We start from the raw sequence: 115,343 nt of genomic DNA, 5'->3' as shown, positions 1-115,343 counted from the left end.
TTCCTTTCTTATTTAGCCTTTCCTATAAATTGTGTTGAAAAAAGGGTTTATATACACTGGCTATTTATAAAGGAAGTGGAGTAGTTGTGCTGTAACAAGAGACATGCAAAAAATATAGCCAATCTAATTTAGTATTTGATAAAGTAAGGAATATAGAAAAAATAAGGAGTGTACAACATTTTGACAAGCATACAAATTCAGCCCTTAGACGTTAAAGCGGCAGAAGCAGCAGCAAAGTATATAGACACGTTAACAAAGCCTCAAGGAAGTTTAGGAAGGTTAGAAGAGCTAGCAATTAATTTGGCTGGCATTACACAAGAGACCTTTCCAACCGTTACACCGCCTGGAGTACTGGTATTTGCAGCTGATCACGGAGTTGTTGAAGAGGGAGTTTCGGCGTTCCCGCAAAGCGTAACGGCTCAAATGGCGCTTAACTTTTTAGCAGGAGGAGCGGCAATTAACGTATTTAGTAAACAAATTGGAGCTCAATTCCAGCTTGTGGATATTGGGATTGCCTCTTCAGTTCAACACAGTGAGCTTTCGTGCCAAAAAGTTAGAACGGGTACGCGTAATTTTTGCAAAGAGCATGCAATGACAAGAAATGAAGTAGAAAAAGCGATTGAAATAGGTATAAATGAAGCAACAAATCTAATTAAAAAAGGAATAAAATGCTTAATTGTTGGAGAAATGGGAATTGGTAACACTACTTCTAGCACGGCTTTACTAGCTGCTTTAACAAGTCATAAAGTAGACGAGCTAGTCGGCAGCGGTACAGGAATCAATTCTCAACAACTAAAGCATAAAATAAAAAAAATTGAGCAGGCATTAGAGAATAGACAATATGATGTCAGGGATCCAATTGCCATTTTGGCAGCTTTTGGAGGGCTTGAGATTGCAGGAATGGTTGGTGCAATGTTGGCAGCAGCTTCACATCGAATACCAATCATTGTGGACGGGTTTATTTGTACCACAGCGGCAGTGTTTGCTGTCCAAATGAATGAATTGGCTTCCAATTATATGTTTGCCAGTCATCAATCTGTTGAACCAGGTCATCGATTCGCACTGTCCATTTTAAAAAAAGAACCGTTGTTAAACTTACAGATGCGTCTTGGTGAAGGAAGCGGCGCAGCCATTGCGTTTCCACTTCTTCATTCAGCATGCTTAATGATTACAGAAATGGCGACATTTGCAGATGCCGGTGTTGCAAACAAAGAATAATAAAAAAAGACATACTCAGTATGTCTTTTTTTACATCACCATATATGTAGGTTCAGCATCATAATAGAATAAATTCCATAGCTTATGCCGGTTAATAAAAACGATCCCATAATTAGTAGTACAACAGCAACACGTCTTTTAATGGCTTTAATTTCTTTTTCTTGTGCTACACGGTTCATTTCGTTTCCTCCAGTAACTTGCTTAGAGATAAGATTTGTGAAGGTAATCACATATACATATGCCAAAATAACTAATTATTGTTTATCAAAAATACACTGTAATTTAATTACTGAGTTTAATTATGACTATCCACTTAAACTTTGCTGAAATTATTTACTTGTACAAATTGAACATATATTATAAAAAGAGTGGATAAGTTGATAGTATCGAAAGTAACATACAATCGCAATAAATACGATAATCATAATTACATAACAAAATAAAGAAAATTCTAAAAAAAGAGGTGATGCAGATGAATGGTACACTCATTATTCAGCATGGTGCTCCGTTTGTAAATGGAACGTCTGTCCCTCTTGAACAATCTACTATTGTAGTTGGACGAAAAGGAGATGGATGGTTGCCTGATTTAGCGTTTCAAAGCGCATACATCTCTCGCAAGCACTTTGAAATTATTACTACTGAAAACAACTATCAGCTTATTGATTTAAATAGCAAACATGGTACACAAATAAATGGACAACAGCTTATTCCGACTCACTCATATACACTTCAGCACCAGGATCAAATATCGATTGCAAATGATACAGCTGTCTTAACATTTATTAGCCAAGATATGGATGCAACATTAGATTTAGGTCCACTATTAAATGAAATTCATACACCTAAGCAATACGAGCTTGATCCCGTACTTCAAAAGATTAAAGTGAAAGATGAAGTATATGTATTATCAGAGAAGGAATATGCGTGTTTATCGTATTTGCTTCAACAGCACGATAGCTTCGTTTCAAAAGAAATGCTCAAAAAACAAGTATGGCCAGAACGAGTGATGGAAACAAATGATGTATTTGTTAATCCAGAAGAGCTTAATTCTTTGATGTACCGAGTTCGTAAAAAAATAGGAAAAACGCTTGATATTCAGGTAGTACGAGGCAAAGGGTATATGCTTCACTTTAAATAATGTCTTTGTCGCTCTAAAAGCCATGTGGTGAAATACCACATGGCTTTTTGGCTTGTTTGAAACATTAGCTTATTTTTACAGCCTGTACGCGAATAGAGGCTGCCGGCAAGTACCATTCATCGTGTTTAAAAAATGTTTCTTGTAACCTATCTTCAACTCTATTGAAGATAATCTGTTTTGTTTCAGCTGTTATATTCTTGAAAAGAGATGATGCATGTGTATCAAGCCAGTTACGAAGGCCATCTTCGTGCTGCAAAACGAGAGGGTGTGTAAAATAAATAGCGCTTTGAACATGAAATTCATGCTGCTCAAGCAAGGAAGTGTATTCTCCAATACTGGGAAAATAAAAAGGGAGAGAAAAATCAGATGAAATAATATTGAAAACAGCAAGCTGTCGCATTACTTCGTTAAAAACAGGATAGAGATGGTTTTTACCATTAAATTCTGTCACAAAACGTCCTTGCAGTCTAAGTGCACGATAAATATTCTTAATAACAACACTAGGAGGGTGAATAAGGTGAAGCGTGTTTTGGGAAAACACAGCATCAAACTGATCTTCATAGTCTAAATCAAGTGCATTGACGTGCATAAATTGAAGGTGAGGGTAATGATGCTGTGACTGCTCAACCATATTTTCAGACGAATCAATACCTGTTATGTTCACACCTAGAGAACTAAGCTGATTTGCCATGTATCCGTTACCTGAGCCGATTTCTAAGATGTTTTCACCAGCTTGAGGAGAGAGAACGTTCATTACATTTCCACCAAAAGACGAAATAAACGAAGACTGTGAAAGTGTCCGGTTCATATTGATACTGCCTCCTTATTAAAGGTAGTTAGAGAACATGTCGTTCAATCAATACAGCTTAAGGAGAAAGATACGCAAGGAACAATTGATTGATTAGTAAAATTATATCATAATTCTGACAAAATAGAACGGACCTTCTATCTTTATTTACAAGCCGTTCTTTTTTAAAAAAAGAGCGTAATTGACTGTTAGTCAATTACGCTGCTGAATTATCCCCACTTTACAAATAGAGGTAGGTCTGTGTGTCCCATTTCTCGAACATATACAAACAAGTTACCTTTGTGATGAATTTCATGATCAATTGCCATTGACACTAATTGGCTTGCAGGCATTTTTTGACCGAATACCGCAGAAGTATCAATAATGCGGTTTAACTGATCATCTGTTAAAGAAGCTAAGATTTCTTTTGTTTTTTCAGTATAATGAGAAGCTAATTCTGATAAGTTTTTCTGTTCAATATTATGCTTTTCTTCTAAAGGGGTAAGATTGCCTTCTTGTGCTATTTTGGCAAATGTATAAAAAGAAGTAAGCATATGTGTAGTGAGCTTATATGCTGACATAGATGTCGGTGTTGGTTGATAATCATAATGGTGTTCTTCAATTTTATCAATCAACATATTTGTTACGTTACGATGAGCTAAAAAATGATGTAAAAGGCGCTGAGACGCAGACATTATTACCACTCCTAATATGTAAATTCTTACTACATAACCAGTATACCATCATGATTAGATAAGGCAAAAACATATGCATAAAATGACGAATCTTGTAGAAAAATAGAAAAATAAATAAAAAAATGGTTGACACTCTAAAAAAAAAGACTTATGATACGTATATTATAAATTTTCGAAATAAATTGACTAAATTCTTTAATAGATATTTTGCGTTGATTGGGAGTAGTAAAGGATCTAATTATCACAGAGAGCTGTTGGTTGGTGTGAAGCAGTATAATATGACCTTGAACTCGCCCAGGAGCCCTTAAGATGGAACAGAATTTGCTTCTTACTATATCTTAACGTATAACCTCCGTTATAAGGTTTGTACATGGTGTACAAGTAAAGTGGATGTTAATCGATGGATTAATATCAAAAAGAGTGGTACCGCGGAGGTCAGCTGGCCTAACGTCTCTTATTGTAAAGAGACGTTAGGCCAGCTTTTTTTATTGAAGAAATTTAGAAAGAAAGGAACATCAAGATGAATCAAACAAATCAATGGACATCAAAGTTAGGTTTTATCATGGCAGCAGCAGGTTCAGCAGTTGGAATCGGAGCGATTTGGAAGTTTCCATATGTTGCAGGAACAAGTGGAGGAGGCGCGTTTTTATTAATTTTTTTACTTTTTACGTTATTAATTGGTTTGCCTTTACTATTAGCTGAATTTGTTATTGGACGCAGCACACAAAAAGATGCTATTTCCGCATATGAAAAAATTGCTCCAGGAACGGCTTGGGTATGGATAGGGCGTCTAGGAGTTATTACAAGTTTCATCATTTTATCATTTTATAGCGTTGTTGGTGGTTGGATTGTACTATATCTATACAGAAGCGTTACAAATCAATTAGTAGGTTCAACAGATGATTACGCAGCCTTATTTAACAATACAATTTCCAGCTCTTTTTCACCTGTCATAGGACAATTAATCTTCATGATTATTACGATTATAGTCGTTGCTAAAGGTGTTCAAAATGGAATTGAAAAAGCAAACAAATACATGTTTCCAGCACTATTTATTTTATTTATTGCATTAATTATTCGTTCATTAACATTAGATGGCGCGATGGAAGGTGTAGCATTTTTCTTAAATCCTGATTTTACAAAGCTAACATCTGAAAGCATTTTATATGCTATGGGTCAATCTTTCTTTGCTATTAGTATCGGAATTTCAATCATGGTCACATATAGTTCGTACTTAAGTAAAGAGGAAAGCCTGCAACGTTCAGGTGGAATGATTGTAGGACTAAACATCTTAGTTTCAATTTTTGCAGGGCTAGCAATTTTTCCAGCTGTGTTTTCAATTGGATTGGAGCCCACAGCAGGGCCGGGATTACTATTTAACGTATTACCAGCTGTATTTGAACAAATCCCGTTTGGTGGCTTGTTTTTAACAATCTTTCTAGCGCTATTCTTGTTTGCTACATTAACATCTGCATTTTCTTTACTTGAAACAATTGTAGCAGCAGTAACAAAAGGTAAAAGTGATAAGCGAACGAAGGCGTCTTGGGTTATGGGGATTTTAATCTTTATTGTTGGAGTTCCTTCAGCTCTATCTTTTGGTGTTTTATCAGATATAACGTTTGGTGGCAAAATATTATTCGATGCGCTTGATTATTTAACCCTTAACATCTTAATGCCATTTGGTGCTCTGTTAATCTCATTTTTTGTTTCATATCGCATGGATAAAAAAGCGGTATATGAAGAGTTTACATCGGGCTCCAGAACAGCGCAGCATTTGTTTAAAGCTTGGATGATTTTACTTCGTTACATTATTCCAATTGTTATTATTATTGTGTATTTGCATACGTTTGGCATATTATAAAATAGTAAGTAAAAAGGGAATCGCTACTTAGCGATTCCCTTTCAAATTAATTAAATGTTATGTTGTTTTAACTCTTCTAGTAAACGTTCCATGCCTTCACGGCTTAATGTTAGTTTTCCATCAGCAAGCGTTACGTTGTCAGATGCTACTTCTCCTGTAACTGCACAAGCTCCATTAGGCTCATATTTCTTTAGAATAATGCGATCAGTTTCTACAAAAATTTCTACAGGATCTTTTACATCTATTTCAAGTACACGTCGTAGTTCTTTAGGAATTACAATACGACCTAAATCGTCAACTTTTCTTACAATACCAGTCGATTTCATGTTTTAATCACCTTTACTTTAGAAATATTATTTTTGGAATTTCTACAAATGATTATATACTACAATTCGACAAATAAAAGCGAAGTTATCGAGATGTAAATGAACTGTAATATTATTGAAATGTTTTCTTTATCTATAAACAATACCTAAAAAATGGTAAAAATTTCAAATGCTATTTTGATAAAATAATAAGCTTTTGTGCTTGCGTTCAACCTTTATCTATGTTTTAATATTAAAACTGCTCATAAAATGCAAAATGAAAATCGTAATTATTACTATTTAACTAAAAGTGTGAAAGGATGAATATTCATTGGCTAAAAAATCAAAAGTTGTAAAAGAACATAAACGTCAACAGATGGTAGAAAAATATGCACTTCTTCGACAAGAACTAAAAGAAAAAAGAGACTATGAAGCATTACAAAAATTACCACGTGATTCATCGCCGACTCGTTTAAAGAATCGTTGCCGTGTAACAGGAAGACCGAGAGGGTATTTACGCCAATTCGGAATGTCTCGAATTACATTTCGAGAGTTAGCTTATAAAGGGCAAGTTCCTGGTGTGAAAAAAGCTAGTTGGTAAAAAAACTCTCCCTTATAGGAGAGTTTTTTTTATTTAGTCGCTGCGAAATAACGTGCAATACCTTCTGCAATACCGCGAGAAACTTGTTGCTGATATTGTTCAGTTGCAATGCGGTCTTCTTCAGTTGGGTTCGATACAAACCCAAGTTCAACGAGAACAGAGCGCTTGTTATTATGTTTTAAAACATAGAAATTAGCTTGGTGTGCACCACGATCTCTCATATTTGTATGTTGTACCATACTCTCTTGAATGTATTTTGCAAGTTCTTGATCACGGGCCGAATAGTAATAGGTTTCAATACCAGTAGCAGATGAACTTCCTGCATTATAGTGGATGCTAACGAATGCATCAGCTTCGCTTGCGTTGCTGATTTGCGTTCGCCCATCTAAAGAAATGAAGGTATCATCAGAACGAGTAAATAAAACAGTACCTCCTGCGCTTTCAACTTGTGCTGCTACCAGTTTAGCTGTTCTTAGTGCTAAGTTTTTTTCAAGCTCGTCTTGACCAACGGCTCCTGGATCATGACCACCATGACCTGGGTCAATAACAATTAGCTTCTTTTCTAAACCGGAAGTTGGGTTTGTCACTTCACCTGGTGTTGAAGGTGCTTCAGTACTCGTTAGTCCTTTTGATACCCAAGCTGTTTGAGAACTAGAATATTGAATTTGAACCCAACCATTTGACTCAGTTACTTTATTAAATGATTCCCCAGCTTGTGCTACGCGGAGAATGCTTGCACTTAAACTTGGCTGTGTACGTAAGTTAGCAGCTTTCGTAATCGTAATTTTTTCAGTTGGTTGGTTTGTTTCCGGCTGATTGGATCCTACTTGTAAATATCGATTGGCAACCCATCCAGTTTTACCATCGCTTGTTTTGATCTGCGCCCACTCACCGTTTTCTTTTATTACCGTAACCTTCGCATTGCGCGGCAAGTTGGTAACGATGGAAGCGGAAGTGCTAGCGGCAGAACGAACGTTTAAAGAGCTGGCGTTCACGGTTGCTTGTTTAGAAACGGAAGTGCCGCCATTTTCAGGAGTAGTAGCACTCACCTGCAAATATCGATTAGCCACCCATCCAGTTTTACCATCGCTTGTTTTGATCTGCGCCCACTCGCCGTTTTCTTTTATTACCGTAACCTTCGCATTGCGCGGCAAGTTGGTAACGATGGAAGCGGAAGTGCTAGCGGCAGAACGAACGTTTAAAGAGCTGGCGTTCACGGTTGCTTGTTTAGAAACGGAAGTGCCGCCATTTTCAGGAGTAGTAGCACTCACCTGTAAATATCGATTAGCCACCCATCCAGTTTTACCATCGCTTGTTTTAATCTGCGCCCACTCGCCGTTTTCTTTGATCACGGTAACCTTCGCATTGCGCGGCAAGTTGGTAATGATGGAAGCAGAAGTGCTAGCGGCAGAACGAACGTTTAAAGAGCTGGCGTTCACGGTTGCTTGTTTAGAAACGGAAGTGCCGCCATTTTCAGGAGTAGTAGCACTCACCTGTAAATATCGATTAGCCACCCATCCAGTTTTACCATCGCTTGTTTTAATCTGCGCCCACTCGCCGTTTTCTTTGATCACGGTAACCTTCGCATTGCGAGGCAAGTTGGTAATGATGGAAGCAGAAGTGCTAGCAGCAGAACGAACGTTTAAAGAGCTCGCGTTAACCGTTGCTTGTTTGGAAACGGAAGTGCCGCCACTTTCAGAAGAAGAAGTAGCTCCCATTTGTAAGTATCGATCGGCAACCCATCCAGTTTTACCATCGCTTGTTTTAATCTGCGCCCACTCGCCGTTTTCTTTGATCACGGTAACCTTCGCATTGCGAGGCAAGTTGGTAATGATGGAAGCGGAAGTGCTAGCAGCAGAACGAACGTTTAAAGAGCTCGCGTTAACCGTTGCTTGTTTGGAAACGGAAGTGCCGCCACTTTCAGAAGAAGAAGTAGCTCCCATTTGTAAGTATCGATCGGCAACCCATCCAGTTTTACCATCGCTTGTTTTAATCTGCGCCCACTCGCCGTTTTCTTTGATCACGGTAACCTTCGCATTGCGAGGCAAGTTGGTAATGATGGAAGCGGAAGTGCTAGCAGCAGAACGAACGTTTAAAGAGCTCGCGTTAACCGTTGCTTGTTTGGAAACGGAAGTGCCGCCACTTTCAGAAGAAGAAGTAGCTCCCATTTGTAAGTATCGATCGGCAACCCATCCAGTTTTACCATCGCTTGTTTTAATCTGCGCCCACTCGCCGTTTTCTTTGATCACGGTAACCTTCGCATTGCGAGGCAAGTTGGTAATGATGGAAGCGGAAGTGCTAGCAGCAGAACGAACGTTTAAAGAGCTCGCGTTAACCGTTGCTTGTTTGGAAACGGAAGTGCCGCCACTTTCAGAAGAAGAAGTAGCTCCCATTTGTAAGTATCGATCGGCAACCCATCCAGTTTTACCATCGCTTGTTTTAATCTGCGCCCACTCGCCGTTTTCTTTGATCACGGTAACCTTCGCATTGCGAGGCAAGTTGGTAATGATGGAAGCGGAAGTGCTAGCAGCAGAACGAACGTTTAAAGAGCTCGCGTTAACCGTTGCTTGTTTTGAGACAACATTTGTGGGAGAAGTGGATGATGTTTTTTTCTCTATGTATTCGCTTGATATCCAAGCGTCTTTGCCGTTAAGTTGGATTTTTGCCCATCCTTGTTGTTCTGTTAATACATTAATTGTGTTTCCTTTATACAGTTTGCCAACGATTGCACCACTTGTGCTTGGAAGTGCACGCACGTTTAATGATGTGGCATTCACAGTCGCTGGTTGAGCAGCTTCAGCTTCTAAATTAAAGAAAAGAGCCGAAGAGCTTAGAGCAGCAGTTGTACAAACTGCATACATCATGTGTTTATTATTCATTTTTTCCTCCTTGCATTCTACTAAATTTTCTTAAAAATAAAATGGATTTCAAAGCATATATCGGCAACTTAACCAAAAATTCAAGGTAAAACTATATTTCTCTTAAGTTACCTACATTATCCATGATACTATATGTCGAACAGTGGCGGTATAATGAATTTGTCCTAAACAAATGGAAGATAAAAAGGGCGATTTTTTTATCTTTAACTTTTACTTCATAAAAAAGAAGTATATATGAGCGAATATTAACAAGTAAATGGAGTATTTATTAATAATTTAGTCCACATGGCTCAGAATGAAAATAATCAGTTTTCATAAAATCTTTGAAAGAGAAAATTGTATAAAAATAATTGTTTGAAAATTATTTATTTTTAATCAATTTAATGGTAAATTATAAAGAAAGCTAAAGAGAGGTGGAGACCATTGGTTGAACTTGTGAATTACGAAACAAAATGGCCGGTCCTTTATGCATTTGAAAAAGAAAAGGTAACCTCAATGCTTAAAGACTTTTCAATTGAAGTTCATCATATCGGAAGTACAGCTGTCCCTAATATGTTGTCTTCTCCAATTATTGATGTATTAATAGGTGTTCAACGATCTGAAGATTTAAAATCAGTCATTGAAATATTGCAAAATGGCCCATATGTATATATAGAAGAAAGTAATATATTTATTGCTTTGAAGGATGAGGCTTCTTTGTCGCATTATCCAAAATATATAAAGCAAAATGACTTCTATTGCCAAATACCAAATCATATTCAGCACGCACACCTTTATGTAACAGCCATTAATTCAACGTTTTGGAATGATTGCTTACTGTTCCAAGATCAGTTAAAGCGTAGTGAAAGATTCCAGGAAGGCTATATTGAAATGAAACATAAACTTGCTTCTTCTTATTGGAATGATTCTAGTCAATATAAAGAGGGTAAGCAAGCTTATATTCAATCGTATGTTTCTTCTAAAAACTTACAGTCGGTGAATACGAAATAATAAGCCAGCGCAATTATGCGCTGGCTTATTTAATAGTTATTTTGTATCTTCTAAAATAATGGTTTCAAGTTGGTTTGCAGTATTCACGGCTAAAACCGTATAATTCTTACCGCTTTCTACTTTAGTACCTGGAAGTCCAAGTATTTCTTTGCCATCTGCGGTTGTGACACTTAGATCATAAGCACCAGGAGCAAGAGCCTGGTAGTCAGATACCGTTTTAAATTCTAAATTTGTAAACAGTGGAGCCGCTCCTTTTGGTCCAACATTAACAGCTGGAGCATCAGGTGAAAAGTGAGCAACACGAACGTTTGCTTTATCGGGCGTTCCGACCGTATTGTTGGATATTGCTTTTAGTTCTAACATATTTACTTTGTTAATAGCAGCAATCGTGTAAGACTTTCCACCTTCTACAACAAGCGTTGCTTTTACTACAGGTTCTTTTGTTCCTTTTGTACCAGCTGCATAAACTTCTACTTGATGTGATCCAGCCGGTACTTGTAAAAAGTCCGTAGCATCTTTAAATTTTACACCTTCTACAGCGGGTTTTGTATCTAAGAAGATATCCACTGCAGGCGCATCTGGAGAAGCATGTACAATGCGAACATCAGCATTCTTTGAAGGAGCTGTTTCGTTAGGCTCTTTTGTTTCAGCAGCAAATACGAGTGTGCGACTTATGGCAATCAGCATAATCGCAGTGAGTATAACTAATAGGCGTTTCATGTTCTTTCACTCCTCATTTCGTCTTAAGACAGTTGTATGTAAGGAAACTGTTCAACTATTAGCGTATACAAATTAAAAATAACTATACGAAAAGATGTACTACTTTGCTGGTAAGTAGTACATCTAGATAATGGCTATTTTAGCGATGAGGGCGTAGGAAAAACGTGCGAAATAGTGCAACAACTGCAAGCAACGTGGTTAATCCCCAAGTGAAGATATAGGCTAACCCAAGACCGATGTTTGCGTCTAAATAGTTATGTTTGGATTCGTCGTATAAAGCATAAAGCAAAGGAGCAGAACAAACAAAAAAACTAGCAAGTAGCGCAATGCTTTTCCATGGTTTAGGGCGTCTGATTGTCCAAAATAAGCATAAAAAAGCAACGAATAATAAAAGAAACGTTCCTACTTGTATTACGTTTAAAATAATCATACCGTTAATCACCTTCTTAATAATTGACTATGACTATTATAGGCATAGAACCTGGAAAAAGAAAGGAAAAAAAGCCTAAGTGATCATTCACTTAGACTTTTTGCATTGAATTGAAATCTGTACTTTTCGTCATTCGGGTTTAGAAAATGAAGTTTTTGCTTCTAAAGGAGCTACTAACACGCCATCTTTGGCAAACTGGACGAATGATACAAAGTGCGTAGATTGATTATGAGCTTGAATAGAAGCTTCATCTTTCCACTCTTCAAGCATTACAAATGAATTTTTTTCGAATGCATCTTCAAACAATTGATAGCTTACATTCCCTTCTTCTTCGGTAGAATGTTTAATTAATGTTTGAATAGCTTCTAAAAAAGCATCGCGTTTTGCAGGGTTAATTTTCATATAAGCTTGGATAGTAATCATATTTATTCCTCCTAAAATAAAAAGGTCTCTAGTAGTATTTTAAAACGTTGATGTTGTTAGTTCGAAAATCATCGAACAATCAACACTATAACACTTGAAAAGTAGCCATGCAAGCATTTAGATTTGAAGGTTCTCCCACATTGAAAAGAGGTATAAGAATGTGATACCTTTTACATATGAAAATTCCATATCAACCATCCAAATCAGAAATTCGTTTAACTTCTATCTTACATGCTTTGAGCGATCCCAATCGCTTGCGCATCGTACAGTGTTTAGGGAAAAGAAAGGAGAGTCATTGTTCTTATTATCAGACGCTTAACGTATCAAAATCAACGCTATCCCATCACTTTAAAGTACTTCGCGAAGCAGGAGTTATTAAGGTTAGAATTGAAGGAACACAGCACTTTTACTCGTTGCGAATAGAAGATTTAGAAGAGCTGTTTCCAGGATTACTACCAGCAGTTCTTCATATTAACGAAGAATTGTTATAAAAAGCTGAACAATTAGTTCAGCTTTTCTTAATGGTGGAGTAATTAGACTTCAAAATAGAGGTGAGTGTGCAAACTGCAACCTGGATTAAAATGAGCTTGGCAGTTTGGACATTGTGATTTACAGGATAAGTACTCAGTAACAGTTAACTCATTATGACATACCCCGCATATAATGGCTTTGGTATCAAACAGCTTTTTTGGCCAAACTTTAGCTGAGTGATCTGCTGTTTCTTCGTGACATTTATGACAAGGATAGTAGTCTTTGCAACAATAAAATTTTATTGCAATAATATCTTTATCGGAATGATAATGAACACAACGCGTTTCTTGGTCAATCATTTTTCCTTTAACGTTCTTAATGAAAACCACGCCCTTTTTGAAAACTAAACATGTTGATTGTATCATAAATTTCCGCATCGTTTATATTTTAAACAGTATATATAGATATAAGGTGTTATAATGGATGAGTTAAGCCTGTATCTTTTATATAAAGGCAAGGAATTTTTCAATGAATAGAAAATTAAAAATGACTGAAATGCAGTGTAAAGAGAGGAAATAAGATGAGTAAGAATGTAATCGTATTTACTGGTGGCGGAACGGCTGGTCACGTTACCCCAAATATCGCTATTATGAAAGAGCTAGATAAAGAAAAGTGGGATATTCACTATGTAGGCTCTCATAATGGGATTGAAAAAGAATTAATTACAAACTTAAATATTCCGTACTACCCAATTTCCAGTGGAAAACTTCGTCGATATGTAGATATGGAAAATGTAAAAGATGTTTTTCGAGTAGTTAAGGGAGTAGGAGATGCAAGACGGATTTTAAAGAAGCTAAGGCCATCGCTTGTATTCTCTAAAGGTGGATTTGTAACCGTACCTGTTATCATGGCGGCTAAGTCCCTTAATATTCCTGTATTTATTCACGAGAGTGACTTAACGCCGGGACTGGCAAACAAAATTGCTCAGCGTTTTGCGACAAAAATCTTTACATCATTTGATGAAGCAGCTGCTTATTTCCCGAAAGAAAAAGTTCAGGTTGTGGGCTCGCCAATTCGTCGAGAATTATTTCATGGAAAAGCAAACAACGGTCAAAGTTGGCTTCGTTTTTATGATAAAAAGCCGGTTCTGACAATTATGGGTGGAAGCTTAGGTGCGCGAAAAATCAATGAAGTTGTTCGTGAATCGCTGCCTGAACTTCAGAGGAAATTTCAAATTGTGCACCTGTGTGGAAAAGGAAACGTTGATGAGAGTTTAATGAATATTCCGAGCTACCGCCAGTTGGAGTATGTGAACGAAGAGTTGCCTGATGTATTAGCTGCAACTGATTATGTCATTACGCGCGGAGGATCTAATGCTATTTTCGAATTTCTAGCCCTTCATAAGCCAATGATGATTATTCCTTTATCTAAAGCTCAAAGTAGAGGAGATCAAATTTTGAATGCAAAAGCCTTTCAAAAGAAAGGTTACTGCACGGTTCTAGAAGAAGAGGAAATTACAAAAGAAACATTTTTACAAGAATTAGAACTTCTTCAAAAACAAGCAAGTGAAATGAAGCGTACAATGCGTGAAGCGACAAAAACAGACGCTATCTCTGTCTTAGTGAAAGAGATAAATAGCATTTAAAAAAAAGCCATGATTCTATCGTTGAATCATGGCTTTTTTGTTATGTTTGTATAATAAAAAAGATGGAAAAAATACGTAAAAAAAAGTGTTGACAGTAAATTTTAACAGGAGTAAGATTACTCTCATGAAACGTTCCACCAGTGAACGCTGAACCTTTGCTAGTTCAAGCATAGTAAGCAAAGGACGGAGGAACCAATTTATTGGGGTGAATCTCTTTTTCGAGTAGGGTTATTTCCAGATCCGAATCCGACAGCTAACTTCGTAAGCGTATGGGGAAAGGAAGGTGCATTTGTGGTCGTTTTCTATGACAATAGCAGCTAACAATACTTTTTTCCTGAACGAAATTCAGTGGGAGAGGAGTAAACCAATGCAGCTATCTAAGCCTATGATTCAGTTAATTGAACACCGTGCTCAGTATGAGCAGGATTCATTTGAGAAAGCGAATCGCTGTGTGGCACAGCTAACGCATCAGCATTTTTGTTCAATTATTGAAAATGAAAAGCGTTTATCTCTACGAAAATAGTAAATAACTATTCGCTTAATCTGCTTTATAGAGCGGGGGAACCAACTTTGTTCGGCAATGATGCCGTCCTTGGGGTGAGTCTCTTTTTTAAAGAGTAGGGTTACTTCCATAACCCGAATCCGACAGCTAACCTCGTAAGCGTTTTGGGAGTAAAAAATTCGTGTCTACCACGGCTTATTTGTCGTGCAAAAACCACGGAAGAGCTCCCTCTTCCGTGGTTTTTTATTTGTGGAAAAGAAGGGATGCTAGTGGAAACGAAGCAAATTATCGTTTGTATTCAAAGAGAAGAGCAAGTTTTGATGCTATCAGCTTTTCGTAATCAGCACCGCTTTGTTGTGTTAACGGAAAATGAGTCGGTGAGGGAAGATGCTTTGTTGCTAACGGACTCAGAAGTGATTTTTTTATCTAATATAAACAATGAAATCGCGCCTTTAGCCCAGGTAGATAAAGTAATTATTTGGGAAGAAGACATTGGGCGGTTATCAAGGATGATTGAAACAATTCAGCTTACTACTGGAGCTCCAATTATTTTGGTTACCCAGAATTCAAATTATTCAACGCGGTTTTTTCAGCTGCTAGGAGTGAAGTACGTTATTTATTCAAGAAGTCCTAAAGCGGCATTTTTACTAATAGAAGAGTAAGGAAGTGTACGTATGGATGTGCTAATGATCGGCAGTTTAGTTGGCTTATCACTGATAATGATAGGAATTATCAAGTGGTCTGAAAAGACCCTTGAAAAAAAGGAGGAGAAGCGGTAAATGTCCATGGTTTTATTGGGGATTTCACTACTTATTTTCTTATATTTACTTTATGTCTTAATGAACCCAGATGAATTTTAATAGTGGAGGAGTTTTTCAGTGAATACAATATTATTTACCATAGTACTGCTTTTATTATTAGTAGCGGCTGTCGCTAAGCCAGTCGGAGTGTACATTGCAAAAGTGTTTTCTAATGAACCAAATGCTGCAGGTCGAATGTTTATGCCAATAGACAGATTGCTGTATAAGGTAATTGGAATTCAACCTAAAGATCAAACATGGAAGGAATATGCAATTTCATTGTTGTTTGTTAATACGTTTATGATTTTAGTCGTATATACAGTGTTTCGAACACAAGCATGGCTGCCTTTAAATCCAAGTGCTCTTGAAAACATGGATCCAGCTTTAGCGTTTAATACAGCAATTAGTTTTATGACCAATACCAATCTTCAGCATTACAGCGGAGAATCAGGGCTTTCATATTTCTCACAAATGGTTGCTATTTTGTTTATGATGTTTGCAGCTCCAGCTAGTGCACTTTCAGTAGCAATTGCATTTATGAGAGGAATGACAGGTAAGAGTATTGGTAACTTTTTCACGGACTTTATTAAAAGTATCACGCACGTATTATTACCCGTAGCAGTTGTGGCAGGAATTATATTTGTGCTGCTAGGTGTACCACAAACTTTAGATCCTACAGTAACTGCAACAACTTTAGAAGGTGAAAAGCAAGAAATTGCAAGAGGACCCGTAGCAGCTTTTCTATCAATTAAAGAGTTTGGAAATAACGGAGGCGGATTTTTCGGCGTAAACTCTGCTCATCCATTTGAAAACCCAAATGGTCTCAGCAATATGCTGCAAATTGTTTTAATGCTGCTTTTACCAGTTTCTTTACCGTTTACGTATAGTAGGATGATTGGTAATAAAAGAGAAGGTAGAATGCTGTTTGCTTCAATGAGTTTGTTATTTGTGGTGTTCTTATCAATAGCGCTTATCAGTGAACAGCAAGGTAATCCAGCCTTTAATGATTTTACATTGAATAGCGAAAATGGATATCTGGAAGGAAAAGAAGTTCGTTTTGGGGTGGAAATGTCAACGCTTTATGCCATTGTGACAACAGCTAGTGAAACAGGAGCAGTCAATACTATGCATGATACTTTGACACCTATCAGTGGAATGCTAGCGTTAAGTAATATGCTTCTTAATACCGTATACGGTGGTGTTGGAGCAGGGTTCATTAACGTAATGATGTATGTATTAATCGCTGTTTTTTTATCGGGTCTAATGGTAGGACGCACACCTGAATACGTCGGCAAAAAGATTGAAGGCAAAGAAATGAAGCTTATCGCGGTTACGTTAATTTTACAGCCATTATTAATTTTAGGATTCACAGCGGTTGCGCTAACAACTAAATTAGGATTAGACGGAATATCCAACCCAGGGTTCCATGGTTTAACTCAGGTCTTGTATGAATATACATCATCCGCTGCGAATAATGGTTCTGGGTTTGAAGGTCTAGGTGATGCCACTGTTTTTTGGAATATTTCTACGGGTCTTGTTATGTATATTGGAAGGTTTTTTGGGCTCATTACGCTGTTGGCTGTTGCTAGTTCGTTGTCTCAAAAACAGCTCGTTCCACAAACATCAGGAACATTTAAAACAGATACACCTCTTTTTGGTGGAATCTTAATTGGAACGATGTTTGTTGTTGGCGCATTGACATTTTTTCCAGTATTGGTATTAGGACCAGTAGCAGAGTTTTTAACGTTATAACAAAAAGTGGAGGAAAGACATGAATAAGCATATCGGATCAAGTCAAACTCAGTTAGAAATGAATTCATCGACAGTAAAAGTAGAAAAAGATTATAAGAATCCCATTATAATTAAAGCATTAAAGGAATCTTTTGTCAAATTAGATCCTCGTATAATGATAAAAAATCCTATTATGTTTGTGGTTGAAATCGGTTTTTTTATTACGTTATGCTTAACCATTGTCCCAACTGCTTCTGGAGTAGATACGGTTGGAAAGGGGTTTAACTTAGGCGTTTCTATCATTTTATTTTTAACCATTTTGTTTGCTAATTTTGCGGAAGCACTAGCTGAAGGACGAGGTAAAGCTCAGGCTAATTCGTTGAAGCAGTCCAAAGAAGATGTTATTGCACACGTGTTGCAAAAAAATGGAGATATTAAGCAAGTTCCTGCTTCTCAGCTGACAAAAGGAGATATTGTGGTGATTTCACAGGGAGAAATGGTTCCTTTAGATGGAGAAATCATTAAGGGAATGGCTTCAGTAGACGAGTCGGCCATCACAGGAGAATCAGCTCCTGTGATGAAAGAAGCAGGTGGAGACTTTAGTTCTGTTACGGGAGGAACAACCATTGTAAGTGATGAGATTACCGTTCGAATTACGTGTGATCCTGGAGAATCGTTTCTCGATAAAATGATTTCATTAGTTGAGGGAGCTTCGCGTCAAAAAACACCGAATGAAATTGCATTAAATACAGTTTTGACAAGCTTAACGATGATTTTTTTAATTGTTGTGGTTACTCTGCCTGTTTTTACAAACTACTTAGGTTTTAAATTGGATACAGCCATTCTAATTTCCTTGCTAGTTTGTTTAATTCCAACTACGATTGGCGGTCTTTTATCAGCTATTGGAATTGCTGGAATGGATCGAGTAACACAGTTTAATGTAATAGCTATGTCTGGAAAAGCTGTAGAAGCAGCTGGGGATATTAATACAATTATTTTAGACAAAACCGGTACCATTACCTTTGGAAACCGAATGGCACATGAGCTACAAACGGTAGAAAAAGTGGAGAAACAAGAGCTATATAAGTGGGCGTTTCTTTCTTCTCTTTATGATGAAACACCTGAGGGTCGATCTGTTATTGAATTTATTAAAAAGCAAGGAGAACCAACTATTACAGAAGATGTAAGACAAGGAGTGTTTATTGAGTTTCAAGCGCAAACGAGAATAAGCGGTCTGAACTTAGAGGATGGAACGCTTATCCGAAAGGGTGCTGTGGATGCTGTGATTTCTTGGGTGGCGAGCCAAGGAGGAAGCATACCGCTTGACTTAGAACAAAAAGCCAATCACATCGCTAGTCAAGGAGGAACCCCTCTAGCGGTCGCTGTCAACAATAAAATCTATGGTTTAATTTACTTAAAAGATACTGTAAAACCAGGAATGAAAGAACGGTTTGACCAGCTTCGTAAAATGGGAATTAAAACTGTTATGTGTACAGGGGATAACCCACTCACTGCAGCAACAATTGCAAAAGAAGCAGGTGTGGATGAATTTATTGCTGAGTGTAAGCCAGAAGATAAAATCGATGTTATTAGATATGAGCAGGAACAAGGAAAGCTTGTAGCGATGACTGGTGACGGAACAAACGATGCGCCTGCGCTTGCTCAAGCTGACGTTGGTCTAGCGATGAATAGCGGAACAGCAGCGGCCAAAGAAGCTGCTAATATGATTGATTTAGACTCCGATCCAACAAAAATTATTGAAGTTGTATCGATTGGAAAGCAGCTCTTAATGACAAGGGGAGCTTTGACTACATTTAGTATTGCAAATGATATTGCTAAGTACTTCGCAATTATTCCTGCAATGTTTACGATTGCAATACCTAAAATGGAAGCGTTAAACATTATGAATTTGAGTTCACCGATTACAGCAGTATTAGCGGCATTAATCTTTAATGCAGTTATTATTCCTATGTTAATCCCACTAGCAATGAAAGGAATACGCTATCAGCCCATGAGTTCAAATGCTCTTCTTCGCAAAAATCTATTTATTTATGGTCTAGGTGGGGTCGTGGTACCTTTTATCGGCATTAAAGTAATTGATTTATTACTGTCAATTTTCATGTAGAGGAGCTATAAAGATGAATAGTAAAAAGACAAGCTGGTTTGTAATCATTCGTTTAACGGTCGTTACAATGATTTTATGTGGACTTATTTACCCGTTGACAATGACTGGTTTAGCACAAGTGATTGCGCCTGGAAAAGCGAATGGTAGCCTAATTTATTCGGAGGATAAAAAAATCGTAGGTTCAAGCATGATTGGTCAATCCTTTACAGAGAAGAAGTATTTTCACGGTCGTATATCGAGCATTGAATATAATGGAGCGGGATCGGGTTCTTTAAATCTTGCTCCTTCCAACAAGGAGTTAACAAAGCGCGTTGAACAATCAATCAGTGATTGGAAAAGGTCAAATAGCGTTCCAGAGAGTGGAATTCCAATCGACCTTGTGACAAACTCAGCTTCTGGATTAGATCCGCATATTACTCCGGAAGCTGCCTATGCTCAGGTAGAGCGTATTGCTAAAGAAACGAATGTTTCCAAACAGAAGTTAACGAACTTAATTAATGAGAATATAGTGGGCGGTACAATCCAACCTCAGTATGTAAATGTACTGGAGCTAAATATGGCATTACAGGACATGAAATAATAAATAAACACTTTTTCGAGAAGGCCTGTATATGGAAAGGAGCTTACAAGATGAAAGATGACAAAGCTCACCCCTACTTTAGAAAGAAAACACCAGATGAACTTTTAAAGGAGTTTCATTATAAGCAGCTAGGAGAGTTTAAGCTTTATATTGGAGCAGCTCCTGGTGTAGGTAAAACGTATAAGATGCTACAGGATGCCCATGATTTACAGCAGGAAGGACTAGATGTTGTTATAGGTTACATCGAAACACATGGACGAACAGATACGGAGCGAATGATTGGAAATCTAGAAATCATTCCGAGACAAAAGATTGTATACAAAAAGAGAACATTTCATGAGCTTGATTTATTAGCCATTATTCGTCGTAAGCCTCAAGTTGTGATTGTGGATGAATTAGCTCATACAAATGTTCCGAATATGCCTCATAAAAAGCGATTTCAAGACGTTTTGTATTTAATAGAGCGTGGAATTTCTGTTTGGTCAGCTGTAAATATTCAGCATATTGAAAGCTTAAATGATTTTGTGTATAACGTTACAAAAGTCAAAGTGAATGAACTAGTTCCTGATCCCATCATTCATAGAGCAAAAGAGATTCAGCTGGTTGATGTCACACCAGAAGTTCTTCGAAAACGATTGAAAGAAGGAAAAATCTATAGAGAAGCAAAAATTGAACAAAGTTTGCAAAATTTTTTTAAACTATCTAATTTACATGCACTTCGTGAGCTATGCTTAAGGGAAGTAGCTGCTGAAATAGACCAGCAGCTGCTTCATTCTCATGAAATTGGAATAACGGGTATCTGTGAACGTATTTTAGTTTGTATTCAATATAGTGAAACAGCAGAGAAATTAATTAGGAGAGGCTGGCGGATGGCTAATCGCTTAAAGGCAGAACTGCTGTTGTTGCATGTTGTTTCAAACGAACAGTTGACGGAAGAGCAAAAAAAGCGTATCGAGGATTGGGGTAAGTTTGCAGCTACATTTCAGGCAAAACTTATTGTTGAACAAGCTAACGGAAGGAAGCCAGCTCGAGTTATTGTGGATGTGGCGACTAAAAATCATATTACACAAGTTTTATTAGGACAATCAGCGAGGACGCGTTGGGAAGAAATACGCAAAGGATCGATTGTGACAATGATTATGCGTCAAACAGAAAACATCGATATTCATATTGTATCGGATGGAAAAAGGCGATAGCAACTCATAAAGGAGAGCTAAAATTGAACGTTGCATTTTTTATCATTCCAAAAGTTGAAGTAGTAACATTATTAGAAACGGCTACGGTTCGACAAGTGTTAGAAAAAATGGAGTACCATCGCTATTCATGTGTACCGGTAATTAATAAAAGCGGTCAATATATAGGTACCATTACAGAAGGAGACGTGCTTTGGGGATTAAAAAAACTAGGACATATAAGTGTTCATGAATTAGAGCATGTCTACTTGGAACAGATACCGCGTTATAGAGATTATAAGCCTATTTCTATAAACGATGAGATAGAAGATATATTTGGGCAAGTAACAGAACAGAATTTTATACCGATTATTGATGATCAAGGTGTATTTATTGGAATTGTAAGAAGGAGAGAAGTGATTGAATACTGTTCGCGACTCATGCTAAGAGCACAAGTGTAAGAAAAGAATTTTATGTAAACAGACTGAGAAGCATATTTTAGTTAATGAAATATCCGAGCTATGAAGATTATCTCTTTTTATGGTTCGGCTTTTTTGTTCATTTGGAGAATGATTCAAGAAATTCGTGTAATGAATCGTCGAACACTAAGGTTTTTGGGGAACTAGAGGAAGAGCTGAGACGCTACAGCGAGGAGGCTTAGGCTCTTCTTCGAAGAAAAGTGAGACCCTGTAGTGGAATAAACGTAATTTTACCTCTAATGATAATAGAAACGCAATGACTTGCCTGTGGAAAGGAATCATTGCGTTGTCTCCTACCTTTTTATTTTACGACAATTGTTTCTTTTTTCTTTTTTCCTTCTTTTTCCCATGTTACTTCAATCATAGCAAACGTAATATCTTCTGTTACTTGGCTGCTGTCTTTTACGTCATAAGCTTTAAGGTTATTACTTAATACCGTATCAACAGAAAGCAGTTGTTCAGCATTTTCTTTTTGAATAGGTTGCACGGTAGTATAGCTTTTAACTTCGCCTTCTTCTTTTAGAAATTCTACTTTGCCACGCCAGTGTGCAGTTTTTCCTGCTAACGTTTTAAGAGGCTTATCTACTTTTTTAGCGGTTGATTTATGGTCATTAGCGTGAATGAAAGACAAGATATTATCGCGCATTAACGTCATGGAATAGTTGTGATAAAAATCTTTATCAATTTCCCCTTTTTCAAGAGCTAAATCAAGCTGAGAAAATTGCTTATCTGCTAAAAATAATAAAAGTTCCTGTTCGTTAATATCCCGTTTTTCAGCCATTTGAGCAATCGTAACTCCGCTTTTCCACTCCTTTTTAAATTCCTTACTATTTATATGTAAAAACTCTCTTAGTTCACTGTAGTTATAACGATACTGAAATCGTGGTTCTTCAGCAGCCCATGAGGGAGAAGTATAGATGAACAGCAGCATTAATATTGTTCCAAAAAGGATGAATTTTCTCATAGTAATCACTCCTTTCATCAGATTGTTTGTTATTGGTTAGCTTTTAACAGATGTACTAAATTATGCATTATTCTTTACTTATCACCTCATTAGGCAATATGATGAAGTATGATAAAAAAGTGACAATTTGATAAAGAATATGTAAAAGCTAGTCTCTATTAGCTTCATGATGATATAATAAGAGGTGTAAAGACGTAACTTGCGTAATGGAAACCTCTAATATTAAATTAGGGGTTATTTTTTTTAATATGTGGGTGTAGTCTTTCTATCATGTAATGAGAATAAATGTGTAAAGAAGAAAATAATAAATAAATGAATGTTTTAATAAAGGAGTTTAAAACATGGCTACTGAAAAGACGACAAGTGATCAGCTAAGAAGTCTGTTTAAGTCCTTAGTCTGCATAGTTGCACTCATATATATCATTCGTACATTTATATTTGGTCCATATATAGTCCAGGGAGCTTCAATGAACCCGACGCTAGAAAATGGAGAACGATTATTTGTTAACAAGCTGTCCTACGCCATTCATAACTTGCAACGTGGCGATATTATTATTGTTGATGGAAGTGGAGCAGCTAAACATTATGTAAAACGAGTTGTTGGGTTACCTGGAGAGAAAATCGAGATGAAAGATGATCAATTATACATCAATGATAAGAAAGTGAAAGAACCGTATTTAGAGCGAAATTTACAAGCAGCTCAATACTTGCAAATGCAGTTAACAGGAGATTTTGGCCCAATTAAGATTCCTAAAGATTCAATTTTTGTAATGGGCGATAATCGATTATATAGCAAAGATAGTCGAAATGGATTAGGGAATGTTAATATTAATGACATAGTGGGAAAAGCGGAGTTTGTCTTTTATCCTATTCAGGACGTAAGGAACGTTTATTAAATAACGTTCCTTTTTTATGTGATAAATCGTTATAAAGGATTGAAATAAAAGCCAAGCTAAAAGAAAAAAGGGTGTGAAACCTTTGAACGCCTCATATGAGAAATTATTTAAACATTTTAAGTTTGTACATGGAATGGAAATGAAAAATCGCCTTGTTATGGGGCCTCTATTTACTCAGAGTTCTCATGGGAATGGAGAGCTGTCTGAAAAAGATATGGCTTTTTATCGAGAACGAATCAAGGACATTAGCATGGTAATAGTGGGGCCTGCTTATATAGAAGAAGGCGGAAAAGTAATGGATGGTCAACTAGGAATTCACAGAGATTATGTAGCAAGAAAGCTACACGAATTTACAGCTATGGCAAAAAGAATGAAGGTTAAAACCATTTTGCGTATTTCTCATGGTGGCGCTTTGTCAGCTGAGTATTTAAAAGTTGGAGAGGAAGCAGTTGCTCCTAGTAGGGTAGCAGTTCGTAGGAAAGGAAAAAAGCCAAAAGAATTAAATGAAACCCAAATGGATCATACGTTACATGCGTTTGCCCGTGCAACCGAGCGTGCCATTCAAGCAGGATTTGATGGGGTTGAAATTGAAGGAGGGAGCGGACACCTTTTACAGCAGTTTACTTCAAAGCAAGCGAATCATCGTAAAGATAATTTTGGAGGAACAGCGGAACATCGTCTATCTTTTTCCATTGAAGTCCTTCGTACGGTCTCAAAAGTTATTAAAAGCGCTACTAATAGACCTTTTTTGCTTGGCTATGCAATGACTCCAGAAGAAAAAGGGTACGGAGGCAATACAGTGGATGATACCATGAAATGGATTGATCAGTTAATTGAAGAACAAGTTGACTATGTTCATTTAGAAGTTCAATCTTTCCATGCTAAAACAGCCCACCATAAAGAAGGTGAAGCTGAAGTTGTGCCGGCAATCATTAAACATGTAAATCAACGTATTCCCATTATCAGCGGCGGTAACTTGTTTACACCTCTACAAGTAGAGGAAGCAATTAGAGAAAAGTTATCCATGGTAACGATTCAACAAGCTTTAAATCTGGATCCTCACTGGGTTGAAAAAGTAAGAAGAAGCGAAGAGCCATTCTATGGAAAGCTTCCTATAGTAGAAGAGATTGAAGCTTATCAAAAAGTAGATAGTAACGAAGTTGAAGATTTACTGGAGGAACTTTAAAGCGGCTAGTATTTATGATTTTTTAAAATCGCAGTTGACTTCTAGGAATAGTTTGAATTAAAATGAAACCATCTCATCAAAGCTGAATATAATGTAGCTATCAATGAGTGGGCTGATCGGAAAAACCGAAGGCTTCTAACAATAGGTTAGGAGTCTTTTTTTGTTACTCAAAAACAAAAAAGACTTTAACAGTAAAAGAAAACAATTTATCTTCATGGAAGGGCAAGGGAATAAAAATGAAAAAATTACTTACGTTTGTAATTATCGGATTTTTCGCTCAATTAATTGATGGTTCGTTAGGAATGGCTTACGGAGTTACTTCAACAACTTTATTATTAACGTTTGGAATCGCACCTGCGGTCGCATCTGCATCCGTTCATTTAGCGGAGGTAGTAACCACTGCTGCATCAGGAGCTTCACATATTAGGTTTGGAAATGTCGATAAGACAACCGTATTACGCTTAGTAATTCCCGGGTCAATTGGAGCGTTTGTTGGAGCTTGCTTTTTAAGCAACATACCAGGTGATTTGGTAAAACCTTATATATCTACCTTTTTACTGCTACTAGGGGTTTACGTTTTAATACGGTTTCTATTTATCTTTAAAACAAGTGAAGAAAGGGAAGCAAAGCCATTATCTGCAAAACAGTCAATTCCTCTGGGCTTAATAGCAGGATTCGCTGATGCTACTGGGGGAGGCGGATGGGGACCAATCGCTACTCCGGTTTTGCTAACAAAACGTGGATTAAGTGCTCGTAAAGTTATCGGTACAGTGGACACGAGTGAGTTTGCTATTGCGGTTTCAGCTACTTTAGGATTTTTAATTTCGCTTGGATGGGAACAAGTGAACTGGATGTGGGTAGCTGCTTTAATGATTGGTGGAATTATTGCAGCTCCAATTGCAGCTTGGCTTGTAAGGATTATTCCTGCACATTTACTAGGGGCTCTGGTAGGTGGCTTTATTATCTTGACTAATACACGTACTCTCCTAATGTCTAGCTCTGTTTCCACTCTTATGCAAACAGCTATCTATGCGTTTATTTTAATTGTTTGGGCTGCTTCCATTACGCTAGCACTAAGAAGAGGACAAAAAGAAAAAAGAGAAGCAGGAAACCTTTCAAATAAAGTGGTAAATAGTTAAAGGGGACAGTTCCTATCATGTATAGGAACTGCATGTATCTCTTGCTTTATAAAAGAAAGGAGCTATTTATATGCCGTTTAGCTATGTAGAATCATTATATTGTCCAAAATGCCAAAAAAAGTATGATGCATTGCAAGTACATCAGCTTTGCATATGCGGTTCGCCACTTTTAGTTTCATATGATTTGCAAGCAATAAAAGATCGTGTAACAAAAGAAGAAATTGAAAAACGTCCTCCAACTTTGTGGCGCTATCACGAAGTTTTACCGATTCAAGATGAATGTAATGTTGTATCTTTAGGCGAAGGCATGACGCCTTTAATTGAAATGCAAAAGCTGGGCAGTCGTTTAGGAGTAGAAAAGCTACATATGAAGGATGAAGGGCTTGTTCCAACGGGATCATTTAAAGCTAGAGGAGCAGCTGTTGGAGTTTCAAAAGCGAAAGAGCTTGGAGTTAAAGAACTGGCAATGCCCACAAACGGAAATGCAGGGGCAGCGTGGGCATTATATGCCACAAGAGCATCAATTAAGTCACATATCGTTATGCCTGTTGACGCACCGCTAATTACAAGAAAAGAGTGTGCAATTGCAGGAGCTAACCTGTATTTAGTTGACGGTTTAATTAGCGATGCAGGTAAAATTATTAGTCAGCTCGTGAACGAAGCGGGAATTTATGATGCTTCAACGCTTAAAGAGCCTTATCGGATTGAAGGAAAGAAAACGATGGGGTATGAAATTGTCGAACAGTTGGATTGGAAGCTACCCGATGTTATTCTATACCCTACAGGTGGAGGCGTGGGTCTAATTGGTATTTATAAGGCCATCTGTGAAATGCAGGAGCTTGGTTGGGTAGAAGGGAAAATGCCAAAGCTTGTTGCGGTACAAGCAGCTGGATGTGCACCGATTGTGAAGGCTTGGGAGACTGGTGAAAAAGAGTCGGTTTTCTGGGAGAAATCAACAACAAAAGCATTTGGGATTAACGTCCCAAAAGCTATTGGAGACTTCTTAGTTCTAGACGCACTGTATGAGTCAGAGGGATGTGCCGTTGCCGTAACGGATGCAGAAATTACAAAGGAACAGTCTTTAATAGCTGAACTAGAAGGAGCTTTCGTTTGTCCAGAAGGAGCAGCAACTTTTGCAGCAGTTAGGCAGCTAAAAGCGAACGGTTGGCTAAAAGGAATGGAGCACGTAGTGTGCTTAAACACTGGGCAAGGAATAAAATACCCAGAGAGTGTAGAAGAGCATGTAGAAGTTTTACAACCTAGTGAGCGAATTTCGTTTATCAGATAATGCTTGATTTAGTGTTGCTATGGTACAATAGGGATAAAAATGACCGAATGAAGATTACATAATCTGCATTGGAATATAAAGGTGTGAAAGAAGTTCGTGGTTTATTTTATTCTAGTACTTATAGCAGCAATTGAAATTATCGTTTTAGGAATTAATCGATCTGTATTTGCCAATATTCCATTGGTAGAGTTTTATATTGTCCCTCTTATAATCGTAATAGCAGTAGCTATTTTGCTGTCAAGACGACCAAATCGAATGATGCGAATAGCTAGACAAGGCTTCTTTACTGCTGCCATTATTGTATTAGTGTTTGTACCAGTTATTTATACAAACAATCTTCCACTTTATAGTTACAAAGAAGCAAAAGATATACTTGCCCAGCGAGAGCAGCTTCTTCTATCTCAATTCATGGAAGGGGATAAAGTGTATGAAGCAAGCGGTCCACAGAATTCTCAAAGGAGACACTATTTACTAACCGTTGCGCGTGGAGAGCAAGTGTTAAAGTATGCTTTTGACCCTTTTAGCGGAGGCTTTGAACTAATATCTAGAGGCGACAAACAATAAAAAAAGACTAGCTTTTTTAGCTAGTCTTTTTTAGTTGAATGTGCGAATTCCACAAACCCTGTAACAAAGTTTTGTGGAATTCGAATGAGCACTTCTGTTCGCAATAGGAAGTTTTACCCTTTTTTCTATTACAGAATTTGTTATTATTAGGTAGGAGCTGTTAGGCTATGTAGCCACTACTCTGTTAGTACGAGGTGCAGAAGAAATGGTCAGGTTAAAATCAATGGTTTCTAGTCGGTTCAGCTAACTGAATCGATATTTTTTTGAAGAAATGTTGTTAAAAATTTGAAACCTTCATATTAATATCTCGTATATAATGATGTAATGTCACAAAAATGTCACAAATGGAGGTGGAAAAGATGAAGAGTTTATTAGAATACCGCTTATTAAAATCAAATGAAACATATCATTCAATCTATCATTATGAATCTATTGACCTAGATCAAGTGCTCGCTCGAAGAGAATGTGAATTTTTCGTAAAAGAAGGTGTTACCTATAAGCAGCGTTCTTCTGCTATTGAAGATGACATTCATGTAATCTATGTTGATGAGTATGAGCACGCTCCTAAAGAAGAGAAGGAAAGTGATAGCGAATACTTAACGCTTGAAGTTAGAGAACTGAATTCATATCGTAATCACCCGTTGCTTACACTAAAATCCTTCTCAAACCATCTAGAAGTGCTCTCGTATCTAGGGGCTGTTTATACTTATTTCAACGGTCAAGAATGGGAACGTGATTCAGCGGAGATTGATGAAGATCGAAAAGTATATGTACTATATGTCACTGAAACAGGAGTTAAGTATTGAGGAGGAAGAAAGATGTCAAAAACACAAAAAATGATGGCTGGCGTTTTAACGACCGTAATGGTTACTTCACTCGTTGGCTGTGGGTCAAATCGCCCTCCTAAACCAAATGATGATAGCTGTAGAGATTGGGATTGGGATAAAGATACGCAAACCTATTACTGTGATAGCTCATCAAGTACAACTGGTGGAGGGCATTACTATCATAATGGGAAAACGTATAGTTCTAAAAAAGCCTTAACAAGTGACTCATCTTATAAATCCTATAAGTCTGGAATTGGGTCGGGAACCAAAGGCGGTTTCGGAGGATAAGCATGACCGATATACGCAAACAATTTTATGAAAATATTGAATCGTTTTGGCATGATTTATATGATGAAGAGTATGCTTTATACGATATAAAAGTGGAAAAAAAAGAAAAAATTATGCAGATTAAAACCGCTGCAGATCGAGTAGGGCATGTGTTTTTTAAAACAGCTCATCTGTTGCGAAAGCTTGACGATAAGACGTTGCAATCATTAGGATTTCCGAAAGAAGTGTTACCTTATATTCGGCTTCAGACTATGGAAATAGAAACTGTGATTTCTCGAATTGATTTCATTGTTAACGAATCTGGTATCAAAGTAATGGAATTGAATGCCGACACGCCTACTTTTATTAAAGAATTATTCCACGTGAACCGTCGTGTTTGCGAGCATTTTGGGTTACATGATCCTAATCTAAATGAAGAAGAACATTTATCTCGTGTGTTAACAGAAGCTATTTTTAAAGCTTATGAAGAACTTGGGAAGACGACGTATCCGCATGTTGTTTTTTCATCGCATAGTGACCATAAAGAAGATAAGTGGACAACAACATACTTAATGGAAAAAGCAAATGTAAAAGCAAGGTATGAACCGTTAGATAAGCTTAGAATTGTAGATGAGCCAATATATGAAAATGAAGAGCTGGTTTTAGAGCCAGGATTATATGATACACATGGGCAAAAAATTGATGTTCTGTATCGACAAACTTACCCCATTGAGCACTTAGTGAACGATAGAGATCCAGTTACAGATGAAGGCGTTGGTGAGATGCTTTTAAAGCTTGTAAAAGATAAGCAGCTCGCTATTATCAATCCATTATCTGCATTTTTACTGCAATCGAAAGCAGTTCAAGTTGTGATTTGGGGGCTACATGAGCAAAATCACTCATTTTTTACAAAAGAAGAGCATGAATGGATTTATACTTATTTCTTACCTACATATTTAGAAGAAGACATTTTTATACAGAATCAAATGGCTTATGTAAAAAAACCTTCGTTTGGCCGTGAGGGTGATACGGTTGAAATATATAAAGGTTCAGGTGAAAAAGTAGCTGAAGACGCTCAAAGAACGTATGAAGATGAAGTGCCTGTTTATCAACAATTCTTAGAACTTGACATAGCAGAAGTCGTCACTGAGAAAGGAAAGCAAACTGCGCACATTATGTACGGGTGTTTTTTATTAAACGGAAGGCCAAGTGCAGTTGGTATTCGAGCAGGAAATCAGATTACAGATAATGCATCGTATTACTTGCCAATTGGACTAAAAAATGAAAGTGAGGATAAAAAAAATGGCGTTGACTGAATGGATTGAATGGGGAAGTATTGGTAGCTTTCTAGCTCACGTAGTTGTAGGTTTACTTTTGTTGTTTATTGGAATCATCGTATTTGAATTAACAACAAAGTTCAATGACCGTGAACTTATTAGAAAAGGCAATCTGGCCGTTGCACTTAAGTTATGGGGAAAAGGAATTGGTCTTGCAATTGTTATCTATACCGTGTGGAGCAATAGTTTTAACTTAATTGATGCAGCTGTTTGGGGGATAGTAGGAATTGCAACACAGGTAATTGCTTATTGGATTATTGAATACATTATGACACCTAAAACAAACTTGGCAAAGAAAGTGGAAGAAGGTAATATTGCCGTTGGCTTTGCTTTGTTTGCTGCTGCAGTTGCCGTTGGCTTTATTGTTGCAGGAAGTTTAACTTATTAACTTCACTTAAAGTTTTAAAGGATGCAAAATAGACAAAGGCGATTCCTTAATTAAGGGGAATCGCTTTTTTGTATTTGGGATTGCTCTGCATCAAGAAGCTCTTTTGTGTGAGCTCGATCAGCTTGAACAATTCGTTGCTGCATATAAAAAGGAATCACAAACAGCAAAATAAATAAAAACAGATAGCCCATGTGCTTTCCTCCACTATTCAAAGTCTTGTATTTATTATGTGAAAAACTCATAAAAATAATTCTTTTGAGAAAGTATCATCCCGCATATATTTTTCTTACTTTGTTTCGCATAGTTTTGTACGCGAAACAAACACTAAATACAGCCTTTTATACTGAATAAAATAAAGAGGGTGAATAAATGAAAAAGAGATTTTTGTTGTTAAGCTTTACGATTATCCTATTAATTAGTTGTAGTCGTTCAAATGAAACAGCTAGGCCAAGCCTTTATCTAATTCCGGATGGATACAGAGGCTGGGTGGCGGTTGAATACGATAAAGATAATGGGCAGCCTACAGAAATGGAAGGAGATTATACAGTTTTTCATGTCGATAGAAACGGGAGAAGCCGAACAAAAACGTTGCTTACACATGAAGGTTGGGCTACTAATAAATATTATTATGTAAGCGACGGCGGCGAGAGAAAAGAGTTAAAACCAGGAAAAATGATTCATGGAGCAACGGAAGGTACTGAAAATACTAATTATACAATTGAATTTTTCTTTGTAGGAAGCGCAGATGAATTTGACAAAGCAGGCGATTACAGAAGGGAATATAAAACAAACTAAAAAGTAGTCAGCTATCGTTACTGGCTACTTTTTGGAATGAAAAACACTAAATTTGAGCTGTTCAATTTTAGCAAGCGCTTCTTTTTGATCTTCACTGCTTGTAACCCAGCTAGGAACGTAGACGTGGAATAAGTCAGGCTCAGGAATATGTCTTGGGTGGCCGACTTTAACATACGATTCAATGTATTGTAAGTGTTCTAAGTTATATGCCCATAGTAAATGATTTGGACAAGATGTTTTTAAATACAAAGGTAAGTTAAAAAAGGGATCGAACCCTTCTTTAATTTCAAAAGAAGTTTCCATTTTATGTGAAACCTTATCGTTATAGCCGCAGTTTGAGCATTTACACTGATGTAACCCATTAATATGGCTAACTGATGTGATGCGAGCACAAAGTTGACAGCTTGGGCATTGAACTAAAATAAAATTGTGAAACTTATATAAGCATTCTTTTTTGTTTTCTTGTTGATTTGTCATCACTTGTACCTCTAATTGTAAAACTTTTAGAAAAAGTAAGGAGTATTTTTACTTTAAACGTTTACTCTCTGTATTATTCATACCATAGCTTTTACAGGAAAACAATAAAAAACCTTTTCGGAACCAAAGTTGTGTGATATAGTATGACAAATCAGAAAAAATATAGAGAATGGTGAGATGAGATGAGTCAACAGGAACAATGGACATCAAAAATTGGCTTTATTTTAGCTTCGGCTGGTTCCGCTATCGGAATTGGAGCTATTTGGAAGCTTCCTTATGTAGCAGGAACAAGTGGGGGAGGAGCATTTTTTCTTCTATTTATTCTGTTTACAGCTATTATTGGTCTTCCTTTATTACTAGCAGAGTTCGTATTGGGACGTCATACCCAAAAAGAAGCGATTCGTGCTTATGACGCTGTAGCACCCAAATCCATGTGGAAGGGAATTGGCTATCTAGGAGTTATTACGTGTTTTATTTTGCTATCATTTTATAGCGTAGTTGGTGGATGGATTTTACAATACTTATTTGCTAGTGTAACAGGTGGTCTTAGTGGAGTGAAAGACTACAGTGAGTTATTTGGGAGCACAATTGCTAATCCGGTGAGCGCTGTAATTGCACAGTTCTTATTTTTACTTCTGACCATTATTGTAGTATCAAGAGGAATTCAAAACGGGATTGAAAAAGCAAATAACATTTTAATGCCTGCGCTGTTCGTGCTGTTTATAGCTATTATTATTCGCTCTTTAACGTTAGATGGCGCAATGGAAGGCGTGAAGTTTTTCCTTTATCCAGATTTTAAAAATCTAACGTCTGAAGCCATTTTATTTGCGATGGGTCAGGCATTCTTTTCATTAAGTGTGGGTGTTTCGGTAATGGTAACGTATAGCTCATACTTAACAAAGCAACAGAATTTGCCCAAGTCTGCAGTTTCTATTGCTGGTTTAAATATTGTTATATCTCTATTAGCCGGTCTTGCAATTTTCCCCGCAGTTTTTTCAATGGGAGGAGAGCCTGCAGAAGGACCTGGGCTACTATTTGTAGTTTTACCTACCATATTTGAACAACTTCCTTTTGGATTAGTATTCCAAACACTGTTTTTAGCGCTATTTTTATTTGCAACTTTAACATCGGCTTTCTCAATGCTTGAGATTATTGTGGCATCGTTAGCAAAAGGGAAATCTGGTAAGCGTGTTAAGTTGTCATGGATATCTGGAGTATTAATTTTCATTGTCGGTATACCATCAGCGCTGTCGTTTGGACCGTTAGCAGACGTAATGGTTTTTGGTAAATCAATTTTCGATGCTGCCGACTTTTTAGTAAGTAATATTTTAATGCCTTTAGGCTGCTTGCTTTTAGCACTGTTTGTACCTTGGAAGATGAAGAAAGCTGTCTTGATTCAAGAGTTTCAACAAGGTTCTAACAACGTGAAAAAGTGGTTTGCACTTTGGTTACTAGTAATTCGCTATGTAGCTCCTGTATTAATCATCATTGTATTTGTAAATATGTTAGGCTTTCTTTAATAAGTCGCGATAGAACGCTGTTTTGATGGCGTTCTTTTTGCTATGAATAAAAGGGGGATACGCAGGTGGTTAACTTCTTATATGAAATGTTTGTCGGAGCGGGAGTATTCGTTTTGGTGTTTGTTTTATTAATAATTGCTAGAGTTGCAGGGAGTAGAAAGAAGTAGGTGGTAACAAATTCTATTTGGATTTCAAAAAAAAATAGTACACGTTATTAGAAAATGTGGTAGTATAATATCCTATGAACATAATTAGACAATGTTCGCATGTATTGTGATGAAGCGTTTTTTTAGAAAGAGGGATCGTCTTGAGTGAGGAAGTTTTAGTCAAGATTCTATCTCAAGCGTATGAGCAAAACAAGACGTTACCAATTGTATCCTTAGCATCTTTCTTCGACGAAAGTAGTTTGCATTTTCGAATGAAAGCAAAGCTACCAATGGGTCTTACGTATCATACGCTTATGTCAATTCAGAATAAAACGTGTGTCCAAGATGTGTTAGTGGAAGTACTACAAGTCGATCATGTTAACAGTGATGGACCAGTTTCTGAATGTGTGTATATTTTAACAGATAGCACAGTAAAAGAGGTTGAACAGTGGGTTGCACCACTGCAGCCGGCAATGGTGTGCGAAGGATATTTATATGGCGAACCGTACAATGCGCCACAGCTAAAACATGACTACCGCGTGTTTGCTGTCAAATGGTAATACCGTTTCGATTAAAAAAGACACCCTACTACTAGGGTGTCTTTTTTTTTAGCTTAAATATGATTAATAGGGGTGAGCATCGTGCCCTTTTTGCTCAGCTTCTTGCACAGCATCAGAAGCCTTATTACTACCTAAAGGAGAACCCCCTTCAGCTGGAAATTCACCAAATGATGGAGTGATTTCAGATCCAGCTTCCATATCATAGGTGCCGTCATCGTTCATCGTAAAGCCAATACCAGCTGCCACTTGTCGACCATAGTCTTTGTCGCACTTTGTCAAAAGCTCAATCATACGCTGTTGAATCTGTTGATGACAAGGCTTAAGTCCGTCTACAAGGTTTTGGATTAAATCTTTACGCTCCCATTCTTCGAGTAAACGATAGCGCTCACCAGCTTGTTTAAAATCATTTGTACGTTCAATTTTTTCTTTTTTAAGATGCCCCTCTACTTTAGGTTGATGAGGCTTAGGTCTGTCTGTTGCTTCTTTTAGACCACCTAATAGCGAAGGTTCATAGTTAACATGAGGATTTTGGCTTGGAGCTTCATCCACATGGTAAGCCATTTGACCGTCTCGCTGATTTGTTGCTACATGTTTTTTGGGCGCATTAATTGGAAGCTGTAAATAATTCGCACCAACCCGATGACGCTGAGTATCTGAGTAGGAGAACGTTCTACCTTGAAGCATTTTGTCATCAGAGAAGTCAAGGCCATCTACTAATACACCAGTTCCGAACGACACTTGCTCCGTTTCAGCAAATACATTTTTGGGGTTTTTATTAAGAACCATTTTGCCTACAGGCAGAAATGGAAATTGATCTTCAGGCCAAATCTTTGTATCATCTAAAGGATCAAAATCCAGTTCGGGATGCTCGCCATCCTCCATTATTTGCATACAAAGTTCCCATTCTGGATAATCTCCCTTTTCAATTGCTTCATATAAATCTTGCGTAGCGTGACTAATATTCTTTGCCTGAATAGCTTCTGCTTCGCTTTGAGTAAGATTTTTAATACCTTGTTTTGGCTCCCAGTGATATTTAACTAAAAAGGCATCACCATTTTTATTTACCCATTTATATGTATTAACTCCTGAGCCCTGCATTTGACGGTAATTAGCTGGAATACCCCATGGAGAAAACAAAAAGGTAATCATATGCATTGATTCAGGCGTTTGACAAATGAAATCGAAAATTCGTTCCGTATCTTGTCTGTTAGTTACAGGGTCTGGTTTAAATGAGTGGATAAGGTCTGGGAATTTAATTGCATCGCGGATGAAAAAGATTTTTAAGTTATTTCCAACCAAGTCCCAATTTCCATCCTCAGTGTAAAATTTAACGGCAAAGCCTCGAGGGTCACGCATCGTTTCTGGAGAATCTTTTCCATGAGTAACAGTAGAAAAACGTACAAATACAGGAGTTTGTTTACCTGCTCCTGAAAAAACCTTTGCACGCGTGTAGTTCTCTACAGGTTCGTTACCTACTTTTCCGTATGTTTCAAAGTACCCGTGAGCACCGGTTCCTCTAGCGTGAACTACACGCTCTGGTATGCGCTCTCTATCGAAATGGGCCAGCTTTTCAATTAGTTGATAGTTCTCTAAAGTAGCAGGGCCGCGATTTCCGACTGTGCGACTGTTTTGATTATCACGAATGGGGTGTCCTTGACGTGTTGTTAATGTCTGTTCATTTTCACCTTCAGTAAATCGTTTATCTTCAGAATCACCAGCTCCACTTACGTTCGTACCGTGAATCCCGTCTTTGTTAGACATTTACGTATTCCTCCAATCAACTTAAGTAACTACAGTACACTATTTTTTTCCATGTTTTATCATTTTATGCATTCTACTTCACCTCAAAAGGTGCATAAACGAAAAAAAAACAAAAAAGTTTCAGATTTTGTGAAAAATACGACGAACTATACAAAAAAATAATTGAAATATAAACATAATGTTAAAGGTGATTTTAGAACCAACCTTACCCTCTAAAAAGGAATTTAAATGTTAAATAAAGTTAATTAAATATATCTATATACTTATGTAGTGCTAAAAATGTCATTCTCTAGACACAGAAATGGAAGAAAAATGTCGGTTCTTGTAACAAAAATGTAATATTAGTGATGTTATTTTGTAATACAGTGTTGTTACAATGTAAACGTCTTAGATTAGTAGATTATGACAATGGAGGAACCTTTTCTATGAAAAAGTTAATATATTCTTTAGCATTATGTGGATCTTTAACAGTAGTACCAACAATTAGTGAAGCGGCATTAGGCGACACAACTTTACGTCCAGGAATGAGTAATTCAGATGTAAAACAATTACAACAACAATTAAAAAACAAGGGTTATTTTACATACGGAACAACTACAAATTATTATGGGACAATTACAAAGAGCGCAGTTATGAATTTTCAGCGTGCGAACGGATTAGCAGCAGATGGGATTGCTGGTAAGAACACATTTAATAAACTGCTGGGAAGCAGCTCTAGCACATCGAACACATCTAGCACATTATTACGTGTTGGTTCTAAAGGTGCAGCTGTTCAATCATTACAGCAGCAGTTAAAAAACAAGGGTTATTTCAAGGGAAATACTACTCAATATTTCGGTTCAGTTACAAAAAATGCAGTTATGGCTTTTCAACGTGCGAATGGTCTGTCAGTAGATGGAATTGCGGGACCAGCTACGCTTAACAAATTGAAAAGTGGTGGGACTAGCGCTGGTTCAGGCTCAACTTCAACAGGTACGTCATCTGTTTTACGTCAGGGTATGTCTGGATCGTCAGTAAGTAGCTTGCAACAAAAATTAAAAAATAAAGGCTATTTCTCTGCAAACGTAACGGGATACTATGGCTCAATCACAACAAGCGCAGTTCGTTCATTCCAACGTGCAAATGGCTTATCAGCAGATGGAATCGCAGGACCAGCTACAATGAGTAAGTTAGGTTCTAGCTCAAGTTCAAATAACACTACATCTAATCCAAGTGTTAGTACACCATCAAGTTCTAGTGCATCACAAGTAATTTCATACGGTAAACGTTTCATTGGAACACCATACGTATGGGGAGGAACTTCTCCGAGTGGGTTTGACTGTAGTGGGTTCTTAAACTATGTATATCGTAACGCTGCAGGAGTTAGTTTACCTCGTACAGTTGCGAGTATTTACAGTACAGGAACGCGTGTTAGCACACCAAGTCCTGGAGATATTGTATTTTTTGAAACGTATCAGCCAGGTGCAAGCCATGCGGGAATTTACTTAGGTGGAGGTCAATTCCTTCATGCATCATCATCTAAAGGTGTTATGATTAGCTCTATGAGCAACTCATACTGGCAGCCTCGTTATTTAGGTGCAAAACGTTATCTATAAGTTTTAAAAGGGGATGATATACTCTCCCCTTTTTTGGCATTGAAACAAGATAAGTATGACTCTTGTTTCTTTTTGGTATGATAAATATGAAAAAGGAGGAAGAAGTACTATGGCGATTATAGATTTAACGATTATACCGGTAGGGACTAAAACACCCAGTGTCAGTCAATACGTAGCAGATATTCAGAAAGTATTGGAAAAACATAAAGAGGAAGTAGAATACCAGTTAACTCCGATGAATACGCTTATTGAAGGTGAACTAAGTCTCTTGTTGAAGATTGTTCAAGAATTACATGAAGTTCCGTTTGAAAATGGGATTGAGAGAGTCTGTACCAATTTGCGTATCGATGATCGACGAGATAAAAAACATACAATGGCCGGTAAACTAAAGGCTGTTGAATTAAAAATGAACCAAAACTAGCAGCTAGTAGTAGCTGCTAGTTTTTTGTTGTTATTTACGGAGAAGTCGATGATAAAGAGTATGTATTTATTTCATCATGGCAAAGAAACTTCGTTAATTGAGAGCCGTTAAAGATAAAGGAATACGCTGGTTCGGCTTTTTCTTCTTGGGAAAATAAAATAGAAGTTTTAGTAGCTGCTTGAAGTAACTGTACATTTAAAATATCAGGATTAGGTAAGTCAGTATAATATAGGAGAAAATCCTTTGAATAAATTAATAAAGACTCCGGATTTCCAGGTTTCATAGCGTGATCTTCCCAAATGTTTAGTTCTTTTATTTCTTGTGTTTTGGCATTAAATATGATGTTGATCGCTTCTTCCGTATGCTCAGGGTTGTTCCAGGAAAAAATATACATAGATTTTGAATCGTTGGTATATTCTACGGATACTTGTAGTACCCAATGTGTAGGAATGTTAATAATACGGTTTGCTTTATCAATAAGCTGTTTCCGCTCACTCATATGAATACCCCTTTCAACTCTAGTAGTTCTCTCTTTTATATACGATAAACATAATGAAAAAGTTTCAAAAAAGAAGCTCTTACATGTATGTAAGAGCTCTTTTCTAAATAAAGTTAGAGTGTAAGTGCGTGTGAATTTGAAATGCAATTCGTAGTCGGAGCGTTTCTTCCGGTGTATGAATTGATTTTCCTAATATTTCTTCACACTTTTCAATTCGATAAATAACGGTGTTTCTATGAATAAATAGTTGTTTAGCTGTTTCGGATATTTGGCAATTTAAATTTAGATAAGTAGATAATGTATCTAACAAAATAGATTGATCTTTCCGGTCGTAATGAAGAAGCCCTTCTAGCGCTTTTTCGTGATATTCTTCTAAGTCTGCTGAGGGAATAAGCCTTAAAAGTTCTCGGAATTGTTTTGGTTGATAAAACTGAATATTAGCTGCTTGATCGGTAGTTTGAATATTTTCAAGTGCTTCAATCGCTTCCTGATATGAATCTATCACGGTTAATAGCGTCTGGCTTTGATTTCCTATTCCAAAGCATAAATTTTGTTTATAATGTCTCTTTACAACCTTTTGAATAAGGATAAGCTGGTTGGCGATAAATTGGTGTTTGTCATAACTGTCAGGGAAAAATAAAATGACGTAGCGATTATCCTGTGTAAATAATAAGCTTGGAATAGGTTGTTTTAATAATTCGTACTCGATGAGCTCGTAAATCATTTCGCTATCTGTGTATGTATAGTGTTGTGGTGGTATTTTTCCAACCGCACAAATGTACTTTTTATCAGGAGAGAGTCCGATCTGCTTTCCATGATAAGTGGCTTCATCTATATTTTTGAAGTGTTCATGGGTTAATTGATGAAAATATTCATTTTTCTTTCGGCGCTCAGCTTCTTTTAAGGCATGTTGACGCATCATTTCAAAAGAAAGGACATTTGCTGCTTGTTCAATTGTTAATAATGATGAATCGTTTGGCAACATGCTGCGATAAATAACTAGAAAGTTGTTCTTATGTGTATGTGTCGGAATTAAGAATAAGCTTAATTCTTGTTTGGTTTTTGTGACAGAAAACGTAGTGTAACTAGCTTTGAGATGAAAAAAATTATTTATCTGAACAGATATTTTTTCTAAAGAAAATAATTCTTTTTCTTCTTTTTTTTCAGTGTGAAACAATAAATTTCCGTGAGGGTCAAATAGCCCAACTGGAGCGTCGCATAACGTTTGAAGCGAATGTAATATTTTTTCAACACCGTTTCCTTGTAGAATGTACGAAGAAAAGAGTTGATGAGTCATCATTGCTTGTTGAAGGTCGCTTGTCTTTTTATCTAAGATAAAGCTTAAAGATTCGTTGATGATGGAGCCCAGTGCTTCGTCTGTTTGTAGATCGATAATAGGGAAGTTTAGCTTCTCTGCAAGTTCACAAATAGATGAAGGTACCTGTTCGAAGAATCGCTTTGTTTTTATCGCTAGACCTGCACACTGTTTTTTGGCCATTCCCTCTACTAATTGTAATAAGTTTTCCTCTTTTTCTTTAAAGTGATAGCCTGTTGTAACGAGCAGTTCTCCCTCTTTTAGAAACGTCAAAATATCTGGAGCGTCCATCATGTTGATATTTTGCACGGTTCTTGTTAGGCCGTTTTTTCCAGCTACAACAGATGCGCTAGCATACGGTCTACTGCTTAATAGTGTTTGTAACTCCATATTCCCACCCCTTGTTATGAAAAGTCACATAAAATATTGACATACTCTTATTTTAAACCATAAGTTAGTTAAAATAAATAAAAAATTCAGAAAAAAATGTACGAAAAGTAGATGAAACCAGATGTTTTCTTTTGTAAGATATTTTATATAACGTAACATGTTATGAAATATAACAAAAGGAGGGGTTGGATGTCTCAACCAATTTTAAAAGAACATTCATTAAAAGAGGTAAAGAAAAAAAGGGAGTTCCCCCATATTTATTTCATGCTAGCTATTATTATTGGTGTGATGACTATTGCTACATATTTAATTCCAGCAGGAACATATGACCGGGTTCAAGGAGACGATGGGAGAGAAATGATTGATCCAACTTCTTATACGGAATTGGAATCAAGCCCTGTAAGTTTGCTAGGTATGCTAAAAGCTGTTCCACAAGGCATGGTTGAAGCGGCTCCAGTAATTTTCTTTACATTTGTAATTGGAGGAGTATTTGTAACACTTCGATCAGCAGGTGTAATTGAACTTGGGGTTGGAAAGATTGCAATGAGCTTCTCTCATAAGCCTAAGCTACTAATATCAGTATTTATGTTTACTTTTGCATTAATAGCCTGCTTTATTGGAACGCCTGAATTAGCCATTGTCTATGTCCCAGTAATTATGCCACTTATGCTGTCCCTGGGGTATGACCGAGTCACAGCTGCAGCCATTTCATTATGTGGTACCATCGCTGGTTTTACAGCGGCTCTTACAAATCCCTTTACAGTAGGAACAGCACAGATGGTTGCTGGCCTTCCCTTATACTCAGGCATGATTTATCGAATAATTTGCTTTCTCATTATCATTATAATTGGTATAGCTTATGTCATGAGGTATGCAGAAAAAACTCGTACTAAGCCAAAGGATGCTATCAAATCACACACTTTAAAGAGTAATGTTACAAATAGACAAAAGGTTGCTGGCATTGTAACGGCTCTGTTTTTTATAGGAATGATTGCAGGCGTTATTTTGTATCGTTGGGATATGGTGACACTAGGGGGCTATTTTATTGCAATGGGAATTATTCCTGCTTTAATTGTAGGAATGGGTTCTAAAGAAATCGCTGAATCATTTAACGAGGGGTTTCGAGATGTTTTAGTGGGTGCAATGGTTTGTGGAATTGCTAGAGCCGTAGCTGTTGTGATGAACGAAGGTCAAATCATGGATACAATTGTATATGGGATTTCTACTGTTATTTCACAACTTCCTGAAAGTGTTACCGTAATAGGAATGCTAATTACGCAAAGTTTATTTAATTTCTTTGTACCAAGTGGGAGTGGGCAAGCACTTATTATGATGCCAATTATGGCGCCGTTAGCAGACTTAGTAGGTATTACGAGACAAACAGCTATTCTAGCTTTTCAGTTTGGAGACGGCTTTTCCAATATCTTGTTCCCTACATCAGGATACTTTATGGCTACGCTAGCGATTGCTGGAGTAGGGTGGAATCGCTGGGTGAAATTTATTCTTCCACTTTTCCTACTGTGGATGAGTGCTGGGGCTATACTGTTAGTTGTAGCAAACTTAATTGGGTGGTATTAGTTATATTAGCTAAAAAAACGCCTTTTTTTTGGAGAATTTGTCAATGAAAATTACTTTTAGATTCCGTAAAATGAAAAGAAAGAGGTGGGAAAGATGGTTGCTGAAATGAAGGGGAAATCAAAGCTCTGCTTACAAGTTGAAAAAGATCTTCAGTGGCTTTCTCAATTTGGAGCAGATACTAAAAAAGGTGTTACGCGCTTACTATATTCACCAGAATGGTACGCTGCTCAAGAAGCATTAAAAGAGAAAATGACGCAAAATCAATTAACTGCTTACTATGATGATGTTGGTAATCTTTATGGAAGGCTTCAAGGGATAGAAGAGGAGCATAAAACAATTTTAGTCGGATCACACGTAGATACAGTTGTATATGGAGGTAAATATGACGGAGCGTTTGGAATTATCGCAGGTCTTATAGCGGTAGAGTACTTACGAGAAACGCACGGAATGCCGAAACAATCAATTGAAGTAGTGTCTCTCTGTGAAGAAGAAGGAAGTCGCTTTCCTTTAACCTATTGGGGTTCTGGCAACATCGTTGGATTGTATAATTCTGAAAATATAAGTCAAGAGATTAAAGATCGAGAAAACATTCCGTTAAAGAAAGCGATGGAACGATATCAATTTGGAAAAGGACACTACAAAAAACCGTTCAGAAAAGATATTTCACATTTTATTGAGCTACATATTGAGCAAGGCGAGCAGCTTGAAAAAAAGCAGCTTGATATCGGAGTTGTATCAAGTATTGCAGGACAAAAAAGATTTACTGTAACCGTACAAGGAGAGAGCAATCATGCTGGAACAACACCGATGACTCATCGCAAAGACGCTTTAGCAGCAAGTTGTCGTTTCATTACCGCTCTCTTAGACATGAGTGAAAAATATGGAGAGAAGTTATACACGACGGTGGGAAAGCTGGATGTTTCACCTAACGTGCCAAACGTCATACCTGGAAAAGTCAGCTTTAGCATTGATATTAGGCATGGTGAAGATGGCGTCTTAGACAAAGTTGAAGATGAGATGAATGTGATACTAAAAGAAGTTGGTATAAATGCAGGTGTAACAACGGAAATTCATCGTTGGATGAATGAAAAACCCGTACAAATGGATAATTATTTATCTGAAATTTCTAAAAATATTTCCGAGGAAAAGAACATTTCATACATGAAAATGGTGAGTGGGGCTGGCCATGATTCACAAGTGTTTGGAAGAAAATTACCCACTTGTTTATTGTTTGTACCAAGTGAAAATGGAATTAGTCATTCACCTAAAGAATACACAAGCGCTGAGCAGCTTGAGAAAGGAATTCAGGTATTAATTGAGTTACTTTACAAATTAGCCTACTAGGAGGATGTTAAGATGCTAAATAAAAAACCACTAAATGCTCCACCAAGAACAATCATGACACCTGGACCTGTAGAAGCAGACCCTAGGGTACTAAGAGCGCTTGGAACACCCATTCTCGGTCAATTCGATCCTGCATTTACAACCATTATGAACGAGACTATGGAAATGCTGCGAGAGTTGTTCCAAACTAAAAATAAATGGGCATTTCCAATTGATGGAACGTCAAGAGCTGGTCTTGAAGCGGTATTAGCAAGTATTATTGAACCAGGAGATACAGTATTCGTGCCTATTTTTGGGCGTTTTGGTCACTTATTAACAGAGATTTCCGAGCGCTATGGAGCAGTCGTTCACAATATTGAATGCGAATGGGGAAGCGTATTTGAGCCAGAACAAGTTATTCGTGAGATTAAGAGAACAAACCCTAAAATAGTAGCTATGGTTCATGGTGAAACATCAACAGGCCGAGTTCAATCGTTAAAAGAAATTGGGAAAGCTTGCCGAGAAAACGATGCTTTATTTGTTGTTGATGCTGTTGCCACAATTGGTGGTATAGATGTCAAAGTAGATGATTGGTATATTGATGCACTTATTGCCGGAACCCAAAAGTGTGTATCCGTACCTTCGGGAATGGCGCCAATCACTTATAATGAACGAGTAGAACGTCATATTATTCAACGGAAAAAAGTGGAGAAAGGAATTGCTACAGAAGCGGATAATGCCATAAGAACAAGACCGAATATTATCAGTAACTATTTTGACTTAAGTCAACTGCAGGATTATTGGAGTGAACGTCGTCTGAATCATCATACAGAGGCAACTTCTATGTTATATGCTCTTCATGAAGGAGTTCGGATCTTGCTTGAAGAAGGTTTAGATAGGAGGTTTGCTCGCCATCAATTACATGAAAAAGCACTTGTTGCAGGTATTAAAGCGATGGGGCTATCGCTGTTTGGTGATGAGATTTCAAAGCTAACAACCGTGACCTGCGTTATGATTCCAAATGGTATTAATGGAGAAGATGTTCGCAGTACATTATTAGATCAGTTTAGAATTGAAATAGCAAGCTCATTTGGTCCTCTTCACGGTAAGATTTGGAGAATAGGTACAATGGGGTATAGTTGCCGACAAGATAACGTTCTATATACGCTTGCAGGTCTTGAAGCAGTCTTACTGAGAAAAGGAGCTTTAATTAATGCAGGGAAAGCCTTACAAGCTGCTTTAGATGTTTATGAGAGTGAATTGGTTAATGTGTGAAAATAGATCATTTTAAGGAGTGGGAGAAATGAATGAATTTTTTTTAACACATCCATACGCTTCACAAAGAATGTGTACATTTGGAAAAAATGGGATGGTTGCAACAAGTCAGCCCTTAGCAGCTCAGGCAGGTTTAGATATGCTAAAAAAGGGAGGAAACGCAGTTGATGCTGCAATTGCAACAGCAGCTTGCTTAACGGTAGTTGAGCCAACATCAAATGGAATCGGGGGAGATGCGTTTGCTCTTGTATGGGTTAATGATGAATTACATGGGTTGAATGCTAGTGGTCATGCTCCTCAATCACTTTCAATGGAAGCGTTAAAAGAAAGAGGTATTACAGGTGAAATGCCTGAATATGGTTTAACACCCGTAACCGTACCCGGTGCTCCTAGCGCTTGGGCTGCTCTGTCAAAACGATTTGGAAAGCTTCCTTTAACAGAAGTACTGCAGCCTGCAATCACATATGCACAGGAAGGGTTCCCTGTATCTCCGATTTTAGGTTACAATTGGAATGTTGCATATGAAAAGTTTAAAGAAGAATTAAAAGGGGAAGAGTTTGCTGGTTGGTTTGAAACATTTGCTCCAAATGGCAGGCCACCAAGGATTGGTGAAATCTGGTCATCCAGTAGTCATGCAGATACGCTTATTGAGATTGCGGAAACGGAAGCTGAATCATTTTACCGAGGAAGAATTGCTGAAAAAATTGATGCATTTTCTAAAGTTCATGGGGGCTTTATTCGAAAAGAGGATTTGGCAGCTTTTCAACCTGAATGGGTTAAGCCAATTTCAGTGTCTTATCGCGGGTATGATGTTTGGGAGATTCCACCAAATGGTCAAGGCTTAATTGCTCTTTTAGCACTAAATACCTTAAAAGGCTATGAGTTTAAAGCTAAAGATTCAGTCGATACGTATCACAAGCAAATTGAAGCGATGAAATTAGCCTTTGCAGATGGAAAGAAATTTATTACAGATTCTAAGCATATGAAGATTGCTGTAGAAGATTTGTTAAACGATGAATATGCTGATGAGCGTCGAGCTTTAATCGGTGAACATGCAAGGTTACCAGAGGCTGGTCAGCCGCTTCACAGTGGAACCGTCTACTTAGCAACTGCTGATGACGAAGGAAACATGGTTTCTTTTATTCAAAGTAATTATAAGGGCTTTGGCTCGGGCGTAGTTGTTCCTGGAACAGGAATTGCTCTTCAGAACCGAGGTCATAATTTTTCACTCGATAAGGATCACGATAATCGACTAGAGCCAGGCAAAAGAACATATCATACTATTATCCCAGGATTTTTAACAAAAGATAATCAAGCAGTTGGTCCATTTGGTGTAATGGGGGCATTCATGCAGCCTCAAGGTCATGTTCAAGTAATTATGAATATGATTGATTTTGATTTGAATCCTCAAGCCTCACTAGATGCACCAAGATGGCAATGGATTAATGATAAAACAGTTCTTGTAGAAAAAGAAATGCCAAGTTATATTGTGGAAGCTCTAGAGAGAAAGGGACATGATGTTCAAGTAGCCACAAGCCGTCATTCATTTGGTAGAGGGCAAATCATTCGCAGAGATCCTCAAACAGGGGTATTGTTTGGAGGAACGGAGTCCCGAACAGATGGAGCCGTTCTAACGTACTAAGGATAGATTACAACAAAGAAAGGAGCGTATAAAATGCAGCAATTACATATTTTTATCGCGTTTTTTCGCTCGGGTATGCTTGGCTACGGAGGTGGTCCGTCCGCTATTCCACTTGTTAAAAAAGAGGTTGTTGATACATACAAGTGGATGGATAGCGATGAATTTGGTGACGTATTAGCAATTGCTAATACGCTACCTGGTCCTATTGCAACAAAGTTAGCTGGTTATATCGGATATCAGGTTGGTGGAGTATTAGGCATGATTAATGCGTTAATTGCGGCAGTAGCGCCAACTGTCTTGCTTATGGTTCTCCTTTTAACAACACTTACACAGTTTAAAGACCAGGCATGGGTAATGGGAATGACTAAAGCCGTTGTACCTGTAGTTGGCGTTATGTTAGCTGTTATGACGTGGGATTTCTTGAAAAAATCTACTGGTGGCTTAGGTTGGACGAAAGCTATTTTATTGGCATTGGTAAGTTTGATACTGATGGAGTTTATTCATGTTCACCCAGCAATTATTATTATTTTATTAATGGTTGCAGCATGGATTCCCGTTAAAAGAAAGCAAGAAGAAAAAGAAGTTCAGGAACAAAAGAGGGAAACTGTATGATTTATTGGCAATTGTTTATGGCTTTTTTTGTATCAAATATTTTAGGTTATGGAGGGGGACCGGCATCAATTCCATTAATTCAAAAAGAAGTTGTTGACCGCTACGGCTGGTTAACGGTTAATGAGTTTAGTGAAATGTTGGCAATTGGTAATGCATTACCGGGCCCAATAGCAACAAAAATGGCAGGTTTTATTGGCTATCAAGAAGCAGGTATCCTAGGAGCGTTTGTTTCATTATTAGCTACAATTGCTCCTTCTGTCATACTCTTAGTTGTCTTGTTGCGGATCTTGTATAAGTACAAGGATTCACCAAACGTAAAGAAAATGACAAATTTTATTCGTCCCGTTATTGCTGTTCTACTTGGAGTTATGGCTTATGATTTCTTTTCAAGTTCCTATGTAGATTCAGGGATATGGCAGACGTTATTTTTAATTATTGCAAGTTTTGTACTAATGGAGAAGCTACGTGTTCATCCAGCGATTGTTATTGTAGGTGCTCTGGCCTATGGTGCTATTTTTCTTGCTTAAGCTAGGCCTCACATTTGAGGTCTTTTTTTTATAGGTGAATGATAAAAAACAGTATTATTTATAAAAAAAATAAGTTTATTGAAAGCGTTTTATATGCTTGTGTTTCAATGGTTTAAGGAATTGTATGGAAAAAAGAATGGGAGAGATTTTGAAAAAAAATCTAAAAAAGTATTGACGATTTAGATAAAACCATTCATAATACAAATCAACATCACACAACATCATCTAAACGTTAAGACAAACGTTTAAACACACATACATAGTTATATTGAGCGTTGATAGGAGCAATAGTAGAAAAGGTTTCCCTGTTTCAGAGAGCTGACGGTCGGTGCGAGTCAGAACAAAAACCATTCGAAGTACATTCCTTGAGCATCTTTTCTTAGTAGGAAAAGACGGCATAGCCGTTATCGTAATGAAGAGGCAAGTAAATGCTTGCAACTAGGGTGGTACCGCGATTAATTCGTCCCTACTGACCTTACCTTGAGGGTGAGATCAGTAGGGACTTTTTGTATTTACTGCCCTATCGAAAATTAAATAATGAAAAAAGCGATGAAAAGAGCATAGTAGCAACGTGTTTCCCTGTTTCAGAGAGCTGACGGTCGGTGCGAGTCAGAACAAAAACTAGTTGTGAATTACATTCTTGGAGCTTACTTTTGCATAGCAAAAGCGGCATAGCCGTTATCATAATGAAGAGGCAAGCATCTGCTTGCAATTAGGGTGGTACCGCGATCAATTCGTCCCTACTGACACAATCAGTAGGGACTTTTTGTATATTCCGCACTCAGCGGACCTGTAGTAAGTTACTAAAAAACATACAAAATCTAGGAGGGTTTTAACAATGACAAAAACTTTAGAGCAATTACGTGGACAAATCGATCAATTAAATTTAGAAATTTTAGAATTATTAAATAAACGTGGTGAGATTGCAAAAGAAATTGGAGAATTAAAAGGTACACAAGGTGTGAAACGTTTTGATCCAGTTCGTGAGCGTGAATCGTTAAATCACATTTTAGCAAATCATAACGGACCATTTGAAGCATCAACAATTCAACATATTTTCAAAGAAATTTTCAAGGCAAGCTTAGAGCTTCAAGAAGATGACCATAGAAAAGCACTTCTTGTATCTCGTAAAAAGAAATCTGAGGATACAGTAGTCGATGTGAACGGAACGAAAGTTGGAGATGGAAACTTACAGTTCGTTATGGGACCATGCGCAGTAGAAAGCTACGAGCAGGTAAAGCAAGTTGGTTTAGCTTTAAAAGAACAAGGCATTACGCTAATGCGTGGAGGTGCATTTAAGCCTCGTACATCACCATACGATTTCCAAGGTTTAGGTGTAGAAGGTTTACAAATCTTACGTAAAGTTGGAGATGAGTTAGGTCTTCAAATTATTAGTGAAATTGTTTCACCACAAGATATTGAAACAGCATTAGAGTACGTAGACGTAATTCAAATTGGTGCACGTAACATGCAAAACTTTGAATTATTAAAAGCAGCAGGTTCAGTTGACAAGCCAATCTTACTAAAACGTGGCTTAGCGGCAACAATTGAAGAATTCATTAACGCAGCTGAATACATCATGTCTCGTGGAAATGGCAACATCATCCTTTGTGAGCGCGGAATCCGTACATACGAGCGTGCTACTCGTAACACATTAGATATCTCAGCAGTACCAATCTTAAAGCAAGAAACGCACTTACCGGTTGTTGTAGATGTAACACATTCAACAGGACGTAAAGACTTATTGTTACCTTGTGCAAAAGCTGCAATTGCAATTGGTGCAGATGCGGTTATGGCTGAAGTTCATCCAGATCCAGCTGTAGCGTTATCAGATTCAGCACAACAAATGAACATTCCTGAATTCCACGACTTCATGGAAGAATTAAAGGGTGCAGCAGTTAAGTTATCATAATTATATAGCGATGCAATGAAAGGACTCTAGTAGCGAGCATCTTCCTGTTATAGAGAGCTGATGGTTGGTGTAAATCAGTACAAAGGTGCGAGTGAAGTACACTCCTTGAGCACTCTGTAAAGAGCGGTCGACTGATCGTTAAACAATGAAGGTGGTAAGTACAAATAGCTTGCAACTAGGGTGGTATCGCGAGAATAAGCTCGTCCCTATCTTAAAAGAGGGGCGAGCTTATTTTATTAGGTGAAAAGATTGAATTTTACAAATTGGAGGATGGAAACGATGAGATACTTAACAGCAGGAGAGTCACATGGTCCACAATTAACAGCAATTGTTGAAGGGGTACCAGCGGGGCTTGAATTAACGGCAGAACATATTAATGAAGATTTGGCTAGAAGACAAAAAGGCCATGGACGTGGTCGTCGCATGCAAATTGAAACAGACCGCGTTCAAATTGTAGGTGGAGTTAGGCACGGTGCTACTTTAGGTTCACCGATTGCGCTTGTAGTAGAAAATAAGGATTTTACGCACTGGAGAAATATTATGGGAGCGGACCCTGTGGATGAAGATGCGGAAGTGAAGCGTCAAATTACAAAACCAAGACCAGGACATGCAGATTTAAACGGTGCAATTAAATACGGACACCGTGACATGAGAAACGTTTTAGAACGTTCATCTGCTCGTGAAACAACAGTTCGCGTTGCAACAGGAGCAGTGGCAAAGCAGATTTTAAAAGCTGTTGGGGTTAATATCGCATGTCATGTTTTAGAAATTGGCGGTGTCAAAGCGGAGCAAACATCATACCAATCTTTAAGAGATCTACAAGAAAAAACAGAAGCATCACCCGTGCGTTGTTTGGATGAAGAAGCTGGACAAAAGATGATGAAAGCAATTGATGAAGCAAAAGAAAACGGTGATAGCATTGGCGGTGTAGTAGAAGTAGTGGTAGAAGGGATGCCAACAGCGGTTGGAAGCTATGTGCACTATGACCGCAAGCTAGATTCAAAACTTGCAGCAGCCATTATGAGCATAAATGCTTTTAAGGGTGTAGAAATTGGTGTTGGGTTTGAAGCAGCACGCAAGCCAGGAAGTGAAGTACATGATGAAATTTTATGGAGTGAAGAACAAGGTTACACGCGTAAAACAAACAATGCAGGCGGATTAGAAGGTGGTATGACTACTGGAATGCCAATCGTTGTGCGAGGCGTAATGAAGCCAATTCCAACGTTATATAAACCGCTTCAAAGCGTAGATATTGATACAAAAGAACCGTTTGCAGCAAGCATTGAACGCTCTGATAGTTGTGCAGTTCCAGCAGCCGCTGTTGTAGCTGAATCAGTTATTGCATGGGAATTAGCTTCGGCTATTGTGGAACAGTTTGGTTCAGATCGTATTAATTTGTTGCAACAAAATATTAATGAGCATCGAAAGCATGCAGCGCAATTTTAACATATGAAGGAGAATGAAAGGTGAAAAAACGTGTATTACTAATTGGTGTTGGTCTTATCGGAGGTTCACTGGCACTTTCTATTAAAAAGAATGAAAATGTGCATATTGTGGGAGCAGATATTAATATAGAAGAAATGCGAGTAGCAATGATGCATTCAGTCATTGATGAACAAGCAGATGATGTAAAAAAAGCAGCTGAAATGGCAGATTATATTATTTTAGCAACGCCGGTAGAAGAGACAGCTAATTGGATACACGTTCTTTCAAAGTGGACATTGAAACAAAATGTTGTTATAACAGATGTTGGAAGCACTAAAGCAGCAGTAATGGAAGCAGCATTTTTGTTAAAAGAAAAAGGAGTAACCTTCATTGGTGGACATCCAATGGCTGGGTCTCATCAAAGTGGTGCAAGTAATGCACGAGCAGATCTATTTTATGAAGCTCGCTATATGTTAACCCCTTTTGAAGACGAAAATCCACAAAAGATAGATGCGCTTATGCAGTTACTTGCGCCAACGCAAGCTCACTTTGTTTTTATAGATGCGATTACACATGACCAGGTAACAGGAGTTATCAGTCATTTACCTCATGTAATTGCAACGAGCCTTGTTCGTCAAGTGAAAGGGTACTCAGCAAAGAATACCCTTATCACTGAGATGGCAGCAGGTGGATTTCGAGATCTTACGCGGATTGCGTCAAGTAGCCCACACATGTGGAGAGATATCTTAAAACAAAATCGTTACACGCTGTTAGCGCTTTTGGATGATTGGATGAAAGAAATGGAGCAAGTGAAGAGCTTGCTTGAAAAGGGAGATAGTCATGAATTATTTCATTACTTTTCAGATGCTAAACAGTTCAGAGATTCCCTACACGTATAAACTATTATAAAGGAGAATGAACATGAAACTTCAAGGATTAAACGGGACAATTCAAGTTCCAGGTGATAAATCAATTTCACATCGATCTGTAATGTTTGGATCAATTGCAGAAGGAACAACAACCATCTCTGGGTTCCTGCCGGGTGATGATTGCCTTAGTACCATCTCTTGCTTCCGTAAATTAGGCGTCGAAATTGAAGTTGTAAATGAAGAAACAGTTATTGTAAAAGGTCGTGGCATTAAAGGATTACAAGAGCCCACTGAAGTATTAGATGTTGGAAATTCAGGAACAACGATTCGTTTAATAATGGGGATTTTATCAAATACAGCACACCATCATACGCTGATAGGAGATGAGTCTATCGCAAAGCGCCCAATGAAGCGAGTGACAGATCCTTTACGTAGCATGGGAATTCAATTAGATGGACGTGAAGAAGGCAATTTTACTCCTCTTGCTCTAAGAGGGGGAAATGTAAAAGGAATTACATATAAATCCCCAGTAGCTAGTGCACAGGTAAAATCAGCAATTTTATTAGCTGGCCTGCAAGCGGAAGGTGTTACAACTGTTATTGAGCCAGAGAAGTCAAGAGACCATACGGAGCGTATGCTAGAAGCTTTTGGTGTTCAAGTGAAAGAAGAAGGCTTATCTGTTTCAATTGAAGGCGGTCAAACGTTAACAGGTACGCATATTGAAGTACCTGGCGACATCTCCTCAGCTGCGTTCTTCTTAGTGGCAGGGTCCATTATTTCAAACAGTCAAATTGAATTAAAAAAGGTTGGTATGAATCCAACTCGAACAGGAATTTTAGATGTATTACTTAATATGGGTGCGTCTATTGAAGAAAAGGATCTAAATACAGATGTAGCAGAACCTTTTGCGAATTTAGTTGTAAAGTCAGCACCTTTAAAAGGCACTGAAGTAGGAGGGGACCTTATTCCTCGTTTAATTGATGAAATTCCAATTATCGCACTAGCTGCAACTCAGGCTCAAGGAACAACAGTTATTAAAGATGCAGCTGAATTAAAAGTGAAAGAAACAAATCGAATTGACACGGTCGTTAATGAGCTAAATAAAATGGGTGCTAATATTGAGGCAACGGAAGATGGAATGATTATTCATGGAGGAACGCCATTGCATGGTGCAAGCGTAGATAGTCATGGAGATCACCGTATTGGCATGATGCTAGCAGTTGCTTCTTGTATCGCAGAAGGTGAAACAATCATTAAAAACCGCGAAGCAGTATCGGTATCATACCCATCATTCTTTGCTCACCTAGATAAGCTTAAAGGAAGTAAATAAACGGATAAAAACTAGGCGGAAAGATTGGTATTTTATATTTAAATTGAATATACCTAGGCTTTCTTTTAACTATCTTATATAATGGAAGAAAGTACGAAAGAGAATTTGGTGAATTACAATGTTTTTAACGTTTGTCTATATTGGAGGAATTTTATTCTTTCTAAAGGTCTTGAAAGATAGAGATTTTATTTGGCTATTATTTTTATTGCCGTTTAGCTTTTTTGTTTTATTTTACGAAACAAGCTATTTTAACCATATTCCAGTTTGGGGCAAGCTTGTCTTTTTTACTTCTTCCTTTTTAATGATGTATGCAATGATTTTAGTCTATAATCGATTCTTTCGGAAAGAAGCATAAAGAAAGCACACGTTACTGTGTGCTTTCTTCTTCGTCATTTAGATTAATGGCTTTTAGGTGCGTTTTAGCTGGACCCTCTATGACTGTACCATCATAAGAAAAGCGAGATCCATGACATGGACAATCCCATGTGCTATCTCCAGCATTCCAGTTTACTTCGCAACCTAAATGTGTACAAGTAGTATCAACACAATGAATTTTTCCACTTTCATCTTTGTAGGCACCTGCTCGTTTACTGTTTACATAAATGATATTTCCTTCTCCTTTTTCTAGCTGTTCGACTGATTTTTTTGGTAAATCAAGCTTTCCACGAATAAAGTGATCAGCAACATCTAAATTTTGACGTAAGAAGTAGCGGATACTTGGGTCAGCATGAAAACGAGAAGGTTTATATACTTCTTCATACGGATTTTTTCGTTGCATAATAAGGTCTGTAATAAGTTGCGCTGCTACTGTTCCGTGTGTCATTCCCCATTTTTTAAACCCTGTTGCAATAAAGATGTTTTCTTTCTTTTCTTTTAATTTACCAATATAAGGGATTTTATCGATTGTAATTAAATCTTGAGCTGACCATCGATATGGATAAGAAAGAACGTTAAAGTTTTCTTCTGCAAATCGCTGTAACGATTGGTAGTGATATTCTGTATTTATTCCCTGTCCGGTTTTATGACCTTCGCCACCAATTAAAACAACTTCTTCGCCGTTTAAAGTAGCTGAACGCAATGAGTGTGTTGGCTGATCTGCTCCTAAATACATGCCGCCAGGAAATTTCTGCTCAGTTTTTGCTGCTAATACGTAAGATCGCTTGGCATACATACGAGTGAAGAACAAGCCTGCTCCATCATAAAAAGGAAAATGTGTACAAATTGCAACGTGCTTACATGAAATTCGATGACCATCCCTCGTAATGACAGTAGGGGACGTACCTTCTTCGATATCATTTGCCACCGTGTTTTCAAAAATCACTCCGCCTTTTTCTACAAACTGTTTAGCAAGGTAAACTAAATATTGAAGCGGGTGAAACTGAGCTTGATTTTTCATAATCGTTGCGGCGCGAATATCAAACTGAAACGGAAGTGATGTTTTAAAGTCACACGGAATGTTAAGCTTTTCATACGCACGAAATTCTTTATGTATTCGATGGTCAAATTCTAATGTAGCACCGTATAAGTATGCGTCTTGAGTTGAAAACTGACAATCAATGTTTTCTTTTTCAATTAAACCTTTCATAAATTGTAGAGCACTATTATTTGCTTCATAATAAAGCTTTGTTTGCTCCACACCAATATGTCCAATCAGTTCATCATAAATGACGTCATGTTGAGCAGTGATTTTTGCTGTTGTATGACCAGTTGTTCCGTTTAAAATTTCATTAGCTTCTAGAAGAGCCACGTTTAACCCTTCGCTTTGCAACAAATAGGCCGTCGTGATTCCCGTAATCCCACCACCAACTACTACCACATCTACCTTGCGATTTTCTTGTAATTTGTTGCCTTTTGGGAGGTTAACTTCCTCTCTCCACATTGGCTCTGCTTTTTTTGGAATATCCAACACTATCGCCACCTTTTCTTTGTATATGCATAATGTTTCCAAAAACGACCGCAAATATATCTATAAATTTATTAAAACGCTTAGCTTTCTATTCTAAACTCAAGCTAAACCAAAGGTTTTCGTTGTTGAAAATAAGATTCATTGTGTAAAGTACTAGCGTGCTGTGGGATCAGCTCCATACATTTTAAGTGATGAGCGTAAGCTTTTTCCACAGCGTTTATCTTTTCATAACAAACTGTCAACTGCAGGTGGGGAATCCATGTCCATGATGGTTCATGAAGAATCGCCATAGAGCTCGGTTTAGGTTGTTGCAATGCCACTTCAAACCAGAAAATAGCATTTTCCCAATTAAGTTTTTCCATGAATAGCCTTCCAATGGCACAGCAAGCCTCAGCTCTGGGGGTGTTGTAAGTAAAAGTCTCAAGACAAGAACGTATTGCTTCTTCCTTTTCTCCCATTTTCTCAAAACAAAAGCTTTTATTTAAGCATGCTTGGATTTTATCTTCAATCCAACCATCTTGTTTATTTAGAAATTTTTTATAATAAGTTAGTGCTTCACTATATCGATGATGATCTTTTAGTTCGTTAGCAAAATAAAAAAGATCTCGTGTAGAAAATACCTCTTCGTTTTTTCGTTTGTTTAAATAGATTAGAAGATTTCGATTGGATGTATTCTTTTCTTTTCCGTGTGTAATTGCTACATCACTATCAATTATCTTTCCGTATACTTCTAAGTACTCATGAACGGCACCGATCCATTTGAAATGGCGAGTGCGTTTAACTAGCCTGTTACGCTTTAAGCTATATGCTGGCTGATTGTTTTCGTCAAATGATAAGTGATAATTCATCGTAACACTATCTATGGAATCATCGAGCTGGCCTTTTAGTTGTTTAAACTCAGTTTGATCCCTTTTTGTTAGGTAATCATCCGCGTCCAGCCATAAGATATAGTCTTTTGTTGCATTTGAAAACGAAAAATTGCGAGCGAATGAAAAGTTATCTTTCCATTCTAGGAAAAAAATATTAGATGTGTACTTTTCAGCAATTTTGACTGTATTATCAACAGAGCCGGTATCAACAATAATAATTTCATCAACTAAATGATGGACACTTAGCAAACAGCGTTCTAACGTTTCCTCTTCGTCTCTTACAATCATACATAAACTTATAGAAGCACTCATTGTTTCTCCCTCACTTTCTAAGTTTAGTTTATGTAGCCTTATTATTTTGGTTATTGTTAAAAAGTAGATTGATAACAATAAATGCAAATTAGTGTCAGTGTTTAAGTGTTTACATATAATGTAACAAAGCTGAAAATGTGCTAAAACATATCTTTTATAAATAGTTCCATAGAAGTAGTACGTATCTGGACAAGCAACCTATTAGTCAGTGTAGAACAAAAAATAAAGCAGAAGGAGTCTACGAATGAACGAGAATAATTCTACGAATCCAGAAAATGTTAATATTTCAAATATTGTTGGGCCACCAGGCCCGCAAGGTCCTCCAGGGCCACCAGGACCCACTGGACCAACAGGTGCTACTGGTCCACAAGGACCGCAAGGATTTCAAGGTATTCAAGGGATTCCAGGCCCACAAGGTATTCAAGGAGTTCCAGGACCAGCGGGGTTATCAGGTCCACAAGGTGCGCAGGGTCCATTAGGTCCTCAGGGATTAAGAGGTCCACAAGGTGCACAAGGACCTCAAGGTTTAAGAGGCATAACCGGAATTGGATTACAAGGCAGTGTGCCTTATAACGCAGGGCAAGCAAGTCAGTATCCTGCAGGACAAATTGTTACGTTTAATGGAAGTACGTACATTACAAATAATCCAAGTCCACAAGGTCTTCCTGGAAGCTCTGCTGATTATTCTTTAATTGCATCAGTGGGGGCACAAGGTCCGACGGGAGCAACAGGAGCAACAGGAGTACAAGGTCCGACGGGAGTAACAGGAGCAACAGGAGTACAAGGCTTACAGGGAGTTCAAGGTCCAACGGGAGAGCAAGGTCTGCAAGGAATCCAAGGTCCGGTAGGTCCAACAGGAGAACAGGGTTTGCAAGGAATCCAAGGTCCAATAGGTCCAACGGGAGAGCAAGGTCTGCAAGGAATCCAAGGTCCAATAGGTCCAACGGGAGAGCAAGGTTTGCAAGGAATCCAAGGTCCAATAGGTCCAACGGGAGAGCAAGGTCTGCAAGGAATCCAAGGCCCGGTAGGTCCAACGGGAGAGCAAGGTCTGCAAGGAATCCAAGGTCCGGTAGGTCCAACGGGAGAGCAAGGTCTGCAAGGAATCCAAGGTCCAACAGGTCCAACTGGTGAAGCTGGTACAAACACAACAGCAACTTCAGCTTTTGCAGCTAATACTGGAGGAGCGACAATTGCAGTTGTATTAGGAGGAACAAATATTCCACTTCCAGATACTCAAAATATTTCAGCTGATATTATTCCAAGTGGCGGAAATACAGTCTTCACCGTACAAACTGCAGGAAGATACTATTTGTCTTATCAAATTAATACAACAGCAGGCTTATTAGCGACAGCACGAATTGTGACCAATGGTGCAGCAGTGCCATCTACAGTTGTAGGCGGCTTGGTGAATTTATCAAACTATAAGGGAGAGAGTATAGTCACTTTAGCAGCAGGCTCAACAATTTCACTACAGTTGTTTGGTTTACTGGGTGCAGCCGTATTGACTACCGGAGCTGGAGCCACGTTAACCATCATTCGATTATCATAATAAAAATGATATTTGTCAAAAAACGTTCATAGAATAGAAGTATATGAACATCAATGTGTTCAAGACTAGCTAACGGGGTATAGAATAAGTACAATAACGATTTTCTTGTTCGTTTAATTATAATTGGGCAAACGATTTGTTTGTCCTTTTATCATCTGCTAGTGACAATTTTCACATATAGATGTAAACGAAGAAATGAAAACGTTGACAAAAAGAGGTGGAATGTTATGACAGGCTCACTACCTTTTGTTATTATGGCTTTGTTACTTCTCTCTTTAGATCAAGATCAGGAATTGGCAACACAATCTGGTGGTACGTTTAAAACATATACTTATCAAGGAAAGAAATTTAAAGTTTATCTCCCTAAAAATTATTATTTTTTGAAAACGTATCCGCTTATGGTTATGTTGCACGGCTGTACACAGAGCGCAGACGATTTCGCAAAAGGAACAAATATGAACACACTTGCAGATGAAAAAGGATTTATTGTTATCTACCCTCAGCAATCAAGCAATGCAAATTTAAAGAAGTGCTGGAACTGGTTTGAGCCTCTTCATCAGCTACGAGGTTTGGGGGAGCCTGCTATTATTGCTGGGATGGTTAAAAAAGTAAAGCGCATGCACTTTATTCAGCATGATAAAGTGTTTATTGCAGGACTGTCTGCTGGCGGAGCAATGAGCATCGTTATGGGCGTTACGTATCCTGAACTATTTTCTGGAATCGGCGTGGCAGCTGGACTTGAGTATCAGGCAGCACTAAACGTATTTAATGCATACGCAGTCATGGCACATCAAGGTCCGCCACCTGTTAGACAAGGTAGAGTTGCACATCAAGTAATGGGTAAGCGTGCTAAACCGATGCCGGTGATTGTATTTCATGGAAACGCTGACTCTACGGTAAATGTTTTAAATGCAGATCAAGTTGTAGAACAGTGGATTACTACAAATAATTTAGCGTTTAATGGAAAGGTTGACGGATGGATTGACAATAAGCCTAAAACGGTTAGAGAAGAAAAAAGTCACTTTGGAAGAGATTTTACTTATGCTCAATACGCAAGTTCCAGAGGAGAAATTTTAATTGATCAATACATTATAAATGGTATGGGACACGCATGGTCTGGCGGAAGCACAGAAGGAAGCTATACGGATGAAAAGGGCCCTGATTCAAGTAGAATTATGTGGGAGTTTTTTATGGAAAATGGAAATTTCTCGCGTGTATAAGAAAAAAAATAAAAAGCTCAGTCCCGTTTATATACTGAGCTTTTTACTATGCTATCACGGCATTTAATTCTGATAAATAGCGTTAGATAGCAGGAATATTGAGGTGTGTAAAGAATATGTAATATAAAGGAAAGAAGAGCTGACGAGTCAGCTCTTCACTTATTGATTAGTATCCCCAGCCACCATAGCAACTGCAACCTACGATAACTAAAAGAATGAATAGTACGACTAAAAATGCAAAACCACCATTGTAACCGCCATAAGAACCCATTCGTAACGCCTCCTTCCTTATATTACACTTTTATTGTACGCAAAACGTTTAAAAAGGTGACGATAATGGGCGGGAATACTAAATGCGCGAACTTATGTAATTTCTCGATTAGAGTGAATAAAATGTGTAAAATAGGATTGATGATTTACTTGTTAGGGAATAGTAACGAAGAAAACGTGTAATTATGTATAATTAACTGTAATTTGTTGCTGTTCGAAATAAATAACAAGAAAAGTAAACAGATAAGAAGGACGTTTAGTGGGAAAAAAGGAGAGTAAAAAATGAATTTGGCATTTTTTTTAATTCCAAAACAAGAAGTAGTAACCCTTAACATTCAATCAACCTTAAGGCAGGCGCTTGAGAAGATGGAACATCACCGTTATTCTACTGTACCTCTAGTAGATGATGAAGGTAAATATGTTGGTGTTTTAACAGAAGGGGACTTGCTTTGGAAGTTAAAAAGTCTAGGCGATTATCGCTTTCAAGATACGGAAAATATTAAGTTAACAGAAGTTGATCGTTATCAAGATTATCAACCAATTCCAATTTACGGAGAAATTGAAGGGATTATTACGAAGGCAATTGAACAAAACTTCGTACCTGTTGTCGATGACCAAGGAGTCTTTATCGGTATTATTCGTAGAAGAGAAATATTAGAGTTTTATTCAGATAATATAATTAAACGTATGATTCAGTGAAAAAAGCCTTTACATCCAAAAGATGTAAAGGCTTTTTTTGAGAAGAAATATAAAGTTAACTAAAAAAAGGCGCAGTTACTTAAATACAACAATGCACGTACTTATAGGATTGTACATAGTTTATTACTATAAATAAAATATTCTATGTTGAAAGGTGAATTTATATGACAGAAAAACATCGTAAAGAAGCAGAAAAAAAGTTTCATCAATCAAATCAATACTACTTTAAAGCAGAAGCTAAATGTAAGAAGAGAAGATGCAAGCGCAAAGAAGAAGGTTATGTCAAAGCAGAATGTCGTGTAGAAAAAAGGCACTGCAAAAAGAAGGAAGATCGAGTAGAAAGAGAAAAAGGGTACTGCAAGAAGAAGGAAGATCGTGCAGAAAGACACCGCATTCGTGATGAGCGTAGAGCGGAAAGACAGGATCGAAAAGAAAAAAACCATCATGATAAAAAAAGTACGCATCATAAGAAAAAAGGAGATCATTGGAATCGCCTACTATATTAACAGTTTAAAAACCTTACCTCCATTGGGTAAGGTTTTTTTATTTTAATAAAAAAAATAATGTTTACAAACACTTAACATTATGACTAACTTTATCATGATATGATATCAATATCCGATATCAAAATATGATATTGGATAAGGGGGATCCTTATGTTACGCGAATTCTTTTTGGGAAGTATTAAAATCCATATTTTGTACCATGCCAGCATCGAGCCAATTTACGGGTCATATATGATTGAAGAGCTGCAATCCCACGGTTACAATATTAGTCCTGGAACCATTTATCCTACGCTTCATCATTTGGAGAAAGATGGGCTTTTAATAAAAGAAGAACGAACTGTAAAAGGGAAAATTCGTAAATATTATACCATTACCGAAAAAGGTCAAGAGGTGCTCGAAGGTGCAAAAGAGCAAATTCGTGAATTAGCAAGAGAAGTATTAAAAGAAGGAGAGGATACATCATGAATCAATCAGTGTTTCGAAGGTGGATTGAAATCTTACTTATTTCGACTAAGCTTGGCTTAACCTCCTTTGGTGGGCCCATTGCGCATCTAGGATACTTCAGAGAAGAGTATGTAAAAAAGAGAAAGTGGCTTGACGAAAAAAGTTATGCTGATTTAATTGCTTTATGTCAATTTTTACCCGGTCCAGCGAGCAGCCAAGTAGGCATTTCGATTGGAATGCTGCGCGGTGGTATTTTTGGAGGCGTGCTGTCATGGATAGGTTTTACGATGCCTTCAGTTATTGTACTTATTTTGTTTGCATATTTAGTACAAGGATTTGACGCTTCAAGTGCAGGCTGGATTAATGGTCTAAAGATTGTTGCTGTTGCGGTAGTGGCCCAAGCGGTTCTTGGCATGGGGAAAAACTTAGCCCCAGACAGACCACGTATTACAATGGCTATACTCGCAGCACTAATTACTTTATTTTTTCCAAGTGCAATTGGACAAATTGGAACCATCATCGCTGCGGGGATAGTAGGGTATGTTCTATATAAAGAAATAAAAATGGATGATGTGCAAGACATGCCTATTACAATCAGCCGAAAAGTTGGCGCATTGGCATGGATTGTATTTATAGCGTTATTAGTAGGATTACCACTTTTGCGTACTGCATTTCCTACTGTTTGGATGGGCATAATTGATATTTACTATCGAGTTGGTTCGATTGTTTTTGGAGGCGGCCATGTTGTTCTCCCGATGCTAGAACGTGAAGTTGTACCAATTGGCATGGTAACAGAATCTGAATTTTTAGCTGGATACGGTGCAACGCAAGCAGTCCCAGGTCCTTTATTTACGTTTGCCAGTTATCTTGGAACGGTAACGGCTGGTTGGTCTGGTGCTTTAGTTGCAACTGCGGCAATGTTTCTACCGTCATTCTTGCTTGTCCTCGGCACCTTACCATTTTGGAACGTTCTTCGCAAAAAGCCAAGCGTACGAGCAGCTTTAATGGGCGTAAATGCAGCTGTTGTAGGAATCTTACTTGCAGCGTTATATGATCCAGTTTTTACTAGTGCAATCAAAACAACGCCAGACTTTGCATTAGCGCTTGTCGCTTTTGGTTTATTAATGTACTGGAAAGTAGCTCCCTGGATTGTTGTACTTGCAACTGCACTGGGTGGTTATGTACTATCAATTTTTTTCTAGTACCAATGAATATTCACTTCTAACTGGGCGAACGCATAGAATAAAGAACTATACGTTATAACTTAGGAGGAAAAGCCCGTGGAGTGGATTGCAGAGCTATTGCGTGATAAGGAAATTGCGGCTCAGTTAATTAAAACAGTCGGTGTTAGCATTATTGTCATAGGCTACATTTGTTTGTTTGTCGGTGAAGCGAGCGAGCTAAATGTTTTACAAAAGATGAAAGAATTAGGAGTGAGATAAAAGTTCTCGAAGTGAGAACTTTTTTTGTTGAAACTTATATGGAAACCATCCGTATATAGTAATATAAGCAGCAGAAATTTTAAAAGGGGGATTGTTATGTTAAAGAAAATATTTGCAAAAATGGGTGTAGGTGCTGCAAAAGTCGACCTCATTTTGAACGAAAGTACATATACGTTAGGTGAGCACGTAGAAGGAAAAATCAAGGTCCAAGGTGGTAAAGTTGAGCAGCACATTAATTTTATAAATGTAGAACTATGGATGGAAGTGCGCGGCCGTAACGGGGAGTTTCATACTCATAAAGTGACCAGTATCCCAACCGTTTCTTCTTTTCTAATTAGAGAAGGAGAAGAGCAGGAATGGGGATTTAAATATGAGTTACCAATGAATATTCCCATTTCAGCAAGCAATTGCAGCTACTTCTTTCAAACGCATTTAGATATTGAAGGTGGAGCAGATGCAAAAGATCGAGATGCCATTCGTATTAAAGCGCCTGAGACACTGTATCAGTTTGTCGAGGCGCTTGAAAGCTTAGGATTTAGAGAAAAGCATCAATCTGGCCAGTTTAACGGTTATAAACAAGAGTTTGAGTTTTTTCCGACATCTCAATTTCAAAGCCGTATTCGTGAATTAGAGTTTGAGGTGGCCATAGAAGATAAAGGCCTTCGTATTTTGCTTGAACTTGATTTACCAGGCTTTGGTCGAGAACGTGAAATAAAGCAAGAGATTTATTTGTCAAAGGAAGAATTAGGGAACGGTACGAAGCTTCATCAATCATTACACCAAATTATTGAAGAGATGATTAACAATCCAACTAACTATGAATACTTTCAGCCTTCTCATTATCAAAAGGGCCAGTATAAAAGAGGCATGAGTGGTCTTGGAGGCGCTATGGGAGGGTTTGCAGCGGGTATGCTAGGTGGTATGCTTTTAGGAGAAGTGATGGATGATATGTTTGAAGACGTGGCATTTGATGATATACAAGAAGACATAGAAGACAGTGAGGATCTCTTTGATAGTGATTTATTTGGCGGAGAAGACGAGTGGTAATAAAAAAGTAAAGGATGAAACCTCAAATGGTTCATCCTTCTTTTTGTTTACCATTATCACTATTTGAAGAAGATGTTTTTCGTTTCTTCACTTCTACGTATTTGATATGGAAATCTTCTATGACTAACACTTTGAAATAAAAATCATCATGTTGTACAATATCGTTTTTCCCAACATCGAATCGTTCAGTTAGCACCCAACCAGCAATTGTATCTACTTCCTTATCGCTAATATCTGTGCCAAGTAAATCATTTACTTCACTAATCAACATTTTACCATCTAAAATATAATGATTTTCTTTAATTTTCTGGACGTAGGGAATTTCGTCAGCATCAAACTCATCACGAATTTCACCTACAATCTCTTCAACAATGTCCTCAATTGTAACGAGGCCGGCTGTACCACCATATTCATCAAATAAAATAGCCATCTGTACCCGATCTTTTTGCATTTTCACTAATAAATCATGAATTGGAACGGTTTCAATTACTTTTAAAATCGGCTTTACATAAGATTCTAAAGTGTTTGTACCATCTTTTTGGTTAAATACAATATCATTGTAAATTTCTTTAATATTTACAAGTCCAACCACTTTATCTTTGTCACCATCTTCAATAATTGGATAACGAGTATATTTTTCCACATTTGCAACTTGAAGAAAAACTTCTACAATATCATCTTTTGATGCAGTTATAATCTCAGTACGAGGGACCATTACTTCTTTCGCCAAGCGATCATCAAAATCAAAGATTTTATTCATATACTTATACTCAGACTGGTTAATCTCTCCGCCTTTTAAGCTTTCAGAAAGTAAAATCCGAATTTCTTCTTCACTATGAGCTACCTCATGTTCAGAAGCAGGCTGTAATCCAAACATACGAGTAAGAAGCTGTGCTGACCCATTTAAGGCTTTAATAAATGGATACATAATTTTATAAAACCAAATAATTGGTTTAGAAAATAATAAAGTAATTCGTTCCGACATTTGAATAGCGAATGTTTTGGGTGCTAGTTCACCTACCACTACATGTAAAAATGTAATAATAACAAATGCGATAACAAATGACAAAATGCCTGCTAAGCGTTCATTAATATTGAAATCGTTAAAAAGGGGATGGAGGATTCGTTCAAGCGTTGGTTCGCCAAGCCAACCAAGGCCGAGAGCTGTAATGGTAATTCCAAGCTGGCAAGCAGATAGATATTCGTCAAGATGCGTGATAACATGCTTAGCTGCTATTGCCTTTTTATTTCCTTCATCAACAAGCTGATTAATACGAGAGCTTCTCACCTTTACAATTGCGAACTCAGTTGCTACAAAAAAGGCGGTTAAGCCAATTAAGAGAGCAACGAGAAAAAGATTTAAAATCGTCAAAGTTTCACCACCTATTCAGTACGTGTATATAGTAAGTGTTATCTAAACGATTAAAGAACATGTATTGAAACAATGCCCAGCACGGTTTGAAAAAGAGAAAGTAGCGTTTTCATTTATGGGTTTGTGCTATACTAGCCTAGAGGTGAAAGAAATGAATATATTGGATAATTTAATCTTAAAACATGGACTTCAAACACTAAAGGAAGAGATATATAGCTCTTTGTATACATGCATTATGGTACATCCCACTCGTGCTGAAGAACTTAACATTGGTACATCAAAATTAGGAGGATATCCAGACTTACCGCCAGAGTTTTGCTGGCCTGAAAAGGATGGGGAATACCTACAGTTTATTGGTCAAATTAATTTATCTCAGCTAGAAGGTACGTGGAAGAAAGACTTTCTTCTTCCTGAAACTGGCTATTTGTACTTCTTTTACGACGGTGAAGCATATGGCGAAGAAGATCAACAAAATGGTTGGCGCGTACTTTTTTATGAAGGCTCAGCAAAGAATTTAAGTACAATAAAAGTAGACGTTTCAAATGTATACTCACAGTGTGAGGTACAGTTTAGTTATGATATTCGTCTTGGAGATACATATATAGAAGACGATCAGTTGTATGATCAATTCGATGCTCTTATGTTAGAAATTAATGGTAATATTCCATTTCATCAAATTGGAGGAACGACGTGGAACATCCAAGGGGATGTCTTGGAAGAATGTGAAGATTTTTCTGGTAGAAAAGGCGATTGGCAGTTATTGTTTCAAATTGATTCTGACGACCAACTTAATATGATGTGGGGGGACGTTGGAATTTTATACTATTGTATTGAGAGGCAAGCTCTTGCAAAAAAGCAGTTTGAAAACACATGGCTAATCATGCAATGTTCATAAGACAAGCACCTCCTGGGTTATGCATTATTTAGACACAATTCAGGGGGTGCTTTTTCCTTTGTCTTATTTAATTAGGTCTTTCCAGTACTAAAAAGAAGGCGGTTTTTAATGTAACGTTTTATTGTTTGGAAGCTCTGGGGATTGTGTAGCTTTTGCAAACCCTTGCGTCATTTGCTGCATATCTTGAGCAGCTAGCTGCGGTACTTGATAGTTATGACGCTTGTTTTGATAGTGAGCTACTTCATATGCCATCTCAATCCAATTAGGAACGCTATCAGCGAATAAACGACGCACAATAGGGTTTGTGATTTCAAGCGCGGTCATGGTAACGAGTGAAGCATGACCTTTTAATAATCCTAGCATATGTCCTGAAATTCCCTTGTCGCTAATGTCGTTAATCGATTGATTTGGCTTTTTAGGTTGGCCAGCTTTCAAACCGTATACAAAATCGTTTGTTTCTGCCATATTGTAGGTTTGCGTTGGGCTAGAAGGGTCTTGCCCAGTTGAAAAAGATTCTACAATGCGGTTGTAGTCTTCTAAAATAAAGCCATATTGACGGTCTAACATTTGTTTTAACTCTTCATCTTGAATGTATTGTCGAAACATCATAAATTGATCTAAAACATTGATCATACCAGCTAGCGTTTCGTGAACATCAAAGAGTTCGTGTCCTCCGTGATTCATCGCTTGTGGCACCTTACCAGTATGCATATTTATATGTGTTTGTTCGTGGTTCATATTCATCCTCCTACTAAATAAATAAATACGTTGTTTAGTGTAAAGAATCGAAGCATCTTTATACGTGTAAAAAGAAAAATTATTGAAACGTTTTAGATTTTATTGATGATATCAAAGGAATTTTACAACACATATCGAATATGAACTTTAACTTTAAGGATTGGAGATATAGCTTAATGAATGAGTTAATGGCATGGTCGGAGCAACTACAAGCAGAAGCAACAAGTTTATTGGAAGAATATCAGCTTTTACACTTATGCAAACAATATGGTAATCCTCTCATTGCAGGTAGCTTTGATTTAAATGTTATGGTGTTTCGTCATCTTGATGTTTACATTGGAAGCGATAAGGTTATTGAAGACTTATTCTTCGCTCTTGGTAAAGACCTAGCAATAAGAATGAATCCTGTTAAAATGGTGTTTGTTGGTAATAAGGACGAAGAAGAAGGGATGACATGGTCTATATACGCAAATGTTGAAGGGCATGAATGGAAAATTAATATTAATGTTGTTGCTGAAGCAGTCATACAGCAAATGCTTCAAAAACAGCAAAAGCTAAAAGCGAAAATGACAGAGAAGAAAAGAGAGCATATTTTATTTTTTAAACAGCAGAGTGGTTATAATCGCTATTACAAAAGTGCGCATGTGTATGAAGCAGTCTTGGTAGAAGATGTTCAAGATGATATGACATTTTTTAAATGGCTACAACATAAAAAACGAGCCCAGTAAAGTAGGCTCGTCTTTTATTTATACTAATTCTTTTGCGGGCAAAGAAGCGTTAAGCATCCAAATATGCTTTTCAAGGCGACCAACTGTTCCGATGAATAAATCAGCAGTAACATGATCATGTGCTTCTTCAGCAATTTTAATTCCCATTTTAAGCTGTTGAACAAGAAGTTGATAATCCTTACTAACAGCTTCAACCATTTCACGAGCAGTTTGCTCGTTTCCTTCTTCACTTAGAGTAGCCAAGCTTAAAAATTCTTTTAGCGTAGCTACAGGCTGTCCACCAATTGCTAGCAATCGCTCTGCATATTCATCTATATCCGCAGCAGTTTCTGTATATAGTTCCTCAAATTTCTCATGAAGAGTAAAGAACTGAGGTCCTTTTACATACCAATGAAAGCGATGAAGTTTCGTGTAAAGTACGTTTAAATTAGCGATCTGTTGATTTACTAGTTGTTCTAAATTCATTTGTTTAGCCTCCTAATAATTTATCTTATATATAAATTATATCATTTATTATATTATAATCAATACTTATTTATAATTATTATAATTTAGAAATAAACCTTTTTTAAAAGAGAAGTCTTGAAGGGTTATGTTAAGATATCTAAGAGAATATAGTAAAAGGAAGAGATTAAATGATTATTACAAATGAAGCAAAAGCGTTAATTGAGGAAATTTTATCTGAACAAGAAATCGAAGGTATTCGTCTTTACTTTAAAGGAATCAGCTGTGATATCCCCAATATTGGATTGTCTTTTGAAGAAGCTCAACAAAACGATGAGCTGCAAGTTATTAACGGTATACTAGTAGCAATTGAAGAAGCAATCTTACCCTATACGAAAGAACTTTTACTAGACGTTCATACAACACCATACGGACCTGGTTTAGCTTTAGTAGGTGCCAAAGATTAATAAGTAAAGGTTTTGAAAAAATGCTGATAAATAATTTGTTAGAATATCTGACAAATATGTTGGAATAATGGAAAAATATTGTTTTACTTAATTTAAGCGTTAATGAAAACGAGGGGGGATTACATGCTTCTTTCTCATCATGTAACGGTTGAACAACGTAAAAAAATTAAACATTTTAAACAGCTAATTCGAGACTCGCGTTCAGCAAATGAACGTGTGATGTATCAGCAGCAGTTAAATCAATTTGTTGAGCGACTGTTTATTGAGAATCGTCTTCAGCGTCATGGAGAACACAAGTAAATAAAGAGGTTGGGACATAAGTACTTCAGTAAATAACCTATCCGGACTATCACGAGTTATATACTTTTTGATAGTTCGGATATTTTTTTATTGCTTTAGAAAATAATAAAAATAGTGGAATGTAGTGTAAGGAACTTGATTCCTTCAGGACTTAGAAGGACAGTCGGAGACCCCCTAGCGCATTGGAACAAGCTTATTTTAAATCCTTACGATGATAGAAATGTAGTGATTCGTCTTTTGGGAAAAACATTTTAGTATGTTCTACATTTTTTTAGGTATTATTTCACTATCTTTTGAAAGCGTTTTCTATTATCGTTATAGTATGATCTGTTTCAATATAACATGTATAAAATGCGTTCTAAAAAGCAAGAAGGAGTGGCTTGTATGAATAAAAATGGAAACTTCTTACTGGGCTTACTATGGGGAACGTCTTTGAGTATTCCGCTTTGGCTTTCTTTCTTTGGGTGGTTAAAACTATTATTAAAGATCAGCTTATGAAATCAAAATCTAATGGACACGTTAATAAGTTGCTAGATTATTGACTAGATACAAATCAGTATCTAGTCTTTTTATTTTAATAAATATTTTTTTGTGTATTTTTTTGTGTTAGAGAAATGCTATTAATAACTAGGATGAAGAAGGAGAGAAGGAAGATGAAGTTACTGATTGGCATTTTATTTTTAAGCGGTATTATTGTGGCGATTGAGCTTCCTTCTTTGTTAAAAAAAGGGCAGAAAAAAGAACTTTATTTATTTTCTTTCTTTTTACTTTTTAGCATGACTCTAAACATTTTACATAGCATGCACTTTCCGCTCCCTAATCCGTTAGATTGGCTGAGTGCAATCTTCAAGCCTTTTAACCACCTAATTGTAAATGAGAGATGAGGTGACGTGCTATTACAAAAGTAGACATGCAGAAAGAGTCAGTGATTATTAGCTCCAAGCAGTTTTTTATTATTTCAATTATGTTTCTTGTAGGAGATGGGATTTTATATGTTCCTACTATTGTTGCTACATCAGCGAAAGAAGACAGTTGGATAGTTGGTATCATTAGTATTATAGAAACACTCTTAATCGTATGGGGCTATGCCCGGCTAGCTAATGGCATGAAAAATCAGTCCCTACCAGACTATTTGGAAAAAGAGGTTGGGAAATGGAGCGCAAAATTACTTCTATTGTTTTTTATCGCGTACATACTGGTTGACATTGGGTTAATGGTATATGAAATTGGCTCCTTCCTCATTACAATTATTTTGCCGGAAACACCTATTGAAAGTATCGCTTTGGCTCTTCTCGTTGTTATTTCCTTTGGTGTCAAGCTTGGGATAGAAACGATGTCTAGAGCATCGGAAATTTTATTTCCATGGTTTTTTGGTTTATTTATTTTGCTAATAGCATTCAATATCCCTAATGTTCACTTAGAAAACTTTCAGCCGTTTTTACAGAAAGGTTCCGCTCCAATTTTCGAAGCCAATATGCAGCTTCTTCCTTATGTATTTGAAATGAGTATCTTAATTGCGATTTTTCCATTTGTAAGAAATTCAAAAGCAGCTACAAAAGCATATGTACTAGGTAGTACAGGTGGAGTGTTAATGCTATCGATTGTGATTGTGATTGCTCTTTTAGTATTTGGTGTTCAAACAATGACGTCTGAAGTATTCCCAAGCTATTTACTGGGGCAGGAAATCAGTATCGGAGGGTTTTTTCAGCGTATTGAAGTTATTATGGCAATTATCTGGTTTATTAGCGTGTTTTTTAAGGTGGCTTTTTGTTTTCTTATCTTTAACTTTTTGCTAACGTCAGTAGTAGGAATAGAAGATCACCGTTTGCTGACACTACCGCTTGCTTTCTCTTTTATACCACTTTGCCTAGCGTTTGTTCCCAATACTGTCTACCTTGTTGATTTTATAGTAACAACATGGTTGTCATATTCAGCTATGTGTGGTGTGCTGTTACCGTTTTTAATTGGAGGATTTATCATGTTGAAAAAACAGCTACACAAACAATGACGGAAATATAGTTGTGAATTTTTTGTAGCAAAATTGTGTTGTTTATTGAGAATAGGATAAGAAAAACGTAAACTTGGTAATGGATAATAAGAAATACATAAGAAAACGCAAATGAAGGTGAAAATTAATGAAAAAATTAATAATGTGTTTATTGGTAATGTTATTTACTCTTCCAACGGTGAGCTTTGCACATACGCATGTTCAAACAACCGTACCTGAGAATGGAGCAACGGTTACGTCTCCGCTAACTGAAATTAAACTTAGTTTTGAGACGCATATTGAAAAAGTAAGTACAATGACTGTGAAAAAAGATGGACAAGAACTTACTATTGATGCACAGGAAGTATCAGGTCATGATTTAACAGGTACATTTCAAGAGCCGCTTCCAAATGGAGAGTATGAAGTGAAATGGAACATTGTAGGAGAAGATGGACATGTCATGGAAGATGCAATTTCATTTACTGTGAATGTGGCTGAAGACGAAGCACTACCTGAGAATAAAGAAACACAAAAAGAGCCTGCTACAGAAGAAGCTGAAAAAAGCAGCTCTTCGGATGAGCAAACAAAAGCTGAATCAACAAACGAAAATTCATCTTTCTTCGTTATCATGATTGTAGCAGTACTTATCGTCGCAGTAGCACTTATCTTTGTGTTTAGAAAAAAGAAAGGCTGATTTAATGCCAATAGTTTTACCATTATTTGAATGGCTAACGTATATTAGCTTAGCGTTGTTACTCGGTACAGCAGTTTTACAGTATGTTTCTGAAGAAAATAAGCCTATTTTAAGCATATCTAGTAAGTGGTTAATTGCCAGTGCTCTTACGGTAGGGATTTTTTCTATAGGCCCAGCTTTAGAAATTGTGCTTGCATTTTCAAAAATTAGAGGTTTTTCAGATACTCTTCAGGTGGTATTGTTTGGAAGTAAAACAGGTCATGCATGGTTGATTGTTGTACTTTGTTCCATGTTATTGATTCTTACAATTGTTGTAAAAAGTCATCCTCATATCTATACATTACTAACTATTGGTCTAGTGGTAGGGGTTTCTTATGCTGGTCACGCCGCATCAATATCACCGGTAAACGGTATGCTTTCACATTTCCTTCACGTACTGTTTGTTGGTCTTTGGAGCGGAGTTATTTTAACGGTTTCATTCTTTATAAAAAAACCTGTGAATTGGAAAGCTTTTTTAACATGGTTTACGCCTTTTGCGATTGGATGTTTTATTTTACTTTCACTAAGTGGAGTAATTGCTATGCTTATTATAGTAGGGCTGCCTAACTACGTAAATTCATGGTCGACAAACTATGGACAAGGTTTATTACTTAAGCAAATAAGCATTATTTTATTAGTTGCGTTTGCAGTAATCAATGGTATCTTGCTTCGTAAAGTGAAAAACTCACATACTTTTCGCCCAACTGGGTGGCTACGAGTTGAAGCGGTGACCTTGCTGATTATTTTCTTTATAACAGGCGTGATGGTCAACCAATCACCGCCTACGAATCTGCAACATGCCGAAGCAAATTCTCTGCTTCCGTTTATTTATGGTCAGCCCATTACTTTACCAATTACGTTTCAGTTTACAATTGTAGGCGCAATTTTCTCGTTTTTAGCAATCTTTTTTCTTGCATATATCTTTGTGATTTTTCACAAAAAAATAAATGCGTGGTTTAGCTTGCTAAGTGGAACACTATTTGTATTTTCTTTATACATTGCTATGATTACAAGCATTTCTTTTTAATGAAAAAGACTTTCAACGTTGTTTGAAAGTCTTTTTTCGTTGCGGTAATCTTTCAGCTGATTGGCTATTGTCAGCTGGTTCATCACCTGTTATGGGCGGTCCGCTATTTTCTTTTGAGTTAGTGAAAGGAGAAATATAGCATACGTCACCAAAATTAACGATTCCACCGGTGATTTTTCCAATATATACGGATTTAATCCAAACGGGCATAATCATCAACCTTTCTTGAACACTCTTTATATCTTATGACAAGCTCTTGTATCAGGTATAGACGAGTGTAAAGGAAAAGCAAATATTTCTATATTTGCTTTCATTTCGTGTACAATAGAAACGGAAAAAGTAGAAATTAAAAAGATAGAAGGTAAATTATGAACAAATACAAAGAAGTTAAAACGAACTTTTCATTTAAAAAGCTTTGGAGGCTAACGGATCCATCAAAAGGAAAGCTGAGTATCTCTTTACTTTTTGCACTAGTAAATACAGGAGCTTCTCTTGTTATCCCTCTTATGATTAAAGAGTTGATGGATACAATTAATAGCGGTGTATCTAAACAAATGGTTGCAGCTTTAGTAGGCTTATTTATTATTCAAATGATCACGAGTGCCTTATCTCTATATCTTCTGGCCCAAGTGGGTCAAGGTGTAGTTGAGAAGCTGCGTACGACCATTTGGGATAAGCTTGTTAAACTGCCGGTTTCGTTTTATGACCGCAATCGATCTGGCGAAATGGTGAGTCGAATTACAAATGATACAACCATTGTAATGAACTTGCTATCGACAGAAATGATAGAATTTGTTAAAAATATTTTATCGATTAGTATATCAATTATTATTTTGTTTACGTTAGATGTTCCGATGACGCTCATTTTGCTAGCTGTTATCCCGATAATGTTTTTACTTGTTATGCCGCTTGCACGAAAGATTCATAAAATTTCTCGTGAGCAGCAGGATAAAATGTCAAAGCTCACGGCATTTTTAGCTCAAATGCTTAGTGAAATACGCTTAATTAAAGTATCTAGCTCTGAAAAGAAAGAAATTGAAGAGGGGAAGCGCTCGTTCCACTCACTTTTTTTATTTGGGATACGCCGTGCAAAAATTGAAGCAATTATAACGCCGATTATTAGTACGGTGATGACAAGCGTTATGATTGCAATTGTAGGGTTTGGTGCATATCGCGTTAGCCAAGGGTTTATTAGTGCAGGAGAGCTAGTAGCGTTTGTTCTTTATCTCTTTCAAATTATGGTGCCTGTTGGTTCACTTACTCGCTTTATTACAAGTTTTCAACAAACGAAAGGTGCATCAGAGCGCATTTTTGCTATTCTAGAAGAAAAAGAAGAGTCTTTTCAAGACGGACAACAAGTTAAATATATTGGTGAGTTAACGTTTAAAGACGTTGCATTTAAATACGAGGAAAAATTGGTGTTGAAAAACATTTCATTTTCAGCTCAAAAGGGCGAAGTGACGGCATTAGTTGGTCCAAGTGGCGCTGGGAAGTCAACTGTTTTTTCACTGCTTGAGCGTTTTTATGCCCCATCTTCTGGCCAAATTCTATTAGAGGATACAGATAGTCGAGCAATTAACCTCAGAGCGTGGCGCCAGTTGTTTAGTTATGTACAACAAGACTCGCCGATTTTAGCAGGAACAATTCGTGAAAACCTAACGTATGGGCTAGAGAAAACAATTTCAGATGCTGAAATTGTTGAAGCAACGAAACAGGCAAATGCTCATGAGTTCATTGCTAATTTTGATGATGGATATGATACAATGCTTGGTGAAAGAGGAGTAAACTTATCTGGAGGTCAGCGTCAACGGATTGCGATTGCAAGAGCATTGCTTCGTAATCCTCAATTCTTACTTCTTGATGAAGCGACGGCAAGCCTTGATTCCGAATCTGAAAAGCTTGTCCAAGAGTCGCTTGAGCGAGTCATGAAGGGGCGAACTTCCCTTGTCATTGCACACCGGTTATCTACGGTGATAAATGCTGATCAAATCGTAGTAATTGAAGATGGAGAAGTAACGGGGAAGGGGACACACGAAGAGCTTCTAAGCACGCATAGCTTTTATCGCCGCTTGGTTCAACAGCAGTTCCAAACAGAATCTTGATAATGTAGAAGAAGCGTACTAGCTTGCTAGTGCGCTTTTTTTAGTGGAAAACCACTATCTTTGTCGAAGCTATTGTGAGATAACCTAGGGCTATGATAAAGTGAACGTTAAAACCATTTACTGAAAAAAGGAGGGATAGACAATGAAGGTGGGAGATAACGTTTTTTATAACAGCAAATCGTATAAGCTAATTCACGTGTATCGTAATGGAACATTAGAGCTCTTGTCGACTCAACAACCGGACTTTGGAAAGACTATTATTGTAGATGCTGCTAAAGTTAAAAATAATTGAGAGTGAGAAGTAAAATGATTGAATTATAAAACCCCCTTTACTTTCAGCATGGTGAAAGTAAAGGGGGTTAATCAGTTTAAGCATTCAGCTTTTTCACTAGTTCATCACCCATCAGTTCTGAAGAGAACGGGTCACGGCTTGTAACGATTTGGTCGTTAGCCCAAACGGCATAAGCTTTTTTATCCATTTCAGGTAAATAATTAGCAATTTTGCTAAGCTCTTGTTCTAAGCTATAAGGTAGAAAAGGAAGTACTTCGTCAGGTTCAATTGCATCAGGATAGCCCGTCACGTCGAGGCCTTCAATTAATAGCTTCTCATTCTTGTCTTTTAAGAAAGCAAACACAGAAGGGCCGTGACATTCTGCTGCTAAGATGCCACCTTTGTTATAGACATCGTTCATTAATTGATGAAGGTGAACATTTTTTGCAAGGTCAAACATTGCACCATGACCCCCAACAACTAAAATTGCATCATAGTTTGATGCGTTAACTTCCTCTAGTTTCATTGTTTGATCTGCTCGTCCAGTTTCTACAAGCTCTTTGTACGTACCGTTTGGATCAAAGTCTTTTGAAATACTGCGTTCATCTAATGTTGGTTTTCCGCCTAAAGGTGATGCTAAGTCAACAGTGTGACCTGCTTCTTCTAGCTTTAAAAGAGGAGCAAATAGTTCTTCTGCCCACCATCCAGTTTTATATTCTTTTTCTTCGTATCCGCTTGATAGTACGGCTAATATACGTGCCATGAAAAAACCTCCTAGTAAATTGTTCCATTGTTAATATGAAACGATAGCGAGTATCTTATTCATCTACATTTTTCTTACCCGTTTTAATCAATCATTAAACAGAAAGAAGAGTTAACTTTTTAGTTTTACTGAGCCAAAAAATAGAATATAGAATTTGTTTATAGAGCTAGCAAATAATTAAATACGTCAACATTTAAAAATGAGAGGTGGTGTTTTCTTAACATTAATAAGCGTTCAGAGGTCATTTACTTCACGTTTTATAACAGTTCCGTACTGCTATATACGAGTTAATGAAAAAACCTATGCAACTATTGCATAGGTAAGGAATCTTGAAGTGTATGATTTTCTAAGTAAGTACTAGAAGTACGAAGTTGTTTAGGTAGCGTCTGTGTTATAAATAAGATAGGAATGTCGAGGCCTTGCCTTAGCTTATGTAGGGCCTCGTAAAACGACTCACTGTACTCATATGCTAGGCTATTTACTAGTAAAAGTGCAGGTGAGACGAGTAAACAACTTACCAAAAGAAGCTGCTCTTTATCTGCTTTTGATAATGAGCACATAGGTTGATGCAATAAAGATTGTGAAACTGAGCATAGGGTAATAGCATTGGAAATTAGTTTATTACTATTTGTAGGTTGAATACTATCAGGAATAGTTTGAATAATTTTTTCAAGAAATTCTGTGCATGTTTCCTGAGAGTGAGCATTAATTCTCTGATGCGGGTTCAGCTCTTGAATTTTTAACTTCAGTTTTCTGCGTTCTTTTGCCCTAATACGAAGCAAAGAGCTATCGTTTAGCAAAATGTCCCCTATATCGGGATCGCTTGAAAGAGATAATAGCTCGAGTAATGCAGTTAACTTTTTATAGTCAGCGGATATAATTGTTGTAATAGCACCTCCGCTTGCTGTAAATGATAGGTTGCGAAGAACAGCTGTATTTCCATACGTTTTTGAAATGCCTTGAACTTCTAGTAAAGTAGACATACAAACACCTTCTTTTTTCGAGAATAAATCGTAATAATTATTATTTATAATAATAGAGAGCTGATCTTTTGTAAAGAATGAGATTTTGAAAAAACTTCATGATTTTCTCACATTTACAGTTTATAGTAAATAATGAGGGGACTAATATAGAAGGGAGAGGTCAACGTGAAAGCAAAGAAAATAATATGTTTAGTAAGCATGTGTGGTCTTTTGATGGGGTGTGGCGTGAATCAAGAGCAAGAAGCGAGTGCTGAAGATCCTAAAATGTTAGATGTAAAGCTGAATGGACCTTCTGAAGTAGGTAAAAATGAAACCGTTATCTTTGAAGCTGTAGTTACATATGGAAATGAAAAAGTTGAAGACGCAGATGACGTGCAATTTGAAATTGAGAAAGAAAATGCAGAAGGGCAAGGGGACATGATAAAAGCTAAGCATCGTAAAGGTGGAATATATGAAGTAGCAACTGATTTTCAAGAACCTGGCATTTATACAGTTCAATCCCATGTGACAGCCAAGGACTCTCATAATATGCCTAAAATACGTATAGAAGTAAAATAAACAAAGCCTCTTTAAAGAGGCTTTTGTTGTTAAAAAGATTCGTAAGGAAACGTAATCGTAACGGTAGTTCCATTACCAATCTCGCTTTTAAAATCTAGGCTTCCAGCGTGATAATGGATAATTTCTTTAGATATCGCTAACCCAAGCCCTGTTCCACCTTTTTCACGAGTTCGAGCTTTATCGGCTCTGAAAAATCGTTCTCCTAAGCGACTTAAATCTGCTTTTGATATGCCGATTCCCGTATCCGTTACGCTAATTTGAACTTTGTGCTCATCATGAGAAAGTGAAATATCAATGTGCCCTCCCTCGTTTGTGTACCGAATTGAATTGTGGATTAAATTATAGAATACCTGTTTTAATCGAAGCTCGTTTGCGTTCATAATAATGTCTTCGTCTAATCTGCTTGTGACGGTTAGCTGTTTTTTAGCAGCGTGAATGGTCAAAACATCGATTGTTTCATTAATCAGCTGAGCCAAAACAAGCGGAGACTTTATCATAGTCACTGTTTCGGACTGGAGCTGAGATAAATCCAATAGGTCATGAACAAGAGCATTCATCCTTGTTGTTTCTCGTTCTATTACGTGCAAGTATTCATTTCGTTCTTTTTGGCTCATAGTTGAATTCTGTAAAAGTTCACTATAGCCCTTTATATAGCTAAGAGGTGTGCGTAGTTCATGGGCTACATTTGCGAGAAATTCACGCTTTTGTTCATCACTTTTTTTTAAGGAAGATGCCATAGAGTTAAACGCTTCTGCTAAGTGACCAACTTCGTCATTGCTATTGGAAGGAATGCGTATAGAAAAATTCCCTTTCGCGATCTCGTTTGAGACAGCTTTCATTCGCTGTAATGGAGTTACAATTGCTTTGGTCATTCGATTTCCAATTAAATAAAGAAAAATAAACGTAATGATTGCCACAATCGCCAAAATATTGGCTGCTTTTGTAAACACTTCATTTAATGAAGCTAAAGGAACATATAGATAAACAATTCCTGCTAGTTCGTTTGTTTTTTGATCAATTAGGGGGACAATGGCACCAATAAGGTTGCGCTCAAATTTTTCTTCGTAACCTTTTTTAACAATGTATTCACCTTTTAAGAGTTTTTCTCGTTCAGCTTTTGAAATGATCGGTTTATCTTCTTTAGAGAACGGAGAGTAACCGCTTAATTCTTCTGGATTATTAAAAATTAAGATTTCTGCCTCAGAAACCGTATTATGCCAATTTACATTTCCAATTAAAAAATCGGAAATCTCACCGGTATGATAATGAGCAGCAATTTGTTGACCTTCTGCTACAAGCGAGCTTTCTGTTTTGTCTACATAGAGTGATTCGTAAAGAAATTGGATAAATAAAAATGAAAATACAATTGCAAAGCAAAGCAAGCTGCTGATTAAAAGGCGTAGCTTAGTTGTTAAAGCGAAGGACAACTTCTTCATGCCTCCGCTTTATACCCAATACCCCAAACCGTTTGAATTAGGTCGCCTCCTGCTTTTAACTTTAAACGCAACGTTTTGATATGAGTATCAACTGTCCGTTCACTTCCGATGTAATCAATCCCCCAAATTTGATGTAAAAGCTGTTCGCGCGTGAAAACTCGTCCAAGGTGATTACATAAATAGATGAGTAGTTCATATTCTTTTAAGGTCAACGATATAGCTTCATCGTTTACATATACGGTTCGACCAAGCTTGTTAATTTTTACATGTCCAAAATGCTGATAAACTTCAACTGAACGTGGAAGTGCAGTTGTGCGACGAAGAACAGCTTCAATACGTGCTATTAATTCACCGTTACTAAACGGCTTAACAATGTAGTCGTCCCCTCCAATTTTTAATCCGTGTATGCGATCTAATTCATCACCACGCGCAGTCAAAAAGATAATGGGAATCGATGGATGGACGCTGCGTATCCTTTCAGCTAACGTAAATCCGTCCATAATTGGCATCATTACATCAATAAGAATAAGGGAAGGAAGCATATGAGCTAATTCATCTAGCGCTTCTTCTCCGTTTGAAGCCTCTAGGCACATATAGCCTTCGCGTTGAAGGGATAGCTGGATTAAATGTCGCATTTGTTGTTCATCATCAACAATTAATATAGTTGGCTTTTGCATTTTCATCATGCCCTTTCTCATTTTTAAGTTCTTTTTCTAGTATATCGGAAATATGTGAGGCATAAGTGAACTTTTGTCACCATTCTTTTTATTCTACATAAATGAAGGGGCTGAGACATGAAGGTTTTAAAATTGTTAGGTTAAAATCAAAGTTTCTCTCCACTGTGCGGGAGATATGTGCATTCTTCTATTGCCTACAGGGGTCACGTGTCTTATGCCCTTTTCGATTAATAAAAATATCCGAACTATCGAAAAGAGTTAACTTTCAACAGTTCGGATAGATCATTGGCTAAAATACTTATGTCCCGTTCTCATTAATTACTCTGAATGTTTATCAAAAGTAATGGTTGCAACAGCATCGTGTAAGTGAATGGACTCTTCATTACGACAGGACACAGTGAAGGCTTCTACGAATGAATACTCGTATAAATCAGCAGCTACTAAGCGGACCATATCTTCCACAAATCGTGGATTTTCATACGCTTGTTCAGTAACCATTTTTTCATCTGGACGTTTAAGAATCGGATGAATTTTAGCACTTGCATTTGATTCAATGGCTTCTAGTAAAGCATGCTTCCAGTCAATATCATCATTGATTGAAGCAGCTAAACGAACATCTACGGATACGTAACCACGCTGGTTATGAGCGCTATATTCACTGATTTCTTTTGAACAAGGACATAGCGTTTTTACAACAGCTGTTAATCCAGCTTCAAACGTTACACCAGCTTCTTTTGTGTAAGCAACTTTTAGGCGAGCTTCAGAATGATTAAGACCTGATAATCCTGAAGAAGGTGCTGCTTGGTCATAAAACCAAGGGAATGCAATCTCTACTTTAGCATCGGGAATACGTAGGCGCTCAGAGAGCTCCTCTACAAATGAAGTTAGTGCAGCGAACGTTAAGTTCAACTCACCGCGCTTGCGATACTCTTCTAAAAGTTCCGTAAAGCGACTCATGTTTGTTCCTTTTGAATCCTTTGGAATAGAAGAAGTGAGAGTGAAAGTAGCAATTGTAGGCGTAGCTCCACTTGGTGCAAATATGGTTACAGGTATTTTAACGTTGGAAACACCAACCGCTTGAATATCAAATAAAAAATCTTTCTTTTTATTTTGTAGATCAGCCATTTCTTCTTTTTTAGTAGGCTTTGTTTTTGGGCCGGGTTCTACTGAACCGAATAATTTATGGCGTTCTTGCTTTGATGGTAAGTTTATTGTTGTCATCGTTGTCATAGCTCTTTCTCCTTTCACCTAAGAGAAGGTGGTCGCTAAAAATATGAATCTGGAAAAATTTTAACCTACTTTGTTCTTTTCTTGCAATGATTAATTTACGAAAATGGAATGCTCTGTGTTAAACAGGTATAAAATTGCTCTATTTTTCATAAGGTGAACATAACATGAAAGTAGGACAAAGTATAGGGAGATTGAGTAGAGAAATTGATAATTAGATTGTTGTCATACATGTATGTAGGACAAGAATTGAGGAGATTAGTAGATGAACACTTTTCTAAAAGGAACATTTATCTTAGCAGGAGCTGCCTTTGCAGGCGAGCTGATTGAATTTTTAGTAAATATGGTATTAGCACGAGAGCTTGGCAAAGAAGGAATGGGGATGTATATGACGGTTCTGCCCATTATTTTTCTTGTTGCCACCGTAGCCAACTTAGAGCTACCTATTTCTATTTCAAAATTTATTGCAGAGCACAATAGACAAGAGCATCGCAATATGATGAAGCATGCCATCACATTTGCAACGGTATTAAGTCTTGTTCTTTTTTTCGTGACGTTTGGCGTTGTTTCGCTTTTTCCTTTCTTTACTCATTATCATCCTTACTTAAAGTGGGTTGTATTAATCTTCATTCCAATTGTATCGTTTTCAGCCGTACTGAGGGGATATTTTACGGGGAAAAATAATATGTCAACCATTGCGGTCTCAAACTTTATCCGAAAAGCTTTTCAATTAACAATTCTATTTGTTATCTTTCAGATGTTTCAGTTCACGGATGTAAAGACCTCTCTTTTCATCGCTATCTGTACCCTAATTGGAACAGAAGCTGTTATCTTACTTTACTTTTTTATCACATATGTGACTCAATTGAACGTTATCACAAGAGGGCATAGAGCGCTATTAACACCTCAAGATGTACGAAAGAAGCTGTTGAGCGTCTCTTTGCCGACAACTGGTTTACGGTTGTTTAATGCGGTTTGTAATGCTATCCAGCCATTTCTCATTAAGCATGCTCTTATTCTGTCAGGCATGACGCTTAGCGGTGCAACGCAGCACTTTGGAATGCTTACAGGAGTTGCAATGAGCATTGGATTTTTTCCAGCATTTTTTGCTCATTCTCTTTTAGTAGCTCTTATTCCTGCCGTGTCTGAAGCCCATGCAAAAGATCAAGAAAAACAATTACAAAAGCTTCTTCTTCAAAGTATGCAGCTTACATTTATTTACGGTATTCCATCTATTTTGGCTATGTATATTTTTGCAGAGCCGCTAACAAGCTTATTCTTTCATTCTACAGAAGCCGTTTTTTATTTACAGGCACTGTGGCCATATTTTCTCTTTCATTTCTTTGCAATCCCGCTTCAAGCTTACTTAATTGGATTAGGCTACGTAAAAGATGCGCTGTTTCATACGATTTGGTCTCACGTTGTTTCCTTTTCACTTATGTTCGTACTCGGTTCACAGCCAACCATTGGTATGACAGGAATTATTATCGGTATGAATGCTGGTATCGTTGTATTGACGCTTTTACACTACGTCACAATTTGTCGAGTTATTAACGTTTCGTTTTTTTCTCTTAAGAAGCATAAGACAGTTCTATAAAAAAAGCGGAAAGCAATAGATGCTTTCCGCTTTTGATTTACCAACTATTCATAATGGATTTAAATAATGTAGCAGGGTCTTCGCCACCACCACTGGTCAGTTTCTTTCTTTTTTCATCAGTTTCCTGTTTTTCAAACCCTGTATGAATAGAGATGACGGCATCGTCTGTATAGCCAACAAACCAAGCATCTCCATAATCTTGGGTTGTGCCAGTTTTACCAGCTGCATCTTTAGAAGAACGAGCGTTAGCTCCTGTACCATAGCTTTTTTCAATAACGTCTTCTAGCATAGACGTCATTGTATCAGCATTTTGTGGACTCATTACTTCTTCTGTTTCAATTTCCGGCTCTTGCTCTTCGCCACCGCGCATTTGAATTTTCTTAATCGCATAAGGCTTTGTAGCTTTACCCTCGTTCGCAAAGACGGAGTAGCCTTGTGCTAATTGAAGAGGAGAGAATGTTGTTGTAGTTCCTCCTAAAGCTAGCGATAGGTTGCGGTCTTCATCAGTTAATGGAAGGCCTGCCTTTTCCATAAAGTTAAATGAATCTCTAAAGCCAATTTCGTTTAAAAGCGATACAGCTGTTGTGTTGACTGAGCGAGCAATGGCTTCTCGCATTGGTATTTCTCCCAGATAGCGACCGTTTGCGTTTTGAGGCTTATAGCCGCTAAAATCTACCGGCTCATCCACAAGAGTAGTTGTTGGACTGTAGTCACCAGTTTCAAGAGCAGGGCCATATACTGCAAGTGGTTTAATAGCTGATCCAGGCTGATAACCGGTTGTAGCTCGGTTTAGTCCGTTTGTTTGATAATTTCGGCCGCCGTAAATGGCTGATACACCGCCTGTTTTTGGATTGATAGCCGCGATTCCAACTTCTACTTTGTGTGATGCCGTATCGTCTGCAAACACGTGATTAGTTACAGAGCGATTAATGGATTCCTGAAGAAGTGGGTCAAAATCAGTATAGATTTCATATCCACCTTTGTATAAATCTTCAGCGGTAACACCATATGTTTTCTCAGCTTCACGGACAACATAGTCTACAAAAGCTTGATGACTATTTCGTTGCTTAAACGTTACGTCTGGTTTGACAACTCGTTCGTTGATAGCTTGATTATACTCATCTTGCGTAATGACTTCTTGGTCTAACATGAGCTGAAGAACTACATTTCGGCGCTTGGTTGCTTCTTCTGTACTACTAGCAGGTGAGTATGTGCTTGGTGCTTTTGGAAGTCCAGCTAGCAGAGCCGCTTCGCCAACGCTTAATTGGGAGACATCTTTGTTAAAGTACAGCTGAGATGCGGCCCCAATACCGTATACGCCGCTACCAAAATAGATTTGATTCATATATAGTTCTAGAATTTGATCTTTTGAAAACTGCTTTTCCAGTCCAACTGATAAAAACATTTCGTCAAACTTGCGCTTAAACGTTTTATCGTTAGAGAGGTATAAGTTTCGTGCAAGCTGTTGGGTAATGGTACTTGCACCCTCAGCCTTGCTCATTGTAATGACGTTTTTAAACATAGCACGAGCAATTCCCTGCATGTCGATTCCAAAATGATTGTAAAAGCGGCGATCCTCTGTTGCCACAAATGCCATTTTGACATGGTCAGGCACTTCATCGATGGATACATTTTGTCTCGGGACCGTCTTATATAATTCATCAAGCGGTCGATTGTTTTTATCGTAAATGACAGTGCTCTGCACAGCTTGCAGCTTGCTGTATGATAAGCTAGCTGTTTGTTCAAATTGCTTTAACACATAAGTAACACCTAGAAGGATTACTAGGACAACGGTTAAAACAGCGAGAATAAATTTTCTCATGGTTTCTCACTCCACTAATTAATAATTCCGTGTTCAATAACATAGATTAATTTCTATCCTTTTGATAAGTTAGCACATAGAGTGCAAGCGTGAAGATAAAGGCTTTTTTTAATAACCTTCAATCAGTGCATGTCCTTTATGTAGCTTATTGACAACGGTGTTTGCTTGTTTCACTAGATAGTTTAACTAGCTATGCTTTTAAAGTATTAAGGTTGGTTTGCACCTGATATGAACATTACGCGCACTTTTGAAGAAATGAATTATACCTAGCAACGTAGTCTTGTTGTAGTACAACCTTCTGCAACAAAAGAAGTTGAAATTTTCTCATTTACAAAAAGCTTAAACAAGACGGATACATCTTGCATTTAGTGTACCCATAAATCTTGGTTTGTCAAATAAAGCAATATACGACACGCTGGGGAATCCTTCTTCGTGCGTTATTTTAAGTGCTAAAAGTAATCTTTCAACACTAGGTCATTTACTACTATCGGTACAATATAGAAAATATTAACAAGATAAAGGGAGATTATTACAAAAAAATGCGTAATGTTGAGCAACAGTAAAACTAATTGATAAGGAGAAATCTTGTGTTGAATAATTGGTCATGCAATGTATGGACTACTCAGTGTTTGTCGTTTAGTTGACATGGACAAGGATTTCCTGGTTTAAATGCTTGTTAGTATGTTCAATTTATTTAAAACCATTCAAGAAGCCGTAACTTTACAATTATATGAAGAGTTCGTATAATAATAAATATCTTTAATTCGAGATATTAATATGCAGAGGAGTGAGAAAAAGATGAAACATATTTTTAAGCAAGGAACAAATAGTGAAAAGCCAGTTTTGCTAATGCTTCACGGAACGGGTGGAACAGAAGAGGATTTGTTGCCGATTGCAGAAATGATTGATCCAACAGCATCTGTGCTATCGGTTAGAGGTAACGTGTTAGAACAGGGGATGCCGAGATTTTTTAAGCGTTTAAGAGAGGGTATTTTTGATTTAGAAGATTTAGCAATTCGAACAAAAGAACTAAATGATTTCTTAGGAGAAGCAGCTGAAAAGTATGCCTTTAATCGGGAAAATATAGTAGCAATCGGTTATTCAAATGGCGCTAACATTGCAGGAAGCCTACTGTTTCACTATGAACAATCATTAAAAGGCGCAATACTTTTTCATCCGATGGTACCAAGAAGAGATATTGAAGTACCTAATGCACAAGGTATTCCAATTTTTATTGGTGCAGGAATAAACGACCCAATTTGCCCAGCGGATGAGACGAAAGAATTAACAACACTGCTTCAGGGTGCAGAAGCTACCGTTGACGTTCACTGGGAATCTTTTGGTCATCAGCTTACGCGAACAGAAGTAGAAGCAGCCAAAACATGGTACGAACGTATTTATGGAAACAAATAAATGACAAGAGGCTGAGACATAAGCATTTCAGCTAATGATCTATCCGAACGCTTGCGAGTTAGCTTGTAAGCGTTCGGATATTTTTTAATTGGTTTAAAAAAAGAGAAGAATGGAGCGTAGGACACTCAATTTTCCCAAGAAATAGAGGATTAGATTTCTCTCGGTAGGGAGCGAGTGTTTATAAAGCAATGAAACGAATGCGTTTTTCAACCTAACCATTGAAGAAACGTCATGGTTCTTCTTATCGAGGGAATTATTTTATGTTCCATTCTCTTTTTATAGTTGCGCGGTGCCATCAGGCTTGTTAGGATTAAAATGTTTAAAAAATGAAACAAAAGGCTTAGAAAAACGTTATAATGAAAGAATATTAAAGATGAGGTAATTTGGAATGATTGTAATAAAATGGCTTTTGTTTGTTTTGTTAGTAGTTAGCTGCTTCTGGCTGTTGTACGCAGTACTACCGACTTATTTGTATCGCTGGTTTCACCCTCGCGTATGTACGCACTTAAAACAAACTCAATCATTTGCTTTAACATTTGATGATGGACCGCATAGAGAATATACTGCGCAAATTCTGAATTTATTAAAAGAGCATGAGATGAAAGCAACTTTTTTTGTAGTTGGGACAATCGCAAATGAACGGCCGGATTTGTTAAAAAGAATGGTAGCAGAAGGGCATGAAGTTGGTATTCATCATCATAAGCATGTTAGCGCGTGGTTCTTAACACCAGGCCAATTAAAGAAAGAAATTCAAATGTGTAAGGAGGCTATTATAGAAGCAACGGGCGTAGAACCTATATTTTATCGCCCTCCTTGGGGACATTTAAATTTATTTAGTGTTTGGTGTGCAAAACCTTACCATACAATTATTTGGTCTAATATATTTGGAGATTGGTCGCTTAAGAAAACAAAAAAAGCATTAGAAGCTGAAATGAAGAGTAAGTTAAAGCGTGGCGCAATCTATGTGTTGCATGATAATGGAGAAACAAAAGGAGCAGATGAAAGAGCACCAGAGCAGACAATAGGCGCTTTAAGAGAATTCATTCCGTATGCTAAGCAGCGCCAGATGAATAGTAAAACACTCTCTGAATTAAAAAAGGAAGGAACAAGCACGTGGAATTAACAATGGTGTCGCATTATATTAATGCATTCGGTTATATTACAATATTTTTAATTTTATTTTGCGGGATTGTTGGAATTCCAGCGCCTGAAGAGTCATTTTTAATTATTCTTGGAATGTTTATTGCAAAAGGACAGCTGCTTTTATATTCATCAACAATCTATGCTTGCTTAGGTGTTATTATTGGAATGCTGGTTGCTTATTTACTCGGCAGGTATGCAGGCGTTCCCTTTTTTAGTAAGTATGGAAAGTATGTGGGATTAACTGAACCTAAATTAAAAGCTGCTCGTGAGAAGTTTCATAGACATGGGAAGTGGACAATTTTATTTGGCTTGTTTGTTCCTGGTCTTCGTCAAATTAGCCCGTACCTTGCAGGAATTAGTCATTATCCTTTTTTATTATATGTTTGTTTTTCGCTAATAGGCGGAATTGTATGGGTGCTATCTTTTTTATTGTTAGGTTATTTTGTTGGAGATCAGGTTCATATTTCAATTATTGTTGGAGGAGCCATTTTATTTTTTGTTGTTTACGTTATGCTACAGCTGCGAAAAAAGCGAAACACCCGCTTTAAAGGGAGTGATCATTGATGAAAAAGATTTTATTTTTGCCCTTGTTTAAGATGGCATCTGGACATCATCAGGTGGCAGACGCTGTAATGGAAATGCTGGTGGCAAATTATAAGCAAATTTCAGTGAAAAAGATTGATTGTTTAAGTTATTGGAGCAAACCTCTTGAGCAATTAATATCATCTCTATATATGAAATGGATCTCTATGTTTCCAAGGCAGTTTGAAAAATTTTATCACGGGCACGTTTATAAAGAGGAAAATCATACGTGTGATGATTTTGTTGTTAAAAGCTGGCCAATTATTGAATATAACATGAAGCGTTTAATTGAAGCAGAAAAACCAGACGTTATTGTTTGTACTCATAGCTTTCCTTCGCGCGTCATCAGTGGGTTAAAAGAAAAAGGCATTATTAATACACCCGTTGTTAATATTTATACTGATTTTTTAGTAAGCGATGTATGGGGAAAAAGTGGCGTGGATATTCACTGCGTACCTGATAAGGAGACAAAAAACTTTTTAGAAAGTATTCATAATGTGCCTACTCACAATATTTATGTCACTGGAATTCCTGTTCATGCTGCTTTTAAAAATAAACGAATAGATTCAAGGTCTGAACGAACGATTCTAATAGCTGGAGGGAATGCAGGGCTTGGCAATGTAAAACAAATGCTTCGCTCCGTTCCCTACGATAGTATTTACCGATACGTAGTGCTGTGTGGAAACAACAAAAAGCTATTTCAAGAGTTGGTAATGTTAAATCATCCAAGCATTACACCTCTTCCTTATATTGCGTGCAGAGAGCAAATGAATAGCTTATATGAACAAGCTAGTGCAGTTGTGACAAAAGCAGGCGGTGTTACGATTAGTGAAGCCTTACGTAAACGCCTACCTATTTTTATTCACTCTTCACTTCCAGGGCAAGAACAAATTAATATTCAAACGTTAAAAAGAAAAGGCTTATTAATGCCTCTGGATAAAGCCTATCTGCTTGAAGAGCAGTTGGTGAAAGTACTTGAAAATGATGTGCAGCGCAACCGGCTACTACGAAGAATGGATGAGTACATTGAAAGCATTGAGTATTCCGTTTCAGATGTGCTGGCGAACCGGTTTCATTTATATGAATACGAAACAACAAAGAGTCGGTTATAAAGCAGAAAAATGTTGAAAAAAGGAGAGATTCGTTATACTAAGAAGTGAATGAATTAAAATGAAAAAGGGGTTCTAAAAAATGAACGAAGTTATTGAAACAATTTTAAGTCATCGCTCAGTGAGGAAATATCAAGATAAACCTTTAACAGATGAGCAGGTTCATAAAATTGTAGAAAGTGCCCAAGCAGCTTCTACCTCAAGCTATATACAAGCATATTCAATAATTGGAATTAAAAATCAAGAAACTAAGAATCGCTTGGCTGAACTAGCGGGTAATCAACCTTATGTTGCCCAAAATGGTCACTTGCTTCTTTTTTGTGCAGACTTGCATAGGCACGATGTTATTGCTGAAATGGAGGGCAAAGATTTATCTGAGTCCCTTGAAAGTACTGAAAAATTCATGGTTGCTTTAATCGACGCAGCTTTAGCAGCTCAAAATGCATCAATTGCTGCAGAGTCGATGGGGCTTGGAATCTGTTATATCGGTGGACTTCGAAATCAGCTTCAAGATGTTCAAGAATTATTAAAGCTCCCTAGTCGCGTACTGCCACTATTTGGTTTAACGATTGGGTATCCGGCTACCGATACAGATAAAAAGCCTCGTTTACCTCAAGCTAATGTGTATCATGAAGAAGTATACGAGCAAGATCACAATAAGTTTATTGAAGAATTGCAAGCTTATAATGAACAGATTTCTTCTTATTATAATGAGCGTACAAATGGAAACAGAAACGATACGTGGACTGGTCAAATGGCTCATATGCTATCGAACCCGACGCGTATGTATATGAAAGAGTACGTAGAGAAACAAGGCTTTAATAAAAAATAAATAACCAGTTGGATGCAATTGATGAAAAGCATCCTAATTGATAGAATTATCTAACAATTAGGATGCTTTTTTTATGGATAAAAAGGAATAGGAAGATTTGTTTGTAAAAAACATCAAATAAATGGAAATTATTGAAGCATATGGACAAATTATCAGAAAAATTACAGTTTCATGTTAAAAAAGCGTTATTTTTGTAATGGAAGTTGAATGTTCCTGTAATGGCTGTGCAATCTCTAGGTGATATCATTCAGTCATTGAGTAAATAAGGAGGTATTCGTAAATGAAGAAATTTATATTTACTCTAGGAACAACAGCAATCCTTTCAGCGGGGCTTGCAGGTGGAGCATCTGCAAGTGCAAACGAAACGTATCAAGTACAAAAAGGTGATACGTTGTGGAGCATCGCTCAAAACCATGATGTGAGCGTTGACGAATTAAAAGATGCAAATAACTTAACATCAACGATTATTCATCCAGAACAAAATTTAAATGTATCAATTATAAAAGAGATTACACATAAAGTTGAGCGCGGCGATACATTATGGTCAATTAGCCAAGAATATGGCGTAACAGTAGAGCAAATTAAAGCTTGGAACGGATTAGGAAGTGACCTTATCATTCCAGGACAGGTCTTTGCCATTGAAACAAATGGAGGTTCACAAGCTGTAGCACAACCAGCTCCAGCACCAAAAGCTGAACCTGTGCAAGAAGCTGCGCCGGCACCAAAGGAAGAACCAGCTCAAGAGCCTGCCGAACAACCGGCACCAGAAGCTGAGCAAAAACAAGAGCCAGTTCAGGAAGCGGCTGCACCAGCGCCACAACCTGAGCCAGCTAAAGAGGAACAACCTGCTGAACAATCACAACAGAGCGGTAAGCAGTTAACAGTTGAAGCAACTGCTTATACAGCTAGCTGTGAAGGATGTAGTGGTGTAACTGCTACGGGAGTAGATTTAAAAGCAAATCCAAACCAAAAAGTAATTGCTGTAGATCCTAGCGTAATCCCATTAGGTTCAAAAGTATATGTTGAAGGATATGGAGAAGCAATCGCTGCTGATACTGGCGGAGCGATTAAAGGTAATAAAATCGACGTATTTGTTCCTGCACAAGCTGATGCAGAGCAATGGGGTCGTAAAACAGTTAACGTTACAGTATTAAATTAATAGTTGATAAGAAAAAGAGATGTCTCATTGCAGACATCTCTTTTTTTATTTCTCTATTTTGTATAAAAATAGAAAAAGAGTTTGATTTAATCTGAAAATTCACTATAATTAATTATATGTTAGGTTAAGTAACATTTATTGTTAGAAGTTGTTTTTTGGTCGTCATGCATGTTCTACAGAAAGGAAGATCTTAAATGAAACTCACACAGCGAGAGCAAGAAAAGCTTATGGTGGTTGTCGCCGCAGACCTCGCAAGGCGTAGGCAAGCGAGAGGGTTAAAACTGAACTATCCAGAAGCGGTTGCCATTATTACATATGAAATGACAGAAGGAGCTAGGGATGGTCGTACCGTTGCTGAATTAATGCAGCTTGGAACACAAATATTGTCGCGAGATGATGTGATGGAAGGTATTCCTGAAATGATTCATGACATTCAGGTGGAAGCAACATTTCCAGATGGAACAAAGCTTGTGACGGTACATGATCCAATTCGATAGAGGAGGGGGAAGAAGTGATTCCCGGAGAATACAAGTTACGTAAAGATGAAATTGTATGTAACAAAGATAAGGGGATAGTTGAGGTTTTGGTAACCAACCGAGGGGACCGTCCTGTTCAGGTAGGATCTCACTTTCATTTCTACGAAGTTAATTACGGGTTAGAATTTGATCGAAAAGAAGCGTTTGGCTATCACTTAAATATTCCTGCTGGTACGGCCGTTCGCTTTGAACCAGGTGATCCTAAAACGGTCCAGCTTGTACCTTTTTCAGGAACAAAGCATGTATATGGATTAAACAATAAAACAAATGGACCCACGGGGGAGCTAAAAGAGGAGTAGGTCGAACATGAGCTTTAAAATGTCAAGAAAACAGTATGCAGATATGTTTGGGCCGACGGTTGGAGATGCTGTAAGGCTAGCTGATACCAGCCTTTTTATTGAAATTGAAAAGGATTTTACAACCTATGGTGATGAAGTAAAGTTTGGTGGAGGAAAAGTTATTCGTGATGGAATGGGACAGCATCCTCTTGCAACAAGAAGTGAAGCGGCAGATCTTGTTTTTACGAATGCCATCATTATGGATTATACGGGGATATACAAAGCGGATATTGGCGTAAAGGATGGCATGATCCAAACCATTGGAAAAGCAGGAAATCCACTATTGATGGATGATGTTGATATTGTGATTGGAGCTAGTACTGAAATCATTGCTGCAGAAGGGAAAATTGTGACGGCTGGAGGGATTGATGCGCATATACATTTTATCTGTCCACAGCAAATCGAAACCGCCTTATCTTCTGGAATTACAACGATGATTGGAGGAGGAACTGGTCCTGCAACGGGAACAAACGCGACGACGTGCACACCTGGAGCTTGGTATATCGAGCGGATGTTAGAAGCAGCTGAGGCTTTTCCAATGAATGTAGGTTTTTTAGGTAAAGGGAACGCATCATCCAAGCAGCCTCTTATCGAACAAATTGAGGCTGGAGCGATTGGTCTTAAGCTTCATGAAGATTGGGGCACCACCGCGTCAGCAATTGATACAAGCCTTCAAGTTGCGGATGAATATGATGTGCAGATTGCAATCCATACAGATACGCTAAACGAAGGCGGATTTGTCGAAGATACGATGAGAGCAATTGGAAATCGTGTCATTCATACGTATCATACGGAAGGAGCAGGCGGTGGACATGCACCTGACATTATGAAGATGGCAAGTTTTAAAAATATTCTCCCGTCATCAACAAATCCAACCAGACCTTATACGATTAACACCCTAGAAGAACATTTGGATATGCTGATGGTTTGTCATCATTTAGATCCTTCCGTTCCAGAAGATATTGCATTTGCGGATTCTCGTATTCGTAAAGAAACCATTGCAGCTGAAGATATTTTGCATGACCTTGGAGTTTTCAGCATGATTTCTTCTGATTCACAAGCTATGGGCCGCGTTGGTGAAGTGATTACGAGAACGTGGCAAACAGCAGACAAGATGAAAAAGCAAAGAGGAAAGTTAAACGGCGATAGTGGTATTGGTGATAATGAACGCATTAAGCGATATATTGCAAAGTATACAATTAATCCAGCTATCACCCATGGGATTTCAGAATACGTAGGCTCAGTAGAAGCTGGTAAGCTTGCAGACTTAGTCGTTTGGGACCCAGCATTCTTTGGCGTAAAGCCAGAATTAATCGTTAAAGGCGGAATGATTGCTCACAGTCAAATGGGTGATCCTAATGCCTCAATTCCTACGCCTCAGCCTGTTTTATACCGTCCGATGTTTGCTTCTTATGGAAAAGCGCGCCATAGAACCGCCATAACGTTTATCTCGCAAGCTGCATACAATCGAGGAGTGCATAGAAACTTGAATTTACAGAAACAGATTAAGCCTGTAAAAGGGATTCGCTCACTAAGTAAAACGGATATGAAGCTAAATGGTGAAATGCCTAAAATTGATGTGGATCCACAAACATACGAAGTACGAGTGGATGATGAATTAATTACGTGTGAGCCAGCAGAAGTATTACCTATGGCACAACGATACTTTTTATTTTGAGGTGAAAGCAATGTTAATAGAACAAATTGTTGGGAATGTCGCTACGTTAGAAAAGAAAGCTCCGCATATTGAAAAAGTGTATTTGGAAAGTGATCATCTGTTAAAGCGCGTGCAGCGAGTTGTCACCGATCATGGTAAAGAGTTAGGAATTCGCCTAAAAGAAAGTCGTGAACTTGTAGATGGTGACGTGCTTTATATGGATGAGAAAAATATGATTGTCATTCAAGTAGTAGCAGATGACTTATTAACAATTCAACCTACAAGTATTAAGCAGATGGGGGAGATTGCTCATCAACTTGGAAATCGGCATTTGCCAGCGCAGTTTGAAGAGAATGAAATGCTTGTTCAATATGATTATTTAGTTGAAGAGCTTCTTAACGAACTAAGAATTCCATATAAGCGTGAAAAGAGAGCGGTTCAAAAAGCATTTAGACATATTGGACATAGTCATGACTAACCAACTGTTAGCGCTTGTACAGCTGTGTGATTCGAATTTTCCATCGGGGGCTTTTTCTCATTCGTTTGGTATGGAAACCTATATCCAAAAAGAGCGAATCACAAATGCCGATACATTTTCTGAAGCTCTTAGTACGTATACAGAAACGCAGCTTACTTATACAGATGGGTTAGCTTGCCGGCTGGCATACGAATTTGCGTCAGAAGCGAATCTTCAGGAAATAATAGAGCTAGATCAAGAGCTGTATGCGCTGACGCTATCAAAAGAAACAAGGGAAGGGACAAGGAGAATTGGTCAGAGAATGGTAAAGCTTTGTATTGATTTGTTTAATAACAAGCTTTTAAGATGCTATGAACACGAAATTCAACGGAAAGAATGCTTTGGTCATCCATCAATTGTCTTTGCGATTATAGCTCAACAATTACGGGTGTGTAAACAAACGGCTGTTTCTACGCACTTGTATGCTACAGTGTCATCGCTTATTCAAAATGCAGTTCGTGGCATTCCAATTGGGCAAACGGATGGTCAGCGAATTTCACTTGCTTTTCATGAAAAGATTGATCAAGCAGTCACGAACATTCTTCGTGCGGATTCGAGTGAGCTTGGTTCAATGACGCCAGGGCTTGAAATTGCTCAAATGCAGCATGAACGTCTGCACGTCCGCTTATTTATGTCTTAATACAAAATAATATAAGGGAGGGAAGCCTTCATAGTGAAGGCGAAAAAATGAATGCAATGAGAGTTGGTATAGGAGGTCCTGTAGGGGCGGGGAAAACAATGCTTGTAGAAAGGCTAACCAGAGCATTACAAAGTGAGCTAAGCATGGCGGTTATTACAAATGATATCTATACAAAAGAAGATGCTCAGTTTTTAGTGAAAAACAGCGTATTACCTCAAGAACGCATCATCGGTGTGGAAACAGGAGGTTGTCCGCACACTGCTATTCGAGAAGATGCTTCTATGAACTTTGCCGCAATCGATGAACTGGTTGAAAGACATCCTGACGTTGAGCTGATTTTTGTGGAAAGCGGCGGAGATAATTTAGCGGCAACGTTTAGTCCAGAACTTGTGGATTTTTCTATTTATATCATTGACGTCGCTCAGGGTGAAAAGATTCCCCGTAAAGGTGGACAAGGGATGATTAAATCGGACTTGTTTATTATTAATAAGACGGATTTAGCTCCGTATGTTGGTGCAAGCTTAGACGTGATGAAAGAAGATACAATTGCAGCACGAGGCAAGAAGCCTTTTGTATTTACAAATTTGAAAAAGGATCAAGGGCTGGCTGACGTCATTCAGTGGATTAAAAAAGAAGTATTACTTATCGGCATTGAATCATGAGTTATACAGGCTATTTAAAACTTGAATCGCACAAGGTAAAAAATAAGACGGTTGTTCATAACACCTATCATGATGGAGCTTTTAAAGTAGCTCGTCCAATCTACATGGAAGAGCATATCCCGACAATCTACCTTCTACATGTAGGAGGTGGATATGTTGGAGGGGACCATTATAAAGCGTGCATCACAGCTAAAGAGGATGCACATGTTTGCTTGACCACACAGGCTGCAACAAAAGTATACCGAACGCCACACGAACCTGTGTTTCAAGAAACAGAGCTGTTCTTAAGAAAAGGAGCAGTGGTTGAATACCTTCCAGATCCACTTATTTTATACGAAGGTGCGCGTTTTATACAAGAAACAACTGTACATATGGAAGAAAAAGCAACGTTTTTTATCTCTGATATCATTACACCAGGCTGGTCACCTGATGGACAGACATTTAAGTATCATTCAGTGCGCTCAAAGTTGAAAATTTATCGAAAAAATCAGTTAATGGTTTTTGATCACTTGTTTTTATCTCCTCATGAAGACATCCATGCGATTATGAAAATGGAGGGCTATACGCATTTCGGTTCTTTTTTAGCAATTGCTGAAGGAATTATCGATTCGGTCATTGACGAGTTGTATGATGAAGTAATAAGCGAAGAGCAGAATGGATATATAGGTATTTCAAAATTGGCGATAAATGGATGTGCCATTAGAATTTTAGGAAATGATACAAAAACCCTTGAAAGAATTATTAACAGATGCTTTCAGTTCCTGAGAAAGCGTCTGTTAGGCTTAGATATTGTTTCTCTTCGTAAATATTAAAAAGCTTGCTTTGATTCATAGCGTTAAAAAACCTTACAGAAAATTACATTTCAGAGTATAAATTTTTCTCCTTTACTAAAACTATTCGTAAATCAATGCGAGGTAGATAAGGATGAGAAAACAATTACGAAGCCAAGTGCCCCCTGTACATATTCTAAAATGTGAGAGTCGATTTTTTGACTAGACTAGAAGCAATTCTGTGGAATATTGCCCTACCAGGGTTTAGTCAATTATTAAACAAGCAGTACGTAAAAGGGATTGTGTTTATAGCATTGGAATTTTTAATTAATATGGGCGCACATTTTAACTCTGCAATACGATTAAGTTTTTTAGGTGAAACGGAACAGGCATTAGCCACTGTTGACATGCAGTGGATTATGTTTTACCCATGCTTGTATTTTTTTGCAATGTGGGATGGCTTTAAAGATGCAGAAGCTACTGCACCTCCTCTTTACTCATTTATACCGTTTGCGTGCTGTGCTTACTTCGTAACCGTAGGTATCATGTATGCTTCAGTAGTGAAAATTAATGGGGTATTGCTTGGGCCAATTTGGCTACCGATGCTGTCTGTGCTTCCAGGACTTATAGTTGGATTGCCAATTCAGCTTTTACTAGCTAAAAAAGCAAATGCTACACCATAGACATGAAATGAAAGTTGAATTGTTCAGCTTATCATTCATGTCTATTTTTATGTCAAATATTAATAAGGTTGTACATAACATAGTAAAGAACATATTGAAAATAGAGCATAAGAGGTAAAGGATTTATAATAATGATGTTCTAGCATGAATAAGAGAGTGCGGGGGTATAAAGTACAATAGATATATTAAAAAGCAAAAAGCTTTCTTTAGTAGCGACTAGCTACATTTTACAGTTAATAAAGAAACTGAGAGGAGGAAAAAGATTGACAGAAAAGATTTATCAATTTTTTATTATTTGGTACATATGTGGAGTTGTTCTGCTTGCTTTTGATTGGTTACCGCCATGGCTTGAATGGGCAAACGTAGTGTTTTTACATGTAAGTGGCTTCATTGCTTTTATCTATATGGCAAAATCATATCGAATGGTGACGGCACTGCTCGTCGCAATGTTTGTGATGGTTGCAACCATTGTTATTGAAAGTCTAGGTGTACACTATGACTTTTTATTTGGTTCATATGATTATGAGAAAGATTTTGGTACCAAAATTTTAGGTGTACCGCTCACCATTGGTTCAGCGTGGCTAATGGTAATTGTGACTAGCCGTGTACTTGCACTTGGTATTATGAAAAGGATGGAATTACCTTATCTTGTAAAGGGGCTAGTATACGCAACAATCTCATCTATATTTGCAGTCATTATGGATTTAGCGATTGACCCAGTGGCCTATGTAGTAAAGCAGTACTGGGTATGGGAAGGAAACAGCTTTTATTATGATATTCCACTTTCTAATTTCTCAGGCTGGTTTATACTTTCATTTTTTATTCAGTTTATCCTCTACTTCTGGCTAGAGACTTTAGAAAAAAAAGAAGAGCCAAAGTGGGAAAGTCGAATGGTTGTTTTATATAGTGCCATTGTTATGATGTTTGTCATTGTGGCAGCGGTCAACGGTTTGTGGTTAGTTGTGCTTATGACGTTAATTCCATATAGCATTCTTTTTGTTTTATACCAAAAGGAGAAAAGAATATGATTTATCCGGAGAAAGACAAACGATTTGAGAGAGTTTTGCAGCTGTTTGTACACTATCAGTTGAAAAAGCAGTTTTATCGTATTTACATCGATATGGAGGAAGCAGTTGAGAATAATAAACCGACTCTATTTATTGCCAACCACTCAAGTTGGTGGGACGGCTTAATTAGCTTTTATATAAATCGAGTGTTACTTAAGCATGATAGCTACGCAATGATGTCTGAAGAAGGTATGAATTCTTTTCCATTCTTTCGAAAAATTGGAGCATTTTCCGTTAATCCATCCTCGCCCAAGCATGTTATGAAATCGCTTTTGTATACCAGGAAATTGCTAAGAGAAAAAAAATCCGTATGGATTTTTCCTCAGGGAAAGGAAGAACACTTAGAGAAGCGACCTCTGCAATTTTCAGACGGCCCGGCTTTTATCATGTTAAAAGAAAAGAGTGTACAAGCCATTCCAATTGCATATTGCTATAGTTTTCGTCATGATCAGCGTCCAGAGCTATTTATTAAAGTAGGTAAACCTATAGAAGTAAATACAGAAACCAGTCGAAGTGAATTAACGCATAAGCTAGAACAGGCTGTAATTGCTGAGTTAGATAGTATTAAAAGTAAGCTTGTTAGCGAGGATCTTTCCACTTTTGACGTGTTTATGGCTGGGAGAAAAACGTTGAGTGAGTGGTTAACTTGGTGGAAAGAGAAGGTGAAGCGATGATTTATTATAGCGCTTTATTTATCATAATGATAATAGGTACCATTATTAACATATTTACGATGCCACGTTTAGCGAGCTACCAGCTTAACAAAAACAAAGTTGATCCACTTGTTTCTATTTTAATTCCTATGCGTAATGAAGAACGAAATGTTAAGTCCATCATACGTTCATTAAAAGGACTTACTTATCAGCCCATTGAAGTCATTATTTTAGATGATCAATCGACAGATCAAACTCGACAGCTTTTGGAACAAGAAATACAATGTGATAAGAGGTTTTCTGTTATAGAAGGAAAGCCTTTAGAGGAAGGCTGGGTTGGTAAAGTACACGCTTGTCATCAGCTTTCAAAACGAGCAAGCGGTGACTACTACCTATTTATTGATGCAGATGTTGTTTTAGAGAAGGATACAATTCAACACGTATTAGCCTTAGCTAAAAAAAAGAAAGCAAAGCTAGTGACGGGCTTTCCAAGATTTCCGGTAAAGAAACGAATGGAATCGCTCCTAGTTCCTCTTCAGCATGTTGTAGTGTTTTCGTATTTACCAATCATCATTGCAAACGGGGGGAAATACCCAGCTGCAACTGCAGCACACGGGGCGTTTATGTTCTTTGAAAGAGAAGCATATGAAAGCATAGGAGGACATGAAGCCGTTAAGAGTTCGTTAGTCGAAGATGTGCATATTGCAAGAGCACTGAAAGAGAAAGGTGAAAAAGTAATTTTGGCTAACGTAACGTCTCATGTCAACTGCTACATGTATGAAAAAGATGATGAGGTATGGAATGGTTTTGCAAAAAATGTGTATACAGGGTTAGGGCGATCACTTAATAAACTCGTTGCTCTCATGGTGTTTTTTATTGTTTATTATGTTCTTCCAGTACCGCTATTTTTATATGGTATTGTGTCTGAACAGGTACTTTTGCTGTTGCCATTATTGCTTCTTTTTCTTCAAAGATTACTTATTGACCTAGCAGCTAAGCAAAAATGGTATTTGTTTATTACGATGCCCATCTCTGCTATTACCTTGCTATTCTTAATGAACCATTCGATGAAACAAAGCGTCCAGCACAAAGGTTATCAATGGAAAGGAAGGCATTATAAATGAAGAAAATTATCATTGTAGGAGCTGGTTTAGGAGGATTAGCCGCGGGTGTTTTGTTACAAGTGAGAGGTTTTGACGTTACAATTGTTGAAAAGAATGGGCATGTAGGCGGCAAAATGATGCCAATGAAGCTAGGAGAATATTCTTTTGACTTTGGCCCAAACACAATTACGATGCCACACGTTTTTCAACAAGTGTTTAAAGAGGCTGGAGAAAATCCAGACGATTATATGCCTCTAATGAAATTAAATGATCATACAAAAAATTGGTTTAATGATGGTTCAACGTTTATGATGACAACGAATCGAAATAAGATGATTCACCAGCTGGAACAAATAGATTCTAAAGGGGCAAAGAACTATGAGCAATACCTAGAAAGCGTTAAAAAACTCTATACCATCGCACAAGATGAGTTTTTTTATCGAACGTTTTCATCATGGAAAGATTATATGAATCCGTCTTTGTTTACGAGTCTTCTTAAAGTAAAGCCATTTGAAACAATCGATTCTTTTCACAGACGTTTTTTTGACAATGAAAATGTGATTAACGCGTTTAACCGCTACGCCACGTATATAGGCTCTTCACCATATGTTTCACCTGCTACTTTCTCATTGATTGGCCATTTAGAGATGAATGAAGGAGTTTACTATGTTAAGGGGGGGAATCCTAGGATTGCTGAAGGATTTGCTGAAGTGTTTCAAAAGGCAGGAGGGACCTTGATACTAAATGAAGCAGTTAAAAAAGTACAGGTGGAGAATAAGAAGGCAGTAGGGGTTGAGCTTGAGAGGGGTAAAAAATTGCCTGCAGACTCCGTTATTGTGAATGGTGACCTACTGCAAGCTTATCCGTCTCTCGTAGATGAAGCGGACCGTCCCCATTTCACAAACAAGATGGTGAGCAAATTTGAACCTTCTATTTCTGCTTATGTTATTTTAGCTGGAACAAAGAATAGAAATGATTCGCTTATTCATCATCAAGTTTATTTTTCCGATGATTATAAAAACGAATTCTATGAACTGTTTAAGAAAAAGCAGCTGCCGTCAGATCCAACAATCTACATCTGTAATTCTTCTTATACAGATAAAAACGTAGCGCCTGGTGATAACTTATTTATTCTTGTTAACGCACCAGCAGGAGTGACTAATGATGATGGTTATGAACAAGTTATATATGAAAAGCTAAAAAGGTTTGGTGTCGATATTACATCTACCTTAGCTTGTCAAAAAATCATCAACCCAAGCTGGATTGAAAAGCAATTTGGAGCGTACAAAGGGGCTCTTTACGGTATTAGTGCTAATCGGAAAGTGGACAGCTTTCTTCGGCCTAGCAACGTTTCAAAAGACGTAAGAAGCCTTTATTTTGTCGGTGGAACAACTCATCCAGGAGGTGGGTCCCCAATGGTTACAATCAGTGGTATAAACATGGCAAACTTAATTTCCACATAATATTTTCATTGTAAATAACTTCATATATTTGATACTATAGGAAAAGGAAACCATTGATAAGAATAGCTGCTTTTTTGTATAAGGAACCATACGGAAAGTTGATTACATAATGAAAAGTGAAAAGGTGATTAAAGCGGTTTATGATTGCATTTACTTGTTTAGTCGTAATTATCAGTATTGTTCGTCCCTACTTTGAAAGTATTATGGTCAGGCGAATAATATCTGAAGAGAAAAAAGTTCGGTACTATAAAGAACAGTCGTTTTTTTATGTGCTCATTTTACTTCTTTACGCAGTCATTATGCTATACTATGCGCTGCCTGTAGAGAAGTGGGGACTTCAAACAGTATATCTGGATACCATACAGCAGAAGAATATGTTTCCAGCTTGGGTTGAGTACTTATTATTGCTTATCTTTTTAGGATTTATTGTATTATCGGTTATGCTTCAATGGATGAAAGATCATGGAGAAACGGTATTTATGGAACAGGAGATGCCGACTTCAATTGAAGCAACAGTCCCAAAAACGAACCGAGAACGCAAGTGGTGGCTTACATATAGTGGAACTTCAAGCATAGTAGAAACGCTAGTGTATTTTCCAAGTCTTTATATCTATATTCATGATATTTTGCAAATTCAAAATAGCTGGTTATTAGCTATTTTAATTGGTTTAGGTTATTTCATGTCACAGCTGGCGTTTCAAAAAGATCGCTTAAGCCTTCAGACGTTAGTTGTCGGAATTGGTTTGGGAGCTATATATATTATGTCAGATTCGATTGCAATCATTGCATTTTACTACGCATTTAGTTTTTTAGTTTATGACATTTACCAACAAGATCGCAATATACCTATGAAGGCAGGATAAAAAAAGAGGCTGGCATATAGGTAATTCAGCCAACGATAAACCTGGATAATTAAGAGTTTGCCACTTTTAATCATTCAGGTTTTTTGTTGATTAGGAAAAACCAGTTTGGAAACAGGATGGAATGAAGCATAGGGCATTTGACGCCTGCGGGAAATAGAAGGAAACCTGAGATTCCGCAGCGCAGCGAGAAAGTTCAGGTCCCTCCCCGCGGAAAGCGAGTAGGCTATAGCGCAATGGAACGAACTTGTTTAGACAAACCAAAGAGATGCGAACAGCTATTGTTCGTCTCTTAGAAGCAAGCATTTTGCTATGTCTCAAACTCTTTTTTATAAAGGCAGGTCGCGTTTGGAAAATAAGAAAGCGCTTATTGTATATAGAAGTACACCAGCTATTCCAAATAGCAAGCAAGTGACAAAAATATCTTCGTGTCCACGTCCAATTTCAATTGGGTTAAAATAGTAGAAAATTGAAGCGTAGCGAAGGGATTCCAGCTTGTCAGATAGTTTACCTATAAGGTCAATTCCGTAAAATAAAAGTGTGATAGCTGTTGGGATGCTCCAAGCTTTTTTTGATTCATTGCATACGCTTGAACATAAAAAGCAATAGCTAGAAATAAAGAAAAATAATAAAAAGACAACAATATTCATCTTCACAAATCCCCACATATCAAATTCGCTTATTGATGTGAAAAACTTTGTGACAATAATGCCACAAGCTGTTGTTATAAAAATAATAATAAACAATCCAATTACTCCTACAACAGCTTGAGTAAGAACAACGGTCATTCGTGAAGCTGGAGTTGACAAAAGGTATGCCATAGAACCATTGTCAACAAGCTTTGCAATGAGAGAAGCAGATGTTAAGATGCAAAAAATACTCAGCAATACCAACAACAATAAGCCGTAATACTCACCAGCTATAAAATCACTTAAAGACGATAATCCATTTTCAATGCCAAATGTTTTTAACAAACTCTCTGGCATTGATTTTATAAGGTCGTTTAGTCCTTCTACTTGGGAGATTGAAGGATAAATATAAATAATGAGCAACAAGTAAAAAGTGGAACCTAGCGTGTAGCTTAAGATGGATTTTGCGTGACTTTTTAGCATCGTTGTAAGTAAGGGTCCGTTCATATTGATTTTCCCCCTTCTTGGTAATAGTTCATAAATAAATCTTCTAATCTTTCACTCTTGCTTTTAAAGTTTGTTACGTTCATGTCAGATAACAGCTGAAATAACTCATGGAAAGAATCTGTTACAGCGATTTGTACTTCAAGTTCTCCAAGCTGCGTTGCATCTAAGTGAGAATGAACAATACGTTGTACTTCTTCAGGAGTAGAGACTGCTACAATAAACGTATTGCGCTTATTTCTTTGAACCTCTTCAATAGGTGCATCTTTTACAATTCTTCCATCTTTAATAATGACAATCTTATCGCAAACTCTTTCAACCTCTGAAAAAATGTGAGAAGACATAAAGGTGGTTGTGCCCATCTTTTTATGTTCAACGAGTAAATCAATGAATATCTGTTGCATGAGCGGGTCAAGACCAGATGTTGGTTCATCTAAGATTAAAACGTTAGGGCGATTCATAAAAGCAGTAACAATCCCCGCCTTTTGCTTCATACCTTTAGACATCTTTCGAATGGAAATCGTCGGATCAAACTGAAGAAGCTCAATGAGATAGGTTCGATAACTGATGTCTTTTATCCCTTTCATTTTCGTCATTAATTCTAAAAACTGCATGCCGGTCATATCGTCTAAAAACGAAATTTCTCCAGGAAGATAACCTACTATTTTTTGAACTTTATTGGCTTCTTTCCATGTATTAAGCCCATTGATAAAAGAGCTCCCTTGATCTGGTTGGATAAATCCCATTAAATGACGAATAGTAGTAGACTTTCCTGCTCCGTTAGGGCCCAAAAAGCCAAGAACTTCACCTTCATTTACATGTAGTGAAACATTAAAAATGCCTTTTTGATTTGAAAACTGCTTGGTTAAGCTTTCTAAATGAATCATACATATTAACTCCTTTGTGTGAAAAGGTAATTTTGAAATATTAACAATAAAATATTTCAAAATTATTGTATGCTGATTTGAAATAACTTGCAATACTTTTTGAAATAATTGCTTATATGTATTTCATATTTTTGATAAAATAAGCTTGGTGATGTAAAGATGAATGGATTTGAAAGAAGAAAGCAGAAAAAACAGCAAGATATACAAAGCGCAACGCTAAAACTATTTAATCAGTTTGGTCCAAGCGGTATGAATATCGCTAAAATTGCAAAAGAAGCAAAAGTATCCCAGGTAACCATCTATAATCATTTTGAGAATAAAGAGCAGCTTATTCGAGAAACAATAAAGGCTTATCTGAAGAAACAGTTTGAATTATATGAACAGCTCCTTTTAAGCAATTCAAAGTTTGAAACAAAACTAAAGAATATTATGTTTGAAAAATCAAAGTCTTTTACTACAATTAATCCTCAATTTTTGCAAGAGTTAATTCTGGAAGACGAACCCTTGCAAAAATGGTTTCAATCTTTCTATACGGAACAATTGTTGCCTCTACTGATTAAGTTTATTAAGATTTCCCAGCAAAAAGGAGAAATTAATCCAAAATTATCTGTTGATACAATTTTATTTTATATTCAAGCTTTAAAAACACAGATAGATCAGCTATCTCCCAATGATATAGCTTCTTTCGATAAAAATAAGTCTTTGGAAATTTTACATATCTTTTTTAAAGGGATTTCTCCTGATTAATCTAAAAAAACGAACAAAAATGATTATTGGTTATTTTTTGTTCGTTTTTTAGTTTTTTGAGGGTTGACACGTGTCCTTATGGAGAATAAGATGGTAGTGTGATAAACCGAAAGTGTATAATATGCAGTAAACAAAATATGTATAAATATGCAAAAAAGGGGAGTTGCTGCGTAGCAGTTAAGGCGATGGGATATAGCGGGAATATCATTATGAGGAGAGAACAACTATGAAGAAACCATCGTTACTAACGCAGGTATTAGTAGCATTCGTCGTAGCTGTTGCGCTCGGTCTTATCTTTGGAGATAAGATGTCTGTCGTGCAGCCGCTTGGCGATTTGTTTCTAAGGCTCATTAAATTTATTATGGCGCCTTTAATTTTAACGACGCTTATTGTGGGCGTAACAAGTTTACAAGATACGAAGCAGCTTTTTAGTATGGGAGGACGAACGATTGTTTTTTACCTCTTTACAACATTAATTGCTGTGACAATTGGTATTGTATATGCCGTAATTTTAGCACCTGGTACAGGAGCTAACGTGTCGTTACCCCAAGGAGCCACTGTGCCTAGTGGAGAAGCACCAACGATCACGGAGACGGTGCTAAACATGATTCCCGAAAATCCATTTGCAGCGTTAATGGAAGGGAATATCCTCCAAATTATCTTTATGGCAATTGCAATTGGTCTAGGGATTTTATTTGTAGGAGAGCCAGCAAGGCCAGTTCAAAAGCTATTTGAATCTTTTTCCACAGTCATGTTTAAAATTACAAGTGGTATTATGGTCATTGCACCAATCGGTATCTTTGGAATGGTAGCACCGATTATTGGTGAATACGGTTTAGCTGTTTTAGCACCTCTTGCTAAGGTGATTATTGCCGTAGCGCTAGGTTGCTTAACACAGCTTCTCGTTGCGTATTCTCTTGCGGTTAAAGGCTTTGCTGGAATGAGTCCTTTTACTTTTTTAAAAGGAATTGCACCAGCCGGTCTTGTCGCTTTTAGTACAGCAAGCAGTGGTGCAACGCTACCAGTTTCAATGAAAAACGTTCAGGAAAACCTTGGCGTTTCAAAAGAAACAGCAAGCTTTGTATTACCGTTAGGAGCCACAATGAATATGGACGGTAGTGCGATTTACCAAGGTGTTGCAGCCCTATTTATTGCACAATTTTATGGAATTGATCTCGGTATGAGTGAAATTTTACTAATTATGTTTACAACTACAATTGCATCAATTGGTACTGCAGGTGTTCCAGGAGCCGGGATGATTATGTTAACAATGGTACTAGCAGCGGTCAACCTTCCAGTTGAAGGAATTGCTTTAATTGCTGCAGTTGATCGTATTCTTGATATGTTCCGTACGTCCGTTAATATCGTCGGGGATGCTGCAGCTTCTGTTGTTGTAGACTCATATGAGAAGAAATCAAAAGAAAAAGCGAGGAAGCAAGCATCGTGAATGTTGTGCGTACATTCTTATGAAAAGTGAGGATGTACGCATTTTTTTTCATTCCTTGCTATAATGGAAAAAGATTCACGCATACTAAAGTAAATGAGTAACTGATAATGATTTAAAGGAGTTTTTTGATGACAAAAGTAAAATTAATTTCACATAATGATTTAGATGGCGTAAGCCCAGCTTTATTAGCTCGCTTAGCATTTGGTGATGAGAACCTTGATTACGATACGGTAGGAATCGGACGCATAAATGACACGGTGCTACATTTTATAGAAGAAGATAACGACGGTCAAGACTTATACATAACGGATATTAGCGTAAACGATGAAGTAGCAGCTAAGCTGGATGAACTTGTGAAAAATGGTCAAAAGGTGACGCTTATCGACCATCATATTTCTGCACTTCCGCTTGCTGAAAAATACGACTGGGTTCATGTGATACCAGAAGATCAGAATGGAACGAAAACAGCAGCTACTTCGCTTTTTTATACATATTTACTAGAAAATAATCTCTTAGAACGTACGGAGATGATGGATGAATACGTAGAGCTCGTACGCTTATTTGATACATGGGATTGGTTTCACGAGAAAAATGAAAAAGCAAAAAGACTTAATCATCTTTACTACTTAATTTCCCATGAAGAGTTTAAAGATACGATTTATGAAACATTACAAGCATCTTACACTGATGCCAGTCAAAGCTTTGAATTTACAGAAAAGCACGCAATTTTACTTGAAGCGGAAGAAAAGCGAATTGAAAAATATATTTATGACAAGCAAAAGCAAATGATGCAAGCAGAAGTAGAGATTGCCGAGCAAAAATATAAAGTAGGGATTGTTTTCGCAGACACCTATCAGTCAGAGCTGGGAAATGCATTATGTTTAGAGCACGAAGAAATCGACTTTTCAGTAATGGTTGATATGGGAAGAAAAAAATTAGGATTTCGAGCGGTGAAAGATGAGATTAATTTAGCTGAAATCGTTGGTCACATTGGCGGTGGAGGTCATCCAAAAGCATCTGGCTGCAAATTAACGAGCGATACATTTAAATTATTTGTAACGGATTACTTGTTTCAACCAGAAGAAAAAGGTGAATGAATTAAGTATAGAGGAGGGATAACTTTGACATTTGAACGTGAGGTTGTTGTGGTAACCGGCGGTGCAAGCGGAATTGGAAAAGGCGTGGTAAGCGCCTACGCCAAAAAAGGTGCTAAAGTAGTGATTGCAGATATTGATGAAGAACAAGGGAATAAACATGCTAAAACGCTGCGTGAAACAGGCGCGCAAGCAATGTTTATTCCCACAGATGTAAGAAAAGAAGAAGATGTTATCAACCTCATCAAAGAAACTGTTTCAGCGTATGGATCAATTACCATTTTGGTTAATAATGCTGGGGTAACAAAGTGGAAGTCTCCTTATGAGTTAACGCTAGATGAATGGGATGATATCATAAATCTTAATTTGCGAAGCGTATTTTTATGCTCGAGAGAAGCAGCAAAAGTGATGCGAAATAACAAAATGGGTGGTTCCATTGTAAACTTAGCTTCTACGCGTGCTGTTATGTCAGAGCCAAATACTGAAGCATATGCTGCTACAAAAGGTGGGATTGTGGCGCTAACGCATGCTCTTGCCATTTCACTTGGACCAGACAAGATTACCGTCAACGCAATTTCGCCTGGGTGGATTGAGACCCAGCAATATGAAGAACTTCGAGATATTGATCATGCTCAGCATCCATCTAATCGAGTTGGTACTCCAGAAGATATTGCAAAAGCGTGTCTTTATCTAACGCACCCAGACAATGATTTTGTAACGGGAACGAACGTAGTTGTAGATGGTGGAATGACCCGCAAGATGATTTATGAACATTAACCAAAGTAAGCGTGCAAGCAGGCTATAGGCTATACCTATAGCCTGCTATTTTTATTTTCTATAAAAGCTTAGTTATATGAAAGCGTATTCTTTATAAAAATTAGAAAAATCAGACTTGATTTAATTATCGAAATCATGTATCGTTATGTTCAATTCCTTTCTGAAAGGGAATTAGTGTATAAAGTGAATATGTTCATGCAAGAGGTGCTAAGACGCTTGTTTTAGCTTAAAAGGGAAGATCGGTGAAAATCCGACACGGTCGCGCCACTGTAAAGAGGAGCTTATTATCAGTAAACCACTGTTTATGAAATGGGAAGGTGATAATAAGCGATGATTCTAAGTCAGGAGACCTGCCTGTTGTTTGCACTCACAACCTACGCGTAATAGGGAGAGGTGATTAGCTTGGTATTGAAACAAAAGTATATGTTGTTCAATACTTCTTAAAGCTGTCGTCTAACTCTCTTTCAAGAGAGTTTTTTTATTGCAGAAAAATAGACGAAACGAGGAGATTGAAATGACAATTAACACAGCAACAATTGGATATCCAAGAATTGGTAGAAATAGAGAATGGAAAAAAGTAATTGAGTCTTATTGGAAGCAGGAATCAACAGAAGCAGAGTTGCACAACCAGCTTCATGAATTATATGTTAATCAGCTTCGTATTCAAAAAGATAAGGGGATTGATTTTGTTTCAGTAGGTGATTTTAGTTACTACGATCACATGCTTGATACCGCGGTTATGTTTAATATTATTCCAAACCGTTTTAAACAGCAAAATCTATCTTCTCTTGATACATATTATGCAATGGCAAGAGGGAATAAAGAAGCAGAGGCATGTGAAATGACTAAGTGGTTTAATACCAATTATCACTACATTGTCCCAGAGTTTACTGACGTAAAGCCAGTATTAAATGAAAACAGACCGTTAGCATATTGGCAAAAAGCAAAGGACGAATTAGCACTTAACGGTAAGCCGTTCCTAATTGGACCAGCAACCTTCATCTTATTAGGTAAAGGATTTAAGTCGGAAGAAGTATCAACTTTATTCGCTCAATTAACTCCGCTTTACATTCAAGTCATTAAGGAATTACATGAAGCAGGCGCAGAATGGATTCAAATCGACGAACCAATTTTTGTGACGAACAAAGCAGAGGGATACTGGAAAGAAATTCAAGCATTTTATCAACGCGTTTCAGAGGAAGTGCCGGGTGCTAATCTCATCGTTCAAACGTATTTTGAAGCATTGGATAATTATCAATCTGTTGTGAACCTTCCTGTGAAAGCTTTTGGGTTAGATTTTGTACATGATGAGAGAAAAAATAGTGAAGCGATAAAAGCAAACGGCTTTCCAAAAGGAAAAAAGCTTTTTGCAGGCGTTATTGATGGTCGCAACGTGTGGAAAAGTAACTTAGCTGAAAAAGCTGCGCTTGTAAGTGAATTACAAAAATTAGTAGGAAAAGAAGAGGTAATTGTTCAGCCGTCTAGTACACTGCTTCATGTTCCTGTAACGGTAGAAACTGAACAAGAACTAGCAGCTGATATTCGAGCTGGCTTAAGTTTTGCTGAAGAAAAGCTTACTGAGCTAGAGCTTTTAAAAGACCTTTTAAATGGGAATAGCGAAGCAGTAAAAGCACATCAGCAAGAGATTGAGGTATTTTCAAAGGTTGCAAATCGCGTTCATGCGAAAACGAGAGCAGAGCTAGAAGAAATTGATGAACAAGCCGTAACACGTGCTTCTGTAGCTGAGCGTCAGCGTTTGCAAAAAGAAAAATTTGATTTGCCGCTATTACCAACTACAACAATTGGGAGCTTACCACAGACAGCAGAGGTTCGTTCGAAGCGCTTAAAATGGAAACAAGGTCAGTTAACAAACGAACAGTATGAAGCATTTATAAAGGAAGAAACAAAGCGTTGGATCGAGATTCAAGAAGAAATTGGAATTGATGTGCTGGTTCACGGTGAGTTTGAACGTACAGATATGGTTGAATTTTTTGGTGAGCGTTTAGGTGGTATGTTAACAACGAAAAATGGTTGGGTTCAATCATATGGATCTCGCTGCGTACGACCACCTGTGGTATACGGAGATGTTTATTTAGTCGAACCAATGACAGTCAAGGAAATTGTCTATGCACAAAGCTTAACAGAAAAAGTTGTGAAGGGAATGCTGACAGGACCAATCACGATTTTAAACTGGTCATTCCCACGCACAGATATCTCGAAATATGAAAGCATGAATCAAATTGCATTGGCCATTCGAAAAGAAGTTAAAGCGCTTGAAGAAGCGGGCGTTCATATGATCCAAGTGGATGAACCTGCTCTGCGAGAAGGCTTGCCAATTCGAGCTGAAAAGCAAGAAGCTTATTTAAAGGCTACTGTTGAAGCATTCCGTTTAGCAACAACAGGAGTGGAAGATACAACGCAAATTCATACACATATGTGCTATTCAAAGTTTGATGATATGATTGATACAATCTCTGCATTAGACGCAGATGTTATTTCAATTGAAGCATCAAGAAGTCATGGCAATATTATTTCTTCATTTGAGCAATATTCATACGATAAAGAAATTGGACTTGGTATTTACGATATTCATAGCCCTCGCATTCCAAGCTTTGAAGAAATGACAAATAATCTTGACCGTGCCCTTCGAGCATTAAATCCAGCACAGTTCTGGGTTAATCCAGACTGCGGTTTAAAAACAAGAAATGAAAAGCAGGTAATCGATGCTTTAACTCAGATGGTAAACGTTACGAAGAAGTATCGTGAAAAGCTAGCGGCAGTAGCACAATAAAATAAAGTAAAGAAAACCCCCTTTTATAGGGGGCTTTCTTTGTTTGCGTTATGACAAGTTGTCTTCTTCCAACCAGTGCTGTGACCATTTTTCAATTTCTTTCATAATAGGTTCAAGCGCTTTTCCTTTTTCAGTTAAGGAATACTCGATGCGTACGGGCGTTTCTGGAAAAACTTCACGCTTAACAATCCCTTGTTGTTCAAGGTCTTTCAAGCGTTCTGATAAGACACGACCGCTTACTGAAATGGATGACTCGATGGTACAAAAGCGCTGTGGTCCAGACAGAAGCTTATAAATAATGAGCCCGGTCCAGCGCTGACTTAAAATCGTCATTGCTTTTTCAAAGCGTGGACATAAGGTTGATTGATTCATTTGTTTCACTCCTATACTACACATTATAGCACAAAGCAATGGACACTACACTTCTTAAAACTTCACGACCAAAGAGAAGATACTTACATAAAGTAAGTATCTGAGTGTCAAATGGATAACCGTGCCTTTTAGCAAAAGGAGTAGTAAAGTGAAACTGCTGAGGGAAACTCGTTAATAAACTGCTTATCTATCTAAAAATGAAATGGCTTATTCACGATCAAATATCCAAGTTTTAATAATTGCCACATACTCACGACCGTATGATTGAAGCTTCACAACGTTTGGTGTTTCTGCACCTAATGGATATACGTTATATCCTTGCCTTCTGGCAATCAGTGATGCACGGTATAGATGAAACTGGTTGCTGACGAGTACAATCTTTTTGTCAGTGATATCGATAAGATTTTTGGTATAGAGAAAGTTTTCATAAGTGGAAGTAGATTCATTTTCTTGGATAATGCGAGCAGAATCAATTCCATTATTTACTAAAAAAGTAGACATCGCTTCCGCTTCAGAAATGTCTTCATCATCACCTTGTCCACCTGAGACAATTGCGATTGTTGAAGGGTTATCTTCTAAATAGCGTAGCGCAGTAATCATACGCTCTCGTAAACTTAACGATAGCTCTCTTCCATTTACCTTAGCTCCAAGAATCATAATGTAATCTGCGTTGTTTGGAGGAGGTGAACTAGCTGCAGAGTAAATATGATACGAAGCGAACAATACGTATCCAAGCAGTAAAGAAGTAAATACGTAGATAAGTTTTCTTTTCATAGGCTACTCCCATCGTTTATTTCTATTTAGTATAATGCAGTAATTGGCATACAAGGTAGTCTTTATTTAATATTTAAGCGTTAAATAGGAAAAAATGTCATGAATTTAGCAAAAAGGATAGCTTCATATGTTTTGGAACGTTATAATCATAATGCACATCTTCTGCAACATTTCAAAGAAGGAGAGAACGAACATGAAGAAAAGAGCCGATTGGCGGTATCGAATCGCACATAAAGAAGCTTTAATTGGTATCGGCCTGGCTATTTTCCACTTTGCATGGTGGTTTGGTTTTACATACGGACTTGGTTCAAAGCCCGTGTCAGAGTATACATACATATTGGGATTTCCAGCCTGGTTTTTTTATAGTTGCATAGTTGGAATTCCACTCATTATTTTACTGGTCTGGATTGTTGTTCGCTTTTTCTTTTCAGATCTTCCTTTAGAAGATGAAGAAAGAGGTGAGAGCAAATGAATTGGGCCGTCATTGTTCCACTTATTGTGTTTGTCCTATTGATTTTTGCTATTGGGTTTATTACCGCTAAAAGAACAAGCACAGCAAACTCATTTATTAATGATTACTTTCTAGGAAGCAGGGAGCTTGGAGGATTTGTTCTTGCCATGACAATGGTGGCAACGTATGGAAGTGCGAGCAGCTTTATTGGTGGTCCTGGTACCGCTTATCAAACTGGACTTGCCTGGGTATTGTTGTCTGTGATTCAAGTTGTGACAGGTTATTTTGTTCTCACAACTCTTGGCAAAAAATTTGCCATTGTTTCGCGAAAGATGAATGCCGTTACGCTTGTTGATTTTCTGAAAAAACGATATGAAAGCAATACCGTGGTCATTGTTTCTGCTGTAAGTATTGTCCTTTTTTTATTTGCGTCATTAGCTGCTCAGTGGGTTGGAGGGGCTAGATTAATTGAAGGATTTGTCGGAATTTCATACAAAAGTGCACTTGTTATCTTTGCAGTCACCGTCCTTGTTTATGTATCAATTGGTGGGTTTCGTGCTGTTGTATTAACCGATGCTCTGCAGGGAATTGTAATGCTTGTTGGAACGATTATTTTGCTAATTGCTACTGTTTATGCTGGCGGTGGTATCGAAGCAATCATAAAAGATTTAGTTAACGAAAATCCAAACCTTGTAAGTCCGTACGGAGCTGACCGTTCATTAACACCTCTTTACGTGTCATCATTCTGGATTTTAGTTGGAGTAGGAGTTGTGGGACTGCCACAGGTAGCCGTTCGAGCGATGTCGTATAAAAATTCGAAAGCGATGCATCAAGCAATGCTTATCGGTACGGTGGTAGTTGGTGTAATCATGTTAGGAATGCACCTTATTGGTGTATTTGCTCGTGCCGTAATTCCTGGAATTGAAGTAGGAGATACCGTGATGCCAACGTTAACCCTTAAAGTATTACCACCTTGGTTAGCTGGAATTGTACTTGCTGCACCAATGGCAGCGATTATGTCAACGGTTGATTCTATTTTATTAATTATTAGCTCTGCTATTGTAAAAGACTTATATTTAAATTACGTTAATCCAAAAGCAAAAGAGCAGCAGGTGAAAAGATGGAGCTTCCTAACAACCATGATTATTGGAATCTTAGTGTTTCTATTTGCTATTAATCCACCTGATCTACTCATTTGGTTTAACTTATTTTCATTTGGTGGACTTGAAGCAGTATTTATTTGGCCGATTGTGTTAGGATTATATTGGGCAAAAGGAAATAAATACGGAGCAATTTCGGGGATGGTGACGGGGCTTTTAACGTATATCTTTATTCACACCTATGTTCCTAACCCATTTGGCATGCATACAGTTGTGCTTCCCGTTGTTCTATCATTATTGGTTTTTGTAACTGCAAGTATAATGACACAGTCAAGAACAAAGAACCTACAAGAACAGCTTCGTAAACAATACTTATAAACGATTATGTTTTAAAAGTGCCTTATTCGTTTAAGGATAATAGGGAAATCGGTGGAAATCCGATGCAGCCCCCGCTACTGTGAGTGTGGATGAACCTGCAATTAACCGCTAGCAATAAGCTAGGAAGGTGCAGAAGTAAAGTGAAGCACAAGCCAGGAGACCTGCTTTTAAACATTAACTCTTATTTTTCGGCGGGGAAAATAGGTGACGTGCACATCCAAAGAATGAAGATGTTGTCATGAAGCCTTGGTCTTTAGCCAAGGCTTTTTGCTATGAAAGGCGTGATGAAGATGAAAAAAGCACTTCCTCTTATGATTCAAGGAACGCATTCCGACGCTGGAAAAAGCTTACTTACAACTGCTTTTTGTCGGATTTTTGCAGAAGATGGTTTCAAAACAGCGCCATTTAAATCACAAAATATGGCACTCAACTCTTATATCACAAAAGATGGAAAAGAAATTGGCCGTGCTCAGGGAATTCAAGCTGAAGCTGCAGGAGTGGAAGCGACAACCAATATGAACCCAATTTTAATCAAGCCAACAAGAGAATATGAGGCTCAAATCGTCGTTCATGGTGTTCCTTTACAAAATATGTATGCATACGAGTATAGAAAAGACTTCTTTGAAACAGGGCATAGGATTATTACCAAAGCGTATGAAGAGCTTGCTTCTGAATACGAGTGTGTTGTTATAGAAGGAGCAGGAAGTCCTGCTGAAATTAACTTAAACGACCGTGAACTTGTTAATATGCGAGTAGCTGATATTGCACAATCTCCCGTTATCTTAGTAGGAGATATTGATAAAGGTGGGGTTTTTGCTAGCTTAGTAGGAACCATTCAGCTGCTTTCAGAAGAGCATAAATCTAAAATAGCAGGAGTGGTTATTAATAAGTTTCGAGGTGATTTATCGCTGTTGCAGCCGGGGCTTGATTGGTTTGAAGAATATACGGGACTTCCTGTTTTAGGTGTGGTTCCTTATCTGGATGATGTGGAAATTGATGCAGAAGATTCACTGGCTTTAACTACGTATCCGACACTTCCAAATCCAGCTAAAGAACTTGATGTTGCCGTTATTTCATATCCTCGCATGTCGAATTTTACAGATTTAGATCCCATTCATTTTGAGGATGATTGCCACGTAAGGCTTGTGACAAAGCCTTCTCAGCTTGGAACACCTGATGTAATCGTTTTTCCTGGCAGTAAGAACACGTTGGAAGACGCAAAGTACTTGCATGAAACAGGATTAGCAGAAGCTGTTTTGGCGATGAAAAATAAGGTAAACATTGCTGGAATCTGTGGTGGATATCAAATTTTAGGTGAAGTGATAACTGACCCGAATGAAGTGGAATCAGCCCAAAAATCGATTAAAGGGCTAGGTCTTTTACCTATTCATACCGTAATGAAAACAAAGAAGCGAACAAAACGAGTATCAGGACATGCTATTTTGCGCAATCAGCTCTATCAAATTGAAGGATATGAAATTCATATGGGCGAAACAACGTCTACGGAGCCAATTTCACATTTTGCGGAGCTAAACGGTATAAAAGAAGGGGTGACTTTCACTCGCATAATTGGTACATACGTACACGACATTTTTCATAATGATAGCTTTCGACGCGCGTATTTAAACGATATTCGCCGGCAAAAAGGATTAGATCCGATTAAGACAACATTTAATAGCAGGGAACGAAAGGCAGAGTCTTTTCAAAAGTTGGCTGCACACGTTCGAAAAGCAATTGATATGAAAAAAATTTATAAAATTATGAGTGAGTATAAAAGCAATTCAAGATAAAACGGTTGGGCGTGCTATCTGTAAGAGATTCTTTACAAAAGATTAACATCCCGGCCCTCGGTTTTGAATAGAGGGAGTTGATGTAAAATGAAAAAAATCGTAAACAAAACTGTATTATTTTATTTCTTTAGTATAATCCTTGTTTTAACTACCGTGATTACGGGTGTTTTTATAGGCACGGTGTCTCTAACCGTTACGGACGTTATTAAAATTATTGTTCAAAATATGTCTGGATTAACTTTATATCATGGCCCGAGTAACATGGAACTCATTATTTGGGAAATTCGATTTCCGCGCGTGGTCGTTGCTTTTTTAGTTGGAGCAGCTCTTGCCATCGCCGGAGCAGCTTTTCAAGGGTTGCTTCGAAACTCGTTAGCAGACCCTTATACAATCGGAGTATCATCTGGAGCTACTCTTGGCACAGTGCTTGCTATCTTTTTTAACTGGCAGCTATTTGGCATGCATACCTATACGCTACCGATTATTGGAATTGTATCTGGCTTCTTAACGCTTTTACTCGTATTTGGTATCACAAAGTTAGCGAGTGGGACATTAGCTAACGAAACCATTATTTTAGCGGGCATCATTTTGTCATCATTCATGAGCGCGATGATTTCCCTTATGGTTGCCCTATCGTCAGAACAAGGAGTGCGTGAAATTTTGTACTGGCTAATGGGAAGCGTATCAATGAGAGGGTGGGGGCATGTTCAGCTTTTACTCCCGTTTTTCATTATCGGTACAATTGGCTTACTTGCAAATACTCGTGAGCTAAACGGGTTTGCATTTGGTGACCAGTCTGCGCAGTTCATGGGAATTAACGTAAAAAGCAGGAAGCGTATCATTTTGGTGTCAGCAGCTATTTTGACAGGTGCATCCGTATCAGTTTCTGGAGCAATTGGCTTTGTAGGGCTTGTTATTCCGCATTTAGTAAGGTTGGTGGTAGGTGCAAATCACAAGCATGTGCTTCCTCTTTCCATTCTTATTGGGGGTAGCTATTTAGTGCTTGCAGATCTTGTAGCACGAACCATTTTAAATCCGCAGGAGCTTCCAATTGGTGTGGTAACTGCGCTCATCGGCTCACCTATTTTTACGCTATTGCTTATTAAAGAAAGGATTCGGAAAAGAGGGATTGAATGATTGAGGTTTGTAATGTAACTGGTGGTTACAAAAAGCATAGTCCTACTGTCAAAAGCGTAGCTTTTACCGTCGAAAAAGGCTCATTTTGCACGCTTCTTGGACCAAACGGCAGCGGAAAGACCACGCTCATTCGTTTAATGATGGGGGTGCTTCCGCTAACAGCAGGAGAAATTAAGTTAGAACAAAAGTCAATTTCCTCCTATTCAGCTACGCAGTTAGCGCAAAAAATAGCGGTTATGACGCAGGAAAATCAAATCGGTCTAGAGTTTACCGTTCGTGAAATTGTGGCGCTTGGTCGCTATCCTTTCCAAACGAAACGGTTTTTAAATAATGAATCACCTTATGATAAAGAAGTAATTGAAAGAGTGATGAAAAGAACGGATGTGTGGCGATATCGTCATCGCTCATTCAATGCTTTGAGCGGTGGGGAAAAACAGCGCGTTCTTTTAGCTAAAGCTCTAGCGCAAGAACCTGAATATTTGCTGTTAGATGAACCGACAAATCATC

At 37.6% G+C, this 115,343-nt stretch carries 118 protein-coding genes, 1 pseudogene, 4 riboswitches and 4 other annotated features (1 of these 127 cut by a window edge); of the genes and pseudogenes, 88 read left to right on the top strand and 31 right to left on the bottom strand.

What is annotated here, in order from left to right; all coding sequences use genetic code 11:
* Positions 1-180: 180 nt before the first annotated feature.
* Positions 181-1,218, top strand: a complete 1,038-nt coding sequence (cobT, locus tag NIZ91_12880; protein ID USY53648.1) for a nicotinate-nucleotide--dimethylbenzimidazole phosphoribosyltransferase — start codon at positions 181-183, stop codon at positions 1,216-1,218.
* A 35-nt stretch (positions 1,219-1,253) separates the two neighbouring features.
* Here the strand turns inward: cobT and NIZ91_12875 are convergent, their stop codons facing one another.
* The gene (locus NIZ91_12875; GenBank protein USY53647.1) at positions 1,254-1,397 is read right to left on the bottom strand and encodes a hypothetical protein; all 144 of its coding nucleotides are present in this window, start codon (positions 1,395-1,397) and stop codon (positions 1,254-1,256) included.
* A 293-nt stretch (positions 1,398-1,690) separates the two neighbouring features.
* Here NIZ91_12875 and NIZ91_12870 point away from each other — a divergent pair, with 293 nt between their 5' ends.
* A complete protein-coding gene (locus NIZ91_12870) occupies positions 1,691-2,356 on the top strand; it encodes a winged helix-turn-helix domain-containing protein (protein ID USY53646.1) in 666 nt (221 codons plus the stop codon).
* Positions 2,357-2,420: 64 nt separating this feature from the next.
* Here the strand turns inward: NIZ91_12870 and NIZ91_12865 are convergent, their stop codons facing one another.
* Together NIZ91_12865 and NIZ91_12860 are read right to left on the bottom strand one after the other, a co-directional pair.
* Complete coding sequence (locus NIZ91_12865) at positions 2,421-3,164, bottom strand: class I SAM-dependent methyltransferase (GenBank protein USY53645.1); 744 nt, start codon at positions 3,162-3,164, stop codon at positions 2,421-2,423.
* Positions 3,165-3,373: 209 nt separating this feature from the next.
* Positions 3,374-3,838 carry a DinB family protein gene (locus NIZ91_12860; GenBank protein ID USY53644.1) on the bottom strand — a complete coding sequence of 155 codons (465 nt, stop codon included), beginning with the start codon at positions 3,836-3,838 and terminating at the stop codon, positions 3,374-3,376.
* Between the two features lie 203 nt (positions 3,839-4,041).
* Positions 4,042-4,296 (top strand) — a binding site (T-box leader).
* A 62-nt stretch (positions 4,297-4,358) separates the two neighbouring features.
* On the opposite strand from NIZ91_12860, the gene NIZ91_12855 reads away from it, so the two are divergent.
* Complete coding sequence (locus NIZ91_12855) at positions 4,359-5,699, top strand: sodium-dependent transporter (protein USY53643.1); 1,341 nt, start codon at positions 4,359-4,361, stop codon at positions 5,697-5,699.
* Positions 5,700-5,749: 50 nt separating this feature from the next.
* Here the strand turns inward: NIZ91_12855 and NIZ91_12850 are convergent, their stop codons facing one another.
* On the bottom strand, positions 5,750-6,025 hold the full coding sequence (locus NIZ91_12850) for an AbrB/MazE/SpoVT family DNA-binding domain-containing protein (GenBank protein USY53642.1): 276 nt from the start codon (positions 6,023-6,025) through the stop codon (positions 5,750-5,752).
* Between the two features lie 310 nt (positions 6,026-6,335).
* Between NIZ91_12850 and rpsN the strand changes: the two genes are divergently transcribed.
* Positions 6,336-6,605 carry a 30S ribosomal protein S14 gene (rpsN, locus tag NIZ91_12845; protein USY53641.1) on the top strand — a complete coding sequence of 90 codons (270 nt, stop codon included), beginning with the start codon at positions 6,336-6,338 and terminating at the stop codon, positions 6,603-6,605.
* A gap of 29 nt (positions 6,606-6,634) precedes the next feature.
* Here rpsN and NIZ91_12840 read toward each other — a convergent pair whose 3' ends face one another.
* Positions 6,635-9,484, bottom strand: a complete 2,850-nt coding sequence (locus NIZ91_12840; protein ID USY53640.1) for an SH3 domain-containing protein — start codon at positions 9,482-9,484, stop codon at positions 6,635-6,637.
* A gap of 423 nt (positions 9,485-9,907) precedes the next feature.
* On the opposite strand from NIZ91_12840, the gene NIZ91_12835 reads away from it, so the two are divergent.
* Positions 9,908-10,474 carry a GrpB family protein gene (locus NIZ91_12835; protein ID USY53639.1) on the top strand — a complete coding sequence of 189 codons (567 nt, stop codon included), beginning with the start codon at positions 9,908-9,910 and terminating at the stop codon, positions 10,472-10,474.
* A gap of 36 nt (positions 10,475-10,510) precedes the next feature.
* Here NIZ91_12835 and NIZ91_12830 read toward each other — a convergent pair whose 3' ends face one another.
* From NIZ91_12830 to NIZ91_12820, 3 genes are all read right to left on the bottom strand, one after another.
* Complete coding sequence (locus NIZ91_12830) at positions 10,511-11,194, bottom strand: DUF4397 domain-containing protein (protein USY53638.1); 684 nt, start codon at positions 11,192-11,194, stop codon at positions 10,511-10,513.
* A gap of 139 nt (positions 11,195-11,333) precedes the next feature.
* Positions 11,334-11,624, bottom strand: a complete 291-nt coding sequence (locus tag NIZ91_12825; protein USY53637.1) for a hypothetical protein — start codon at positions 11,622-11,624, stop codon at positions 11,334-11,336.
* A gap of 129 nt (positions 11,625-11,753) precedes the next feature.
* On the bottom strand, positions 11,754-12,047 hold the full coding sequence (locus tag NIZ91_12820) for an antibiotic biosynthesis monooxygenase (GenBank protein USY53636.1): 294 nt from the start codon (positions 12,045-12,047) through the stop codon (positions 11,754-11,756).
* A 176-nt stretch (positions 12,048-12,223) separates the two neighbouring features.
* Between NIZ91_12820 and NIZ91_12815 the strand changes: the two genes are divergently transcribed.
* The gene (locus NIZ91_12815; GenBank protein USY53635.1) at positions 12,224-12,538 is read left to right on the top strand and encodes a metalloregulator ArsR/SmtB family transcription factor; all 315 of its coding nucleotides are present in this window, start codon (positions 12,224-12,226) and stop codon (positions 12,536-12,538) included.
* 42 nt (positions 12,539-12,580) lie between these two features.
* On the opposite strand, the gene NIZ91_12810 is transcribed toward NIZ91_12815, so the two are convergent.
* Positions 12,581-12,877 carry a CHY zinc finger protein gene (locus tag NIZ91_12810; GenBank protein USY57165.1) on the bottom strand — a complete coding sequence of 99 codons (297 nt, stop codon included), beginning with the start codon at positions 12,875-12,877 and terminating at the stop codon, positions 12,581-12,583.
* Positions 12,878-13,098: 221 nt separating this feature from the next.
* Between NIZ91_12810 and NIZ91_12805 the strand changes: the two genes are divergently transcribed.
* From NIZ91_12805 to NIZ91_12770, 8 genes are all read left to right on the top strand, one after another.
* Positions 13,099-14,163 carry an undecaprenyldiphospho-muramoylpentapeptide beta-N-acetylglucosaminyltransferase gene (locus NIZ91_12805; GenBank protein ID USY53634.1) on the top strand — a complete coding sequence of 355 codons (1,065 nt, stop codon included), beginning with the start codon at positions 13,099-13,101 and terminating at the stop codon, positions 14,161-14,163.
* A gap of 135 nt (positions 14,164-14,298) precedes the next feature.
* Positions 14,299-14,447: riboswitch (cyclic di-AMP (ydaO/yuaA leader) on the top strand.
* Between the two features lie 83 nt (positions 14,448-14,530).
* Complete coding sequence (locus NIZ91_12800) at positions 14,531-14,686, top strand: hypothetical protein (protein ID USY53633.1); 156 nt, start codon at positions 14,531-14,533, stop codon at positions 14,684-14,686.
* Between the two features lie 2 nt (positions 14,687-14,688).
* A riboswitch (cyclic di-AMP (ydaO/yuaA leader) is annotated at positions 14,689-14,841 on the top strand.
* 93 nt (positions 14,842-14,934) lie between these two features.
* Complete coding sequence (locus tag NIZ91_12795) at positions 14,935-15,327, top strand: hypothetical protein (protein ID USY53632.1); 393 nt, start codon at positions 14,935-14,937, stop codon at positions 15,325-15,327.
* A 216-nt stretch (positions 15,328-15,543) separates the two neighbouring features.
* Positions 15,544-17,217, top strand: coding sequence for a potassium-transporting ATPase subunit KdpA (kdpA, locus tag NIZ91_12790; GenBank protein ID USY53631.1), 1,674 nt, complete (start codon positions 15,544-15,546; stop codon positions 17,215-17,217).
* Positions 17,218-17,275: 58 nt separating this feature from the next.
* Entirely contained in the window at positions 17,276-19,321 is a 2,046-nt protein-coding gene (gene kdpB / locus NIZ91_12785) for a potassium-transporting ATPase subunit KdpB (protein ID USY57164.1), read from the top strand.
* Positions 19,322-19,334: 13 nt separating this feature from the next.
* On the top strand, positions 19,335-19,901 hold the full coding sequence (kdpC, locus tag NIZ91_12780) for a potassium-transporting ATPase subunit KdpC (GenBank protein USY53630.1): 567 nt from the start codon (positions 19,335-19,337) through the stop codon (positions 19,899-19,901).
* Between the two features lie 50 nt (positions 19,902-19,951).
* Positions 19,952-21,097, top strand: a complete 1,146-nt coding sequence (gene kdpDN / locus NIZ91_12775) for a KdpD-like non-kinase potassium sensor (GenBank protein USY53629.1) — start codon at positions 19,952-19,954, stop codon at positions 21,095-21,097.
* A 23-nt stretch (positions 21,098-21,120) separates the two neighbouring features.
* Positions 21,121-21,534 (top strand): CBS domain-containing protein, encoded by a 414-nt coding sequence (locus NIZ91_12770; protein ID USY53628.1) that lies wholly within the window; start codon positions 21,121-21,123, stop codon positions 21,532-21,534.
* Positions 21,535-21,853: 319 nt separating this feature from the next.
* Here NIZ91_12770 and NIZ91_12765 read toward each other — a convergent pair whose 3' ends face one another.
* Positions 21,854-22,516, bottom strand: coding sequence for a hypothetical protein (locus NIZ91_12765; GenBank protein ID USY53627.1), 663 nt, complete (start codon positions 22,514-22,516; stop codon positions 21,854-21,856).
* A gap of 341 nt (positions 22,517-22,857) precedes the next feature.
* Between NIZ91_12765 and lepB the strand changes: the two genes are divergently transcribed.
* The 9 genes from lepB (at position 22,858) to NIZ91_12720 (ending at position 30,408) form a co-directional block, all read left to right on the top strand.
* The gene (gene lepB, locus NIZ91_12760; GenBank protein ID USY53626.1) at positions 22,858-23,412 is read left to right on the top strand and encodes a signal peptidase I; all 555 of its coding nucleotides are present in this window, start codon (positions 22,858-22,860) and stop codon (positions 23,410-23,412) included.
* 82 nt (positions 23,413-23,494) lie between these two features.
* Entirely contained in the window at positions 23,495-24,598 is a 1,104-nt protein-coding gene (locus NIZ91_12755; protein ID USY53625.1) for an NADH-dependent flavin oxidoreductase, read from the top strand.
* A 236-nt stretch (positions 24,599-24,834) separates the two neighbouring features.
* Positions 24,835-25,737, top strand: a complete 903-nt coding sequence (locus NIZ91_12750; GenBank protein USY53624.1) for a sulfite exporter TauE/SafE family protein — start codon at positions 24,835-24,837, stop codon at positions 25,735-25,737.
* A gap of 70 nt (positions 25,738-25,807) precedes the next feature.
* On the top strand, positions 25,808-27,025 hold the full coding sequence (locus NIZ91_12745; GenBank protein USY53623.1) for a threonine synthase: 1,218 nt from the start codon (positions 25,808-25,810) through the stop codon (positions 27,023-27,025).
* Positions 27,026-27,121: 96 nt separating this feature from the next.
* Positions 27,122-27,589: a hypothetical protein gene (locus NIZ91_12740; protein USY53622.1), complete on the top strand. Its 468-nt coding sequence runs from the start codon at positions 27,122-27,124 to the stop codon at positions 27,587-27,589.
* Between the two features lie 359 nt (positions 27,590-27,948).
* Positions 27,949-28,395, top strand: a complete 447-nt coding sequence (locus NIZ91_12735; GenBank protein USY53621.1) for a hypothetical protein — start codon at positions 27,949-27,951, stop codon at positions 28,393-28,395.
* A gap of 12 nt (positions 28,396-28,407) precedes the next feature.
* Positions 28,408-28,704 carry a hypothetical protein gene (locus NIZ91_12730; protein USY53620.1) on the top strand — a complete coding sequence of 99 codons (297 nt, stop codon included), beginning with the start codon at positions 28,408-28,410 and terminating at the stop codon, positions 28,702-28,704.
* Between the two features lie 2 nt (positions 28,705-28,706).
* Positions 28,707-29,999: a glutathionylspermidine synthase family protein gene (locus tag NIZ91_12725; GenBank protein USY53619.1), complete on the top strand. Its 1,293-nt coding sequence runs from the start codon at positions 28,707-28,709 to the stop codon at positions 29,997-29,999.
* Positions 29,992-30,408 carry a DUF350 domain-containing protein gene (locus tag NIZ91_12720; protein USY57163.1) on the top strand — a complete coding sequence of 139 codons (417 nt, stop codon included), beginning with the start codon at positions 29,992-29,994 and terminating at the stop codon, positions 30,406-30,408. The genes NIZ91_12725 and NIZ91_12720 overlap by 8 nt, the downstream gene beginning before the upstream one ends.
* Positions 30,409-30,458: 50 nt before the next feature.
* On the opposite strand, the gene NIZ91_12715 is transcribed toward NIZ91_12720, so the two are convergent.
* Positions 30,459-30,599, bottom strand: coding sequence for a hypothetical protein (locus NIZ91_12715; protein USY53618.1), 141 nt, complete (start codon positions 30,597-30,599; stop codon positions 30,459-30,461).
* Positions 30,600-30,777: 178 nt separating this feature from the next.
* Here NIZ91_12715 and NIZ91_12710 point away from each other — a divergent pair, with 178 nt between their 5' ends.
* A complete protein-coding gene (locus tag NIZ91_12710) occupies positions 30,778-31,203 on the top strand; it encodes a hypothetical protein (GenBank protein USY53617.1) in 426 nt (141 codons plus the stop codon).
* 24 nt (positions 31,204-31,227) lie between these two features.
* Here the strand turns inward: NIZ91_12710 and NIZ91_12705 are convergent, their stop codons facing one another.
* The gene (locus NIZ91_12705) at positions 31,228-31,680 is read right to left on the bottom strand and encodes a hypothetical protein (GenBank protein USY53616.1); all 453 of its coding nucleotides are present in this window, start codon (positions 31,678-31,680) and stop codon (positions 31,228-31,230) included.
* A 182-nt stretch (positions 31,681-31,862) separates the two neighbouring features.
* On the opposite strand from NIZ91_12705, the gene NIZ91_12700 reads away from it, so the two are divergent.
* The gene (locus NIZ91_12700) at positions 31,863-33,200 is read left to right on the top strand and encodes a sodium-dependent transporter (protein USY53615.1); all 1,338 of its coding nucleotides are present in this window, start codon (positions 31,863-31,865) and stop codon (positions 33,198-33,200) included.
* Between the two features lie 307 nt (positions 33,201-33,507).
* Positions 33,508-33,906, top strand: coding sequence for a hypothetical protein (locus NIZ91_12695; GenBank protein ID USY53614.1), 399 nt, complete (start codon positions 33,508-33,510; stop codon positions 33,904-33,906).
* A 63-nt stretch (positions 33,907-33,969) separates the two neighbouring features.
* On the opposite strand, the gene NIZ91_12690 is transcribed toward NIZ91_12695, so the two are convergent.
* Positions 33,970-35,667: a catalase gene (locus NIZ91_12690; protein ID USY53613.1), complete on the bottom strand. Its 1,698-nt coding sequence runs from the start codon at positions 35,665-35,667 to the stop codon at positions 33,970-33,972.
* Between the two features lie 425 nt (positions 35,668-36,092).
* Here NIZ91_12690 and NIZ91_12685 point away from each other — a divergent pair, with 425 nt between their 5' ends.
* On the top strand, positions 36,093-37,262 hold the full coding sequence (locus tag NIZ91_12685; protein ID USY53612.1) for a peptidoglycan-binding protein: 1,170 nt from the start codon (positions 36,093-36,095) through the stop codon (positions 37,260-37,262).
* A gap of 109 nt (positions 37,263-37,371) precedes the next feature.
* On the top strand, positions 37,372-37,683 hold the full coding sequence (locus NIZ91_12680; protein USY53611.1) for an MTH1187 family thiamine-binding protein: 312 nt from the start codon (positions 37,372-37,374) through the stop codon (positions 37,681-37,683).
* A gap of 34 nt (positions 37,684-37,717) precedes the next feature.
* Here NIZ91_12680 and NIZ91_12675 read toward each other — a convergent pair whose 3' ends face one another.
* Positions 37,718-38,182, bottom strand: a complete 465-nt coding sequence (locus NIZ91_12675; GenBank protein USY53610.1) for a hypothetical protein — start codon at positions 38,180-38,182, stop codon at positions 37,718-37,720.
* 103 nt (positions 38,183-38,285) lie between these two features.
* Positions 38,286-39,887, bottom strand: coding sequence for a PucR family transcriptional regulator ligand-binding domain-containing protein (locus NIZ91_12670; GenBank protein ID USY53609.1), 1,602 nt, complete (start codon positions 39,885-39,887; stop codon positions 38,286-38,288).
* 189 nt (positions 39,888-40,076) lie between these two features.
* On the opposite strand from NIZ91_12670, the gene NIZ91_12665 reads away from it, so the two are divergent.
* The 11 genes from NIZ91_12665 (at position 40,077) to NIZ91_12615 (ending at position 52,735) form a co-directional block, all read left to right on the top strand.
* Complete coding sequence (locus NIZ91_12665; protein USY53608.1) at positions 40,077-41,465, top strand: AbgT family transporter; 1,389 nt, start codon at positions 40,077-40,079, stop codon at positions 41,463-41,465.
* A gap of 93 nt (positions 41,466-41,558) precedes the next feature.
* The gene (gene allC, locus NIZ91_12660; protein USY53607.1) at positions 41,559-42,809 is read left to right on the top strand and encodes an allantoate deiminase; all 1,251 of its coding nucleotides are present in this window, start codon (positions 41,559-41,561) and stop codon (positions 42,807-42,809) included.
* Between the two features lie 12 nt (positions 42,810-42,821).
* On the top strand, positions 42,822-44,063 hold the full coding sequence (locus NIZ91_12655) for an alanine--glyoxylate aminotransferase family protein (GenBank protein ID USY53606.1): 1,242 nt from the start codon (positions 42,822-42,824) through the stop codon (positions 44,061-44,063).
* Positions 44,064-44,091: 28 nt separating this feature from the next.
* Positions 44,092-45,705 carry a gamma-glutamyltransferase family protein gene (locus NIZ91_12650; GenBank protein USY53605.1) on the top strand — a complete coding sequence of 538 codons (1,614 nt, stop codon included), beginning with the start codon at positions 44,092-44,094 and terminating at the stop codon, positions 45,703-45,705.
* 33 nt (positions 45,706-45,738) lie between these two features.
* Complete coding sequence (locus tag NIZ91_12645; protein USY53604.1) at positions 45,739-46,317, top strand: chromate transporter; 579 nt, start codon at positions 45,739-45,741, stop codon at positions 46,315-46,317.
* Complete coding sequence (locus NIZ91_12640; protein ID USY53603.1) at positions 46,314-46,844, top strand: chromate transporter; 531 nt, start codon at positions 46,314-46,316, stop codon at positions 46,842-46,844. The genes NIZ91_12645 and NIZ91_12640 overlap by 4 nt, the downstream gene beginning before the upstream one ends.
* A gap of 266 nt (positions 46,845-47,110) precedes the next feature.
* Positions 47,111-47,315: a binding site (T-box leader), on the top strand.
* A gap of 69 nt (positions 47,316-47,384) precedes the next feature.
* Positions 47,385-47,589 (top strand) — a binding site (T-box leader).
* Between the two features lie 93 nt (positions 47,590-47,682).
* Entirely contained in the window at positions 47,683-48,756 is a 1,074-nt protein-coding gene (locus tag NIZ91_12635) for a bifunctional 3-deoxy-7-phosphoheptulonate synthase/chorismate mutase (protein ID USY53602.1), read from the top strand.
* 6 nt (positions 48,757-48,762) lie between these two features.
* Positions 48,763-48,967, top strand: a binding site (T-box leader).
* 68 nt (positions 48,968-49,035) lie between these two features.
* Positions 49,036-50,202: a chorismate synthase gene (gene aroC, locus NIZ91_12630; GenBank protein ID USY53601.1), complete on the top strand. Its 1,167-nt coding sequence runs from the start codon at positions 49,036-49,038 to the stop codon at positions 50,200-50,202.
* A gap of 20 nt (positions 50,203-50,222) precedes the next feature.
* Positions 50,223-51,080: a prephenate dehydrogenase gene (locus NIZ91_12625; protein USY53600.1), complete on the top strand. Its 858-nt coding sequence runs from the start codon at positions 50,223-50,225 to the stop codon at positions 51,078-51,080.
* 22 nt (positions 51,081-51,102) lie between these two features.
* Positions 51,103-52,380, top strand: coding sequence for a 3-phosphoshikimate 1-carboxyvinyltransferase (gene aroA, locus NIZ91_12620; GenBank protein ID USY53599.1), 1,278 nt, complete (start codon positions 51,103-51,105; stop codon positions 52,378-52,380).
* Positions 52,381-52,498: 118 nt separating this feature from the next.
* Positions 52,499-52,735 (top strand): hypothetical protein, encoded by a 237-nt coding sequence (locus NIZ91_12615; GenBank protein ID USY53598.1) that lies wholly within the window; start codon positions 52,499-52,501, stop codon positions 52,733-52,735.
* A 12-nt stretch (positions 52,736-52,747) separates the two neighbouring features.
* On the opposite strand, the gene NIZ91_12610 is transcribed toward NIZ91_12615, so the two are convergent.
* Both NIZ91_12610 and NIZ91_12605 read right to left on the bottom strand, forming a co-directional pair.
* Positions 52,748-54,259, bottom strand: a complete 1,512-nt coding sequence (locus tag NIZ91_12610) for an FAD-dependent oxidoreductase (GenBank protein USY57162.1) — start codon at positions 54,257-54,259, stop codon at positions 52,748-52,750.
* A 131-nt stretch (positions 54,260-54,390) separates the two neighbouring features.
* Entirely contained in the window at positions 54,391-55,467 is a 1,077-nt protein-coding gene (locus tag NIZ91_12605; GenBank protein ID USY53597.1) for a glycosyltransferase family 2 protein, read from the bottom strand.
* Between the two features lie 292 nt (positions 55,468-55,759).
* Between NIZ91_12605 and NIZ91_12600 the strand changes: the two are divergent.
* Positions 55,760-57,016, top strand: a pseudogene (locus tag NIZ91_12600) (hypothetical protein).
* Positions 57,017-57,243: 227 nt separating this feature from the next.
* Positions 57,244-58,236 (top strand): PHB depolymerase family esterase, encoded by a 993-nt coding sequence (locus tag NIZ91_12595; GenBank protein ID USY53596.1) that lies wholly within the window; start codon positions 57,244-57,246, stop codon positions 58,234-58,236.
* A gap of 166 nt (positions 58,237-58,402) precedes the next feature.
* Here the strand turns inward: NIZ91_12595 and NIZ91_12590 are convergent, their stop codons facing one another.
* Positions 58,403-58,507 carry a YjcZ family sporulation protein gene (locus NIZ91_12590; GenBank protein USY53595.1) on the bottom strand — a complete coding sequence of 35 codons (105 nt, stop codon included), beginning with the start codon at positions 58,505-58,507 and terminating at the stop codon, positions 58,403-58,405.
* Positions 58,508-58,788: 281 nt separating this feature from the next.
* On the opposite strand from NIZ91_12590, the gene NIZ91_12585 reads away from it, so the two are divergent.
* The 6 genes from NIZ91_12585 to NIZ91_12560 all read left to right on the top strand — a co-directional run bounded on the left by NIZ91_12585 (position 58,789) and on the right by NIZ91_12560 (position 62,644).
* Positions 58,789-59,205: a CBS domain-containing protein gene (locus NIZ91_12585; protein USY53594.1), complete on the top strand. Its 417-nt coding sequence runs from the start codon at positions 58,789-58,791 to the stop codon at positions 59,203-59,205.
* Positions 59,206-59,369: 164 nt separating this feature from the next.
* Positions 59,370-59,711, top strand: a complete 342-nt coding sequence (locus tag NIZ91_12580) for a hypothetical protein (protein USY53593.1) — start codon at positions 59,370-59,372, stop codon at positions 59,709-59,711.
* Between the two features lie 150 nt (positions 59,712-59,861).
* The gene (locus tag NIZ91_12575) at positions 59,862-60,176 is read left to right on the top strand and encodes a PadR family transcriptional regulator (protein USY53592.1); all 315 of its coding nucleotides are present in this window, start codon (positions 59,862-59,864) and stop codon (positions 60,174-60,176) included.
* Complete coding sequence (gene chrA, locus NIZ91_12570; protein ID USY53591.1) at positions 60,173-61,357, top strand: chromate efflux transporter; 1,185 nt, start codon at positions 60,173-60,175, stop codon at positions 61,355-61,357. Before NIZ91_12575 ends, chrA begins: the two co-directional genes overlap by 4 nt.
* A 78-nt stretch (positions 61,358-61,435) precedes the next feature.
* Complete coding sequence (locus NIZ91_12565) at positions 61,436-61,597, top strand: hypothetical protein (protein ID USY53590.1); 162 nt, start codon at positions 61,436-61,438, stop codon at positions 61,595-61,597.
* Between the two features lie 96 nt (positions 61,598-61,693).
* Entirely contained in the window at positions 61,694-62,644 is a 951-nt protein-coding gene (locus NIZ91_12560; GenBank protein USY53589.1) for a sporulation protein, read from the top strand.
* Between the two features lie 31 nt (positions 62,645-62,675).
* Here NIZ91_12560 and NIZ91_12555 read toward each other — a convergent pair whose 3' ends face one another.
* The gene (locus NIZ91_12555; protein ID USY53588.1) at positions 62,676-64,016 is read right to left on the bottom strand and encodes a hemolysin family protein; all 1,341 of its coding nucleotides are present in this window, start codon (positions 64,014-64,016) and stop codon (positions 62,676-62,678) included.
* Positions 64,017-64,167: 151 nt separating this feature from the next.
* Between NIZ91_12555 and NIZ91_12550 the strand changes: the two genes are divergently transcribed.
* Positions 64,168-64,911, top strand: coding sequence for a YwqG family protein (locus NIZ91_12550; protein USY53587.1), 744 nt, complete (start codon positions 64,168-64,170; stop codon positions 64,909-64,911).
* 105 nt (positions 64,912-65,016) lie between these two features.
* Here the strand turns inward: NIZ91_12550 and NIZ91_12545 are convergent, their stop codons facing one another.
* Entirely contained in the window at positions 65,017-65,649 is a 633-nt protein-coding gene (locus NIZ91_12545) for a spore coat protein (protein ID USY53586.1), read from the bottom strand.
* Between the two features lie 176 nt (positions 65,650-65,825).
* Here NIZ91_12545 and NIZ91_12540 point away from each other — a divergent pair, with 176 nt between their 5' ends.
* Positions 65,826-66,377 (top strand): hypothetical protein, encoded by a 552-nt coding sequence (locus tag NIZ91_12540; GenBank protein ID USY53585.1) that lies wholly within the window; start codon positions 65,826-65,828, stop codon positions 66,375-66,377.
* Between the two features lie 18 nt (positions 66,378-66,395).
* On the opposite strand, the gene NIZ91_12535 is transcribed toward NIZ91_12540, so the two are convergent.
* Positions 66,396-66,842, bottom strand: a complete 447-nt coding sequence (locus NIZ91_12535) for a DNA starvation/stationary phase protection protein (protein ID USY53584.1) — start codon at positions 66,840-66,842, stop codon at positions 66,396-66,398.
* 170 nt (positions 66,843-67,012) lie between these two features.
* Here NIZ91_12535 and NIZ91_12530 point away from each other — a divergent pair, with 170 nt between their 5' ends.
* The 8 genes from NIZ91_12530 (at position 67,013) to NIZ91_12495 (ending at position 73,729) form a co-directional block, all read left to right on the top strand.
* A complete protein-coding gene (locus NIZ91_12530) occupies positions 67,013-67,288 on the top strand; it encodes a Fe-S cluster assembly protein HesB (GenBank protein USY53583.1) in 276 nt (91 codons plus the stop codon).
* A gap of 123 nt (positions 67,289-67,411) precedes the next feature.
* Positions 67,412-67,588, top strand: coding sequence for a hypothetical protein (locus NIZ91_12525; protein USY53582.1), 177 nt, complete (start codon positions 67,412-67,414; stop codon positions 67,586-67,588).
* A 653-nt stretch (positions 67,589-68,241) separates the two neighbouring features.
* Positions 68,242-68,472, top strand: coding sequence for a hypothetical protein (locus NIZ91_12520; protein USY53581.1), 231 nt, complete (start codon positions 68,242-68,244; stop codon positions 68,470-68,472).
* Positions 68,473-68,498: 26 nt separating this feature from the next.
* Positions 68,499-69,596: a spore germination protein gene (locus tag NIZ91_12515; GenBank protein ID USY53580.1), complete on the top strand. Its 1,098-nt coding sequence runs from the start codon at positions 68,499-68,501 to the stop codon at positions 69,594-69,596.
* A 127-nt stretch (positions 69,597-69,723) separates the two neighbouring features.
* Positions 69,724-70,269 carry a copper resistance protein CopC gene (locus NIZ91_12510; GenBank protein USY53579.1) on the top strand — a complete coding sequence of 182 codons (546 nt, stop codon included), beginning with the start codon at positions 69,724-69,726 and terminating at the stop codon, positions 70,267-70,269.
* Positions 70,270-70,273: 4 nt separating this feature from the next.
* Positions 70,274-71,335: a CopD family protein gene (locus NIZ91_12505; GenBank protein USY53578.1), complete on the top strand. Its 1,062-nt coding sequence runs from the start codon at positions 70,274-70,276 to the stop codon at positions 71,333-71,335.
* Positions 71,336-71,703: 368 nt separating this feature from the next.
* Positions 71,704-73,437: an ABC transporter ATP-binding protein/permease gene (locus NIZ91_12500; protein ID USY53577.1), complete on the top strand. Its 1,734-nt coding sequence runs from the start codon at positions 71,704-71,706 to the stop codon at positions 73,435-73,437.
* 142 nt (positions 73,438-73,579) lie between these two features.
* On the top strand, positions 73,580-73,729 hold the full coding sequence (locus tag NIZ91_12495; GenBank protein USY53576.1) for a hypothetical protein: 150 nt from the start codon (positions 73,580-73,582) through the stop codon (positions 73,727-73,729).
* A 76-nt stretch (positions 73,730-73,805) separates the two neighbouring features.
* Here NIZ91_12495 and NIZ91_12490 read toward each other — a convergent pair whose 3' ends face one another.
* Positions 73,806-74,471 (bottom strand): type 1 glutamine amidotransferase domain-containing protein, encoded by a 666-nt coding sequence (locus NIZ91_12490; protein ID USY53575.1) that lies wholly within the window; start codon positions 74,469-74,471, stop codon positions 73,806-73,808.
* A gap of 308 nt (positions 74,472-74,779) precedes the next feature.
* Positions 74,780-75,454: a hypothetical protein gene (locus tag NIZ91_12485; protein USY53574.1), complete on the bottom strand. Its 675-nt coding sequence runs from the start codon at positions 75,452-75,454 to the stop codon at positions 74,780-74,782.
* A gap of 165 nt (positions 75,455-75,619) precedes the next feature.
* On the opposite strand from NIZ91_12485, the gene NIZ91_12480 reads away from it, so the two are divergent.
* A complete protein-coding gene (locus NIZ91_12480) occupies positions 75,620-76,012 on the top strand; it encodes a FixH family protein (GenBank protein ID USY53573.1) in 393 nt (130 codons plus the stop codon).
* Between the two features lie 29 nt (positions 76,013-76,041).
* Here the strand turns inward: NIZ91_12480 and NIZ91_12475 are convergent, their stop codons facing one another.
* The 3 genes from NIZ91_12475 to folE2 form a co-directional block, all read right to left on the bottom strand.
* The gene (locus NIZ91_12475) at positions 76,042-77,448 is read right to left on the bottom strand and encodes a HAMP domain-containing histidine kinase (protein ID USY53572.1); all 1,407 of its coding nucleotides are present in this window, start codon (positions 77,446-77,448) and stop codon (positions 76,042-76,044) included.
* Positions 77,445-78,125, bottom strand: coding sequence for a response regulator transcription factor (locus NIZ91_12470; GenBank protein ID USY57161.1), 681 nt, complete (start codon positions 78,123-78,125; stop codon positions 77,445-77,447). Before NIZ91_12470 ends, NIZ91_12475 begins: the two co-directional genes overlap by 4 nt.
* Positions 78,126-78,443: 318 nt before the next feature.
* Positions 78,444-79,355: a GTP cyclohydrolase FolE2 gene (gene folE2, locus NIZ91_12465; GenBank protein USY53571.1), complete on the bottom strand. Its 912-nt coding sequence runs from the start codon at positions 79,353-79,355 to the stop codon at positions 78,444-78,446.
* Between the two features lie 262 nt (positions 79,356-79,617).
* Here folE2 and NIZ91_12460 point away from each other — a divergent pair, with 262 nt between their 5' ends.
* Positions 79,618-80,949, top strand: a complete 1,332-nt coding sequence (locus NIZ91_12460) for a polysaccharide biosynthesis protein (protein USY53570.1) — start codon at positions 79,618-79,620, stop codon at positions 80,947-80,949.
* A 37-nt stretch (positions 80,950-80,986) separates the two neighbouring features.
* Here the strand turns inward: NIZ91_12460 and NIZ91_12455 are convergent, their stop codons facing one another.
* Positions 80,987-82,771 (bottom strand): PBP1A family penicillin-binding protein, encoded by a 1,785-nt coding sequence (locus NIZ91_12455; GenBank protein USY53569.1) that lies wholly within the window; start codon positions 82,769-82,771, stop codon positions 80,987-80,989.
* A 798-nt stretch (positions 82,772-83,569) separates the two neighbouring features.
* On the opposite strand from NIZ91_12455, the gene NIZ91_12450 reads away from it, so the two are divergent.
* From NIZ91_12450 to NIZ91_12360, 19 genes are all read left to right on the top strand, one after another.
* Complete coding sequence (locus tag NIZ91_12450) at positions 83,570-84,184, top strand: alpha/beta hydrolase (GenBank protein ID USY53568.1); 615 nt, start codon at positions 83,570-83,572, stop codon at positions 84,182-84,184.
* A 388-nt stretch (positions 84,185-84,572) separates the two neighbouring features.
* Positions 84,573-85,307, top strand: a complete 735-nt coding sequence (locus tag NIZ91_12445; protein ID USY53567.1) for a polysaccharide deacetylase family protein — start codon at positions 84,573-84,575, stop codon at positions 85,305-85,307.
* Positions 85,298-85,891 (top strand): DedA family protein, encoded by a 594-nt coding sequence (locus NIZ91_12440; protein USY53566.1) that lies wholly within the window; start codon positions 85,298-85,300, stop codon positions 85,889-85,891. Before NIZ91_12445 ends, NIZ91_12440 begins: the two co-directional genes overlap by 10 nt.
* A complete protein-coding gene (locus NIZ91_12435; protein USY53565.1) occupies positions 85,891-87,021 on the top strand; it encodes a galactosyldiacylglycerol synthase in 1,131 nt (376 codons plus the stop codon). The genes NIZ91_12440 and NIZ91_12435 overlap by 1 nt, the downstream gene beginning before the upstream one ends.
* A gap of 79 nt (positions 87,022-87,100) precedes the next feature.
* Entirely contained in the window at positions 87,101-87,850 is a 750-nt protein-coding gene (gene nfsA / locus NIZ91_12430; protein USY53564.1) for an oxygen-insensitive NADPH nitroreductase, read from the top strand.
* Between the two features lie 280 nt (positions 87,851-88,130).
* Positions 88,131-89,009 carry a LysM peptidoglycan-binding domain-containing protein gene (locus NIZ91_12425; GenBank protein ID USY53563.1) on the top strand — a complete coding sequence of 293 codons (879 nt, stop codon included), beginning with the start codon at positions 88,131-88,133 and terminating at the stop codon, positions 89,007-89,009.
* Between the two features lie 194 nt (positions 89,010-89,203).
* On the top strand, positions 89,204-89,506 hold the full coding sequence (locus tag NIZ91_12420; GenBank protein ID USY53562.1) for an urease subunit gamma: 303 nt from the start codon (positions 89,204-89,206) through the stop codon (positions 89,504-89,506).
* 14 nt (positions 89,507-89,520) lie between these two features.
* A complete protein-coding gene (locus NIZ91_12415) occupies positions 89,521-89,844 on the top strand; it encodes an urease subunit beta (protein USY53561.1) in 324 nt (107 codons plus the stop codon).
* A gap of 7 nt (positions 89,845-89,851) precedes the next feature.
* On the top strand, positions 89,852-91,561 hold the full coding sequence (ureC, locus tag NIZ91_12410) for an urease subunit alpha (protein USY53560.1): 1,710 nt from the start codon (positions 89,852-89,854) through the stop codon (positions 91,559-91,561).
* Positions 91,562-91,571: 10 nt separating this feature from the next.
* Positions 91,572-92,018: an urease accessory protein UreE gene (gene ureE, locus NIZ91_12405; protein USY53559.1), complete on the top strand. Its 447-nt coding sequence runs from the start codon at positions 91,572-91,574 to the stop codon at positions 92,016-92,018.
* Positions 92,011-92,697, top strand: a complete 687-nt coding sequence (locus NIZ91_12400; GenBank protein ID USY53558.1) for an urease accessory protein UreF — start codon at positions 92,011-92,013, stop codon at positions 92,695-92,697. Before ureE ends, NIZ91_12400 begins: the two co-directional genes overlap by 8 nt.
* Positions 92,698-92,744: 47 nt before the next feature.
* On the top strand, positions 92,745-93,359 hold the full coding sequence (gene ureG / locus NIZ91_12395) for an urease accessory protein UreG (protein ID USY53557.1): 615 nt from the start codon (positions 92,745-92,747) through the stop codon (positions 93,357-93,359).
* Complete coding sequence (locus NIZ91_12390) at positions 93,356-94,171, top strand: urease accessory protein UreD (protein USY53556.1); 816 nt, start codon at positions 93,356-93,358, stop codon at positions 94,169-94,171. The genes ureG and NIZ91_12390 overlap by 4 nt, the downstream gene beginning before the upstream one ends.
* 176 nt (positions 94,172-94,347) lie before the next feature.
* Positions 94,348-94,812, top strand: a complete 465-nt coding sequence (locus NIZ91_12385; GenBank protein USY53555.1) for a hypothetical protein — start codon at positions 94,348-94,350, stop codon at positions 94,810-94,812.
* A gap of 263 nt (positions 94,813-95,075) precedes the next feature.
* A complete protein-coding gene (locus NIZ91_12380) occupies positions 95,076-95,840 on the top strand; it encodes a carotenoid biosynthesis protein (GenBank protein ID USY53554.1) in 765 nt (254 codons plus the stop codon).
* Positions 95,837-96,553, top strand: a complete 717-nt coding sequence (locus NIZ91_12375; GenBank protein USY53553.1) for a lysophospholipid acyltransferase family protein — start codon at positions 95,837-95,839, stop codon at positions 96,551-96,553. Before NIZ91_12380 ends, NIZ91_12375 begins: the two co-directional genes overlap by 4 nt.
* Positions 96,529-97,656: a glycosyltransferase family 2 protein gene (locus tag NIZ91_12370; protein USY53552.1), complete on the top strand. Its 1,128-nt coding sequence runs from the start codon at positions 96,529-96,531 to the stop codon at positions 97,654-97,656. The genes NIZ91_12375 and NIZ91_12370 overlap by 25 nt, the downstream gene beginning before the upstream one ends.
* Entirely contained in the window at positions 97,653-99,098 is a 1,446-nt protein-coding gene (gene crtI / locus NIZ91_12365) for a phytoene desaturase family protein (protein ID USY53551.1), read from the top strand. The genes NIZ91_12370 and crtI overlap by 4 nt, the downstream gene beginning before the upstream one ends.
* A gap of 140 nt (positions 99,099-99,238) precedes the next feature.
* Complete coding sequence (locus tag NIZ91_12360; GenBank protein USY53550.1) at positions 99,239-99,961, top strand: hypothetical protein; 723 nt, start codon at positions 99,239-99,241, stop codon at positions 99,959-99,961.
* A 326-nt stretch (positions 99,962-100,287) separates the two neighbouring features.
* Here the strand turns inward: NIZ91_12360 and NIZ91_12355 are convergent, their stop codons facing one another.
* Together NIZ91_12355 and NIZ91_12350 are read right to left on the bottom strand one after the other, a co-directional pair.
* The gene (locus NIZ91_12355) at positions 100,288-101,094 is read right to left on the bottom strand and encodes an ABC transporter permease (protein USY53549.1); all 807 of its coding nucleotides are present in this window, start codon (positions 101,092-101,094) and stop codon (positions 100,288-100,290) included.
* Positions 101,091-101,978: an ABC transporter ATP-binding protein gene (locus NIZ91_12350; protein ID USY53548.1), complete on the bottom strand. Its 888-nt coding sequence runs from the start codon at positions 101,976-101,978 to the stop codon at positions 101,091-101,093. Before NIZ91_12350 ends, NIZ91_12355 begins: the two co-directional genes overlap by 4 nt.
* Positions 101,979-102,137: 159 nt before the next feature.
* Here NIZ91_12350 and NIZ91_12345 point away from each other — a divergent pair, with 159 nt between their 5' ends.
* The 5 genes from NIZ91_12345 to metE all read left to right on the top strand — a co-directional run bounded on the left by NIZ91_12345 (position 102,138) and on the right by metE (position 108,834).
* Positions 102,138-102,725: a TetR/AcrR family transcriptional regulator gene (locus NIZ91_12345; protein USY53547.1), complete on the top strand. Its 588-nt coding sequence runs from the start codon at positions 102,138-102,140 to the stop codon at positions 102,723-102,725.
* 226 nt (positions 102,726-102,951) lie between these two features.
* Entirely contained in the window at positions 102,952-104,172 is a 1,221-nt protein-coding gene (locus tag NIZ91_12340) for a dicarboxylate/amino acid:cation symporter (GenBank protein ID USY53546.1), read from the top strand.
* A gap of 128 nt (positions 104,173-104,300) precedes the next feature.
* Positions 104,301-105,269, top strand: coding sequence for a phosphoesterase (locus NIZ91_12335; GenBank protein USY53545.1), 969 nt, complete (start codon positions 104,301-104,303; stop codon positions 105,267-105,269).
* Positions 105,270-105,293: 24 nt separating this feature from the next.
* On the top strand, positions 105,294-106,043 hold the full coding sequence (locus NIZ91_12330) for a glucose 1-dehydrogenase (GenBank protein ID USY53544.1): 750 nt from the start codon (positions 105,294-105,296) through the stop codon (positions 106,041-106,043).
* Between the two features lie 185 nt (positions 106,044-106,228).
* Positions 106,229-106,416, top strand: a riboswitch (cobalamin riboswitch).
* Positions 106,417-106,557: 141 nt separating this feature from the next.
* Positions 106,558-108,834, top strand: coding sequence for a 5-methyltetrahydropteroyltriglutamate--homocysteine S-methyltransferase (gene metE, locus NIZ91_12325; protein USY53543.1), 2,277 nt, complete (start codon positions 106,558-106,560; stop codon positions 108,832-108,834).
* 48 nt (positions 108,835-108,882) lie between these two features.
* Here the strand turns inward: metE and NIZ91_12320 are convergent, their stop codons facing one another.
* Complete coding sequence (locus tag NIZ91_12320; GenBank protein USY53542.1) at positions 108,883-109,206, bottom strand: helix-turn-helix transcriptional regulator; 324 nt, start codon at positions 109,204-109,206, stop codon at positions 108,883-108,885.
* Between the two features lie 207 nt (positions 109,207-109,413).
* A complete protein-coding gene (locus tag NIZ91_12315; GenBank protein ID USY53541.1) occupies positions 109,414-109,980 on the bottom strand; it encodes a YdcF family protein in 567 nt (188 codons plus the stop codon).
* Positions 109,981-110,173: 193 nt separating this feature from the next.
* On the opposite strand from NIZ91_12315, the gene NIZ91_12310 reads away from it, so the two are divergent.
* The 5 genes from NIZ91_12310 to NIZ91_12290 all read left to right on the top strand — a co-directional run.
* The gene (locus NIZ91_12310; GenBank protein USY53540.1) at positions 110,174-110,452 is read left to right on the top strand and encodes a YhdT family protein; all 279 of its coding nucleotides are present in this window, start codon (positions 110,174-110,176) and stop codon (positions 110,450-110,452) included.
* Positions 110,449-111,909 (top strand): sodium/pantothenate symporter, encoded by a 1,461-nt coding sequence (gene panF / locus NIZ91_12305; protein USY53539.1) that lies wholly within the window; start codon positions 110,449-110,451, stop codon positions 111,907-111,909. Before NIZ91_12310 ends, panF begins: the two co-directional genes overlap by 4 nt.
* A riboswitch (cobalamin riboswitch) is annotated at positions 111,908-112,093 on the top strand. Its footprint overlaps the gene before it by 2 nt.
* A 106-nt stretch (positions 112,094-112,199) precedes the next feature.
* Positions 112,200-113,699, top strand: a complete 1,500-nt coding sequence (locus NIZ91_12300; GenBank protein ID USY53538.1) for a cobyric acid synthase — start codon at positions 112,200-112,202, stop codon at positions 113,697-113,699.
* A gap of 87 nt (positions 113,700-113,786) precedes the next feature.
* Complete coding sequence (locus NIZ91_12295) at positions 113,787-114,836, top strand: iron ABC transporter permease (GenBank protein USY53537.1); 1,050 nt, start codon at positions 113,787-113,789, stop codon at positions 114,834-114,836.
* Positions 114,833-115,343, top strand: partial view of an ABC transporter ATP-binding protein gene (locus NIZ91_12290; GenBank protein ID USY53536.1) — the 5' portion only. 764 nt of this gene lie beyond the right edge of the window; only the first 511 of its 1,275 coding nucleotides appear in the window; it begins with the start codon at positions 114,833-114,835; its stop codon lies off the right edge, out of view. The genes NIZ91_12295 and NIZ91_12290 overlap by 4 nt, the downstream gene beginning before the upstream one ends.

The organism is Bacillus sp. 1780r2a1 (assembly GCA_024134725.1).
Lineage (GTDB): Bacteria > Bacillota > Bacilli > Bacillales > Bacillaceae_H > Priestia > Priestia aryabhattai_A.
Note: the sequence above shows the minus strand (reverse complement) of the source record. Positions and strands in the feature narration are given on the sequence as shown.

Bases quoted from the DNA above. Each gene is read 5' to 3' on its own strand.
- NIZ91_12875 (USY53647.1), bottom strand. From the start codon at position 1,397: ATGAACCGTGTAGCACAAGAAAAAGAAATTAAAGCCATTAAAAGACGT.
- NIZ91_12870 (USY53646.1), top strand. From the start codon at position 1,691: ATGAATGGTACACTCATTATTCAGCATGGTGCTCCGTTTGTAAATGGA.
- NIZ91_12865 (USY53645.1), bottom strand. From the start codon at position 3,164: ATGAACCGGACACTTTCACAGTCTTCGTTTATTTCGTCTTTTGGTGGA.
- NIZ91_12860 (USY53644.1), bottom strand. From the start codon at position 3,838: ATGTCTGCGTCTCAGCGCCTTTTACATCATTTTTTAGCTCATCGTAAC.
- NIZ91_12855 (USY53643.1), top strand. From the start codon at position 4,359: ATGAATCAAACAAATCAATGGACATCAAAGTTAGGTTTTATCATGGCA.
- NIZ91_12850 (USY53642.1), bottom strand. From the start codon at position 6,025: ATGAAATCGACTGGTATTGTAAGAAAAGTTGACGATTTAGGTCGTATT.
- NIZ91_12840 (USY53640.1), bottom strand. From the start codon at position 9,484: ATGAATAATAAACACATGATGTATGCAGTTTGTACAACTGCTGCTCTA.
- NIZ91_12830 (USY53638.1), bottom strand. From the start codon at position 11,194: ATGAAACGCCTATTAGTTATACTCACTGCGATTATGCTGATTGCCATA.
- NIZ91_12825 (USY53637.1), bottom strand. From the start codon at position 11,624: ATGATTATTTTAAACGTAATACAAGTAGGAACGTTTCTTTTATTATTC.
- NIZ91_12820 (USY53636.1), bottom strand. From the start codon at position 12,047: ATGATTACTATCCAAGCTTATATGAAAATTAACCCTGCAAAACGCGAT.
- NIZ91_12815 (USY53635.1), top strand. From the start codon at position 12,224: ATGAAAATTCCATATCAACCATCCAAATCAGAAATTCGTTTAACTTCT.
- NIZ91_12810 (USY57165.1), bottom strand. From the start codon at position 12,877: ATGATTGACCAAGAAACGCGTTGTGTTCATTATCATTCCGATAAAGAT.
- NIZ91_12805 (USY53634.1), top strand. From the start codon at position 13,099: ATGAGTAAGAATGTAATCGTATTTACTGGTGGCGGAACGGCTGGTCAC.
- NIZ91_12800 (USY53633.1), top strand. From the start codon at position 14,531: ATGCAGCTATCTAAGCCTATGATTCAGTTAATTGAACACCGTGCTCAG.
- kdpB (USY57164.1), top strand. From the start codon at position 17,276: ATGAATTCATCGACAGTAAAAGTAGAAAAAGATTATAAGAATCCCATT.
- kdpC (USY53630.1), top strand. From the start codon at position 19,335: ATGAATAGTAAAAAGACAAGCTGGTTTGTAATCATTCGTTTAACGGTC.
- kdpDN (USY53629.1), top strand. From the start codon at position 19,952: ATGAAAGATGACAAAGCTCACCCCTACTTTAGAAAGAAAACACCAGAT.
- NIZ91_12765 (USY53627.1), bottom strand. From the start codon at position 22,516: ATGAGAAAATTCATCCTTTTTGGAACAATATTAATGCTGCTGTTCATC.
- lepB (USY53626.1), top strand. From the start codon at position 22,858: ATGGCTACTGAAAAGACGACAAGTGATCAGCTAAGAAGTCTGTTTAAG.
- NIZ91_12750 (USY53624.1), top strand. From the start codon at position 24,835: ATGAAAAAATTACTTACGTTTGTAATTATCGGATTTTTCGCTCAATTA.
- NIZ91_12745 (USY53623.1), top strand. From the start codon at position 25,808: ATGCCGTTTAGCTATGTAGAATCATTATATTGTCCAAAATGCCAAAAA.
- NIZ91_12735 (USY53621.1), top strand. From the start codon at position 27,949: ATGAAGAGTTTATTAGAATACCGCTTATTAAAATCAAATGAAACATAT.
- NIZ91_12730 (USY53620.1), top strand. From the start codon at position 28,408: ATGTCAAAAACACAAAAAATGATGGCTGGCGTTTTAACGACCGTAATG.
- NIZ91_12725 (USY53619.1), top strand. From the start codon at position 28,707: ATGACCGATATACGCAAACAATTTTATGAAAATATTGAATCGTTTTGG.
- NIZ91_12715 (USY53618.1), bottom strand. From the start codon at position 30,599: ATGGGCTATCTGTTTTTATTTATTTTGCTGTTTGTGATTCCTTTTTAT.
- NIZ91_12710 (USY53617.1), top strand. From the start codon at position 30,778: ATGAAAAAGAGATTTTTGTTGTTAAGCTTTACGATTATCCTATTAATT.
- NIZ91_12705 (USY53616.1), bottom strand. From the start codon at position 31,680: ATGACAAATCAACAAGAAAACAAAAAAGAATGCTTATATAAGTTTCAC.
- NIZ91_12700 (USY53615.1), top strand. From the start codon at position 31,863: ATGAGTCAACAGGAACAATGGACATCAAAAATTGGCTTTATTTTAGCT.
- NIZ91_12690 (USY53613.1), bottom strand. From the start codon at position 35,667: ATGTCTAACAAAGACGGGATTCACGGTACGAACGTAAGTGGAGCTGGT.
- NIZ91_12685 (USY53612.1), top strand. From the start codon at position 36,093: ATGAAAAAGTTAATATATTCTTTAGCATTATGTGGATCTTTAACAGTA.
- NIZ91_12680 (USY53611.1), top strand. From the start codon at position 37,372: ATGGCGATTATAGATTTAACGATTATACCGGTAGGGACTAAAACACCC.
- NIZ91_12675 (USY53610.1), bottom strand. From the start codon at position 38,182: ATGAGTGAGCGGAAACAGCTTATTGATAAAGCAAACCGTATTATTAAC.
- NIZ91_12670 (USY53609.1), bottom strand. From the start codon at position 39,887: ATGGAGTTACAAACACTATTAAGCAGTAGACCGTATGCTAGCGCATCT.
- NIZ91_12665 (USY53608.1), top strand. From the start codon at position 40,077: ATGTCTCAACCAATTTTAAAAGAACATTCATTAAAAGAGGTAAAGAAA.
- allC (USY53607.1), top strand. From the start codon at position 41,559: ATGGTTGCTGAAATGAAGGGGAAATCAAAGCTCTGCTTACAAGTTGAA.
- NIZ91_12655 (USY53606.1), top strand. From the start codon at position 42,822: ATGCTAAATAAAAAACCACTAAATGCTCCACCAAGAACAATCATGACA.
- NIZ91_12650 (USY53605.1), top strand. From the start codon at position 44,092: ATGAATGAATTTTTTTTAACACATCCATACGCTTCACAAAGAATGTGT.
- NIZ91_12645 (USY53604.1), top strand. From the start codon at position 45,739: ATGCAGCAATTACATATTTTTATCGCGTTTTTTCGCTCGGGTATGCTT.
- NIZ91_12640 (USY53603.1), top strand. From the start codon at position 46,314: ATGATTTATTGGCAATTGTTTATGGCTTTTTTTGTATCAAATATTTTA.
- NIZ91_12635 (USY53602.1), top strand. From the start codon at position 47,683: ATGACAAAAACTTTAGAGCAATTACGTGGACAAATCGATCAATTAAAT.
- aroC (USY53601.1), top strand. From the start codon at position 49,036: ATGAGATACTTAACAGCAGGAGAGTCACATGGTCCACAATTAACAGCA.
- aroA (USY53599.1), top strand. From the start codon at position 51,103: ATGAAACTTCAAGGATTAAACGGGACAATTCAAGTTCCAGGTGATAAA.
- NIZ91_12615 (USY53598.1), top strand. From the start codon at position 52,499: ATGTTTTTAACGTTTGTCTATATTGGAGGAATTTTATTCTTTCTAAAG.
- NIZ91_12610 (USY57162.1), bottom strand. From the start codon at position 54,259: ATGTGGAGAGAGGAAGTTAACCTCCCAAAAGGCAACAAATTACAAGAA.
- NIZ91_12605 (USY53597.1), bottom strand. From the start codon at position 55,467: ATGAGTGCTTCTATAAGTTTATGTATGATTGTAAGAGACGAAGAGGAA.
- NIZ91_12595 (USY53596.1), top strand. From the start codon at position 57,244: ATGACAGGCTCACTACCTTTTGTTATTATGGCTTTGTTACTTCTCTCT.
- NIZ91_12590 (USY53595.1), bottom strand. From the start codon at position 58,507: ATGGGTTCTTATGGCGGTTACAATGGTGGTTTTGCATTTTTAGTCGTA.
- NIZ91_12585 (USY53594.1), top strand. From the start codon at position 58,789: ATGAATTTGGCATTTTTTTTAATTCCAAAACAAGAAGTAGTAACCCTT.
- NIZ91_12580 (USY53593.1), top strand. From the start codon at position 59,370: ATGACAGAAAAACATCGTAAAGAAGCAGAAAAAAAGTTTCATCAATCA.
- NIZ91_12575 (USY53592.1), top strand. From the start codon at position 59,862: ATGTTACGCGAATTCTTTTTGGGAAGTATTAAAATCCATATTTTGTAC.
- chrA (USY53591.1), top strand. From the start codon at position 60,173: ATGAATCAATCAGTGTTTCGAAGGTGGATTGAAATCTTACTTATTTCG.
- NIZ91_12560 (USY53589.1), top strand. From the start codon at position 61,694: ATGTTAAAGAAAATATTTGCAAAAATGGGTGTAGGTGCTGCAAAAGTC.
- NIZ91_12550 (USY53587.1), top strand. From the start codon at position 64,168: ATGAATATATTGGATAATTTAATCTTAAAACATGGACTTCAAACACTA.
- NIZ91_12545 (USY53586.1), bottom strand. From the start codon at position 65,649: ATGAACCACGAACAAACACATATAAATATGCATACTGGTAAGGTGCCA.
- NIZ91_12540 (USY53585.1), top strand. From the start codon at position 65,826: ATGAATGAGTTAATGGCATGGTCGGAGCAACTACAAGCAGAAGCAACA.
- NIZ91_12535 (USY53584.1), bottom strand. From the start codon at position 66,842: ATGAATTTAGAACAACTAGTAAATCAACAGATCGCTAATTTAAACGTA.
- NIZ91_12530 (USY53583.1), top strand. From the start codon at position 67,013: ATGATTATTACAAATGAAGCAAAAGCGTTAATTGAGGAAATTTTATCT.
- NIZ91_12525 (USY53582.1), top strand. From the start codon at position 67,412: ATGCTTCTTTCTCATCATGTAACGGTTGAACAACGTAAAAAAATTAAA.
- NIZ91_12520 (USY53581.1), top strand. From the start codon at position 68,242: ATGAAGTTACTGATTGGCATTTTATTTTTAAGCGGTATTATTGTGGCG.
- NIZ91_12515 (USY53580.1), top strand. From the start codon at position 68,499: ATGCAGAAAGAGTCAGTGATTATTAGCTCCAAGCAGTTTTTTATTATT.
- NIZ91_12510 (USY53579.1), top strand. From the start codon at position 69,724: ATGAAAAAATTAATAATGTGTTTATTGGTAATGTTATTTACTCTTCCA.
- NIZ91_12505 (USY53578.1), top strand. From the start codon at position 70,274: ATGCCAATAGTTTTACCATTATTTGAATGGCTAACGTATATTAGCTTA.
- NIZ91_12500 (USY53577.1), top strand. From the start codon at position 71,704: ATGAACAAATACAAAGAAGTTAAAACGAACTTTTCATTTAAAAAGCTT.
- NIZ91_12495 (USY53576.1), top strand. From the start codon at position 73,580: ATGAAGGTGGGAGATAACGTTTTTTATAACAGCAAATCGTATAAGCTA.
- NIZ91_12490 (USY53575.1), bottom strand. From the start codon at position 74,471: ATGGCACGTATATTAGCCGTACTATCAAGCGGATACGAAGAAAAAGAA.
- NIZ91_12485 (USY53574.1), bottom strand. From the start codon at position 75,454: ATGTCTACTTTACTAGAAGTTCAAGGCATTTCAAAAACGTATGGAAAT.
- NIZ91_12475 (USY53572.1), bottom strand. From the start codon at position 77,448: ATGAAGAAGTTGTCCTTCGCTTTAACAACTAAGCTACGCCTTTTAATC.
- NIZ91_12470 (USY57161.1), bottom strand. From the start codon at position 78,125: ATGCAAAAGCCAACTATATTAATTGTTGATGATGAACAACAAATGCGA.
- folE2 (USY53571.1), bottom strand. From the start codon at position 79,355: ATGACAACGATGACAACAATAAACTTACCATCAAAGCAAGAACGCCAT.
- NIZ91_12460 (USY53570.1), top strand. From the start codon at position 79,618: ATGAACACTTTTCTAAAAGGAACATTTATCTTAGCAGGAGCTGCCTTT.
- NIZ91_12455 (USY53569.1), bottom strand. From the start codon at position 82,771: ATGAGAAAATTTATTCTCGCTGTTTTAACCGTTGTCCTAGTAATCCTT.
- NIZ91_12450 (USY53568.1), top strand. From the start codon at position 83,570: ATGAAACATATTTTTAAGCAAGGAACAAATAGTGAAAAGCCAGTTTTG.
- NIZ91_12445 (USY53567.1), top strand. From the start codon at position 84,573: ATGATTGTAATAAAATGGCTTTTGTTTGTTTTGTTAGTAGTTAGCTGC.
- NIZ91_12435 (USY53565.1), top strand. From the start codon at position 85,891: ATGAAAAAGATTTTATTTTTGCCCTTGTTTAAGATGGCATCTGGACAT.
- nfsA (USY53564.1), top strand. From the start codon at position 87,101: ATGAACGAAGTTATTGAAACAATTTTAAGTCATCGCTCAGTGAGGAAA.
- NIZ91_12425 (USY53563.1), top strand. From the start codon at position 88,131: ATGAAGAAATTTATATTTACTCTAGGAACAACAGCAATCCTTTCAGCG.
- NIZ91_12420 (USY53562.1), top strand. From the start codon at position 89,204: ATGAAACTCACACAGCGAGAGCAAGAAAAGCTTATGGTGGTTGTCGCC.
- ureC (USY53560.1), top strand. From the start codon at position 89,852: ATGAGCTTTAAAATGTCAAGAAAACAGTATGCAGATATGTTTGGGCCG.
- ureE (USY53559.1), top strand. From the start codon at position 91,572: ATGTTAATAGAACAAATTGTTGGGAATGTCGCTACGTTAGAAAAGAAA.
- NIZ91_12400 (USY53558.1), top strand. From the start codon at position 92,011: ATGACTAACCAACTGTTAGCGCTTGTACAGCTGTGTGATTCGAATTTT.
- ureG (USY53557.1), top strand. From the start codon at position 92,745: ATGAATGCAATGAGAGTTGGTATAGGAGGTCCTGTAGGGGCGGGGAAA.
- NIZ91_12390 (USY53556.1), top strand. From the start codon at position 93,356: ATGAGTTATACAGGCTATTTAAAACTTGAATCGCACAAGGTAAAAAAT.
- NIZ91_12375 (USY53553.1), top strand. From the start codon at position 95,837: ATGATTTATCCGGAGAAAGACAAACGATTTGAGAGAGTTTTGCAGCTG.
- crtI (USY53551.1), top strand. From the start codon at position 97,653: ATGAAGAAAATTATCATTGTAGGAGCTGGTTTAGGAGGATTAGCCGCG.
- NIZ91_12360 (USY53550.1), top strand. From the start codon at position 99,239: ATGATTGCATTTACTTGTTTAGTCGTAATTATCAGTATTGTTCGTCCC.
- NIZ91_12355 (USY53549.1), bottom strand. From the start codon at position 101,094: ATGAACGGACCCTTACTTACAACGATGCTAAAAAGTCACGCAAAATCC.
- NIZ91_12350 (USY53548.1), bottom strand. From the start codon at position 101,978: ATGATTCATTTAGAAAGCTTAACCAAGCAGTTTTCAAATCAAAAAGGC.
- NIZ91_12345 (USY53547.1), top strand. From the start codon at position 102,138: ATGAATGGATTTGAAAGAAGAAAGCAGAAAAAACAGCAAGATATACAA.
- NIZ91_12340 (USY53546.1), top strand. From the start codon at position 102,952: ATGAAGAAACCATCGTTACTAACGCAGGTATTAGTAGCATTCGTCGTA.
- NIZ91_12335 (USY53545.1), top strand. From the start codon at position 104,301: ATGACAAAAGTAAAATTAATTTCACATAATGATTTAGATGGCGTAAGC.
- metE (USY53543.1), top strand. From the start codon at position 106,558: ATGACAATTAACACAGCAACAATTGGATATCCAAGAATTGGTAGAAAT.
- NIZ91_12320 (USY53542.1), bottom strand. From the start codon at position 109,206: ATGAATCAATCAACCTTATGTCCACGCTTTGAAAAAGCAATGACGATT.
- NIZ91_12315 (USY53541.1), bottom strand. From the start codon at position 109,980: ATGAAAAGAAAACTTATCTACGTATTTACTTCTTTACTGCTTGGATAC.
- NIZ91_12310 (USY53540.1), top strand. From the start codon at position 110,174: ATGAAGAAAAGAGCCGATTGGCGGTATCGAATCGCACATAAAGAAGCT.
- panF (USY53539.1), top strand. From the start codon at position 110,449: ATGAATTGGGCCGTCATTGTTCCACTTATTGTGTTTGTCCTATTGATT.
- NIZ91_12300 (USY53538.1), top strand. From the start codon at position 112,200: ATGAAAAAAGCACTTCCTCTTATGATTCAAGGAACGCATTCCGACGCT.
- NIZ91_12295 (USY53537.1), top strand. From the start codon at position 113,787: ATGAAAAAAATCGTAAACAAAACTGTATTATTTTATTTCTTTAGTATA.